Below are 112,650 nucleotides of genomic sequence, written 5' to 3'. Positions count from 1 at the left end.
TCTTGAACTCGTTCTGGAAACCGATCAGGCCACGGGCCGGGATCTGGTATTCCAGGCGCACACGGCCCTTGCCGTCCGGCTCCATGTTCTTCAGCTGGCCCTTGCGGGTGCCCAGCTTTTCCATCACGCCGCCCTGGTGCTGCTCTTCGATGTCCACCACCAGCTGCTCGATCGGCTCCATGGCCTGGCCGTCGATCTGCTTGATGATCACTTCCGGACGCGACACGGCCAGCTCGTAGCCTTCACGACGCATGTTCTCGATCAACACCGACAGGTGCAGTTCGCCACGGCCGGAGACCAGGAACTTGTCGGCGTCTTCCAGCTGTTCCACCTTCAGGGCCACGTTGTGGACCTGCTCGCGATCCAGGCGGTCCTTGATCTGGCGGCTGGTCAGGAACTTGCCACCGGACAGGTCCTTGTTGCCGGCGAACGGCGAGTTGTTGACCTGGAAGGTCATCGAGATCGTCGGTTCATCGACGGTCAGCGCCGGCAGGGCTTCCGGGGTATCCGGGTGGCACAGGGTGTCGGAGATGGTCAGTTCCGGAATACCGGAGATGGCGACGATGTCGCCGGCCTCGGCGGTGTCCTGCTCGATGCGCTCCAGGCCCAGGAAGCCCAGCACCTGCGCGACCTTGCCGTTGCGCTTCTTGCCTTCACGATCGATGACCGCGACCTGCATGTTCTTCTTCAGGGTGCCGCGCTGCACGCGGCCGATGCCGATCACGCCCACGAAGTTGTTGTAGTCCAGCTGGCTGATGCGCATCTGGAACGGACCTTCCGGGTCCACTTCCGGCATCGGCGCGTGCTGCATGATCGCTTCGTACAGCGGGGTCATGTCGCCGTCGCGCACGGTGTCTTCCAGGCCCGCGTAGCCGTTCAGGGCCGAGGCGTAGACGATCGGGAAGTCGAGCTGCTCATTGGTGGCGCCGAGCTTGTCGAACAGGTCGAAGACCTGGTCGATCACCCAATCCGGACGCGAGCCCGGGCGGTCGACCTTGTTGACCACGACGATCGGCTTGAAGCCCATCGCGAAGGCCTTCTGGGTCACGAAGCGGGTCTGCGGCATCGGGCCGTCCATCGCGTCGACGAGGATCAGCACGGTGTCGACCATCGACAGCACGCGCTCCACTTCGCCGCCGAAGTCGGCGTGTCCCGGGGTGTCGACGATGTTGATCCGGTTCTTGATACCGGTCTTCTTGTCTTCCCAGGTGATGGCCGTGTTCTTGGCCAGGATGGTGATGCCGCGTTCCTTTTCCTGGTCATTGCTGTCCATCACGCGCTCGGCGAGCACGGTGCGCTCGGAGAGGGTGCCGGACTGCTTGAGCAGCTGGTCGACGAGGGTGGTCTTACCGTGGTCGACGTGGGCGACGATGGCGATGTTGCGAAGATTTTCGATAGACATGCGAAAGGGGGCCAGTCGGCGCCGGATTTGGAAAAAGAAGTCCAACATTATACGGCCAAGATGACCAATCGCGAAAAGTACGTCGCAAGCCTTGCCGGACGGGCATTCAGCTGTGTGAGGGGCGCCTGTCCGGGGCGCCGCGATGATGCAGGAAGCGCCTCCGCCCCCTGAGTCAGGGGGCTGCCGCGAAGCGGCGGGGGTGTGGGTGCTGGCAAGAGGGGGCCGCGGTTCGCGCAGCGAAGCGTGGGGCGGCAGCGCGCATGCGGTGGCGCATACCACGGGTGTATCCTATGGGGCTAACGACAAACCCCCGTACCCCAAGGATTTGCATGTCCCTCATCGCCACTTTCGACACCACCCAGGGCCCGATCAAGGTCGAGCTGTTCGCCGACAAGGCCCCGCTGACGGTCGCCAACTTCGTCAATCTGGTCAAGCACGGCTTCTATGACGGCCTGGTCTTCCACCGCGTGATCCCGGACTTCATGATCCAGGGTGGCTGCCCCAAGGGCCAGGGCACCGGCGGCCCGGGCTACAAGTTCGAAGATGAAAAGAACGGCGTGAAGCACCAGGTCGGTTCGCTGTCGATGGCCAATGCCGGCCCGAACACGAACGGCAGCCAGTTCTTCATCACCCACATCAAGACCGATTGGCTGGACGGCAAGCACACCGTGTTCGGCCAGGTGCTCGACGGCCAGGCCATCGTGGACTCGGTCAAGCAGGGCGACGTGATCCATTCGATCACCCTGGAAGGCGACACCGACGCCGTGCTGGCCGCCCAGGCCGAGCGCGTGGCGGAGTGGAACAAGCTCATCCCCAGCGCCTGATCCGATCCCGACGGCCCCCTGTGAAGGGGGCCGTTTTTACGCTTCTTAGCAGAGGAAATCCCCATGAAAGCACCTGTTCGTGTTGCCGTGACCGGCGCCGCCGGCCAGATCGGCTACGCCCTGCTGTTCCGCATCGCCTCCGGCGACATGCTGGGCAAGGACCAGCCGGTCATCCTGCAGCTGCTCGAGCTGCCGGTCGACAAGGCCCAGGCCGCCCTGCGCGGCGTGATGATGGAACTGGAAGACTGCGCCTTCCCGCTGCTGGCCGGCATGGTCGGTACCGATGACGCCGAAGTGGCCTTCAAGGATGCCGATATCGCCCTGCTGGTCGGCGCGCGTCCGCGCGGCCCGGGCATGGAGCGCAAGGATCTGCTGCTGGAAAACGCCAAGATCTTCACCGCCCAGGGCGCGGCGCTGAACAAGGTCGCCAAGCGTGACGTCAAGGTGCTGGTGGTCGGCAACCCGGCCAACACCAATGCCTACATCGCCATGAAGTCGGCACCGGATCTGAACCCGCGCAACTTCACCGCCATGCTGCGCCTGGACCACAACCGTGCACTGAGCCAGCTGTCGACCAAGCTCGGCAAGCCGGTCGGTGGCATGGAGAAGCTGATCGTGTGGGGCAACCACAGCCCGACCATGTACCCGGATTACCGTTTCGCCACCGCCGAGGGTGCCTCCATCGCCGAGGCGATCAACGACCAGGAATGGAACGCCTCCACCTTCATCCCGACCGTGGGCAAGCGCGGCGCGGCGATCATCGAAGCCCGTGGCTCGTCCTCGGCCGCCTCGGCCGCCAATGCCGCCGTCGACCACATCCGTGACTGGGTGCTGGGCAGCAACGGCAAGTGGGTCACCATGGGCGTGCCGTCCGACGGCTCCTACGGCATTCCGGAAGGCGTGATCTTCGGCTTCGCGGTCACCACCGAGAACGGCGAGTACACCCTGGTCAAGGATCTGCCGGTCGACGACTTCAGCCAGAAGTACATCGACAAGACCCTGGCCGAGCTGGAAGAAGAGCGTTCGGGCGTCGCCCACCTGCTGGGCTGATCGCACGCCACGACAGGTGCCGAAGAGAACGGCAGGAGCCGTTCTCAACGGTGCAAAGCGCCGGCCCGAAGGGTGAGCGCCAGGACGGCGCGAATATCGTTGGTCGGTACGAATTGAAAAAACGCCGGGCATTGCCCGGCGTTTTTTTTTGTTCTTCGCCCATAGGCGGTGCAAAGGCGCGTACTGAGTCTTTTCCGCGCGGCGGTCGGTGGGTGGGGCGCTGGCCCCCCATGCCCTTGTAGGCGAAATAAAGGAGGAGGGGGCGGCCGCAGGCCGACGCCGGAGGACATTCGCCGGAAAGGGTATGGGGGGGCAGCGCCCCACCCACCGACCGGCCCTACGACCAAGGTCGGACGGCCCGCGCCTCACCATCGGACTATGCTCGATCCCATGACTTTGTCTGGGAGGGCTGTCATGCGTTACGAAGATGTCTATCGACGTTCGGTCGATGAACCCGAGGCGTTCTGGGGCGAAGAGGCCCAGCGCATCTACTGGCATACACCGCCGCAGCAGATCCTCGACTACAGCAATCCGCCGTTCCGGCGCTGGTTCGTCGGCGGGGAAACCAACCTCTGCTACAACGCGGTGGACCGTCATCTGGTCGACCGTCCCGATCAGCTCGCCCTCGTCGCCATCTCCAGCGAAACCGGCGTTACCCGCGAGATCACCTACCGCGAGCTGCACCGCGAAGTGAATGCCTTCGCCGCCGTGCTGCAGCGGCTGGACGTGCAGCGCGGCGACCGCGTGGTGATCTACATGCCGAACATGGCCGAAGCGGTGTTCGCGATGCTGGCGTGTGCACGCATCGGGGCGATCCACTCGGTGGTGTTCGGCGGTTTCGCCGCGCACAACCTGGCACTGCGCATCGATGACGCCGAACCGAAGCTGTTGATCGCCGCCGACGCCGGCAAGCGCGGTGGCAAAGTGATTCCGTACAAGGCGATGGTCGATGCCGCCTGCGCCGAAGCCGCCTCGCCGCCACCGCATGTATTGATCGTCTCACGCGGGCTGGACCCGGCCGAGCCGAAGGTGCCCGGTCGTGACGTCGATTACGCCACGCTGCGTGCCGAGGTAGGTGACCAGGATGTACCGGTGGTGTGGCTGGAATCCAGCGAGCCGAGCTATCTGCTCTACACCTCCGGCACCACCGGCAAGCCGAAGGGCGTGCAGCGTGATGTCGGCGGCTACGCAGTCGCGATGGCGCAGTCGATGGAGACGGTGTTCGACTGCAAGCCCGGCCAGGTGATGTTCTCCACCTCGGATGTGGGCTGGGCGGTCGGGCATTCCTACAACGTGTACGGCCCGCTGATCGGCGGCTGCACCTCGTTGCTCTATGAAGGGCTGCCGACCCACCCGGACCCGGGCATCTGGTGGGCGCTGTGCGAACAGTACGGCGTGCGCACGCTGTTCTCCTCGCCGACCGCGATCCGCGTGCTCAAGAAACACGACGCCGATTTCATCCGCCGCCACGATCTGGAAGCATTGAAGTACGTCTTCCTCGCCGGCGAACCGCTCGACGAGCCGACCGCGCACTGGATCAACGACGCACTCGGCAAGCCGATCATCGACAACTACTGGCAGACCGAAACCGGCTGGCCGGCACTGACCCTGCTGCCGGGCGTGGACATGAAACCGGTGCGCTTCGGCTCGCCCGGTTTTCCGAACCTCGGCTACCGGATGAAGGTGATCGACGAGAACACCGGCGAGACCGTCGCGCCGGGGCAGAAGGGCGTGCTGGTGATGATCCCGCCGCTGCCGCCGGGCTGCATGACCACGGTCTGGAAGGACGACGCGCGCTTCATCCAGAGCTACTTCAGCCACTTCAAGGAACTGCTGTACAGCTCGCTGGACTGGGCGATCCAGGACGAAGACGGCTACACCTTCATCCTCGGCCGCACCGACGATGTCATCAATGTGGCCGGGCACCGCCTGGGCACGCGCGAGATCGAAGAATGCATCGCCGGCCATCCGCTGGTGGCCGAGGCCGCCGTGATCGGGGTCAAGGATGAACTCAAGGGCCAGGTGCCGCTGGTGTTCGTCACCCTCAAGCAGGCCCTGCAGGGCGACGGGAGTGCCGTGGCGGCCGAGATGATGCAGCGGGTGACCAATACCCTGGGCGCGGTCGCGCGGCCGGCGCACATCCATATCGTCAACGCGCTGCCCAAAACGCGTTCGGGCAAGCTGCTGCGACGCTCGCTGCAGGCGCTGGCGGAGGAGCGTGATCCAGGGGATCTGTCGACCCTGGACGACCCGGCGGCCTTGGACGAGATCCGGCGCGCACTGGGGAGCTGACCCGGTAGGCCCCCCGCACGATGCTGCAGCGCATTACCGGCGACACGAACGCTCGGGTAAGCTGCGGACGTGATCGGTGCGGGTCTTGCCGGCGGCACGCGCGCGCTGGGGATACGGCGCGCCTGGGGCGGCCGCCGGACATTGATGGCCTGGAAGATCACAGGGGGCGCGCAGGTAGCGGCGAACGGCCGGCCGACGCGTGTGATAGGGCACCACGTGAAGGGGGAACACATGGCGTATATCCAGGCCAAGACGGCCGCTGGCCGTCAGGAAATCGAGGACCGTGCGCGGCGCTTGCCGCCTGCGCTGCGGTCCATGCTGCTGATGGTCGATGGTCAGCGCGATGACACCGCGTTGACCGCTTTGTTGCCGGGCCTGCGCGCACCGGACGATGCGCTGGCGCAGCTGTCGGCATTGGGGTTGATCGAGATCGTCGGCGGGAGTGCCGCACCGGTCATTGCTGCAGCGCTGACCGCCGGGCGCGAGCAGGATCCGGAGCTGTACAAGCGGCTGTATGACTGGATGAGCGAATCGGTGCGCAGGCATCTCGGTCTGAAGGGGTATTTCATGCAGTTGAAAGTCGAGCGCTGCACCGATGCCGGCGGCCTGGAAAAGCTGTGGCCGGACCTGGCCGCTGCGATCAGCAAGGCGAAAAGCCCGGCACTGGCCAACCGCTGGCTGGAAGAAACGCACGCGCTGCTGCACACCGAGGTCGTGATCGCCTGAGGCGATACGTCGACGGCAGCCAGGCAGCACGCTGTTTAGAATGCGTGCTGTTTCGTGTGCGGGAGAATGGCGATGGTGGATGAGATCGAGGACGACGGCGCCCCCGGGTGGGATGCCATCGATGCCGCGTTGAAGGCGGTGTATCCCACGCAGGCGCCGCAGCATTACGGCCCGGTGCTGCGTTCGCTGCTGGGTGGCGAGGACCCGCTGGACGGCATCAGCGCATATTGGAACGATGCGCCGCTGCCGCACTGGCACTTCGTCAGCTATGGCTTCTCCGAGCTGTATGAAAAAGAGAGCGATGATCCGGCCACCAGTGGCTACGGCTTCGAGCTGAGCGTCCGGGTTGCCGCTGCGGCAGGCAGCGAGCCACCGCCGTGGGCGATGAATTTCCTGCAGAACCTGGCGCGCTACGTGTTCGCCAACGGCAAGGTGTTCCAGCAGGGCCACTACCTCAATGCGGGCGGGCCGATCGCCGCCGACACCGATACGCCACTGCGGCACGTCGCCTTCATGCGCGACCCGCAGCTGCCGCCGCGCGAGACGCCCAACGGTTCGCTGGCGTTCCTGCAGGTGATCGGGCTGACCGATGACGAGATGGAGGCGGTGAAGCGCTGGTCGACCACCGGCGTGCTCGAGGCGCTGCTGCCGAAGATGCCGCTGTGGATCACCGATATCGCGCGTGGCTCGCTGCTGGACGATCCCGCGCTGGCGGCCGCCGTGGCCGAGGGTGCGGCACGCGAGGGCTCGCAGACGGCCTATCTGTTCCTGGAAAAGCTGGGCGGGTCGGTGCAGGGCGAGGGCGCAGGGCAGCAGTTGACCGTGACGCTGGGCGCGCGCCAGGTGGAATCGCTGCTCGCGTTGCTGCCGGCGCGGTTGCTGTTCGGCCAGCCATTGACGCTGGTCGGCAACGATCGGCAGATCACGCTGTCGCCGGCGGCCGCCAATGCGCTGCTGGTGGTCGAGGGTGATGCGCTGGACTGCCAGCTGGCACCGGCCACGGTGCAGGCGCTGGTCGCCACGGTCATGCCCCGCCGTGGCACCTATGCGATCCCGGGTTGGCCGGCGCTGCAGGTGGTGGTGGAGCCGAGCGAACTGCGCGATGCCGAGGGCACTGTGGTCGAGGTCGTTGGCTGATCACCTCGCACGCGCTGGAAACGAAAAAGCCCGGCACTGCCGGGCTTCTTCTTATCCGTCTACGTCAGCCGCACCGGTCAGCTCAGGCCTTCGGCCTTCAGTACCGCCTGCACGCCGGCATCGGCGTCCATCCGCTGCTTGAAGGCAGCGATGTTGTCCAGGCCGCTCAGGTCGATCTTCGCGCCCGCGGCCCAGCGCAGGGTGATGTAGAAGTACGGGTCGGCGAAGCTGCGGAACCCGGCTAGCCAGGGGCGGTCGGCCAGCTGCGCATCGGCGCGCTCGAACAGGCCACGCAGGCGCTTGCGGGCGGTGGCGCGGAGCGCGTCGTACTGGGTGTCGTCTTCGATGAAGGTGGCCGGCCCGAACAGCGGCTTGAATGCCGGGTGCAGGTCCGAATTGACGAAGGACAGCCAACGGGTGGCTTCGGCGCGCTGCTTGGGGCTGCCGTCACCGGTCAGGCCGGCCTGCGGGTAGGTATCGGCGATGTAACCCAGGATGGCCGCGTTCTGGGTCAGCACGAAATCGCCGTCGACCACCACCGGGACCGAACCGGCCGGATTGATGGCCAGGAAGGCGGGGGCCTTCAGGGTGTCCTTGTCGAGCAGTTCCACCTCGAACGGCTGGCCGGTCCACTGCAGTGCGATGTGATCGGCGGTGGAGCAGGCTCCGGGCTTGCTGTACAGCTTCATGGGAACTCCGTTGCGGATGGGTGGAAGGTGAGCCGCCCACTATTCCAGAGCCGGCCTCGCATCCTCAACGGTATGGCCGTAACAGATCGTTACGACGCGCGCGGCTTGAGTTTCTGCACGCGGTAGAAGGTGTGATCGCCAATGGTGGCCACCTGGTAGGCGTTGCGCCAGCTCGGGTTGGCGATTGCCAGGGCGGCGAAGTGGCTCGCACCCGGGACGATCTCCTTGCGCTCACCGGCCGGCAGGGCCCAGTTGCGCTCGGCATCGAAGGCCACGGTCATCGCTTCCTGCCAGGCATCGGCGTTGCCGAGCTGGGTGCCGGGCGCCACGATGGTCGGGGCGAACTGCTTGCGGGCGGTCACCACCTGGCACATCGAGTCGCCCCACAGGCCGCTGTCCAGGCGGCGCAGGGCCACTTCCGCGACGGCTTGCTGGCCGCGCAGGGTCTGGTCACGCGCTTCGAGGTAGACGGTCGTGCTCAGGCACAACGAATCGGCGGCAGGCTGCGGCAACAACTGTGACAGCCAGAGAATCCAGGCCAGTTTCATAAATCTCCTTGCTCCGTGTGGGCCGCACCTGGCTGTTCCATCCGATCATGCGGACGGGGCGTGGGTACGACTTGGCGTCATGGGGAGGCGGCCATCGGGGCCGCCCGGGGGCGGACCCGAATAGACGTGGGGTCCGCGCGCTCACTCGAACTGGGTGGTGAGCGGGAAAGTTGGCGCACGATAGGGGGGGATTTCCCAATACATCCTGAACCCGAACGCTTGACATTCAGGTTAGGAGGTGGGGCTGAATCGGCCGTTCAGCCCCGTATTCAGGTCGGTTTCGACCCGGATCAGAGCGCGGCCGCGACCCGGCTGCCCTGATCGATCGCGCGCTTGGCGTCGAGTTCGGCGGCCACGTCCGCACCGCCGATCAGCTGCGCATGGATGCCGGCGGCCTGCAGCGCGGCGTGCAGATCACGGCGCGGTTCCTGGCCGGCGCAGACCACCACATGGCTCACCGGCAGCAGCTGTTCCTGGCCGTCCACGCCGATACGCAGGCCGCTGTCATCCACGCCCAGGTACGTCACGCCACCCAGCATGCTCACGCCCTTGGCCTTGAGCGTGGCGCGGTGGATCCAGCCGGTGGTCTTGCCCAGCCGGGCGCCGGGCTTGCCCGGGCTGCGCTGCAGCAGCCAGACCTTGCGCGCGGGTGCTTCAGGTGCCGGTTTGGCCAGCGCGCCCCGGCCCTCGAAGCTGGGGTCCACGCCCCACTCGGCCATCCAGCGTGCCGGGTCCAGCGCGGAGGAGGGCCCCTGGTGGACCAGGAACTCGCCGACATCGAAGCCGATCCCGCCGGCGCCGATGATCGCGACCTGCTCGCCCACCTGGACCCTGCCGAGCAGCACATCCAGGTAGGTGACCACCTTGGGGTGGTCGGCGCCGGGGAAATCCACCCGGCGCGGGATGATGCCGGTGGCGATCACCACCGCGTCGAAACCGGCCAGCGCGGCCACGTCGGCCACGGTGCCCAGCTTCACCTCGACACCGGTCTCGCCCAGCTTGTGGCGGAAATAGCGCAGCGTCTCGTGGAATTCTTCCTTGCCCGGGATGCGCTTTGCGACATTGAACTGCCCGCCGATCTCGCTGCCGGCGTCGAACAGCGTCACCGCGTGGCCACGCTCGGCGGCGACCGACGCGCAGGCCAGCCCGGCCGGGCCGGCACCGACCACGGCGATCCGGCGCGGGGCGGTGGTCGGGTGGTAGACCAGCTCGGTCTCGTGCACGGCGCGCGGGTTGACCAGGCAGCTGGCGGTCTTGTTCTCGAACACGTGGTCCAGACAGGCCTGGTTGCAGGCGATGCAGGTGTTGATCGCCTCCGGACGCCCGGCGCGTGACTTGTTGGCCCACTGCGGGTCGGCCAGCAGCGGCCGCGCCAGCGACACCATATCGGCCCCGCCCGCAGCAAGGATGCGTTCGGCCACGTCGGGCATGTTGATGCGGTTGGTCGCGATCACCGGCACGCGGACATGCGGCTTGAGCTTGGCGGTGACCCCGGCAAAGGCGCCGCGTGGTACCGAGGTCGCGATGGTCGGGATGCGCGCCTCGTGCCAGCCGATGCCCGAATTGATCAGCGTGGCGCCCGCCGCCTCGATCGCCTGCGCCTGCTGCACGATCTCGGCCCAGTTGCTGCCGTCGGGCACCAGATCCACCAGCGAGAGCCGGTAGATGATGATGAAGTCCGGCCCGCAGGCCTCGCGGATGCGGCGCACGATCTCGACGGCGAAGCGCATGCGCTGTGCCGCGTCGCCGCCCCAGCGGTCGGTGCGCTGGTTGGTACGCGGGGCGATGAACTCATTGATCAGATAGCCTTCCGAACCCATCACCTCGACGCCGTCGTAGCCGGCCTCGCGGGCCAGCCGCGCGCTGCGCGCGTAATCAGCGATGTGGCGCTCCACCCCGCGCGCGGACAGCGCCCGCGGAGTGAACGGGTTGATCGGGGCCTTCAGCTTGGAGGGGGCCACTGAGAGGGGGTGGTAGGCGTAGCGGCCGGCATGCAGCAGCTGCAGGCAGATCTTGCTGCCGTTGTCGTGCACGGCCCGGGTGACCTGGCGATGCGGTCGCACTTCCCACGGCCAGGACAGCTTGCCACCGAACGGCTTGAGCCAGCCGACCACGTTGGGCGCGAAGCCGCCGGTGACGATCAGCCCGACGCCGCCGGCGGCACGCTCGGCGAAATAGGCCGCCAAGCGCGGGAAATCGCGCGCACGATCTTCCAGGCCGGTGTGCATGGACCCCATCAGGACCCGGTTGCGCAGCTGGGTGAAGCCCAGGTCGAGCGGGGTGAACAGATGCGGGTAGGCGGTGGATTCGGCGGCTGGCGACATGTGGATACGCTTGCGTACGGAAGCCCGCAGGGTGCCGCGAATGCCTCTGAAGAGCAAGCGCAGGCGCCCCGGCCGGTGCCGATCGCCGGTCCGGCACCGGCGCTGTTATGGCGCGACGGCGGCCGGGGCGGGCTTGCGGATGCCGAACAGCGGCAGGGTAACCCCGCACAGCGGGCCGATCAGCAGCGCGAAGGCGAGCGTGCCCACGCCGACATTGCCGCCGAGCCACCAGCCGATCAGCAGCACGGTGCCTTCGATCGCGCTGCGCACGATCCAGATCGGCCAGCCGGTGCGGGCGTGCAGGCCGGTCATCAGGCCATCGCGGGGGCCGGGGCCGAAGCGCGCGCCGATGTACAGGCCGGTGGCCAGCGCGACCAGCAGCAGGCCGCAGATGAACATCGGGATCTGCCAGGCCAGTCCCTGCACCTGCGGCAGCAGCCACAGCCCGAACTGCGCGCTGGGGCCGATCAGCAACACGTTGAGCACGGTGCCCAGGCCGGGTTTCTGCCGGATCGGCCACCACAGCAGCAACACCAGCGCGCCGATTACGTTGGTGGCCACGCCGAAGGACAGCGGCGTCTGCAGCGCGATGCCCTGTGACAGCACATCCCAGGGCGCCACGCCGATCGCCGCGCGGATCATCACCGCCGCGCCGAAGCCATACAGGAACAGACCAAGCAGGAGTTGCAGCAGGCGCAGGGGCAGGGACGTGGGCATGTCGGTTTCACCGGAAGGGACACTGACTGTAGGGGGCCCTTCGCACCGCCGACAGATACAGATACGCGCGAATCTGCGCAGACACATTGCCGCGCGCGTCAGTCCCAGCCGGACAGCACCAGTTTGCCGATCACGCCGCCGCCTTCCAGCTGGCGATGTGCCTCACGCAGGTTCGCTGCGGTGATCAAGCCCAGATGCGTATGTGCGGTCGTGCGCAGTTCGCCCGCGTCGATCAGGCTGGCGGCTCGGCTCAGAATGCGGTGCTGTTCGATCATGTCCTCGGTCTGGAAGCGCGACCGGGCAAACATGAACTCCCAATGGATGCCGATGCATTTGGCTTTGTACGGATCGCCGATGCGCAACGGTCCGCGCGGTTCAACGATCAGCCCCACATGTCCCTGCGGGGCCAGCAGCTCGCCCAGCGCCTCCCAGTACTGGTCGGTGTCGGCCAGGTTCAGCGCCACCTGCACCTGCGCGATGCCCAGTGCCTGCAATTGCGCAGCCAGCGGCTGGCGATGATCGATCACGTGGTCGGCGCCCATCTGCATGCACCACGCACGGGTTTCCTCGCGCGAGGCGGTGGCGATCACGCTGAAGCCGGCATGGCGCGCGAGCTGGGTCGCCATCGAACCGACGCCGCCGGCACCGCCGATGATCAACAGGTGCTGCCCGCGATGGCGGCGGTCTTCAAGGTGCAGCGGCATGCGCTGGAACAGCAGTTCCCACGCGGTCAGCGTGGTCAACGGCAACGCGGCGGCCTCGGCGAAATCCAACGTGGTGGGTTTGCGCCCGACCAGGCGTTCGTCCACCCACTGATACTGCGCATTGCAACCCGAGCGGGTGACATCGCCCGCGTAATACACCTCATCGCCGGGGGCGAACGCGGTGACCTCCGGGCCTACCGCCTCGACCACGCCGGCCGCGTCATACCCCAGGATCCGCGCAGGATTCTCCTGCTGCGGGCGCGGCGCGCGCTGTTTGGTGTCGACCGGATTGATGGAAACAGCCTGTATTCGCACCAGCAGGTCGCGTCCCTGCGGCGCGCCCGGTGGCGCAATGCTCAGGTCCTGAAGTGCGGCGGGGTCGTCAATCGGCAGATATCGGGTCAGTCCCACGGCTTTCATATCGGCTCCGGAAACGAGGGGGGCACCCTCATCATACGGATCACGACGTCGCTGTTTTTGCGCTGAATCAAGGCGCAATCGGCATTTGAACCCTCACGTGAAAAATGTGTCGCGACGTCGCCTGAATTAGGCAAAACCCTTGTCATTGCTGGGTCTTGCGGAATTTCATCAACCTGTATAGGGTGCCACCAGCTGGACCCGGTAGAGGTCTGGCGGTCGTCTTCACATGTTACGGGACTGTTAACATCACCTTCACTCGCCTGAGCATAATGTTCGCGGCGGTGGCGTGCTGAATCGGCAGTCTGAAAACGACGCAGTAGTGCTGGCCCATGCCTCTACCGGTTTCATACCCCCGAAATAGGAGCTGTACTCAATGAACAAGAAGATCCTCACTGCCGCGCTGCTGGGCGGTCTGGCTTTCGCCCAGGCTGCATCGGCGCAGGATTTTGACGACCGCTGGTACCTGACCGGTTCGGCCGGCTTCAACTTCCAGGATAGCGACCGTCTGACCAACGACGCTCCGTTCGTTACCCTGGGCCTCGGTAAGTTCATCAGCCCCAACTGGTCGCTGGATGGCGAGCTGAACTACCAGAATCCGAACTTCGACGCCAACCAGGATCTGAACTGGAGCCAGTACGGCGCCTCGCTCGACCTGCGTCGCCACTTCATCCAGGAAGGCCGCGGCTGGAACCCCTACCTGCTGATGGGTCTGGGCTACCAGAAGTCGGAAGAAGAGTATCCGGCACTGAACACCAATGGTCCGCGTGAGCGCAAGGACGGCAACTTCGCCGCCAAGGTCGGCGTCGGCCTGCAGACCACCTTCGAAAAGCGCGTCGCCGTGCGTGCCGAAGTGGCCTACCGCGCTGACTTCGACGACCAGAGCATTGCTGCTCCGAGCGAAGACTGGTTCGGCGACGTGCTGGCTTCGGTCGGCGTCGTGATCCCGCTGGGCCCGGCCCCGGTTGCTGCCGTGCCGGCTCCGGCTCCGGTTGCGCCGAGCTGCGCCGATCTGGATGACGACGGTGACGGCGTCAACAACTGCGACGACAAGTGCCCGAACTCGCAGCCGGGTCAGACCATCGGTCCGGACGGTTGCCCGGTCCCGGTGTCGATCGATCTGAAGGGCGTGAACTTCGACTTCGATAAGTCGAACCTGCGTCCCGACGCGGTTGCGATCCTGAGCGAGGCTTCGGAAATCCTGAAGCGTTACCCGGATCTGCGCGTTGAAGTGGCCGGTCACACCGATTCCAAGGGTACCGACGCTTACAACCAGAAGCTGTCCGAGCGTCGTGCTACCTCGGTGTACAACTACCTGACCCAGAACGGCGTTGACGCTTCGCGTCTGGTCGGTCCGATCGGTTACGGCGAGAGCCGCCCGATTGCGCCGAACACCAACCCGGATGGTTCGGATAACCCGGAAGGCCGCGCCAAGAACCGTCGTACCGAGCTGAACGTCCAGAACTAATCCTTCTGGTAGTACAGTCTCACTAAGCAGGGCCCGGCATTGCCGGGCCCTGTTTTTTTTTGTCTTCTCTCAACTCGACAGTTGGGCCCTTCCGAGCGCGTCACGCCCCGTAGCGACCGGTAGGCCCCTTGGCAAATGTCCCCCGGCCGCCGCCTGACGGCGACGGCCTCCTCCTTGATTTTGCCCAGGGGCCTACCGGCCGCTACGAGGCTCGGCGTGCTGTAAGTCCACTAAAACCCAGCCTTTCGTTGCGGCGCCAACGGGCTTGGCCCAGCGCTCGACGCACCGGCCGCCGAGCGTCAAAAAGTTCGCCGTTCGCTTCAAGAAGTGCCCTCGCCGATGGAGAAGCGCCTTGTCACGCATCCAGTCGGGTCGAATCCTGGAAATCGACAATAAATCCAATAAGTTGCCGTATTCATTGAAAGTGGCGCTTGAAAGACGTTGTGGCGCTGTTAAACTCGCCGCGTCGACCCCTTCCTGGATGCATCCCATGCAGCGTTTTGCACTGGCCGCCGCGCTTGGCCTGGCCCTGGTTCCCACCGCCCACGCTGCCGTGGACTGTTCGGCACCTGCCAGCGCATCGCCGCTGCCGCTGCCGGCCACCGCGATCGCACCGGTTGCCGAAGAGCTGTACATCCGCAACGTCCAGTTGGGCATGCCCGCCGGCGTGCTGACCTCCAGCTACGACCGCGAGCAGTCGCTGGACAGCGTGCTGCAGCGCCTGCGCATCGACGGCTGCCAGAACATCGCCAAGGCGATTCCCAGCGCACCGGTGATCAACCCGAACGATCCGGCGGCCTACAAGCCGCAGACCGAGTTCGACAACACGCCGTGGCGCTTTGACATGAGCCAGAACGGCAAGCGCATGACCGCCGAAGAATTCGACGCCTGGATGAAAGCGCGCGGTGTGCGCGTAGTCAAGGCGCGCCCGGTACCGGCTGCCGTGCCGGCCGCTACCAGCGAAGCACCGGCTGAGACCAAGCCGGCGGACAAGAAGTAAGCCGCCTGAGCGGAGCACGATGACGACACGCCGGCCACCCGCCGCGAACGCGTCCCGACCACGCCGCCCCGAGCGGCGTGCGAGCCCTGCAACAGCTGCCCGCAACGCCGCCTCCAGCACCGCTGCGGGCGCACCGCGCCATGGCCTGGCGCGCGTGCTCTCCAAGGCCGGGCTGTGCTCGCGGACCGAAGCCGCACGCTGGATCGCCGATGGCCGGGTGACGGTCGACGGCCGTGTCATCAACAACCCCGAATTTCCGATCATCGACGGGCGCCATCACGTGCGCGTCGATGGTCAGCCGCTGGATGCGCCCAAGCGCGTGCACCTGATGCTCAACAAGCCGCGCGGCCTGGTCACGACCGCGCAGGACGAGCGCGGCCGCGACACCGTTTATCGCTGCTTCGATGCTGCCAGCCTGCCGTGGATCGCGCCGGTCGGGCGCCTGGACAAGGCCAGCGAAGGCCTGCTGCTCTTCAGTAATGATCCGCAGTGGGCCGCGCGCCTGACCGATCCGGCCACCGGCCCGGACAAGACCTATCACGTCCAGATCGATGCCCTCCCCGATGCCGCGCAGCTGCAGGCGTTGTGTACGGGCATCGAGGATGAGGGCGAACTGCTGCGCGCGCGACGCGCCACGCTGCTGCGCAGTGGCGACAAGACCGCCTGGCTGGAAGTGGTGCTGGAGGAAGGCCGCAACCGGCACATCCGCCGCCTGCTCGCCGCGTTCGACATCAACGTGCTGCGCCTGGTGCGCGTGGCGATCGGCCAGCTGCCGCTGGGCGAGCTGGGCAAGGGCGCCTGGCGCGAGCTCAGCCCACACGATCTGGAGCTGCTTTACGCCGTGGCCGACAGCGCCGCGGCCACACCGTGACCTCGTGGCCTGCCGGCATGTGGCAGGCCATTCGACCCGGGCAATGGATGGCCTTCGAAGGGATGTTCCGTTCAATACCGGGAGTAAGACCATGCACGTCAGTACCCTCAACCGTTCCCTGTTCCGCGGCGCCTGCCTGTTGTTGCCGGCCGCGCTGCTGACCGCCTGTGGCGGCCACAAGCAGATCGCCAAACAGGATCCGCCGGTGACCGACAAGGTGGTGGAGATCAAGATCCCCGAGCTGGATGGCCGCGGCAGCTACCGCTTCCTGATGAGCGATGGCGACAAGCGCATGAGCGCCGACGAGTTCGATGCGTGGATGAAGGCCAACGGTATCCGCGTCGCCAAGGGCAACGGCCAGGATGGGCCGGTCGCCGCACCGGTGGTGGTGGCCAGCAAGGAACAGGCCCAGGACAAGAAGAAAAAGAAAAAATAAAAAAACGCCGGGCACTGCCCGGCGTTCTGTGGGGACGGCGCGCAGGGCGCCGTCGTCCGGTCACCCCTTGATCACGCCCAGTTCCAGGCCGATCCGGGTGAAGGCATCAATGGCACGGTCCAGGTGCGCACGCGTGTGCGCGGCGCTGATCTGGGTGCGGATGCGGGCCTGCCCCTTGGGCACCACCGGGAAGAAGAAGCCGATCGCGTAGATCCCTTCTTCGAGCAGGCGCTCGGCGAACTTCTGCGCCAGCGGCGCGTCGTACAGCATCACCGGGCTGATCGGGTGCACGCCCGGCTTCACATCGAAACCGGCAGTGGTCATCTTCTCGCGGAAGTAGGCAGTGTTCTGCGCCAGGGTATCGCGCAGGTCATCGGCGGCGGCCAGCATCTGGAAGGCCTTGATGCCGGCGGCGACCACGTGCGGCGGCAGCGAGTTGGAGAACAGGTACGGGCGCGAGCGCTGGCGCAGCAGTTCGATCACTTCGGCGCTGGCGCAGGTGAAGCCGCCCAGCGCACCGCCCATGGCCTTGCCCAGGGTGCCGGTGATGATGTCGATCTTTTCCAGCACGCCCTTGACCTCGGCCGAGCCGCGGCCGGTCGCGCCGAGGAAGCCGGTGGCATGGCATTCGTCGATGTGCACCAGCGCGTTGTACTTCTTGGCCAGCGCGGTGATCTCATCCAGCGGGGCGATGAAGCCGTCCATCGAGAACACGCCGTCGGTGGTGATCAGCTTGGTCTTGCAGCCGGCCGCATCGGCGGCCTGCAGCTGGGCTTCCAGATCGGCCATGTCGCAGTTGGCGTAGCGGAACCGCTTGGCCTTGCACAGGCGCACGCCATCGATGATCGAGGCATGGTTGAGCGCGTCGGAAATGATCGCGTCGTGCTCGCCCAGCAGCGGCTCGAACAGGCCACCGTTGGCATCGAAGCAGGCCGCGTACAGGATGGTGTCCTGCTTGCCGAAGAAATCGGCGATCTGCGTTTCCAGCTGCTTGTGCAGGTCCTGGGTGCCGCAGATGAAGCGCACCGAGGCCATGCCGAAGCCATGGGTATCCAGCGCGTCCTTGGCGGCCTGGATCAGGTCCGGATGGTCGGCCAGGCCCAGGTAGTTGTTGGCGCAGAAGTTCAGCACCGTACGGCCGTCGTCCAAGGTGATCTCGGCCGACTGCGGGCTGGTGATGATGCGTTCGGACTTGAACAGGCCCTGGGCGCGGATCGCCTCCAGTTCTTCAACGTAGTGCTGGGTCAGCGAGGCGGTGGTGGCGTCGGTCATGGCAGGCAGTCTTCGGCACGGGAAACCCGGGATTTTACCTGTCGGGGGCGACGGCGGGGTTGCCGCCGGCGGTGGAAGGGCGGGGCAGGCCGGGGGACGGTTGCAGACGTGATTGTTGCATCGCAATATCAATCAGGTTAAAAAACTGTAAACCGCGCCGTTCCGCCCACCCCACCCACGTCTGGAGAGACCCCGCATGAACCACGCCACGCGCTGTACCGCCGCCGTTGTGCTCTGCGCCGCCCTGCTTGCCCCGTTTGCCGCCAGCGCCCAGGACGAGGCCGAATCGCCGTTCAGCTGGAACGTCACCGCGGTGTCGGACTACGTGTTCCGTGGTGTGTCCCAGACCGATGAGGATCCGACACTGCAGGCCGGCTTCACCTATACCTCGCCGGTAGGCCTGTATGCGGGCGTGTGGGGCTCGGGCGTGGACTTCGGGCCGGGCGATCCAAGCACCGAGATCGACTACCTGATCGGCTACGGGGTGGATGTCACCGACGGCGTCAATTTCGACGTGCTGCTCAACCGCTACACCTATCCGGGCGCCAGCGAGCTGAACTACAACGAGCTGATCACCACCACCACCTTCGCCGAGCAGTACAAGCTGACGGTGGCCTACACCGATGACCTGTCCGGGTCCGATACCAAGAGCTGGTATTACGCGGTGGGCGGCGAGTGGGGTCTGCCCAATGATTTCACCCTGAGCGCGAACGTGGGCCGCACCTCGCTCGAGACCGATTTTGGCAAGGACTACACCGACTTCAACGTCGGCGTGAGCCGCCAGTTCGGCCTGTTCAACCTGGGCCTGGGGTACCACGGCACCGATGGCGCCGGTCGCGACAACAACGGCAAGCTGGCTGACAACCGCGTGGTGTTCACGGTCGCCGTTGGCAAGTAGCCCGCCACTGGCCGGCGCCCGACACCGCCGGCAACCTCGCGAACCAGAAAAGGCGCCCGGATGGGCGCCTTTTCAATGTTGGCCTCACACCGGAACCCTTGCTGGAGAACAGCCCCCTTGTTGTTCAAGGGGGCGCGCCAACGGCGCGGGAATCAAGGTGGAATGGACAATGGATCATCTGTGCCGAAGGCACAGGTGATCAATTCCAGCTCAAGACCACCTTGCCAGCCTTGCCCTGTTCCATCAGGTCGAAGCCCTTCTGGAAATCATCGATCGGCAGCTGGTGGGTCATCACCTTCCCCAGCGGGAAGCCGGACAGCACCAGCTGGGTCATCTTGTACCAGGTCTCGTACATCTTGCGGCCGTAGATGCCCTGCACGGTCAGGCCCTTGAAGATGATCTTGTCCCAGTCGCAGCCGGCACCCTTGGGCATGATGCCGAGCATGGCGATCTTGCCGCCGTGGTACATGCAGTCGAGCATGTCGTTGAACGCGCGCGGGTTGCCGCTCATTTCCAGGCCCACGTCGAAGCCCTCCATGTGCAGCTCCTTCATCACGTCCTTGAGCGAGGTGTTGGAGACGTTCACCACGCGGGTGGCGCCCATGTCGGCGGCCAGCTTCAGGCGGAAATCATTGACGTCGGTGACCACCACGTTGCGCGCACCGATGTGCTTGCAGATGCCGGCGGCGATGATGCCGATCGGGCCGGCACCGGTGATCAGCACGTCCTCGCCGATCACGTTGAACTCCAGCGCGCAATGCGCGGCGTTGCCGTACGGATCGAAGAACGCAGCCAGCTCGGAGGGGATCTGATCCGGGATCGGCCACAGGTTGCTGGCCGGCATCACCATGTATTCGGCGAAGGCGCCGTTGACGTTGACGCCGATGCCCACGGTGTTCGGGCACAGGTGCTGGCGGCCGCCGCGGCAATTGCGGCAATGGCCGCAGACGATATGGCCTTCGGCCGAGACGCGCTGGCCGATCTCATAGCCGGTCACGCCCGGGCCGATCTCGGCGATGCGGCCGACGAACTCGTGGCCGATGGTCAGACCCGGCTTGATCGTACGCTGGCTCCACTCGTCCCACAGGTAGATGTGCAGGTCGGTACCGCAGATGGCGGTTTTTTCCAGCTTGATCAGGACCTGGTTCGGGCCGGGGGTGGGGACCGGAACTTCTTCCAGCCAGATGCCCTTGGCGGCTTCGCGTTTGACCAGGGCCTTCATTGTTTGCTGCGCCATCGGGGTGGAACTCGTCTGGGGGAAAACGCGGATTATAGAGGGCTGCGCGGAATTCCCATGTTGCGCTGCGGGTGCGTTGGCGGAACGAAAGGCGGGGGTGCATGGGCGTTTCGAACGGCGCCGCTGCGCTCGCCGGGCCATGCCCGGCGGACGGCGGCCTGGCCTGGCCCATGACTTCCGGGGATCGGGCCGTGGCAGGGGCTGGGCTACACTCGGCGGTTCTTTCACCAGGGGCTGCTCAATGCGCTCGAACCTGCTTGCCTTCTCCGTCGTCGCCAGCCTTGGGCTGGTCCAGGTCGCCCATGCCGCTGAAGGCATGTGGGTGCCGCAGCAGCTGCCGGAAATCGCCGGCCCGCTCAAGCAGGCCGGCCTGAAGCTGTCCCCGGAGCAGATCTCCAACCTGACCGGCGACCCGATGGGCGCGGTGGTGGCGCTGGGCGGCTGCACCGCCAGCTTCGTCTCCCCGCAGGGCCTGGTGGTCACCAACCATCACTGTGCCTACGGTGCGATCCAGCTGAATTCGACGGCTGAAAAGAACCTGATCAAGGACGGCTTCAACGCGCCGACCCTGAAGGACGAGTTGAGCGCCGGCCCGAACGCCCGCGTGTTCGTGCTGGACCAGATCACCGACGTCACCGACCAGGCCAAGGCCGCGATCGCCGCCGCCGGCAAGAACCCGCTGGCCCGTACCCGCGCGCTGGACGCCTTCGACAAGGCCCAGACTGCCGCCTGTGAAGCCGATGCCGGCTTCCGCTGCCGCCTGTACAGCTTCTCCGGCGGCAACACCTACCGCCTGTTCCGCAACATGGAAATCAAGGATGTGCGCCTGGTCTACGCGCCTCCGGGCAGCGTCGGCAAGTTCGGCGGCGACATCGACAACTGGATGTGGCCGCGCCACACCGGTGATTTCTCGTTCTACCGCGCCTACGTGGGCAAGGACGGCAAGCCGGCCGCCTTCTCGGCCGACAACGTGCCTTACCAGCCCAAGCACTTCCTGAAGTTCGCCGACCAGCCGCTGGGCGCCGACGACTTCGTGATGGTGGCCGGTTACCCGGGCCGCACCAACCGCTACGCGCTGGCCGGCGAGTTCAATGAAACCGCCAGCTGGACCTACCCGACCATCGCGCGCCACTACAACGCGGTGCTGAAGATGATCGACGAGGCCGGCAAGGCCGACCCGGACGTCAAGGTGAAGTACGCGGCGACCGCGGCCAGCATGAACAACGTGGCCAAGAACTACGCCGGCCAGCTGGAAGGCTTCAAGCGCATCGACGCGGCCGGCCAGAAGCAGGCCGAAGAAGCCGCCGTGCTGGCCTGGCTGAAGAAGCGTGGCGCCGCCGGCAAACCGGCCCTGGCTGCGCATGCGCAGCTGATCCAGCACCTGGACACCAGCAAGGCCACGCGTGAGCGCGACCTGTTCGTCAGCCAGTTCAACAGTACGTCCGCAGTGGGCTCGGCAATCACCCTGTACCGCCTCTCGATCGAGCGCAGCAAGGCCGATGCCGAGCGTGAGGTCGGCTATCAGGAGCGCGATCTGCCCTCCATCGAAGGCGGCCTGAAGCAGATGGACCGCCGTTACGTGCCGCGCATGGACCAGCAGCTGCAGACCTACTGGCTGAGCCAGTACGTGGCCCTGCCGGCCGCGCAGCGCACCAACGAGGTGCTCAACCAGTGGCTGGCAGGCAGCGATGCGGCGGCCGTGCAGGGTCTGGTCGGCAAGCTCTCGGCCACCAAGCTGGGCAGCCTGGATGAGCGCCTGACGTGGTTCAAGGCCGACCGCGCCGCCTTCGAGGCCAGCACCGATCCGGCGATCCAGTACGCGGTGGCGGTGATGCCGGCGCTGCTGCAGCAGGAAGAGCAGAAGAAGACCCGCGAAGGCGAGTCGCTGGTGTCGCGCCCGCTGTATCTGCAGGCCGTGGCCGACTACAAGAAGAGCAAGGGCGAGTTCGTCTATCCGGACGCCAACCTGTCGCTGCGCATCACCTTCGGCAACGTCATGGGCTACGGCAAGGACGGCGTGAACTACACCCCGTTCACCACCCTGGAAGGCGTGGCCGCGAAGGAAACCGGCGAAGACCCGTTCGATTCGCCCAAGGCGCTGCTGGAGGCGGTCAAGGCCAAGCGTTACGGCGGCCTGGAAGACAAGCGCATCGGCTCGGTGCCGGTGAACTTCCTGTCCAACCTGGACATCACCGGCGGCAATTCCGGTTCGCCGGTGCTGGATGCCAACGGCAAGCTGGTCGGCCTGGCGTTCGATGGCAACTGGGAGTCGGTGAGCTCGAACTGGGTGTTCGATCCGGTGATGACCCGCATGATCGCGGTCGACAGCCGTTACATGCAGTGGATCATGCAGGAAGTGGCGCCGGCGCCGCAGCTGCTGAAAGAACTGAACCTCAGCAAGTAAGCCGACCCGTCGGTTTCCAGAACCCCGCAGCGACATCTGCGGGGTTTTTTCATGTGCGAATGACAGTCAAACGCGTGGCGTCTTGCTTTCCCCTGCGGGAGCGCGCCGGGCAGGGCTGGGCGAGACACGGCGCGTCCTGCCAGAGGCTGCCCGGCCTCAGCCTGCGCGGGCCAGTCAGGCGCCGGGCTGTACGAGCCATCCTTCCGTAAGTCAACAAGCCAGCAAGCACGCAAACAACGAAGCGCAAAGCGCCACACAGCTTCACCGCCGCGACCGGGTATCATCCCTGTTCCGCGTGCTTTCACAGGATGTGAACGAAGCGCCGGAACCTCCTCCCCCAAGGACCCCTTGTCCGCATGCGCATCCTGCTTGCCCGTCACGGCGAAACGCCGTGGAATGCCGAAGGCCGCTACCAAGGCCAGATCGATATCCCGTTGTCGCCGATCGGCGAAGCCCAGGCCAAGGCACTGGGGGAACGTCTGAAGTCCGTCGACATCACCCGCGCCGTTGCCTCACCGCTCTCGCGTGCCCAGCTCACCGCCCAGCTCGCCCTCGGTGCCGAACGCGCCCCGATGCTGCAGACCGAGCCGGACCTGCAGGAAATCGCCCACGGCGAATGGGAAGGCCTGCTGGCCAGCGAGATCCACGACAAGGATCCCTCCCGCCTGCGCGCCTGGCGCGAAGAGCCCGATACCGTGCTGATGCCCGGCGGCGAATCGCTGCGCCTGGTGCTCGAACGCAGCTGGCGTGGCCTGGCCCGTGCCGCGGAAGGCCTGGGCGAGCACGACACCCTGCTGGTGGTCGCCCATGACGCCGTCAATCGCGTGATCCTGTGCCGCATCCTCGGCCTGCCGATCTCGCGCCTGTGGACCTTCCGCCAGGCACCGACCACCCTCAACCTGCTCGAAGGCCCCGACCTCGATCAGCTGGAAGTGGTCCGCCTCAACGACTGTGCGCACCACACCCCGTTCTTCGGCGAAGCCAAGCACCGCGCGCTGTAACGCACTGCGTCCCATCCTGCCGTCCGCCCCAACGATTCCGATCCAACGACCATGACCACCATCGCCCGCCCGCAGACCCTCTCCGATTGGCTCAGCTACATCGAGCAGCAGCACCCCGCCACCATCGACATGGGGTTGGACCGGGTGCGTACCGTGGCGCAGGCGATGGGGCTGGGGGCGCCGGCCGAGCGCAGCATCGTGGTCGGTGGCACCAATGGCAAAGGCTCCACCGTCGCCTTCATCGAGGCCATCGCACGTGCCGCCGGCTGGAAGGTCGGTGCATACACCTCGCCGCACCTGCTGCACTACAACGAGCGCGTGCGCATCGATGGCCGGGACGCCACCGATGACGCCCTGATGGCGGCCTTCAACGCGATCGAGGACGCGCGTGGCGACACCACGCTGACCTACTTCGAATACGGCACGTTGGCCGCCCTGCAGCTGTTCGCGCAGGCGGGCCTGGATCTGGCCGTGCTTGAGGTCGGCCTTGGTGGCCGTCTGGATGCGGTCAACATCGTCGATGGCGACGTGGCGGTGATCACCACCGTCGATATCGACCACAGCGACTGGCTGGGCGAGGACCGCGAAGCGATCGGGACCGAGAAGGCCGGCATCATCCGTGGGTGGAAGCCGGTCATCCTCGGTGAAATCGATCCGCCCTCGAGTGTGCTCGCGCGTGCCTATCTGGTGGGTGCCAACGCCATCCGTGGCGGCAGCGATTTCTTCGCCGATGCCATCGATGGCGAGCGCTGGCGCTGGCGCGATGTCGGCTTCCGTATCGAACTGCCGCACCCGACGCTGCGCGGGCCCATCCAGCGGGCCAATGCCGCGACGGCGATCGCCGCGCTGCGTGCGCTGGATCGTCCGCTGCCGCGCACCGCCTTCATCGAAGGCGTCGCCGCCGCGCGTATCCGTGGCCGTCTGCAGGCCTTCGATCGTGACGGCGTGGAGGTGCTGGTCGATGTCGGCCACAACCCGCAGGCCGCACGCGAACTGGCCACCGCACTGAAGGCCAGTCGCGTCACCGGCGACACCATCGCGGTGTTTGCCGCCCTGCAGGACAAAGATGCCGCCGGGGTGGTCGAGGCCTTGGCCGATCAGGTCCAGCAGTGGCATCTGGCCGGGCTGGAGGGGGCACGTGCGCAGAGCGCCGAGGAACTGCGGGAGCGCCTGGCCGGCACGGCTGCGGCCGGTGCTACGCCGCACGCCACCGTCGTGGACGCCCTGCAGCATGCCGTGACGCAGGCCAAGGCCGGCGATCGCGTGCTGGTGTTCGGTTCCTTCCACACCGCCGCGCAGGCGCTGCAGACCCTCGATCCCGGCGCCTGAGGCTGCTTTGCAGCGCCGTTCAGCCGCATCAGCCGCCGCACACGCGCGCACCCGTATAATCGCCGTGGCATTCCGCCGCGCCGCCTGCCTGCCTTCACGTGGATACTCCTCTGAAACAGCGACTGATTGGTGCCATCGTCCTGGTGGCGTTGGCCGTGATTTTCCTGCCCATGCTGGTCAAGGGTCCCGCACCTGACAGTGGTGTCGCCAACGTGCCGATCAGTGCACCGGCCGCGCCGTCGGATGGCCAGTTCGAAACCCGCGAGCTGCCGCTGGTCGCACCGACCGGTGGCGCCACCGGCCTGCAGAGCGGGGCATCCACCACCCAGCCGCTGGCCGACAGCGCCGCGGTCGCCGCCGATCCGGCGCCGGCGGACACCTCGCCGGCCGTGGCCGCCGGCAACTACGCGGTGAGCTTTGGCGCCTACGCCACCGAAGCCGATGCCGACCGCGTCATCGCCTCGCTGAAGAGCGCCCAGCTGGCCGGCTTCCGCGAGCCGGCCACGATCAATGGCCGCCAAGCCTGGCGCGTGCGCGTGGGCCCCTACGCCGATCGCGCGCTGGCTGAAGCCGGCCGCCTGCAGGCGGTGAAGGTGCGCAACGACGTCAAGGCCGAGGTCATCACCCTGGATGCCCGCGCCGATACCGCGGTTGCCGCCACGCCGGCCGCCACCACACCGGCCCCGGCGGCGGCTCCGTCTGCCTCCAGCGCTGCCGCCGCGCCGGCGGGCACTACCGTGAAAACCGAATCCCTGCCGGCCGAGCCGGTCGCGGCCGCCAAGCCGGAACCGAAGCCGGCCGCGCCCAAGCCCGAACCCAAACCGGCCCCGGCGCCCAAGCCCGAAACTGCTGTCGCGGCACCGGCGGCACCGGCGGCACCGGCTGCCCCGGCCGCCAGCAGCGTTGGTTTCGCCGTGCAGCTCGGTGCCTTCGGCCAGGCGGCCGAGGCCAATGCGCTGCGCGACAAAGTCCGCGCCGCCGGCTTCAGCGCCTTCGTTGAGCAGGTCCGGACCGACAAGGGCACCCTCAACCGGGTCCGCGTCGGGCCGGTCGCCAACCGCGCCGATGCCGAGAACCTCAAGGCCCAGGTGGCCGCCAAGGTCGGCGTGGCCGGCATGGTCCGCCCGCACCCCTGATGCCTGTTCTGCGCCGCCCCGCACCCGCTGGACGGCGCCAACCGCGCGGCCTGCCGGCATGATCGACATCGTCCTGCTGGTCCTGATCGGGGCCTCCGTCCTGCTTGGCCTGATGCGCGGCTTTGTCGGCATCGTGGTCAGCACGCTGTCCTGGCTGCTCGCCGGCTGGGCCGCGTTCCTGTTCGGCAATGACGCGGCCCACTGGTGGGCGGCGCCGCTGGAACCGGGCACCGGCCATTACGTTGCCGGCTACCTGGGGGTGTTCCTGATCGTCATGATCGCCGTTGGCCTGATCGGCATGCTGATCAAGGCGGCCGTGAAGGTCACCTGCCTGACCGGCGCCGACCGCCTGCTGGGCGGGGCACTGGGCCTGGTCCGCGGCGCCTTCCTGGGCTGCGTGCTGCTGATGCTGGCTGCCTTCACGCCGCTGCCGCAGGAGCCGGCCTGGCAGACCTCGCAGGTGCGGCCGCTGCTGCAGCCTGGCGTGCGCTGGATGCAGGCGCAGCTGCCCGAGATGGCGCTGCCGGAGGTGAATCTGCCGCAACTGCCGACAATGGATTTGGGCAAGCCGCTCGCGACAGGCGATAATGGCGTCCTTGGCGAAGTAGTGGCAGGGCGCGGATGGCCGCGTCCCGTTGACGAGGGGAGGGAGACGGCACCTGCCGACGCTGCGGCGCGCGGGCCGGCTTCCACACTGCCAGTCAATATCGAGCCGGCGCACCCGCGTCCGGACGACACCGCTCCGGCACGGAACGGTACCCCCGGCCAGGCACGGCCACCTTCACTGTAGATGGGCGCAGCCCAGCGGAGAATTCGCACCATGTGTGGCATCGTCGGAATCGTCGGCAACCAGAACGTCGCCGGGCAGTTGTATGACGGCCTGACCGTCCTCCAGCATCGTGGCCAGGACGCGGCCGGCATCGCCACCGCCGACGGCACCCGCCTGCGCGTGCAGAAGGCCAATGGCCTGGTCCGCGATGTGTTCGATGCCAAGCGGATGTCCACGCTGGAAGGCCGCGTCGGCATCGCGCATGTGCGCTATCCCACCGCCGGTTCGGAAGGCATGGACGAGGCGCAGCCGTTCTACGTGAACTCGCCGTACGGCATTGCGCTGGCCCACAACGGCAACCTGATCAATACCGAAGCGCTGCGCCAGCAGGTGTTCGAGCAGGACCGCCGCAACGTCAACACCGATTCGGACAGCGAAGTGCTGCTGAATGTGTTCGCCTTCGAACTGGATGCGCAGCGCCAGCTGACCCCGGAAGCGGCGATCCGCGCCGTGGCCGCCGTGCACCGCCGCGTCAAGGGTGGCTATGCGGTGATCAGCGTGGTGCTGGGCCTGGGCCTGGTGGCCTTCCGCGATCCGCACGGCATCCGCCCGCTGGTGCTGGGCAAGCGCGCGCACGCCGAAGGCGACGAATACATCGTGGCCTCCGAATCGGCCGCACTGGACGTGCTCGGCTTCCAGCGCGTGCGTGATGTGCGCCCGGGCGAAGCCCTGGTGATCACCGCGCGCGGTGAGCTGTTCTCCGAAGTCTGCGCCGAGCCGGTCGAGCACAGCCCGTGCATCTTCGAATACGTGTACTTCGCACGCCCGGATTCGATGATCGACAACGTCTCGGTGCACAAGGCGCGCATGCGCATGGGCATCAAGCTGGGCGAGAAGATCCTGCGCCTGCGCCCGGATCACGACATCGACACCATCATCCCGATCCCGGATACCTCGCGCGATGCCGCGCTGGAGATTTCCAACACGCTCGGGGTGAAGTACCGCGAAGGCTTCATCAAGAACCGCTACATCGGCCGCACCTTCATCATGCCGGGCCAGGGTGAGCGGGTGAAGTCGGTGCGCCGCAAGCTCAACCCGATCCACCTGGAGTTCCGCAACCGCGTGGTGCTGCTGGTCGATGATTCGATCGTGCGCGGCACCACCAGCCAGCAGATCGTGCAGATGGCGCGTGACGCCGGCGCCCGCAAGGTCTACCTGGCCAGTGCCGCGCCGCCGGTGCGCTACCCGAACATCTACGGCATCGACATGCCGGCCGCCGAAGAACTGGTCGCGCACAACCGCAGCATCGAAGAAATCGAGAAGCACCTGGGCTGCGACTGGCTGATCTACCAGGACATCGAGGACATGGAAGCGGCGGTGAGCGAAGGCAATCCGGAGCTGACGTCGTTCGATTCCTCGTGCTTCAACGGCGTCTACCCGACCGGCATCGAGCCGGGGTATTTCGAGCGCATCCAGCAGCTGCGTTCGGACGATGCCAAGCACAAGCGTCGCGCCTGAGGGCAGGGCATGAGTGACGTGTTGGACAGCGCGGCCGGCGATCTGCTGCAGGCCGCGCAGCAGTGCCTGGGCGAGCCGGATCCGCTGCGCAAGGTCGCGCTGACCCAGCACTACGCGGTGCAGTTCCGCGCCGGTCGCCTGAAGGCACCGGCCGATGCGCCGGTGCCGGAGCCGATCCGGATGCCGGGGCGCCCGGCCAGGCCCACCCTGGTCCACCCGCGCGATCTGCCGCGGCGTGGCCTGGGCAGCGTGGAGGGGCGCGCCGCGTTCGTGCACGCCATCGCGCATATCGAACTCAATGCGATCGATCTGGCGTGGGATGCGGTGTACCGCTTCCGCGGCCTGCCGAGCTCCTTCCATGCCGACTGGGTCAGCGTGGCTGATGACGAATCGCGCCACTTCATGCTGCTGCACGATCGGCTGCAGGCCAACGGCTATGCCTACGGCGATTTCGACGCGCATAACGGGCTGTGGGAAATGTGCGAAAAAACCGCGCATGACGGGCTCGCGCGCATGGCACTGGTGCCGCGTGTTCTCGAAGCGCGCGGGCTGGATGTCACGCCGGGCATGATCGTGAAGCTGCGTGCCGGTGGCGACCATGCCACCGCCGATGTGCTGGAGATCATCCTGCGCGAAGAGGTCGCGCATGTGGCCGCGGGTTCGCGGTGGTACCGCTGGTACTGCACGCGCGAGAACGTCGAGCCGCGCCCGCGGTTCATGGCACTGCTGCGCGAGTACGCCGGCGGCTTCCTCTATGGCCCGTTCAACCTGGAAGCCAGGCTGCTTGCCGGATTCGACGAAGAAGAACTGGCCGAGCTGATCGAACAGACCGAACTGCGCGGTCAGGTGTTGGCCAGCACCACGCGCTGACCGTTTTCGGTCGGCCGGTTGACATAGAACAGGCCCGGCCCCGGCCGGTACGGCAGTTCCCGCGTGCCTTCATCGGCGGCATAGAGCAGCGCAGTGTCACCCAGTGCATCGAAGTTCCAGTGCGCGGACTGCATCAGGTAATGCTGGCCAAGCGTGCGCTCCTGCGCGGCATCGAGCGGATGGCCGGCCAGCAACCGGGCCGCGATGGGCTGCAGTTCAGCGGGCAACGCCAATGCCGGCAGCTGGTCAGGCGAGGTTGTCCAGGCCACGCCCGCCGCTGCGGCATGCTGGTGCAGCAACCGCAAGGCGATGAACTGGTAACGCGCGTCGATCTCGCGGCGCAGCACCACCGCCGCGTAGGCACGCAGGGTAAATTGCGGCAGGACGCTGCGGCTGCCGGCGACACGCTGCTGTTGCCAGTGGTGCCAGACGTCCACCCAGATCGCGTCATCTCCCAGCCCCAGTGCGCGCTGCCAGCGCCGACACGTCGCCTGTGCGGCGCGGTAGACAGTGCTCGCGCGCAGCAGCGCCAGCGGCGGTACATCGCCTGCCGCCAGTCCGGTGCCACGCAGCAGCTGTCCCTGTGGGCGGCTCAGCAGCTTGGGTCCTTCGATGCGCTGGTCGTAGCCGCCGCCGATGTTGGCGTGCACGCCTGGCAACGCGATCTCTTCATGTTCGGGCGCCACGCTGGTCAGCGCGAAATGTTCGCGGTGCTCATCGCGCGCGACCAGCTGCACCACCTTGTCCGCACAGCCGGCGGGCAGTGCGACCGCCGGCATCTCACCGGGGTGCTGGCGGCCGATCGCCACCACCGTATCGAGCAGCCCGACGAAGCGCACCGGCCGCACCGCGGCTGGAAATTCCGGCGCCAATGACCAGCCCGAGCGCACCAGCTGCTCGCGCAGCCACGCGGCGGCACCGGGTGTGTTGAGCACGTTCACCGCGTCGCGCGCGCTGGCCGCGCCACGCGAATAGCCAAACAGATCCACCCGCGCGCTGCCGAGTACGCGGCCAGGGTGTGCGCGGGCGAGCTGGCGCAGCGCGTCGGGTAGCAGCTGCTCCAGGGCCCGGCGTCGCTTTGCGCGGACACCGGTGCGGCCGATGCCGAACGCCAGCCCCAGCAGGTCGTCCTCTTCACCGGTGCGCGTGCCCACACCCTCGATATAGATCGACAGCGCGAGCGTGCTACCTGCGGGCGGCATCTGCCGATGGTCCGGATACAGCGCATGCAGCCGCGCAATGTTGGTCAGGCCGTTGCTGTAGCTGCTGGTCAAGCGGCTCTGGTACGGGGAGGCATCATCGGCGACCACGGCGGGTGGGCGCGGTGTTGGCGTCGTGGCGCCTGCCGGGCGTGAGGCGCGCTGCAGGTTGTCAGCGTTGTTGCGGGTGCCATCGAAGAACAGACCGATGTGCAGCGTACTGTCGAGGCGGGTGCGATCGGGTGGGCTCATATCCAGCGCCTGGTTCGGGTCTGCATGCATATCCACCTGTGTCCGGCCATGATCGACCCGCGGCGTTGAGCAGCAACGGGGACGCACGGTAGGACGATAATTCAATACGCGGCGATGATCGAGATGTCGCTATCGGCATTTTGTTTTGATACCAAGGCCGATATAACGCAAGGTTTACGTGGCCGTGTCGAGCGGTGCCTATTCTGCAGGCCGTTTCCGCACAACGGGCCTTCCCATGACGCTTCACCCACCGGTCCTGAACCGGCGTCGTTTTCTCGGTCTGGCGGCGCTGGGAAGCACCGCGCTCAGCCTCTTCCGGCACGCTCTGGCACAGCATCTGGACGGAGCGCTTACCGCCACGTTCGATGCGGACTGGTGGTGGGGCGCTTTCCGCGCCCTGACCCTCAAAGCCCTGGCGGCGGAACGGTTGCAGCGCGTGTGGCCAGCCGGGCTGCAGCCGGCGCTCCGGGACAGTGGGCCAGCCTGAACCAAGATGCGGTCGATCACAGTTCGGAAGTTTCGTCCTCAATTTCTATTGAATTCACGCGGTCATGTCGCGCCAGATGGGCATGCCGGCCCTACCGGCTGACCGCAGCACCGACTCCGCTCCCGTTTTTCACTCAAAGAGAGGCGACATGATGTCCAGTTCGATGAGCAAGGCCGCAGGTGTGATCGCGTTGTGTCTGTTGGGGGCCGGTGGCGCTGCCGCGGCGCCGTTGTTCGAGCCGGTCACTGTGTTGAGCCGGGCCGGCAACGCTCATCAACCGGCCCTGCAGGCCCTGATGGGCTCGCCGTCGACCAGCGCGGTGCAGGAGGTACGGGTGGATGCGAGGGCGGTCGCGCCGGCACAGAAACACCTGGAGTTCGAACTGCTGGGACAGCCGGTGCAGGCCCTGCAGAGCAAGGTCGAGACGCTCGCCGACGGCGGCAGCATCTGGTACGGCCAGATCGGCACGCGTGCCGGCGCTCGCCTGATCAAGGCCGGCGCGCCGGACCCGATGAACGCGGTGATCCTGGTGCGTTCGGGCGACACGATCACTGGCTCGATCCGGAAGGACGGCCAGCTGTACCGGCTGCGTCCGCTGAGCGATGGTCGCCATGTGCTGGTGGAAGTGGATGAGGCGCGCATGCCGGCCGATCATCCCGCCGAGTACAACACCCTGCCCACCGTGGCGATGCCGGCCAATGACCGGCTCGGGATCGCGGCCGCCTCGTCGGGTACGCCGGCCACCATCCGCGTGCTGGTGGTAGCCACCAATGGTGCGGTGGCGGCCTATGGCGGCAACATGCAATCGCTGGTGCAGCTGGCGGTGGCCGAATCCAACCAGGGCTACAGCAACAGCAATGTCGGCATCACCCTGGAGCTGGCCGGGTACGAGACCACCAGCTACGCCGAGTCGAGCAGTTTTTCCACGGATCTGTCGCGCTTCCGCAACACCAGCGATGGGGTGATGGACAGCATCCATACCAGCCGCAACACCACCCGGGCCGATGTAGCGGTGCTGGTGATCAACAACGCCAGTTCCTGTGGCCTGGCCTCGGGGATCGGCTCCACGGCGGCGACGGCGTTTGCAGCGGTGCATTGGGACTGCGCGGCCGGGTACTACTCCTTCGCGCACGAAATCGGCCACCTGCAGAGCGCACGGCACGACATCGCCACCGACGGGAGCGCTTCGCCGTATGCCTACGGCCATGGCTACCGTTACGAGCCGGCGAGCGGCACCGGCTGGCGCACGATCATGGCCTACAACTGCACACGCAGCTGCCCGCGGTTGAACTACTGGTCCAACCCGAACGTCAGCTACAACGGGATCCCGATGGGCATCGCCAGCAGTGCCGACAACCAGCGCGTGCTGGTCAACACCAAGGCGGCTGTGGCCGCATTCCGCTGATCTGGATTTCCCGCGGCGGCCACTGGGCCGTCGCGGGGGCGGTTCAGTTCGCCAGGGCGTCCAGCGTCCAGCCTTCGGGCGTGACGCGCAGCACCGAACCCTGTTCGTACCAGTCACCCAGCACGATGCGGGTGCAGTCTCGCCCGCCGGCCTGCAGCGCGTGGATGGCGGGGCGGTGGGTATGGCCATGGATCATCGTGTCCACGCCATAGCGGCCGAACGTGGCGTCGACCTCTGTCGGCGCGACATCGGTGACGGTTTCGAACTGGGCGCGATCGCCCTGTTTCATTTCCGACTGACGCGCTTGGCTCGCATCGCGCGCCTTCTGCGCGAACGCGATGCGTGCGGCCAGCGGCTGCGACAGGAACTGCGCCTGGAAGATCGGGTCGCGGGTCTGCGTGCGGAACTGCTGGTAGGCGACATCATCCGTGCACAGCAGATCGCCGTGCTGCAGCAGTACCGGACGGCCATACAGGTCGATGACGCTCGGGTCGGGGAGAATCGTGAACCCTGCGCGGCGCGCGTAGTCCTCGCCGACCAGGAAATCGCGGTTGCCGCGGATGAAGTACACCGGCACCCCGGCATCGGCCACGGCATGCAGCGCGATCGCCACCGCATCCGCGGCCGGGGAGGGCGTGTCATCGCCGATCCAGGCTTCGAACAGGTCGCCCAGGATGTACAGCGCCTCGGCCTGCATCGCTTCATCGCGCAGGAAGGCCAGGAACAGGTCGGTGATGGCTGGACGACTCGGGTCCAGGTGCAGATCGGAGATGAACAGCGTGGTCATGGACCCATTGTAAAACGCAGGTGCGCGATGCGCGCGTGCCTGTTGCTCACACCGGCAACGGCAGCCATTGCAGGCTGGCGGCAGCGAGCAGTGCGGCGATGCCGGTCGCGGCCAGCACATCGCTCGGGTAGTGCAGGCCCAGCACCACCCGCGACAGCCCGATCAGCACGGTGAAGGGCACCAGCAGCGGGGCCAGCCACGGGTAGTAGGCCAGTGCCACGATCGTGAAGGACACCGCGTGCAGGGTGTGCCCGGACGGGAAACTGAACTCGTCCAGCGGCGCCACCCAGGCACGGATGCGCAGGTCGGCGGCAAATGGCCGCGGGCGGCGCGTCCAGCGCTTGAGGCCCTTGTACAGCAGCAGTGCCATCAAGCCGGTGGCAGCCATGTGCAACGAAGCACGCAGGCCATCGAAGCCGTCCAGCAGCACCAGCGCGCCCATCAGCGCGTACCAGAACGCGCCATCGCCCAAGCGGCTGATCACCGCGAAGGCATGGCGGATCCGGCGGTGCCGGCAGTAGTGGTTGGCGCGGCGGCACCAACGGGTTTCGCGCCCGCGCAGGGCATCAAGCGGCGTGGTCGGCATGCGGCCTCCGGGCCTGGGCCAGTTCGGCCAGCAGCGCATCGAACTCGGCCACCACGTGCTGCGGATGCAGCCGCTTCATCGCAACGGCGGCCGTGCGGCCAAGCCGGTGGCGCAGGGCGTCGTCGCCGGCCAACTGCACGGCGGCGGTCACAAACTCGCTGTCGTCATTCACGGCAATGCCGTTTTCATCGGTGCGCAGGTACTCGCGGGCAGCGCCGTAATCGAAGGCGACCGTGGCCAGACCGCTGGCCATCGCTTCAAGGGTCACGTTGCCGAAGGTCTCGCTGCGGCTGGGGAAGAGGAACAGATCGCCGCTGGCGAAGTGCCGCGCCAGCGCATCGCCGCGCTGCACGCCGCAGAAGATGAAGTCCGGGTTGTCGTGCGACAGCTTGGCGCGTGACGGTCCATCACCGACAAACACGAACCGCGCCTTCGGTCGCACCTGCTGCAGGCGGCGGAATGCTTTGACCGCCAGACCGAGGTTTTTTTCCGGTGCGATGCGGCCGACATAGATCGCCGCGAAGCCGTTGCCATCGATGCCCCATTCCTCGCGCAGTGCCGGATCGCGCCGCTCGGGCTCGAACTGGCTGCTGTCCACCGCGCGCGCCAGCAGACGCACCCGATCAAAGCCCTGTTCGCCGAGGAATTGCTGCAGCTCCTGGGTCGGCACCAGCGTCGCATCGGCCTGGTTGTGGAAGCGCCGCATCCAGCGCAGGGCGGCCGCCTGCAGCCAGGCCACGCCGTAGTCGGGCAGGTACTCATCGAAGCGGGTATGGAAGCCGGTCGCGACCGGGATCCCGAGGCGCCGCGCGGTGCGCAGTGCCGACCAGCCCAGCGGGCCTTCGGTGGCGATGTAGATCGCGTCCGGCCGCTGGTGTTGCCACTGGCGGGCCAGGCGGGTGGGGGCGGGCAGGCCGAAGCGCAGGCCGGGATAGCGTGGCAGGCCGGCACCGGTGACCAGCACGGTGCTGTCCACCGCCTCGCTGTCGGACGGTTGCCGCGGCCGGACCAGATCGACCTGATGGCCCGCGGCACGCAAACCCAGTTCCAGGCCCTGCACGGTCAAGGCAACGCCGTTGACTTCAGGGGGGTAGGTTTCGGTGACGATGGCATAGCGCATGGCGGGCCTCCGGTATGCCACGCATGCTGGGGCCGGGCGATGTAGCCGACATGACCGCTGTATGACGCTTGGATGACGCACGCGCCGCCACAAAAAGCCACGGCCCCGAAGGGCCGTGGCAGTGACCTGGTGCTATCCGGCGGCGATCAGAAACGCTGCTGGTACTTCATGTACATGAAACGGCCGATGTCGTAGCCGCCGTAATAGGAGAACGCCGAGTTCGGCTGGCTGTACATGATGGGGCCATACTTCTGGAACACGTTGTTGGCGCCGACCGAGACAGTGGCATCCCAGGGCAGGTTGTAACGGAACTGCACGTCGTGGAAGGTGACAGAGCCGCGCCGGTTGTAGTCGCGCGAGCCGGCAAACCAGGGCGCCTGCATGCCAGGGTCGGAGCACTCGTCCGGCCGGGTCTTGACGTTGATGCAGCGTTCCTTCACCCCGGAGTAGTAGCGCGCGGTCCAGCTCACCCCGAAGTCCCCAACGTCCCAGCCCAGGGTCAGGTTGGAGCGCACGCGGAAGCCGCTGCCGATGCCGTTGCTAGGGGTCGGCACGACGTCGGTGTCGTTGGTCGAACGTGACAGGTACGAGCTGACGTAGGTGGTCGACCATCCCGTGCTCAGCTTGCCGTAAGCGGTATCCAGATGGTGGCTGAGCTCCAGGTCGTAGCCTTCGGTTTCCACGAAGCCGGAGTTGCGCTTGCCATACTTCAATTGGTCGACGATGCCGGTGACCGGATCGCGGGTGAAGCCGCTGCAGCGAGACGCGATGCCCTGCTCATAGCAGTCGCGCAGCATGTCGTTGGGGTGGTCGTTGACGATGGTGTTGTCGATGCGGATCTTCCACCAGTCCAGTGCCACGTTGAGGTTGGGCACGAAGGTCGGGCTCCAGACCAGGCCCAGCGTGCGGCTGGTCGAGGTTTCCGGCTGCAGGTCCGGATTGGAGCCATTGGTGAACGGCACCGGGGTCTGGTCGCTGCTGCTGGTGATCGGCACGCCGCCCTGGCGCAGCTGACGGTAGCTGTCCGCATTGGCGATGTCAGCGGCACAGCGCGCGCGGACCTCGGCACTGCTGGCCGAGGCGCCGTAGACGGTATCGCAGGGGTCGCGGTAGCCGGTGGTGAAGGTCTCCGAGCCACCGCCGTACAGATCGGAGATGGTGGGTGCACGGAAGCCTTGCGCCCACGTGCCACGCACCAGCAGCTGCTCGATCGGCTTCCACTTGAAGCCGAATTTGCTGTTGAGGGTGGTGCCGAAGGTGCTGTAGTCCGAGTGACGGGTGGCGGCGTTCAGGCTCAGCTCGCGCGCACCCGGCAGGTCGGCCAGGATCGGCACGCTCAGCTCCAGGTAGGCCTCGTTGACCTTGTAGTCGCCGCCGGTCGGGCCGGCGGCCAGATTGGTGGTGGCGCCGCTCTGAGCCAGCGGATCGGGAATGAACTCACCGGCCTCCTTGCGGGTTTCCACGCCGAAGGCGAAGCCAAGACCGCCGGCTGGCAGCGTCATGATCGTACCGGCGATGCTGGCGAACGCGTTGCGGGTGGTGGTCTTGCCGCGGGAGACTTCCGGCGGGAACAGATAGTCGATCAGCGCCTGGTTGCCGGTCAGGCCATTGGGGTCATTGCTGCCGTAAGGCACCAGTGGATTCCAGGGCATGCAGCCGGCAATCGGCGCGCCAGGAACGCCGCATTCCACCTTGCCGGTAACCTCGTTGTAGTACGACGGGCCGACCGCGTTCTTGACGCGTTCCTTGTTGAGGTTGCCGGTGGCGCGCTGCAGCAGTTCGCTGCGGTTGTACTGGTAGCCCACTTCCCAATCGAAGTAGCGCTCGCCCACCTCGAAGCTGCCTTCCAGTGCCGCCACCGCACGCCAGGTGGTGAGGTCGCTGGTGCTGACCCGCGGGACCTCCCAGGTGCGGCGATTCCAGGCGATGTCGGTGGGGTTCTCGTACCCATGGTGATTGCCGAACGGATTGAACCAGCTGTCGGCCGACATCCGCCCGATGCCGGCGGTGGAGGACTGCAGCGGATAGCCGGCGATCTGGCGGGTGGACGTGCGCTTGTTGTAGCCCAGCTGAGTGGTCAGGCGGATGTCATCGGTCAACTCCAACCGGCCATCCAGGAACAGCGAATCGCGCTTGAGCGGCGAGATCAGGTGCATCTGTTCCTGCGCGTTGCTGACGTCGCCGGTGACGGGGGTCAAGTCACTGAGATGGTAGTTGCCCGGGTTGGTCGGGTCGGCGCCGCGGTCCAGTGAGTAGTTGCAGCCTGCCGCGGCGGTACAGCCCGGGCCCTTCAGGCCGTTGATCTGACCCCACTGACTGACCTGGGTCCAGTTGTCGCCGGGGTGGCGCGTGGTGTTCGGGAATTGGCTGAACCAGCGATCGCGTGCCCACACCCCCTTCTCTTCGGTGTGCTCGGCCGAGAAGGTCAGCGAAGCGCGGTCGTTGGACCAGCCGGCCACCACGTCGACGCTGTTGCGCGCGCCATCGCCCTGGCTGTACTGGCCGTGGTAGACGTTGGCAGTGACGCCATTGACGTTGTGGCGGGTGATGATGTTGATCACGCCGGCCATGGCGTCCGAACCATAGATCGCCGAGGCGCCGTCCTTCAGCACTTCCATGCGTTCGATCGCCGAGACCGGCACACTGGAGATGTCCTGGTAGCCGCCGGTGTTGATGCCCAGGCGCTTGCCGTTGATCAGCACCAAGGTGCGCTGTGCGCCCAGGTTGCGCATGTCGATGTAGGTGCCACCGGCGTTCTCGCCAGCGGCCAGGACGTTGGAGCGGCTGATGGACGGGCTGCCTACCGCGGTCAGGTTCTGCAGGATGTCGGCGACCGAGCTGAAGCCCTGGCGTTCGATGTCGGCGCGGCTGATCGCGAGCACCGGCTGCGCGGATTCGACATCAACCTGGCGGATGCGCGATCCGGTGATCTCGATGCGGTCCAGGGTGGTCGGGGTGGCGTCCTGGGCGAGGACGGCGGTGGAGGCCAGGCCAGCGGTGCCGGCCACGAGGGCAAGGCGGATCGCCTGCCACAACGGGGTGGTGGATGAAGACATGATCGACTCTCTCTCTCTTATCGGAACGACGTCCAAGAAGTCGGCGGACCCAAGTGCCGCCTGCTTCAAAAGTCCGGCCGTGTGAAGACCGGTGTCCCGAGAGTAGATCGATTGGTTAAGAAGCCATGAAGCACATGTGAGGCCGTTCTCACTATGAGTTCATGGGTGCAGCGATCTGCGAATTCAGCCCATGAATTGCTGCAGATGCACGTTTAGAAACGGTTGAAAAGCGTCATGCAACGAAGGGTCGGAACTGCACACCCAGCCCGGCCATACCCTCGGTTTCCCCGATCAGATCCGCGCGCAGCAGCGGACGCGCATCGATGTACGCCTGTGGCAGGATCAGTGACAGTCGCGCGTCATCGGCGGTCAGTTCCAGCGCCGGCATCGGGGTGTCTTCGTGCGCGCGGTTGAGCAGGACCGCCAGGCGCAGCAGCGCGGTCATGCGCCGTGCCGGCTGCAGCAGACGTTCGGGCAGCGCCTCGAAGGCGGACTTGGAAATGTTGCGGCGATGGCTGCGCACCAGCGCGGCCAGCAGCTGCTGTTCCTGCCGCGAGAAACCGGCGATGTCCGAGTTCTCCAGCACGTAGCTGCCATGCACGTGGTAGCCGCTGTGCGCGATCATCAGGCCGAGCTCGTGCAGGCGCGCGGACCAGCCGAGCATGCGCGCATCGTCCGGATCCAGCTGCCAGCTTTCTTCGACCTGGGCCAGCAGGTTCATGGCCGTGCGTTCCACACGATCGGCCTGCACGGTATCGATGCCGTAACGCTGGGTCAGTGCCGCGACCGATTCGTCGCGCAGGTCGTTCTCGCTGGCGCGGCCGAGGATGTCGTAGAGAATGCCCTCGCGCATCGCGGCCTTGCTGACCAGCAGCTTCTGCAGCCCGAGCGCCTGGAAGGCGGCTTCGAGCACCAGGATGCCACCGGCGATGATCGGGCGACGATCCGCGGACAGGCCCGGCAGATCGATGTCCTCGATGCGCTTGGCCTTGAGCAGTTCATCGCGCAGCTGCGGCAATGCTTCGGCGGTGATCGCGCCCTTGCTCAGTTTCATGGTGGCGCAGATTTCGCTGATCGCCTTGTGCGTGCCAGAGGACCCCAGTGCTTCGTGCCAGCCCAGTGCGCGGTACTTGTTGGCGAACTGCTGGAACTCCGCGCCGATTTCGGTCAGTGCGTCCTTCCAGCGCTTCTTGCTCAGCTTGCCGCCGGGGAAGAAGCGGCGCGTGCTGGCGATGCAGCCGGCCTGCAGGCTTTCGCGCTCCAGGGTCTGCATGCCCTGGCCGATGATGAATTCCGTGGAGCCACCGCCGATGTCGATCACCAGCCGGCGCTGGTCCGCCTTGGGGGGCTGCGCATGGGCCACGCCGAGGTAGATCAGGCGCGCTTCTTCGCGGCCGCTGACCACTTCGATCGCATGCCCGAGCGCGGTTTCGGCCGGCATCAGGAAGGCCTGCGGCGAGCGCAGCTGGCGCACCGTGTTGGTGGCCAGCGCGCGGACGCGCACCGAGGGGATCGCACGGATGCGCTGGCCGAACCGGGCCAGGCACTCCAGCGCGCGCTGGCGGGCCTCGGCGGACAGGCCGCCCTTGCCATCCAGGCCATCGGCCATGCGCACGGTCTCGCGCAGGCGGTCGACCACCCGCAACTGCCCGAGGGTGTATCGCGCGATGACCATATGGAAACTGTTGGATCCCAGGTCGATGGCGGCGAGCAGGTCGCCATCCTGCAAAGCGGGCGGAGTCGTGGAGGTATGCGGCATGGGCGAATGTTAGCCGAAGGCAGGGGCCCCGCGTCACCGCACCGCCTTCACAGGGGATGCGACGCGGGGTCGCAGGCTACAGACCCTGCAGCAGGGCCATCTGCGCCGCGTGCGGCGGCTCGTCGTGGCCGGGCGTGCACTTGATGTAGCTGCCGTCGGCCTGCAGTTCCCAGGCGTTGAGGTTGTCGTCCAGGTAGTTCTGCAGCACGTCGCGGTAGACCTTGCGCGCCAGTTCCGGGTCCAGGATCGGGAAACAGGTCTCGACCCGGCGCAGCAGGTTGCGCTCCAGCCAGTCCGCGCTGGCGCAGAATAGCTCCGAGGCCCCGTCATTGCCGAACCAGTAGACCCGGCTGTGTTCCAGGAAGCGGCCCACGATCGAGCGCACCCGGATGGTGTCCGACACGCCGGGCACGCCGGGTCGCAGCGTGCAGGCGCCGCGTACGATCAGGTCGATCTGTACGCCCGCCTGTGAGGCCGCGTACAGGGCCCGGATCATCTGGGGTTCGTTGAGGGCGTTCATCTTGGCGATGATCCGCCCGGGGCGGCCACTGGCGGCCAGGCGCGTTTCGCGCTCGATCCGTTGCAGCAGGCCCGGGTGCAGGGTGAAGGGCGACTGCAGCAGGCGCTTGAGCTTCATCCGCGGGGCCAGCCCGGACAGCTGCTGGAACAGCAGGTGCACATCGTTGCCGATGTCCGCATCGGCGGTGATCAGGCTCAGGTCGGTGTAGGCCCGCGCGGTACCGCTGTGATAGTTGCCGGTGCCCAGGTGCACGTAGCGGCGCAGCTTGCGGCCTTCGCGGCGCACGATCAGCAGCATCTTGGCGTGGGTCTTGAAACCGACCACACCGTAGACGACCTGCACGCCGGCTTCCTGCAGGCGGTCGGCCAGGCCGAGGTTGGCTTCCTCATCGAAGCGCGCGCGCAGCTCGACCACGACGGTCACGTCCTTGCCGTTGCGTGCGGCCTGGATCAGCGCATCGACGATCAGCGAATCCTTGCCGGTGCGGTACAGGGTCTGTTTGATCGCCAGCACATTCGGGTCGACCGCCGCCTGCTTGATCACATCCAGCACGGCGGTGAACGCATCGAAGGGATGGTGCAGCAGCACGTCCCGGCGCGCGACGATCTCGAAGATGCCATCGCTGTCGCGCAGGACGCGCGGGCTCAGCGACGGGTACTTCAGGTCCGGCCGCTGGATCACGTCATACAGCTGGACCACGCGGTTGAGGTTGACCGGGCCGTCGATGCGGTAGACCGCGTTCTCGGTCAGCCCGAAGTTCTGCAGCAGGGTGCGGACGATGTCGCGCGGGCAATCCTGCGCGATCTCCAGCCGTACGGCCGGGCGGTAGCCACGGTCGACCAGCTCATCGCGCAGGGCAAGCGCCAGGTTCTCGACTTCTTCCTCGTCCACCACCAGCTCGGAATTGCGGGTCACGCGGAACTGATACGCGCCCTGGACTTCCATGCCCGGGAACATCTCATCGACGAAGGTGGACAGCACCGAGGACAGGAACACGAAGGTCTGCGGGCCGCCGAGTTTTTCCGGCAGCTGGATGATGCGCGGCAGTGAACGCGGTGCACGCACGATCGCCAGATGCCCCGCGCGACCGAACGCATCGGTGCCCTTGAGCACCACCACGATGTTCAGCGATTTGTTGAGGATCTTCGGGAACGGGTGCGACGGATCCAGGCCAAGCGGGGACAGCACCGGCATGATCTCGTTGCGGAAATACGCCCGCAGCCAGCGCTTCTGGCGATGGTTCCAGGAGTGCCGGCCGAGCACGTCGATGCCGGCGTCATGCAGTGCCGGGCGCAGGGTCTCGTTCCAGCAGCGGTACTGCTGGTCGACCAACTGCGCGGCACGGTCATGGATGGCATTGAGGATCGCCTGCGGGGTCATGCCGTCCGGCGCGGGCGGCAGGCCGAATTCCTGCGCATGGCGCACCGCGGCCGCGCGGATCTCGAAGAATTCATCCAGGTTGGTGCAGGAGATGCACATGAAGCGCAGGCGCTCCAGCAGCGGCACCTGCGGGTCCATGGCCTGGGCCAGTACGCGGAAGTTGAAATCCAGCTGCGACAGCTCGCGGTTGATGTACAGCGCCGGATCGCGCAGCGGATCGCCGTCCACAGGCACGGCGACGGGAACAGGAGTGCTCATGCGGAAAAGTCTTCAGAAGAAGGAAGGGAGACGACCTCGTTGCGCGCACGCACCTGGTCGGCATCGAAATGGCAGGAGAACGTGCTGCCTTTGCCGACCTCGCTCTGGATCTCCAGGCGGGCATGGTGCAGGCCGAGAATATGTTTGACGATCGACAGCCCCAGCCCGGTGCCGCCGCTTTCGCGCGAGCGGCTGCTGGAGACGCGGTAGAACCGTTCGGTCAGGCGCGGCAGATGGTTGGCCGGAATGCCGTAACCGGTATCGCGTACCGACAGCACCACGCCATCGCCTTCGCGCGCGAACGCCACTTCCACGCGGCCACCGGCCGGGGTGTAGCGCACCGCGTTGGTGACCAGGTTGGAGAACGCACTGTGCAGTTCCTTGTTGGAGCCCTGCAGATCCACACCGGCGGTATCGATGATGCTGATCTGGTGACGGCCCTGGCTGTGCGCTTCGGCCTCGCGGCGCAGCGTGGCCAGCATCGGCGTCATCGCCACGGCTTCGGCTTCGGTGTGCTCCTGCGATTCCAGCCGCGACAGGGTGAGCAGGTCTTCGACCAGCTGCGCCATGCGCTGGGATTGCTTGCGCATCTCCTCCAGCATCGGGCCGGTGCCGGGGAAATCCTCCGGATCCATCATGTCCAGGTAGCCGTGCACCACGGTCAGCGGCGTGCGCAGTTCATGCGAGACGTTGGCGACGAAGTCGCGGCGCACCTGTTCCAGTCGCAGCAGCTTGCTGACGTCACGCGCGATCAGCAGCCAGTAGTCCGGCGAGTAGGGAATCAGGCGCAGGTTGAGGCGGATCGCCGGATCGACCGGGGAGGGTACATCCAGGATCGGTTCGGCATTGCGGCCCCCGGCCAGCCAGTGCGCCAGCGGCATCGGCTGCAGGCGTTCAACCAGCGCTTCGCCCAGGTCGCCCGGGTGGTGCAGCCCGAGCAGCGAGGTCGCCGCTTCGTTGAACCACTGCACGCGCTGGCTGTTGCGGTCGACCACCACCACCGCATCCGGCAGCGCGGCCGCAGCAGCGCGATAACTGCGCAGCATGTCCAGCAGGCGCCGCTTGCGCGTGCGCATTTCCCACTGGTTGCGGTAGAGCAGGCGGTCCAGCTCGTTCCATACACCGGTGCCGTCACCCATGTCCCAGCGATGGCGCGCGGTGAGGCCACGCAGCACCCGGCGCAGCCGCCAGTAATGCCAGGCCAGTGCACCGATCGAGGCCAGTGCGATGCACATCCACACATGGCCGGCTGCCAGGCCCAGCAAGCCGGCCGCGAGCAGCAGGGCGGCGAGGGTGGCCAGCGTTTTCAACCAGGCAGAACGGATGTGGCGGGGCATTGCGGTCTCGCAGAAAGTGCGGTCCTCGGACTCGATCCAAGGTTATAGCAGGAGTGGCCGGAACCAGGCATGCGCGCCCGGGACCGGCCCGACGAGACTCAGGTGGAGGTGGAGAACCGGTAACCGGCGCCGCGCACGGTCTGCACCATGTTCTCCGCGGCGAACGGCTCCAGCGTCTTGCGCAGGCGGCGGATGTGCACATCGATAGTGCGCTCCTCCACATACACGCTGCCGCCCCACACGTGATCCAGCAACTGGGCACGGGTGTACACGCGCTCAGGGTGGGTCATGAAGAAATGCAGCAGGCGGTACTCGGTCGGGCCGATCGGCACCGGCTGGTCGCCAGCGAAGACGCGGTGTGCGGCGCCATCGATGCGGATCGTACCGACCGCGACGCTGCCATCTTCGTCATCGTCGCGGGCGCGGCGCATGACCGCACGGATGCGGGCCAACAGTTCGCGCGCCGAGAACGGCTTGACCACGTAGTCGTCGACACCGGCTTCCAGGCCACCGACACGGTCGTTCTCTTCCCCGCGTGCAGTCAGCATGATGATCGGCACCTCGCGGGTGAGGGCTTCTTTGCGCCAGCGCCGGGCCAGCTCCAGGCCGCTGGTGCCCGGGAGCATCCAGTCCAGCAGGATCAGGTCCGGGACGCGATCGGCGATGGCGGTCTGCGCCTCGCGCGCGTCGCCGGCATGGATCGGATCGTAGTCGCCCTTGCGCAGGGCAAAGGCGACCATCTCGCGGATCGCGGGTTCGTCATCGACGATCAGGATGCGTTTCTGCACGTGCCCACCGTATTGCTCATCAGATCGGGATTGAGCTCAGTAGACTACGGTTTCATGACAGGTTTGTGACGAGGTGGCCGTTACCGTCGTGGGCCGCCATCCCACCGTCATCCGGGCGCCCCTCAGCGGCGGTCCAGCTCGGGGTCGTCGATTCCCTGCCGGCGCATTTCCAGCACCGTGGGGGTGATGCTCTCGATCCGGGCATCGACCCGGGCACGGCCGACATAATCCAGGTTCGGCTGCCGCTTCAAGGCCTGCAGCTGGATCAGCGCCTGCTCCGGGCGGCCACTGAGGTACGCGGCTTCGGCATAGGCCTCGCTGGCCCGGGTGGTGTCGCCAGCCAGTTCACTGGCGCGGGCGAAGCGCTGCTGGAAGACCGGATCATTGCCGCTTTGCGACAGCATCGGGCGCAGCATCGCCTGCGCGCGCTGGCCGGCCTCGCGCCCGCCCTGTTCATTGAGGATGGCCGCATAGGTCAACGCGACCGGGCGGCTGCCGGGGTGCTGGCGCATCAGGGTTTCGAACCGGGCGTTGGCCTGCACCGGCTGGCCGCTGCGCGACTCCGCCTCGCCCAATGCCAGCGCCACCCAGACGTTGTCCGGGTGGTCGCGCAGCATCTCGGCCAGATCGCGGGTGGCCTGCGCGGCCGCACTGTTGCGCAGCCGGCCCAGGGCCAGCCCGTAGCGTTGCGGCTCGGTCAACCCGTTCTTCTGCGCGCGTTGCAGGCTTTCGTATTCCCGGATGACATCGCCAGGGGTATCGGCACTGAGCACGCGCAGGCGCTCACGCGCCCACTCGAACTGGCCGGTGCTGCCGCGGCTGAGCGCGTTGACCGAAATCTGCATCGAGGCCGGCAGCAAGGGGTTGCTCCGTCGCACCAGCGGATCGGACAACGCCGGGTCGGACGGGTTCACCCGCTCCTGGCGAACCCCGCCGGGCACCTCGGTGGTGAGCAGCACCGTGTCCTTCTTCATCTGCTCGGCGCGGGCCTTGGCCTCGCTGATGCGGGTGGTGGTGACCGGATGGGTCTGCAGGAAATCCGGGACGCTGTAACCGCCCTGGTTGCCCCGCATCGAGGCCGACATGCGCTCGAAGAAGCCGGCCATGGCATCCACGTCGTAGCCGCTGCGGGCCAGGGTGCGGATGCCCAGGCGGTCGGCCTCGGATTCGTTGGAGCGGGTGTAATTGATCTGGCGCTGCTGCATCAGGCCCATGCCCGAGGTGATCGCGGCCATGGTGGCATCACCGGAGGAATTGCCGCCGGCCTGCTGCGCGGCCACGATCGCGGCGAGCATGCCGAGCAGGATCGGGATCTGGTCGCGCTGGGCACGTTCGACACCGCGCAGCACGTGCTGCTGGGTGACGTGGGCGATTTCGTGGGACAGCACCGCGGCCACTTCGTCCTCGCGCTCGGCGGTCAGCACCAGGCCCGCGTTGACCCCGATATAGCCGCCGAGGGTGGCAAAGGCGTTGATCTGCCGGTCCTTGAGCATGAAGAACGTGTAGGACTGGCGCGGCTGGGCACTGTTGGAGCCCAGCCGGGCGCCCATGGTCTGCAGCCAGTCATCGACCAGCGGGTCATCGAGCAGATAGCCGTAATTGCGCAGTTCGCGCAGCATCATCCCGCCGTACTCGGCCTGCCGGGCCGGGGTCAGCAGCTCGCCGGCCGAGGAGCCGATGTCTGGCAGCTTGCTTTCCTGGGCCCCGGCCAGCGGCACGGCCAAGGCCAGGGTCAACGCGGCAGAGAGCAGCAAGGGGCGCAAACGGAGCTCCTGGGGGGAAGACGGACGACAGCGTGACAGGGCCAGTACAACCTGCAGTTAAACCACAGTGTTGCGGTGGTGACGTGGAAAATCCAGCGGACCGCTACCATATACAGACCAACGTTCCGCTGTGGAGTTTCCCGTGAGCCAAGATGCTGTTTCCACCCCCGGTGGCGCACCCGCCATCACCATCTACTCGACCGCGGTGTGCCCGTACTGCGTGGCCGCCAAGAACTTCCTGAAGAGCAAGGGCCGCGACTGGACCGAGGTCCGGATCGATCTGGACCCGGTCGAGCGCGATAAAATGATGGCCAAGACCCGCCGCACCAGCGTGCCGCAGATCTTCGTGGGCGAGGTCCATGTGGGTGGCTACGACGACATGATGGCGCTGCACCGTGCAGGCAAGCTGGAGCCGCTGCTGGCCGGGCAGGACCCGGCATGAGCGCGGCCGACGACGGCAGCAAGGACCGCATCGCCGAATTCACCGAGTTCCGCCAGCGCATGAACCAGCGCATCCTGGGTGAACCCAACCAGGTCGTGCGTCGCTTCTTCGCGCTGGACACCCAGACCTACCAGGCCGGCGCGCTGGATGTGAAGACCAAGGAACTGCTGGGCCTGGTCGCCTCGATGGTGCTGCGCTGCGATGACTGCATCAGCTACCACGTGGCCCAGTGCAAGGACGCCGGCGTGACCCGCGAGGAGTTCTTCGAGACCTTCTCGGTCGGCCTGGTGGTCGGCGGCTCGATCGTGATCCCGCACCTGCGCCGCGCGGTGGACTTCCTGGACCAGCTCGAAGGCGGCGCCGATGCGCCGGCCGTTCACGAGCATTGAGCCCGGGGCCGTGATGGCCCCGCCGCGGTAGGCGCCGACCGTTGGTCGGCTGCTCCGGCACCCCGGCAATGGCGTCGCCCCCCGGTGGCGCACCGTTCAGGTGCGAGACCCCGTTCAGCAACCCGGATAGCAATGCCTCTGGAGGAAAGCCCCTTCTGTTGAAGGGGCGCGCCGACAGGCGCGGGGTAGAGGAGGAATGCGCGGGCAAACCGCTTCGCGGTTTGCAGGGGCGCGCCAACGGCGCGGGGTAGAGGAGGTATGCGCGGGCAATTCTGCCTTACCCGCCTTGGACCAATGGCCTATTTGGGGTCCATCGGGCGGGTAAGGCATAATTGCCGATGAAACTTCCCTTGCGCCCGCGCTTTGCGCACCTCACGGATGGCGCTCCCCCTCGGTTCGGAATACACATCAATGACGCAGAAAATCACGGTCATCCGCGGTGACGGCATCGGCCCGGAGATCATGGACGCTACCCTGTTCGTGCTCGGCAAGCTGGACACCGGCTTTGAATACGAAGACGCCGACGCGGGCCTGGTCGCGCTGGAAAAGCACGGCGATCTGATGCCGGCCTCCACGCTGGAGTCGATCGCACGCAACAAGATCGCGCTGAAGAGCCCGCTGACCACGCCGGTCGGTGGTGGCTTCACCTCGATCAACGTCAGCCTGCGTCGCCACTTCGACCTGTACGCCAACGTGCGTCCGGCGGTGTCCTTCCCGAACACCAAGTCGCGTTTCGGCGACGGCGTGGACCTGATCACCGTCCGTGAGAACACCGAAGGCGCCTACCTGGCCGAAGGCCAGGAAGTGTCGGCCGATGGCGAGACCGCCTTCTCCGGCACCCGCATCACCCGCAAGGGTTCCGAGCGAATCGTGCGCTACGCCTTCGAGCTGGCCCGCAGCACCGGCCGCAAGAAGGTCACCGCCGTGCACAAGGCCAACATCATCAAATCGACCTCGGGCCTGTTCCTGGCCGTGGCGCGTGAAGTGGCGGCCAAGTACCCGGACATCGAGTTCCAGGAAATGATCGTCGACAACTGCTGCATGCAGCTGGTGATGCGTCCGGAACAGTTCGACGTGATCGTGACCACCAACCTGTTCGGCGACATCATCTCCGACCTGTGCGCCGGTCTGGTCGGCGGCCTGGGCCTGGCCCCGGGTGCCAACATCGGTGAGAACGCGGCGATCTTCGAAGCCGTGCACGGCACCGCGCCGGACATCGCCGGGCAGGGCAAGGCCAATCCGTGCGCGCTGCTGCTGGCCGCTGCACAGATGCTGGACCACGTCGGCCAGGTCGAGAACGCCGAGCGCCTGCGCAAGGCCATCGTGGCCACGCTGGAAGCCAAGGATTCGCTGACCGGCGATCTGGGCGGCACCGGCAACACCATGGGCTTTGCCCAGGCCATCGCCAGCCGCCTGTAAGCGCGCGGGTCGGTTGTCCAGAAAGCGGGGCGCTTCGGCGTCCCGCTTTTTTGTTGCCTGGCGCCTCATTCGGCAGGGGGTGGGGACATGAAAAAGGCGCCTTGCGGCGCCTTCGTCATCGTGCAGTGAGCGTGTGGCTCAGCGCTGCTGGATCTTGGACAGCAGGCGCAGGAATTCCACGTACAGCCACACCAGCGTGACCATCAGGCCGAACGCGCCGTACCACTCCATGAACTTCGGTGCGCGTGCCTCGGCGCCGGTTTCGATGAAGTCGAAATCCAGCACCAGGTTCAACGCGGCCACCACCACCACGAACAGGCTGAAAGCGATCCCCATCCAGCCGCCCTCGTGGATCATCGGAATGTTGATGTTGAAGAAGCTCAGCACGAACGAGGCCAGGTACAGCAGCGCGATGCCGCCGGTTGCCGCCACCACACCCAGCTTGAAGTTCTCGGTGACCTTGATCAGGCCGCTGCGGTACACCGCCAGCATCACGAACATCGTGCCGAAGGTCAGCATCACGGCCTGCATCACGATGCCGGGGAACTTGGCGTTGAACATCGCCGAAATCGCACCCAGGAACAGGCCTTCGACCAGCGCATACATCGGTGCAGTGACCGGCGACCATTCCTTCTTGAACACGGTCACCAGGGCCAGCACCAGGCCGCCGATCGCGCCAACGAGCGTGTAGAGCATGGCGCTGGAGGTGGGGAGGCCGTTCGCATCGACTGACTGGCTCCACGCGAACGCGGCCGTCAGCACAGTGAGCAGCAGCAGAATGCCGGTCTTGTTGACGGTGCCGTTGATGGTCATCGCCTGGTCGGGGCGGGCCACGACCGAGCCGCTGGCCAGGTCGAGGAAGGTCGACTCGGAAAGTGCGGGATTGCCGCTGCGCATTGCCAATCTCCTTGATGGGGTAGGGGTTCGGCCATCCGGCCGCTGACCCGAGCATAGCGGAAGCGGCCATCGGCCATGACGACATGTGAATTGATGTGTGAAAACCGTTGACAGATGCCCTGTCGATTCCCACAATAGGCGGCTCTTTCGGGGGGAACCCCGGAGGGAAACAAACCGCCGGGGTATAGCGCAGTCTGGTAGCGCGCCTGCTTTGGGAGCAGGATGTCGGGGGTTCGAATCCCTCTACCCCGACCAAGCCCGCTGCTCAAATCGGGATTGGAATGCGACAATCCGGATCGAGCGCCCGTAGCTCAACTGGATAGAGCACCGGCCTTCTAAGCCGGCGGTTACAGGTTCGATTCCTGTCGGGCGCGCCATTCGGTGCAAGCGGTAGGAACAAGGTTTTCAGTGGTGGCTGTAGCTCAGTTGGTTAGAGTTCCGGATTGTGATTCCGGTGGTCGGGGGTTCGAGTCCCCTCAGCCACCCCACTGATTCAGACTGGTTCACCGAAAGTGAATCAGGGTTGCAAAAGGCAGCACACACGCTACAATGTGCGCTTGAGTTTTCAGGGCTGTTAGCTCAGTTGGTAGAGCAGTTGACTCTTAATCAATAGGTCCAAGGTTCGAATCCTTGACAGCCCACCAAGACAGAAGCCATCGGGTCCGCCCGGTGGCTTTTTTCTTGTTTTGAGACATCGCGTTGAACGGTGTAGTAGTTGAGCGTCTACGGACGCCATTCGCCATCCATTTAAATAAAACGCTTGCGTCGCGCGCAGGAAACCCTGCATAATTCGCCTCCCGATTTTCGGGCTGTTAGCTCAGTTGGTAGAGCAGTTGACTCTTAATCAATAGGTCCAAGGTTCGAATCCTTGACAGCCCACCAAGACGAAAGCCGCCTGGTCCGCCAGGCGGCTTTTTTCTTGTCAAAGCGCTTCAGCTTTGGGCGCGGGCCTGCAACAATGCGCGCCTGAGTGTTCAGACTCGCGAAAGTGGCGGAATTGGTAGACGCCCTGGATTTAGGTTCCAGTGCCGCAAGGCGTGGGGGTTCGAGTCCCCCCTTTCGCACCAGTGCAGGGCATTTTCGCCCGCACCATGACCATGGGCACGTCCCCGATCGGGGAGACGGCCACATGCTGGGCCCTGGCGGCCCCCGGGCGTTCTCGGCCCGCGCTGGCGGCGCTGGCGTTTATCGGCGAAACTACAGGGCTGCGGCGGGCATGCGCGTCCACGACCCCGCGTCCAAAACCCGTTTCATCCATCACATCGTGCCGGGGCCCATGCCGCCGGTGGCAGGAGTCAACATGCAAGCTTCGATCGAATCCACTGGCAATCTGGAACGCCGCCTGACCTTCTCGCTGCCGGAAGACCGTCTGCAGACGCACATCAGCGGCCGTCTGGGCGAAATCGCCCGCACCACGCGCATCAAGGGCTTCCGCCCGGGCAAGGTGCCGGCCAAGGTGATCGAGCAGCGTTTCGGCCAGCAGGTCCGCAGCGAAGCCGTCGACGGCCTGCTGCGTGAGACCTTCGATGCCGCCCTGCGCGAGCACGAGCTGCGCATCGCCGGCACCCCGCGCATCGACAAGGGCGAGGGCGAGCTGTCCTTCGTGGCCACCGTCGAGCTGGTGCCGGACTTCGGCGACGTGGACGTCAGCAAGCTGACCGTGGTCCGCCACACCGCCGAGATCAACGACGCCGACATCGATCAGATGATCACCAACCTGCGCGAACAGCGCCGCAGCTGGAGCCCGGTCACCCGTGGCGCCCAGGACGGCGATCTGGTCGCCCTGGAAACCTGGTCGCAGGCCGGCGATGAGCGCCTGCCGGCCGAAGGCACCGAAAAGGGCAGCGTGATCGTGGGCCAGGGCATGATGTTCGAGCAGATCGAACAGGGCCTGGTCGGTCTGACCGCCGGTGAAGAAAAGACCCTGGACGTCGAGTTCCCGGCCGATTGGCGCGTGCCCGCGCTGGCCGGCAAGCAGGTCAAGGTCACCGTCAAGGCGGTGGACGTGTCCGCGCCGGTGCTGCCGGAGGTCGATGCCGAGTTCATCAAGAGCTTCGGCGTGAAGGGCGGCGACGTGGAGCAGTTCCGCAAGGACATCCGCGCCAACCTGGAGCGTGAGCTCAAGGGTGCCCTGATGAACCGCCTGCGCCGCGAAGTCGGCGAGCAGCTGATCGCCGCCTACGCCTCGGTGGAAATGCCGCCGCGCCTGGTCGAGAACGAAGCCCGCGCCATGCTGGATCAGCAGCTCGAGCAGATCCGCCGCAGCGGCCGCAACCCGGGCGACGTCCCGGCCGATGCCCATGAAGGCTTCAAGGAAGCGGCCGCCAAGCGCGTGCTGGTCGGCCTGCTGGTTGGTGAAGTGGCCCGCAAGAACGACCTGCGCCTGGACCCGAAGCGCCTGAATGAAACCATGCGCCTGATCGCGTCGACCTATGAAGAGCCGGAGCAGGTCATTGAGATGTACCGCAACGACCCCCAGCTGATGAGTGGGCTGCAGAATCGTGTGATGGAAGAGCAGGTGATCGACTGGATCGCCGAGCGCGCCCAGCACACCGAGGAGAAGCTGTCGTTCCAGGACGCGATCCGCCAGTAAGCGGCCCGCGTTTTACGCCCCGCGCCCCGGCGCGGGGTCGTTCCCCCCAAAATAGGTGCCTCACTAATGGACAACCGAACCACAGCCCTGAACATGGTTCCGATGGTGGTCGAACAGACCAGCCGCGGCGAGCGCGCCTATGACATCTATTCGCGCTTGTTGAAAGAGCGTCTGATCTTCCTCGTGGGCCCGATCGACGATCACATGGCCAACGTGGTGGTGGCGCAGCTGCTGTTCCTGGAAGCGGACAACCCGGAAAAGGACATCAGCATCTACATCAACTCGCCCGGTGGCGTGGTCACCGCCGGCATGGCGATCTACGACACCATGCAGTACATCAAGCCGGACGTGAGCACCATCTGCGTCGGCCAGGCCGCCTCGATGGGCGCCCTGCTGTTGGCGTCCGGCGCAGCCGGCAAGCGCTATGCGCTGCCGAATTCGCGCGTGATGATCCACCAGCCGCTGGGCGGCTTCCAGGGCCAGGCCACGGACATCGACATCCATGCCCGTGAAATCCTGACCCTGCGTTCGCGCCTGAACGAAGTGCTGGCCAAGCACACCGGCCAGTCGCTGGAGACCATCGCCCGGGATACCGAGCGTGACAACTTCAAGAGCGCGGTCGATGCGGTGGCCTACGGCCTGGTCGATCAGGTCCTGGAGCGTCGTCCGGAAGAGTCGATCCAGCCGGCGTAAGGTTGTGCCAGGCCGGGAAACCGGCTTGTTTCCACCGGGTCGGGCAGGACTGGCGTCCTCCTGACCTTGTGCTATTCTCGAATCGAACCCCCGTTCAGTCGGGTGGGGTAACTGGGTAAGCGAAGCATGAGCGAAGACCGCCAAGGTCGTTCCACGGACACCGGCAAGATCCTCTACTGCTCTTTCTGTGGAAAGAGCCAGCATGAGGTGCGCAAGCTGATTGCGGGTCCGAGCGTGTTCATCTGCGATGAATGCGTCGAGCTGTGCAACGACATCATCCGTGAGGAGCTGGAGGAGAAGGCGCAGTCGGCCCGCAGTTCGCTGCCCAAGCCGCGCGAGATCCTCGAGGTCCTGGACCAGTACGTGATCGGGCAGAACCGCGCCAAGCGGACCCTGGCCGTGGCCGTATACAACCACTACAAGCGCATCGAGAGCCGCCAGAAGAACGACGAGGTCGAACTGGCGAAGTCGAACATCCTGCTGGTCGGTCCGACCGGTTCGGGCAAGACGCTGCTGGCCGAAACCCTGGCCCGCCTGCTCAACGTGCCGTTCACCATGGCCGACGCCACCACGCTGACCGAAGCCGGTTACGTGGGCGAGGACGTGGAGAACATCATCCAGAAGCTGCTGCAGAAGTGCGACTACGACGTCGAGAAGGCACAGCAGGGCATCGTCTACATCGATGAAATCGACAAGATCTCGCGCAAGAGCGAGAACCCGTCGATCACCCGCGATGTGTCCGGCGAAGGCGTCCAGCAGGCCCTGTTGAAGCTGATCGAAGGCACCGTGGCCAGCGTGCCGCCGCAGGGCGGTCGCAAGCACCCGCAGCAGGAATTCCTGCAGGTGGACACCAAGAACATCCTGTTCATCTGTGGCGGCGCGTTTGCCGGCCTGGACAAGGTGATCCAGCAGCGTTCCAACGATTCGGGCGGCATCGGCTTCGGTGCCAAGGTGAAGAGTTCCGAGCGCAAGCAGGAAGTGGGCAAGATCCTGGCCGAAGTCGAGCCGGAAGATCTGATCAAGTTCGGCCTGATTCCGGAGTTCGTCGGCCGCCTGCCGGTCGTGGCGACCCTGGAAGAGCTGGACGAGGCCGCCCTGGTGCGCATCCTGACCGAGCCGAAGAACGCCATCACCAAGCAGTTCAAGAAGCTGTTCGAGATGGAGCACGTCGAGCTGGAGTTCCGTCCGGACGCACTGGCCGCCATTGCCCGCAAGGCGCTCAAGCGCAAGACCGGTGCCCGCGGCCTGCGTACGATCGTCGAATCGGTCCTGCTGGACACCATGTATGACCTGCCCTCGGCAGAGAACGTCAGCAAGGTGGTGGTGGACGAATCGGTGATCGAACACAAGTCCGAACCGTACCTGATCTACCAGACGCCACCGGCGCCTGAACAGAAGGCGGCTGGTGCTGAATAATCAGTTCAAGTAATTGAATTGAAAGAATTTTTTCAGAACAGCTTGCATCTAGAAGCCGATGGCCCCATAACGAGGCCATCGGCTTTTTTTGTATCCGGGCGAGGCGCCCGGAGGCCATCCCCACTGTTCCACTGGAGCCCACATGGCCCGTTCCCCAACTGAGACTCTCGACCTGCCGGTACTGCCGCTGCGTGACGTGGTGGTGTTCCCGCACATGGTCATTCCGCTGTTCGTCGGCCGTGACAAGTCCATGCATGCGCTGGAGCAGGCGATGGAAGCGGACAAGCGCATCCTGCTGCTCGCGCAGAAGTCCGCCGAGACGGATGATCCGTCCGCCGCCGATCTGTACCAGGTCGGCACGCTCGCCCAGGTCCTGCAGCTGCTGAAGCTGCCCGATGGCACGATCAAGGTGCTGGTCGAAGGCCTGTCGCGCGTCAACGTCACCGACGTGACCGAGCGCGACGGCGCGCTGCACGGCGTGGGCATGGAAATCGAATCGGACGAATCGCGCGAGCCGCGCGAGATCGAGGCGATCGCCCGTTCGCTGATGTCGCTGTTCGAGCAGTACGTCAAAACCAACCGCAAGCTGCCGCCGGAGCTGCTGCAGACCCTGGCCGGCATCGATGAACCCGCGCGCCTGGCCGACACCATCGCCGCGCACATCAGCGTGCGCCTGGCCGACAAGCAGCGCCTGCTGGAAACGCTGCAGATCGGCGACCGCCTGGAAATGCTGGTCGGCCTGGTCGATGGCGAGATCGACGTGCAGCAGATGGAAAAGCGCATCCGTGGCCGCGTGAAGTCGCAGATGGAAAAGAGCCAGCGCGAGTACTACCTCAACGAGCAGATGAAGGCCATCCAGAAAGAACTGGGTGACCTGGACGACGCGCCCGGCGAGATGGACGAGCTGGCCCGCAAGATCGCCGAGGCGGGCATGCCCAAGCCGGTGGAGACCAAGGCCAAGGCCGAGCTCAACAAGCTCAAGCAGATGTCGCCGATGTCGGCCGAAGCCGCGGTCGTGCGCAACTACCTGGATTGGCTGCTGGGCGTGCCGTGGAAGAAGCGCAGCAAGGTCCGCAAGGACCTCAAGGCCGCGCAGGACACGCTGGATGCCGATCACTTCGGTCTGGACAAGGTCAAGGACCGCATCCTGGAATACCTGGCGGTGCAGTCACGCGTGAAGCAGATGAAGGGCCCGATCCTGTGCCTGGTCGGTCCGCCCGGCGTGGGCAAGACCTCGCTGGGCCAGTCCATCGCCAAGGCGACCAACCGCAAGTTCGTGCGCATGAGCCTGGGCGGCGTGCGCGACGAGGCCGAGATCCGCGGGCACCGTCGTACCTACGTTGGCTCCATGCCGGGCCGCATCGTGCAGAACCTCAACAAGGTCGGCAGCAAGAACCCGCTGTTCGTGCTCGATGAGATCGACAAGATGTCGATGGACTTCCGTGGCGATCCGTCGTCGGCGCTGCTGGAAGTGCTCGATCCGGAGCAGAACAACGCCTTCAACGATCACTACCTGGAAGTGGACCTGGACCTGTCCGAAGTGATGTTCGTGGCGACCTCCAACTCGCTCAACATCCCCGGCCCGCTGCTGGACCGCATGGAAGTGATCCGCATCCCCGGTTACACCGAGGATGAGAAGCTCAACATCGCCATGCGCTACCTGGTGCCCAAGCAGATCAAGGCCAACGGCCTGAAGCCGGAAGAGCTGGAGATCGAGGCGGACGCGATCCAGGACATCGTGCGCTATTACACGCGCGAGTCCGGCGTGCGCAACCTCGAGCGCGAAGTCGCCAAGATCTGCCGCAAGGTGGTCAAGGAGATCGCGCTCGCCGGCCCGGTGGCACCGGCCAAGGCCGCCAAACCGGCCAAGGCCGGCAAGAAGGCCAGCGCAAAGAAGAAGGCGCTGGTGGTGGTCAACGGCAAGAACCTGGACAAGTACCTGGGCGTGCGCCGGGTCGATTTCGGCCGGGCCGAAGAGCAGAACGAAGTGGGCCTGGTCACCGGCCTGGCCTGGACCGAAGTGGGCGGCGATCTGCTGCAGATCGAATCCACCCTGGTGCCGGGCAAGGGCCAGCTGATCCTGACCGGCCAGCTGGGCAACGTGATGAAGGAATCGGCCTCGGCGGCGCTGTCGGTGGTGCGTTCGCGCGCCGAGCGGCTGGGCATCGACAACGAGTTCCTGCAGAAGCACGACGTGCACGTCCATGTGCCCGATGGTGCCACGCCCAAGGATGGCCCCAGCGCGGGTATCGCGATGGTGACCTCGCTGGTGTCCACGCTCACCAAGGTGCCGATCCGGGCCGAAGTGGCGATGACCGGCGAGATCACCCTGCGTGGCCGCGTCACGGCCATCGGCGGCCTGAAGGAGAAGCTGCTGGCGGCGCTCCGTGGCGGGATCACCACGGTCATCATCCCCGAGGAGAACCGCAAGGATCTGGCCGATATCCCCGCCAATGTCACCCGCGATCTGAAGATCGTGCCGGTGAAGTGGATCGAGGAGGTGCTCGACCTGGCCCTGGAGACGCCACTGACTGCACCGAAGCCGAAGAAAGATGGGCAGCGTGTCACGGTACGTGGCAAGTCCAAGACAGCTTCCACGACGCGCGTCAAGCACTGACGCGTGCTGTGGAAATGCCCGAAACCCGCGTCGTTATTGGCTTTTCAGCTTGCGCGGGTAGGGGGGCACTGGTATAAAAGCACCACTCGCAAGTCAGCGTAATGCTGAATTCGGCGAACTGAGAACTTCACTGGCATCCGGCGGCGTATCGTCCTCGGGTGTCTCAATGTTGAATCCGCGGAATCCCCGCCAAAGGAGCTGTAGAGAATGAACAAGACCGAATTGATCGACGCCGTTGCTGAAGCCGCCGACCTGACCAAGGCCGAGTCCAGCCGCGCCGTTGATGCCGTCATCGCTTCCGTCACCAAGGCCCTGAAGGGCGGTGACGCGGTGACGCTGGTGGGCTTCGGCACGTTCCAGGTCCGCGACCGCGCTGCCCGTACCGGCCGCAACCCGAAGACCGGCGACACCATCAAGATCGCTGCGTCGAAGAATCCGTCGTTCAAGGCTGGCAAAGCCCTGAAGGATGCCGTAAACTAAGCGGCTTGCTGGGGTGCTTAGCTCAGCGGTAGAGCGTCTCCTTTACACGGAGAGGGTCGGGGGTTCGAAACCCTCAGCACCCACCAGGCACTGCCAGTAAAAGTTTTGAAATGTGGAGCGGTAGTTCAGCTGGTTAGAATGCTGGCCTGTCACGCCGGAGGTCGCGGGTTCAAGTCCCGTCCGCTCCGCCAGTTTCAATAGGGCCCCTGAGCGATCGGGGGCCTTGTTTTCTCCAGCGACGCAGGTCGCGGTGGAAACAAAAGCGGTTTAGTGCGGAGCGGTAGTTCAGCTGGTTAGAATGCTGGCCTGTCACGCCGGAGGTCGCGGGTTCAAGTCCCGTCCGCTCCGCCAGTTTTAAAAAAACCTCGAAAAAAGCAGTATTTCGGGGTGGGCAATCTGAATATCTTCGGATAGAATGAGCGCCTGCAAAGTTCAAGTGCGGAGCGGTAGTTCAGCTGGTTAGAATGCTGGCCTGTCACGCCGGAGGTCGCGGGTTCAAGTCCCGTCCGCTCCGCCAATCTTTGAAAAGCCCTTGGTGAAAACCAAGGGCTTTTTTTTTGTTTTCAATTCAGCATGTCGATCGACGAGGCGGCGCACGCCCGTCGTCCGCCACGGTCAGCGGGTGTGGCAGCGGGCGGATCGCGCGCAGGGGCGGCCGCGGGCACTTTTGGAGCCTGCCGAGAAGCGGGTTACACTGCAGGGCTCGCCAATCAGGCCTTGATTTTTCCCATGCTGCAGAAACTTCGCGACAAGACCTCGGGCTGGATCGTTACCGTGATCCTGGGGCTGCTGATGATTCCGTTCCTGTTCGTGATCGACTCCAGCTACCTCGGTGGCGTCGGCTCGCAGAACGTGGCCAAAGTGGCCGCCCCGCCGACCTGGTGGAAGTCCGCCCCGTCGTGGTGGCCGGTCTCGTTCCTGTGGCAGCACCATGAGATCAGCTCCAACGATTTCCGCGTGCGCTTCGAACAGGCGCGCCAGCAGGCACGCCAGGAACAGGGCGAGGATTTCGATCCGCGCCAGTTCGAAAGCACCGAAAGCAAACTGGCCGTGCTCGATCAGCTGATCGATGAGCAGGTCGTGCGCCTGGCCGGCGAACAGTCCGGCATCGTGATCGGCGATGGTGCCGTGCGCGAGTACATCGCCTCGATCCCGGCCTTCCTGGATGCGGACGGCAAGTTCAACCAGGACAACTACCGCATCGCGCTGGCCAGCGGTAATCCCCCGCGCACCCCGACGCAGTTCGAAGCGCTGGTGCGCGAGAGCATCCAGCAGTCGATCATTCCGTCGGCCCTGCAGCGTTCCGGGTTCACCACCCAGAGCGAAGCCGAGCGCCTGATGAAGCTGCTGGGCGAAACCCGTGATGTCGAACTGGCCGCGCTGCCGGAAACCCCGGCCGATACCGCCGAAGTGACCGACGCGCAGATCAAGCAGTGGTACGACAGCCACGCCAAGGATTTCCGCCAGCCGGAAACCGTGTCGCTGGAGTACGTCGAGATCAACGGCGCGAACCTGCCGGCGCCGGCGGCGGCAGACGAAGCCACCCTGCGCAAGCGCTATGAAGATGAGAAGGCACGCTTCGCGACGCCGGAACAGCGTCTGGCCTCGCACATCCTGATCAGCGCCGACGGCAGCGATCCGGCCAAGCTCAAGGCCGCTGAAGAAAAGGCCACGCGCCTGGCTGCGCAAGCCAAGGCACCGGGCGCCGATTTCGCCGCACTGGCCAAGGCCAACTCCGAAGATCCGGGTTCCAAGGACACCGGCGGCGACCTGGGCTGGGTGGAACGCGGCGCGATGGTGAAGCCGTTCGAAGATGCCCTGTTCGCCATGAAGGCGGGCGAGGTCACCGGGCCGGTCAAGACCGACTTCGGTTTCCACGTGCTCAAGCTGCGTGAGACCAAGGGCGGCGAAGGCCGTTCGTTCGACGAGGTTCGTGACCAGCTGGCCGCCGAGCAGCTCAAGGCCGATACCGACCGCGTGTTCACCGAGCTGAGTGGCCGTCTGGTCGATCTGGTGTACAAGAACCCGACCTCGCTGGAAGGCCCGGCCAAGGACATGAGCCTGCCGGTGCAGACGATCGGTCCGTTCACGCACGCCACCGCCAGCGGCATCGCCGCCAATCCGGCCGTGCTGCGCGCGGCGTTCTCCGACATCCTGACCCAGGATGGCACGGTGAGCGACCCGATCGAACTGGGCCCGAACCACAACGTGATGATCCGCGTGACCGAGCACAGCCCGGAGCAGGCGCTGCCGCTGGCCAAGGCCCGTGAGCAGGTGATCGCCGCGATCCATGCCGACCGCACCCGCCAAGCCTCGGAGAAGGCCGTGGACGCCGTGCTGGCCAAGCTGAAGGCCGGGCAGACCCTGCAGGCGCTGGCGACCAGTGACAAGCTGCAGATCAGCCCGCTGCCGGGCCTGCCGCGTACCCAGCCGGTGCCGACCCCGGAGATCAACCGCGCCGTGTTCAGCGCGCCGCTGCCGGCCGAAGGCAAGCCGAGCTACGGCAAGGTTGCCGTGCAGGGCCGCTACGTGATCTACGCGGTGACCAAGGTCACCCCGGGCAACGTGGCCGAAGTGGATCCCGCCCAGCAGCAGCAGCTCAAGGAGCAGCTGAGCCAGATCGACGGCATGGCCGCCGCCAAGGCCTACGTCGACGCGATGCGCAAGCACTTCAAGGTGCAGACCGAAGAAGCCAACCTCTAACCGGGTCGGCGTCTGCCGCACAGCAAAAAGCCCGGCAATGCCGGGCTTTTTGTTGAAAACGACGCTGCCCGGCAGGACCGGGCAGTGTCATCACCCGCGATGCGATCCGCGCGCTCAGTCTTCGACGCGCAGCACCGCACCGGGCTTGAGCACACTGCTCCCGCTGAGCCCATTGAGCGACAGCAGGGCCTTCAGGGGCATCCCGTAACGGCGGGCGATGGTCCAGGGCGACTCGCCGTCGCGCACGGTATGCCGGCGGCTGCGCGGGCGATCCGCGCTGGCGACGGTACGGGTGGCTGCCGGCGCAGGGGTCGTGCGGGCCGCCGTGGTGTCCGCCGGTGCGCTGGGAGCCATCGCAATGGCGGCCACGCTGGCGCTGGCATCCACCGGCGCGTGCGCGGTTGGGGCCAGAACCGTCACCTGGCCGGACGGGCGGCCTTTGCCGCTGGCCAGGGCCGGGTTGAGGCGGGCGATCCGCGCCGGGTCCAGATCGCGCTGCTGGGCCCACTGCTGGACGCTGGTGCCGGCCGGCAGGGTGTGGCCCTTGAGCACGGGCACGGTGCGATCCAGCGAGGCCATCACCGCCGGCTCGGTTTCTGCGTCTTCCAGCACGCAGGCCAGCGCATGCAGCTTCTCGACATAGGCATAGGTGACCGGCGACAGCCCCGGCAACTCGGCCGGCCGCGCGTTCTGCGCATTCATGCCCGCCTTGCGCAGCGACTGCAGCACCCGGTACTCGCCGGCGTTGTAGGCCATCGTCGCCAAACGCCAGTCGCCGCCGAACATGCCGTGCAGGGTCTTGAGGTACCGTACCGCGGCCTGGGTGGAATCCACTGCCGAGAGGCGACCGTCGTAGCCCGGGGTCATCTGCACGCGGTGGTTCTTGGCGGTAGTGGCGATGAACTGCCACAGGCCGGCCGGGCCGCCGCCATTGCGGGCGTTGGGCCGGTAACCGCTTTCCACGAAGGGAATCAGCGCGAATTCGGTTGGCAGGTCGGACTTGCGCAGCTCTTCGACCACATAGCCGAACAGCACCAGCGCATCATCATCCTGGTTGGCCAACCGCGAGGGGGCATGCGCGAACTGCTTCTGCCAACGCGGGCTGGTCGCCTCGGCGTCGCAGGTGGGTTCGGCCAGGCCATCGCGGAAGCTGGCGAAGATGTCCTGCCCGTTGCGCACCGAGGCCGGCGGCAGCGCCGCAGCGGTCAGGGGGAGGGAGGACAGGCCGGCCACGTTCTGCGACATGCCGGCGGTCAACGACTGGGCGCCCGCGCTGCCGGCCACGGCGATCGCCAGGCCAAGCGCGAGCGGCAACAATCGCCGACTCATGTTCGAAATCCGTCTTTCCAGTGTCGCAGCCCTGCGACAACATCGACTTCATCGGTGACGGGACGCCCAAGATGGGCGCTGACGGCCGCCTGGATGGCGGGGGTGTTCGTACGCAGGAACGGGTTGCATTCCAGCTCGCTTGCCAGTGAAACCGGCAGCGTTGGCAGGTCATCGCGGCGCATGGCCAAGGCCTCCTCATGGCGCTGCGACAACGCAGCGTTGGTGGGGTCTACATGCCGCGCGAAGACGGCATTGGACAGGGTGTACTCGTGGGCGCAACAGACCATCAGTTGCGCTGGCAGGGACGCCAGCTTCCGCAGGGATGCCAGAAGCTGGGGAGGCGTACCTTCGAACATGCGCCCACAGCCCAGGCTGAACAACGCATCGCCACTGAAAAGGTGTTCAGCGGTGTGAAACGCGACATGGCTCCGGGTGTGCCCGGGCACGGATACTACGTGGAACCCCAGCCCCAATGCCTGAACGCATTCACCTTCGGCGACCCGATGGGCCGGGACCTCGATGCGCGGTTCCGCCGGTGCATAGACCTCCACCGCCGGAAAACGGGCCTGAAGTTCGGCGACGCCGCCGATGTGGTCGTCGTGGTGATGGGTCAGCAGAATGCTGTGCGGGGCCCATCCCTGCTGCGCTGCGGCGGCCAGGACGGGGTCGGCCTGGCCGGGGTCGATGACCACGGCGCGGCCGTCGTCGGCGACCAGCGCCCAGATGTAATTGTCCGCAAACGCGGGTAGGGCGGTCAGTCGCATAGAATTGGACCATGCCCCTCGTGCCGAGCCCCCGTCAAGCGACAATCGCATCCTGGTTTGATACTGAACCGGCACAAGCGTTGTGCCGTCTGGAATCCGAGCGGTTGCGCACCCTCCTCGCCGAGCGTCCGGTGAACCCCTGGCTGTGGCTGGCACCGACGCCTGGCTGGTTGGGGAGTGTGGAACTGCCCGGCCGTGGCCTGCGCCTGTTCCGGGACGGCGCGGCCTACGCCGGGGACGTGCACTGCGGGCTGCCGTTGCCGCTGCCGGATGAGAGCGTCAACGCGATCGTCCTGCAGCATGTCACCGCGCGGGATGCCGAGGCGTTGATCGCCGACTGCGCCCGTGTCCTGATGCCGGGTGGCCGCCTGTGGCTTTCCACGCTCAACCCGTTCAGCCCGTACCGCCGCCAGTGGCGCCATCACGGGCTGGTCGTGCGCAGCCCGCAGCGGCTGCGCCACACCCTCACGCAGGCCGGCCTGAGCTGCGAAGACCTGCAGTACCTCGGCCCGATGTGGCGTGACCGCTCGCCGGCGCGGCGCGACCTGGCCCCGCTGCGGGCTGCCTGTCTGTTCACCGCTGAAAAACGCACTCTGGCCTTGCCGGGACCGACGCCCGTGGCCGCGCCACGCTGGCACGGGACCGTGGCCACCTGATCTGGAATGGAATGAAGACGATAGAAATCCACACCGACGGTTCCTGCCTCGGCAATCCCGGCCCCGGCGGCTGGGCGGCGTTGCTGCGCTACAACGCGCACGAGCGCGAACTGAGCGGTGGTGAAGCGCATACCACCAACAACCGCATGGAGCTGATGGCGGCCATCTCGGGGCTGGAAGCGCTCACCGAGCCGTGCAACATCGTGCTGTTCACCGATTCGCAGTACGTGCGCCAGGGCCTGACCGAGTGGATGCCCGGCTGGATCCGTAAGAACTGGAAGACCGCCGGCGGCTCGCCGGTCAAGAACCGGGAGTTGTGGGAGCGCCTGCACGCGGCCACGCTCAAGCACACCATTGACTGGCGCTGGGTCAAGGGCCATTCCGGCGACCCGGACAACGAGCGCGTGGATCAGCTGGCGCGCGACGCCGCGATCCGGATCCGCGCCGCTGGCCCGGTACACTGAGCCCATGCGTCAGATCATCCTTGATACCGAAACCACCGGCCTGGAATGGCGGAAGGGCAACCGCATCGTCGAAATCGGCTGTGTGGAACTGCTCGAGCGCCGCCCCAGTGGCAACAACTACCACCAGTACCTCAAGCCGGACTGCGAGTTCGAACAGGGCGCGCAGGAAGTCACCGGCCTGACCCTGGAGTTCCTGGCTGACAAGCCGGACTTCGCCCAGGTCGTCGACGACTTCCTCGCCTACATCGACGGCGCCGAGCTGATCATCCACAACGCGGCGTTCGATCTGGGCTTCCTGGATAACGAGCTGTCGCTGCTGGGCGACCACTACGGCAAGATCACCGACCGCTGCACGGTGATCGATACGCTGAAGATGGCGCGCGAGCGCTTCCCCGGCCAGCGCAATTCGCTGGATGCACTGTGCCGTCGCCTGGGCGTGGACAACGCCCACCGCCAGCTGCACGGCGGCCTGCTCGATGCCCAGATCCTGGGCGATGTGTACATCGCCCTGACCTCGGGCCAGGAAGAAATCGGCTTCGGCTCGGCCGATGAGCAGAAAACCGGCAGCGCCCACGCGCAGACCTTCGACACCTCGCGCCTGCTGCCACGCCCGCGCGTGGTTGCCACCGCCTCCGAGCTGGAAGCGCACGAAGCGCGGTTGGCCAAGCTGCGCAAGAAGGCCGGCCGCGCGATCTGGGATGGTGAGCCTGAAGCGGTGGAAGCGGTCAGCGCCTGACGGCCCGCCCCCGGTAGATCCCGGCCGTTGGTCGGGATGCCTGCCTCAATGACACCGCACCAGGATCACGGTGATGTTGTCCGAACCGCCGCCATCCAGCGCGGCGGCGACCAGCGTATCCACGCATTCCTGCGCACTGGCATCATCGAAGGCGAGGGTACGGGCGATGCCCTTGTCCTCGACCTCTTCGGTCAGCCCGTCGCTGCACAGCAGCAACTGCATGCCCGGGCGCAGCTCACCGGTGGTGGTCGCCACATTCAGGTGCGCCGGATCGGTTACGCCCAGCGCCTGGGTCACTACATTGCGATGCGGATGCGCACGCGCCTGCTCGGCGGTCAGATTGCCCTGCGCGACCAGTTCCTGGACCACGCTGTGATCCTGGCTGAGCTGGGCCAGCGTGCCGTCGCGCCACAGGTACGCGCGGCTGTCGCCGACCCACGCCACCTCATACCGACTGCCCTGCACACGGGCCGCCACCACGGTGGTGCCCATCGGCAGGCTGTCGTTGCGGCGGCGCGAGGTGCGGATGATCTCCTCATCGGCGATGCGGATCGCATGCGCCAGCGTCGCCCCGCGGCGGATCTCGCGCACGATGGTCTCGCGCGCCAGCGCACTGGCCACCTCACCGCAGGCGTGCCCGCCCATGCCATCGGCGACCAGCCAAAGCGCCAGTTCGCCATCGCCGTAATACGTATCCTCATTGAGGTCACGGCGCAGGCCGGGGTGGGTCAGGTGTCCGAATTCGATCATGAAGGCGCGTGCCGGTGAGGATTGCGAGGGATAACGGCATGATCGCGGCCCGCCGGACATCCGGCAAGGCATCCATACAGAAGAAATTCACTTCTTTGCCCGCAATGACTTGTCGCCAGCGCGTCCTGCCCGTATCATTCGCGTCCCGGTTCGCCGGGACCATCTGGAGAGGTGGCAGAGCGGTTGAATGTACCTGACTCGAAATCAGGCAGGCGTTTATAGCGCCTCGGGGGTTCGAATCCCCCCCTCTCCGCCAGATACATGAAAAAGGCCGCCCATTGGGTGGCCTTTTTCATGTCCGAGATCGGGCGTCTTCCGACCGCTACGAAATGAGCGGCGCCCAATTGCGGGGGGACGAGAACCCCCGACGGGGGTTCGATGGATCTGCAGGAGCAGATCCGGACAGACGAACGTCTGGCCCTGGAGCGCGCAAGCGCGGAAGGGCGGGGTGCAGGGATGCACCCCGCAATCCCAATGAAGCGGCCACCCTGTTTCCGAAGCCCTCAGCGCCATCACCGACATTCCCGGGCGCGTGGCGACGCGGTCATCCCCAACGGCGTCTCCAGCTCTGGGAGGCGCGGCCCTGGAGCGCGCAGCGCGGGAGGGCTGGGCGCATGGATGCACCCAGCAGTCCCAATGAAGCGGCCGCACGCTTGCCCCACACCCCTCCAACATGCGCTCCGCTAAACTGCCCACCTCACGTATACGGATCCCCACCATGACCGCTGAAATCCTCGTCCCCGTGTCCTTCGGTGAACTGCTCGACAAGATCTCGATCCTGCAGATCAAGTCCGAGCGCATCAGCGACGAGGCCAAGCTGGCCAACATCCGCACCGAGCTGAGCGCGCTGGAAAAGACCTGGATGGCGCACCCGGCCGGGGTCAAGGACATCGCGCGCCTGCGTGCCGAACTGAAGGCCGTCAACGAGCGCCTGTGGGACATCGAAGACAACATCCGCCTGCAGGACAAGGCCCAGGCCTTCGATGACCACTTCGTCGAACTGGCCCGCAGCGTCTACCAGCAGAACGATGAGCGTGCCCGCATCAAGAAGGACATCAACCTGGCGCTGGGCTCGCTCTACGTGGAAGAGAAGTCGTACAAGGATTACGCGCCGCGCGGGGCGTAATCGGCGATATACCGCTCGAAGGCGGCGATGCCGTCCTCGACCGTGATCAGCTGCATCACGTCGTCGAATTCGATCTTCGCGCCCCATTTCAGTTCGCTGGCCGGCTTGCCCAGGAATCTGCGCGCGGCAGCGTCGTAGCGGTCCACGCAGTAGCGGCGGTCGGAGTAGGGGCCGCTGCGGTGCGGGTTGCTGGCCGCATGCAGGCCCAGCACCTTGGCGCCCATCGCGTTGGCGATATGCATCGGGCCCGAATCGGGCGTCATCACCAGCGCGGCGCGCGCCAACAGGGCGGGCAGCTGCTTCAGCGTGTCCTTGCCGACCAGATCCAGCGCCGGGGTGGTGAGCTGTGCCTGGATGGCATCGGCCATGCCGCGCTCCAGGTCGCTGCGCCCACCGCACAGCACCACCCGCCAGCCGCGTGAGGTGGCGTGGTTGGCCACGGCCGCATAGCGGTCGGCATACCAATTGCGGCGCACGTGGCTGGAGCAGGGCGAGATCATCAACACCGGGCGGCCATCGTCGGCCCATTGGGCATTGGCCCACTCGAACGCCGCCGGCGGCACGGCCAGGTCCCAGCTGACCTCGGTCTGTTTCAGGCCCAACGGCTCGCAGAAGCTGCCGATCGCGTCGAGTACGTGGATGCCCGGGCGGTCGGGAATGCGCTCATTGATGAAAAGCCCGTGAAGGTCCTTGGAGCGCGATCTGTCGTAGCCGATGCGGCGTTTGGCGGGTACGAAGGCAGACAGCACGTTGGCGCGGAAGGCGACCTGCATCTGCAGCAGCGCATCGAACCGCCCCGCGGGAAGGCTGTCGCGCAGGGCCCGCATGCCGGCCAGGCCGGTCTTCTTGTCGTAGCTGTGGAAGGTCACGCCGGGCAGCCCGTCGAGCAGCTTGTGGCCGGCCTTGTCGATGATCCAGTGCAGTGACACCCCGGGATCGGCCTGCTGCAGGGTGCGCACCAGCGGCACCACGTGGGTCACGTCCCCCAGCGCGGACAAACGCAAAAGACACAAGGAAGAGGACGTTGGTGCCATGGTGTTGTTAGACTCGAAGGAATGGTCGCATTCGACGCCACTGAAGCGCTGACGCCCTGCCGCGATGGACGCGGTATCGGCGCCATTCTGTTCGACCGTGAAGCCTTGCGGCAAGCCGAGATGAGCCTGTTCGCGCCGGCCCACTGGGGGGAGCGGGCACGACCGGTCGCCGATGGCGGCCGCGGCGGCGCCTGGTTCGTCGATGCGCCCTTCGGTCATGCCGTGCTGCGCCAGTACCTGCGCGGCGGCCTGGCGGCCAAGCTCAGTCGGGACCACTACCTCTGGCGCGGCGCCAACCGCACCCGCAGTTTTGCCGAATTCCGGCTGATGCGCGCCCTGCACGCACAGAAGCTGCCGGTACCGCGCCCGATCGCCGCGTTCTACATGCGCGAAGGCCTGCGCTACAAAGCGGCGATCCTGATGGAGCGGCTGGAGGGCGTGCGCTCGCTGGCCGACCGCGCGCTGGTCGCCGGGCGCGGCGCGCCATGGGAAGAGACCGGCCGGCTGATCGCGCGCTTCCATCGCGCCGGGCTGGACCATGCCGATCTCAACGCCCACAACATTCTGTTCGACGCCAACGGCCACGGCTGGCTGATCGATTTCGATCGCGGCGTGCTGCGTATCCCGGCCACCCGCTGGCGCGAACGCAATCTCAAGCGGCTGCTGCGCTCGCTGATCAAGCTGCGCGGTGAACGCAGTCATGACGACGTCGAAAAGGACTACGCACGGCTGCGCCGCGCCTACGACCTGGCCTGGAACCGGGGTTACTGATGGACTGGGCATTGCGCTTCATGGGGGTCGGCAATGCGTCGGCCGTGCAGCTGGGTTCGCCGATGGCGGTGATCGAGCGCGACGGCCGCCCGTGGCTCACCATCGATTGCGGCGGGGAAGGGCTGACGGCCTTCCAGGCGCACTACGGGCATGTGCCGCAGGCCCTGTTCGTCACCCATGTGCACCTGGACCATGTCGCCGGTTTCGAACGCCTGTTCGTGGATGCCTATTTCTCGCCGCAGCGTCGTGGGCGCATCCGCGTGTACGTGCCGGCGACGGTCGTGCCGCTGCTGCACAAGCGCGTGGCCGATTATCCGAACGTGCTGGCCGAGGGCGGCGCCAACTTCTGGGATGCCTTCCAGCTGATCGTGGTCGGCGATGCGTTCTGGCATGACGGCGTGCGCCTGGAAGTCTTCCCGGTGCGCCATCACTGGCCGGAAACCGCGTATGGGCTGCGCCTGAAGGGCGCGGTCACCTGGAGCGGCGATACCCGCCCGATTCCGGAAATGTTGGCGCGCTATGCCGACGACAATGAACTGATCGCCCACGACTGCGGCCTGCACGGCAATCCCTCGCACACCGGTGTGGATGACCTGGAGCGTGAGTACACGCCCGAGCTGCAGGCGCGGATGATGCTGTACCACTACGCCAGCGAGAGCGACGGCGATGCGCTGCGCCAGCGTGGCCACCGCGTGGCCCTGCCCGGTGAACGTGTGGCGCTGGCCACCCCGACCGCCATGCACGTGCTGGCCCAGGACCCGCCCTGAGCATGGATGACGCGCTGGCCGCCCATCTGCAGGCGCTCGAACGCGCGTTGCATGGGCCAGCGGTCCGCGGTGATGTCGCGCAGCTGGCGGCGCTGTTGGATGACGACTTCCGTGAGATAGGCAGCTCGGGCGCGTGTTTCGACCGTGCTGCTGCGTTGGCCGAGATTCCGCGCGAGCGCGCGCAGGTGGAGATCGTGTCCAGCGATTACGAGGTCGGCCTGCTGGCCCCGACGCTGGCGCAGGTGCGCTACCGCAGTTGGTATGTGATCGACGGGGCGCGCCAGCGCGAGGTGCTTCGCAGCTCGCTGTGGCGGCTGCACGGCGAGACATGGCGGATGGTGTTCCACCAGGGCACGCCCGCAGCGCCTTGAGCGGCAGCATCGCGTGGGGAAAACCGGGAGCCCAAAAAGGTGGCGGCCCCGCCGGCTGACCTCGGCGCCCGCGTCGATCGATACCGTTGCTGCCTTCCGGCCCTGGCGGGATTTTCGACCTAGCGTCGCGAGGGGCCGACGGGGCCACCATAGAGACGTTCCGGCTGCAGGGCGATCAAGGATCAGCCGGCCGCAGGCGGAAGGTGCACCGCAGGAACAGGCCCGGCAGTGCAGTCGCGCATTCTAGCGCATGCGTGGCACGCAGTGCCAGACGCGGAGGCTGAATCCCGTGTAGCCCGTCGTGACACGGAGCGGCCAATGCGCGGGCGGGTTGCTAAAATGCGCTGCACAGGAGGAACGGCCTCCCCCATTTCGGGAATCACTGACCAGGACGGCCTGGCCCCCATCAAGGAGGGCCGCATGGCCTGGATCTATCTGTTGGCAGCCGGTGTACTGGAAATTGTCTGGGCGTTCTCGATGAAGCAGTCCGAGGGGTTCAGCAAGCTCACCCCCTCGATCATCACCCTCGTGACCATGATTGCCAGCTTCTGGCTGCTGTCGTTGGCGATGCGCACGTTGCCGTTGGGCACCGCGTACACGATCTGGACCGGCATCGGCGCGGTCGGCGCGTTCGTGATCGGCATTACCTTCCTCGGCGAGCAGGTCAGCGCGATGCGGATTGCCGCGGCGGTGTTGATCGTGAGCGGGTTGGTGTTGATGAAGTTGAGCAGCAGCTGAGGCGTTCAAAACGCACGCTGCGCGCTTGGGGGTAGGGCCACGCGATGCGTGGCTGACGTAACCCTGACGCACTCCAATCACTGGCGCCGCTCAACGTGGCGCCAGTTCGAGTGCCATCTCCACCGCATCCAGTCCGGGGCCGTGCCCATCGGGGGTGATGTGGGTGACGACGAAGCCGAGGCCGGCGTAGAACGCCTGCGTGTACTGGCTGGTGCTGAGCGTGACGCGCTGGGCGCCGAGCGTTCTTGCGTGAGCCAGGCGTGCGTGGGAGAGCTGCGTGCCCAGGCCCTGGCGATGCCGGGTGCGGTCGACCATGCCCCAGCAGAAGGCCGCGGTGTGTTCGTTGGCCAGGACGAGGCCGCCGCAGGCGACAAGGTGGCCGTTGTGTTCGATGACCAGATAGTCGTGGGCGCGGTGTGGGTGGAGCAGGTAAGTGGCGAAGTCGTGGCGTTCGTGTGGGGCGAAGTAACGCGGCACGTTGGTGTCGAACAGTGCGAGGCAGGCGGGGGCGTCAGTTGGGGTGTAGGGGCGGAGGGTGGGCATGGGGGGACTTTGGCATGGGGTGGCTGCGCAAAGAGCAGCCGACCAGCGGTCGGCTCTACCGTTAGCGGTGGCGACGGTTTGCGTGGCGCTAGCGTTGGCGGCGCAGAGGCTTCGGATGTAGGGTGGCTGCTTCATTGGGATTGCTGGGTGCATCCATGCACCCAGCCCTTCCGCGCTGACGCGCTCCAGGGCCAGCCGTTCGGCTGTCCGGATTCGCTCCGGGCGAATCCGTCGAACCCGTTGGGGTTCTCGTCCCCCATGCTGTCCGTCGCACAAATAAAAAGGCCGCCCCTGAGGGCGGCCTTTTTATTTGTGTGGCGGAGAGAGGGGGAGGTACTGATCCGAAGACCTCACTCCCTGACTGCACGCGAGACGCAAACCGGACGTATGGTCCTGTGTTGTGTTCCGTCATTGTAGGCGATCAATAATGTCTTGAGAGCGCTGGATCCTGTGCGATGGTGAGCTAGTGGGCGAAGAGGAACACCAGGAACCGGAAGCCACACCGGAGAGGTGGCGCTTGGGCTCTGATAGCATCGTTTTATGAGGATCAGATATCGGTTCACCTTCGTTTGGGATGAATCCCGAGGGTCCAAGCTTGCTGCTTTGGGTCTGAAGGTGGTGCCACCCGCCGAGCCTCGGCGTGACGTTGCTGGCATCGCGGTAAGTCATGCGGTTGAGGGTGCCCCAGGGTGGAGCGAGGCTTGCAGCCTGATCCGCTCGTGGGACGGTATGACCACCGTCACCACCGAGTTCACGCCTGCTGAGGTTGCTGATGCTGATCACTGTGCGCTTCAGGTCGTTCATGCAAGCGGCTATCCACAGCCGGAGCAGAACTTCTCCTTTCGCGAGCAGACCTACGACCTAAGCAACTGGTGCTCCAAATGCGGGGAGGGCGCAGTCCAAGTGGCGCCTTTTAGGGTAAAGAGCACGCTCAAATGGGGGAGAAACGCTTTTTTAAAGTTGAACTGGGTAGAAGAGGCGTGCTTTATGCAGACCTCTGTCTGGTCAGAGCATCTTTCCGGCTTGGGCATTGCTCAGCTCCCCGTGGAGGACGCCAAGGGCAAGACGCTGGACGACGTGATTCAGCTCGATTTAGGGCCCGCAGTCCCGCTGCCCCTGGAGGGGGTGGAAGGAATCCGGTGTGGACAGTGCGGCAGAGAGCGCTATCCCTGGCACGATCGGGGCTTCTTCCCCGCGCCCGTGCCTCCCCCGGAAGTTCCGCTCTGCCACAGCGTTCAGCGCTTCGGCGTAGAGCACCAGTCGGCAAACGCAATGATTGTGAGCGCCAAGGTCTCTGCGGTCATCAAGAGTGCCGGCTTGAGGGGCGCAGAACTGTGGCCCTGCGCGCCTTTGGCGTAGGTCGTTGATGCTGGTTGATGTCCTGTCCCCGTGGTCAAGCCGGGAGACCGCTTTGTCGCCGGTCCGGTTCCAACGTAGGCCGCCTGCACCATTGCCCAAAATAAAGGGCCGCTCTGAGCGGCCCTCTTTATGCGAAGCCTGGATGGCTTACTGAGTCAACTGGGCGTAGAGCACGAGCAGAAGCATCGGCAGCCCACTCAGTAGGCCGAAAACCCAGCCAGCGCCCAGCAGCGTCAGCGGGGTCATGATCCACCACTGCCACCAACTGAACCCATGATCCCGCTGCCGAGCTTCCCAGGCTGCGGAAGAGTGCAGGCGTTCTACCTTCCGCGTTCCTCGCCGGGCCATCAGCGGCCCGACAATGAACCCGAAAGGTCCGAGGAAGAGCAGGGACAGTGAATACCACCAGAAGAAGCGCTCCCGGGGAGTCCTGACGCTCTTGATGGTCCGGACAGATGGCGCAGTCACACGATCTGCGTGGGCAAAGTGCAGGGAAGGGGGCTGGCTATTCATTGGGCGTAGGCCCTCCAGGTTCCATCGGCCTTGGTATACCGCAGGTTTTTATCCACGGGCAGGGGCACCCGGTTCCCCATCATGTCCAGGACCACGGTGCCGCGGGTATCGCATCGGTAGCCGTCCGTGTCCTCCGCCGGCGCGCACCCAGTCAGGGAGAACCCTTCGATGGTGACAACCGGTGCGGAGGCGCTCTGGGCCATCTGATCGGCAAGTGCTTGTCTGGCTTCCGCCTCGGAGGGCTTGCCGCTGCAGGCAGTCAGGCAGAGGGCCGCGGCGGCGGCGAAAATCCATGCTTTCATATCGTTCGTATCCCTATAGATGGGCCTTGGCCCTCATGCTCAGCGGTCGCGGTTGCCTTCCGGCTTGAACCCGGCGATCCACATGCGGCCATCCCTAAATGGGGTCAGGATTCCCGACGGGCCCGGGTGGAGGTCCGAGGTCTGAATGAAGCCGCTAATCCAGGCAGCGCGTAGCGCGACCTCGACTGCACGGTTGGCCACGGCATCCCGGCTCACGTTGACCTGGAACGGCTGCGCCGGCGGGTTAGGCCCAGCGGACCGGGTGGACCCGGTGTTCGGTTTGCTGGGCAGGACCCGAATGCCGCGCAGAGTGTCTTTGCCTTTCCAAAGGGCCGCGTCGTTGAGTTCGGCCACCTCACCGAGGTCGTCGGTCTCTCTCAACGCGGCATCCGAGCACGCCTTGAACGTCTCAGTGGTCGAGACGGTGGAACTGGTCCAAATCCGGGCCTCAACGGTCCAGCACGGCAGAGAGGCGCCCCATTCCTGAAACGTCAACGCGACGCGGGGCCAATCGAGCTTTCCCAGTTGGGCCTGCTGGTGGTTGTCCGACCTGAAGAGGTTGGGCAACTTGCTGGCGCCACTGATCGGGGTATAGATCGCACCAGGGGCTCCATCGGTCTTGGAGCCGCCCTGGGCCGGCTTCACGGCGACCATCTGCTGCCCGGCGTCCTTGAGGCTGGCACCCAGCTGCCGGAAAAAGCCCGGCTTGTTGGAAGGCTCTTGCTGCTCAGGGTGGCTCTGCGCGCCTGCGCTGTAGGCGGTCAGCAACAGTGCAACAGCCAAGCCGCCGGCAATCCTTGTCTCGATCTTCTTCATGAAAACCCCAGCAAAGCCGCCCGTCTGGCGACGTTTGCCAATATGGCAAATGCAGGGCAACATTGGAAGCGGCAGACTAGCGGGTCAATTCAGCATCCGTTGGTCTTCATGCCCGCAGCACTGCCTCCATCGACCACTCTCGGCCGCCGATTGCGGGAAGCCCGGTTGGCCAAGGGCCTCACTCAGGCCGAGTTGGGAGCAGTGCTGGGCTTGGAGGAAGAGAACACTGCCGCTCCTAGGATTTCGCGATACGAGCGAGGGGATCGGATGCCGGACAACGAGAGCATGGCAAAGCTGGCGGAGGCCTTAGAGTTGCCTGTGGCCTATTTCCATGCCGTCAGCGAGCCTATGGCAGAGGCTATTTTGGTGATGTCGCAATTGCCTATGGACGACCAGGAAAGGCTGCTGACTCAGATGCGCGAGTTCGCGCGGAAGCGTTCGGGCATCAGCAGCGAGTAGCTGATAGCGTTGGTTTTGTCACGAGGCCCGACGCGTGCGTAACCGCGCGTAGCTCCCCTGTGTGGCGTTGATAGGTGGTGCCTCAAGGAGGGCTCGTTTGAGCTAAGTGATAGGGCAGAAGTGGCAGGCCGCTTCCCCACGATTCCGTTTTCGCGCAACAGTTGGTCAGCTTGACCTGCCAGCAGGTCGGTGAGCCTTTGTAAACAAAGGCTTGTTGCGCCGCCGCCGTTCGCCAGTGGCCGTCCATTGTGGGGTTGAACGATACTTATGGCCTGTCTTTAGAGATTTGCCGGATGCCACCGTTTCGACCCCACCTAGGCCAGCCCCGCTCACTCTTCCATTCCGCTCGTCGGGGTGGGTCCGGAGCGTGGGTGCAAGCCAAATGAACGCGGTAGAGATCGAAGAGGCCATCTATGAGCTGGCCCAGGCACCTTTTGACCCTTCTGAATTCCCGTTCCAGTTCCTAGCAGCTTTTGGTAACAACGAGGTCACCCTCAAGCGCCTCCGCAAGGCTGGGGCCGGCGGCACCAACCTATCGGACGTTCCCGGTGCCATCCTCCAGCGCAACCACGTCCACCTAGCCGTGTGCGAACCAGGTCTCGTTCGCGAAACCTTAGAGTCACTGAAAGCTAGCTCAAAGAATGCCACCTATCGAATTAAGCTAGTTCTCGCCACGGATGGGGACGCTGTCGAGGCGGAGTATCTAGCGACCGGGGACCCCTTGGCGTGCGCGTTCTCCGAGCTGGCCGAGCAGTTCGGGTATTTCTTGCCCTTCGCTGGCATCACGACGATTCAGGAGATCAAGGACAACCCGATCGACGTTCGGGCAACTGGCCGACTGAATAAGCTTTACGTTGAGCTTTTGACCCATAACCCCGATTGGGATACCGACGAACGTCGTTCGGACATGAATCACCTCATGGCCCGACTGATCTTCTGTTTCTTCGCCGAAGACACGGACATTTTCCACGGCGACAGCCTGTTCACTCGCACGGTGGACCGGATGACTGCAGCCGACGGATCGAACACGCACGCGGTGCTCGAAACGTTGTTTTCTGCCATGAACTTGAACACGGGTGACCGCCCAAGCGCTGGGCTCCACAGCTGGGCCCTAGCGTTTCCCTATGTCAACGGAGGATTGTTCTCCGGTAGCACCGCGGCGCCTCGGTTTAGCCGCGCAGCGCGTTCCTATTTGTTGCGCATCGGTGAACTGAACTGGCGCCAGATCAACCCGGACATCTTCGGGTCGATGATCCAGGCGGTTGCGGATAAGGAGGAGCGAGGTTCTCTCGGGATGCACTACACGAGTGTGCCCAACATACTCAAAGTGCTGAACCCGTTGTTCCTGGACGATCTGCGGACGCAGCTGGAGGCAGGGGAGGACAACAAGGCCAAACTGCTCAACCTCCGCAAGCGCATGGCGCACATTCGGGTATTCGACCCCGCGTGCGGCTCTGGCAACTTCCTGGTCATCGCGTATAAGGAAATGCGCAAGATCGAGGCGGAGATCAATCGTCGGCGTGGCGAGGAAGACAGGAAGTCCGATATCCCTATCAACAATTTTCGCGGCATCGAGCTCAACGACTTTCCGGCAGAAATTGCCCGCTTGGCGCTCATCATTGCAGAGTTTCAGTGCGACGTCCTCTACCGCGGTCAGCAACAGGCATTGGCCACGGTTCTTCCCTTGGACAGTAAGAACTGGATCACGTGCGGGAATGCACTTCGCATCGACTGGCTTTCGGTCTGTCCGCCAACAGGGACTGGGGTGAAGCTGCAGGGCGACGACCTTTTTACGGCACCCATCGATCAGTCCGAAATCGACTTCGAGAATGAAGGCGGGGAGACCTACATCTGCGGCAATCCTCCCTACAAAGGAGGGACCGAACAAGACGACCAGCAGAAAGCTGACATGGAAGCGTTGTTCGGGAACGTTACCGACAGCTTTAAATCTCTCGACTACGTGTGCGGGTGGTTCTACAAGTTCGCTCGTTATGCTCGCGCTACCCAAGCCTCGTGCGCTTTCGTCAGCACGAGCTCCATCAGTCAAGGGGAGCAGGTGGCTCGCCTGTGGCCGCTACTGCTCGCTGAGGGCCTTCGCATCCGCTTTGCTTACACCCCCTTCAAGTGGCGAAATCTGGCCACCAAGAACGCCGGGGTGACGGTCATCATCATTGGACTGAGCGAAAGGGACAGCACAAGCCCCATGCTGTTCCAGTCCGATGAAAACGACGCCATCACCAAGCGCGAGGTGGCGAACATCAACGCTTACCTCATTCCCTTCCGCGACATCTACGTTCCTGCGCTGTCCAAGCCGTTGTCGCCGATTGGCGAAATCATCAATGGCAGCAAGCCGGCTGATGGGGGGCATCTTTTGTTGAAGCCCGAGAGTGCTCGGGCATTGATTCATGCGGAGCCACGGGCCAGCCGTTACGTGCGTCAGTTCTTGGGAGCCAATGACACCATCCAAGGCAACTTGCGTTACTGCTTGTGGATCACCCCTGACGAGGCGAAAGAAGCCATAGATTTGGCACCTATCAAGGCGCGCACCGATCAGGTGGTGACGATGCGGAAGAAGAGTGACAAAGCACTCACCAAAGCAGGTGCAGCCACGCCTTACGCGTTTCAGCAGGTGCGCCAGCGGGGGGACGAGACGGTCATTCTTGTGCCAAGGCATTCCTCTGAAACCCGCCCCTACCTGCCTGTGAGCCTTTTCGCGCCTGGTGCCATCGTAGCCGATGGCGCTTTCGCCATGCTCGATGCGGAGCTCTGGTCATTCGCGCTGCTCGCATCCAAGATGCACTTGGTTTGGGTAGCTGCTGTGTGCGGCCGCATTAAGACGGACTATCGCTACTCGAGCACCCTGGGGTGGAACACTTTCCCTGTGCCGGTGCTGACAGAACAAAACAAAGCGGATCTTGAAAGCTGCGCCAAGGACATCTTGCTCGCTCGCGAAGCGCATTACCCTAATACGCTCGCGGACCTTTACGACCCAGAAGACATGCCCGGTGACCTTCAGCAGGCACACGAGCGCAACGATGAAGTGTTGGAGCGGATCTACATCGGCCGCCGGTTCCGCAATGACACCGAGCGGCTGGAAAAGCTCTTCGATCTCTACACCAAGTTGACGGCCACGCCGGCCAAGCCCAAGAAGGGGGGAAGGGCGAAATGACCATGGAAAGCAATCCGACCAATCGTCACACCGTTCCGTCCGTGTCCATCACGGCCGCTCGCACTGGCGAATCGAACAAGGTCAATGCGCTGGGCATGCGGCCCATGCAGGAACGTGCCTACGCCAGACGTGGCGAGCAGTTCCTGCTCATCAAGTCGCCGCCGGCGTCGGGCAAGTCCCGCGCACTGATGTTCATTGCCTTGGACAAGCTGGAGAGCCAAGGGTGCAAGCAAGCCCTCATCGTGGTCCCAGAGCGCTCTATTGGCGGCAGTTTCGCCGATGAAAGGTTGAGTGAACACGGCTTCTGGGCCGATTGGGTGGTGCGTCCGCAGTGGAACCTGTGCAACGCCCCTGGCGAGGACAACGGCAAGGTGGCCAAGTCCAAGATCAAGGCTGTGGGCGAGTTCCTTGCCAGCGATGACCGGGTGCTGGTGTGCACCCATGCCACCTTCCGCTTTGCAGTGGATGAGTTTGGCATCGAGGCCTTCGACAACCGTCTGATCGCCATCGATGAGTTCCATCACGTCAGCAGCAACCCAGACAACAAACTGGGCAGCCAGCTGGGGCAGCTCATCACCCGTGGTCAAGTGCACGTGGTGGCTATGACCGGCTCCTACTTCAGGGGCGACACCGTGGCAGTGCTTTCCCCGTCGGACGAGGCCCGCTTCGACACGGTCACCTACACCTACTACGAGCAGCTCAACGGCTACACCTACCTCAAGTCACTGGACATCGGCTATTTCTTCTACACCGGCCGTTACTTGGACGCGATCATGAAGGTGCTGGATCCAGCCCTCAAGACCATTGTCCACATCCCCAACGTCAACGCCCGCGAAAGCCTCAAGGACAAGCACCGCGAAGTCGAGGAGATCATGTCGCGGTTGGGACAGTGGAAGGGGCTGGACCCCCTGACCGGGTTTCATCACATTGAGTTGGCCGACGGCCAGGTGCTCAAAGTTGCCGATTTGGTCGATGACACCGACCCCGTGCAGCGAACTAAGGTCCTTTCGGCCTTGAAGGACCCAGCGCACAAAGCCGATCGGGACCACGTAGACATCATCATTGCCTTGGGGATGGCCAAAGAAGGGTTTGATTGGATCTGGTGCGAGCACGCATTGACCATTGGATACCGCAGCAGCCTGACAGAAATCGTCCAGATCATCGGCCGGGCGACCCGCGATGCGCCGGGCAAGGAACGCTCGCGTTTTACCAACCTTATCGCCGAGCCGGCCGCCGACGAAGCTGCGGTCGTGGACGCGGTCAACGACACGCTCAAGGCCATCGCGGCCAGCTTGCTTATGGAGCAAGTGCTGGCCCCACGGTTTGAGTTCACCCCAAAGAACGCCGGCAAGATGGAGGGGTTCGACTACGGCGAGGAGGGGTATCAGGACGGCGGCAAGAACGTGGGCGTTAACCCGGCCACGGGTCAGGTCCACGTGGAAATCGGTGGCTTGTCCATGCCGACCTCGCCCGAAGCGGCGCGCATCTGCCGCGAAGACTTGAACGAGGTGATTACCACCTTTATCCAGGACAAGACGGCGGTGGAGCGGGGCTTGTTCGACAAAGAGAACACCCTTCCGGAGGATCTCACCCAGGTCCAGTTGGGCAAGATCGTCCGCGACCGCTACCCGGACCTGACTACCGAGGACCAAGAAGCCATCCGCCAGCACGCCGTTGCCGCGCTCAACGTGACGCAGCAGGCTAAGCAGAGGTTGGCCGAAGAAGACGTCCAAAGCGGGCAGGGAAACACCTCGCTCATCGACGGTGTGCGCAGGTTCGTCAACGTGCGCGATTTGAACATTGACCTCATCGACCGGATCAACCCCTTCGATGCCGCCTACGCGGTGCTGGCTAAGGCCATGGACGAGAAGGTGTTGCGCCAAGTTCAAGCCAGTATTTCGGCCAAGCGTGTGGCGATTCCTTACGACGAGGCCAGGGCGTTGGCACTCCGAGCCCGCACCTTCAAGGCGGAGAAGCTGCGCGCACCCGACATCAACTCCCCTGATCCATGGGAACGTAAGATGGCCGAGGGCGTGGTGGCATTGGCGAAGCATGTTCAGCAGCGCAAGGCGGCTGATGCCCGAGAGAACGACCATGGCTGATTTGGACGAAGACGAAGCCCTGCTGGCCGAGCTCGGGCTTGAACTGACGTCGGTCAAGGCCGCCGCGCGGACGCCGCAGGAAGAGCGCCTAATCGCCGGTTTTGAGGAGATTCTTCGCTTCGCCTCCGAGCACGGTCGTGCTCCGCAGCATGGCGAGGAGCGCGACATTTTCGAGCGCCTCTTCGCCGTGCGCTTGGATCGCTTACGAGCGTTGGCTGATGCTCACCCGCTGCTCATTCCTCTGGATACCCACGAGCTGCTGCTGAAAGCACCCACCTTGGTGGACACTTGGCAGAGTGAGGCGGTGGACGACGACGCGTTGTTGGCCGACCTGGGCGCGGCCGATGGGGAACGTGACGACGACATAACCCAACTGCGCCATGTGCGGTCATTCGAGGACCGCAAGGCCTTGGAGGACATTGCCAGTCGCACACCTTGCGCGGATTTTGGACGCTTCGCACCTCTATTCGAGCGCGTAGAGGGAGATCTCAAGTCCGGGCTCCGAAAGACCCTGCGCTTTGGTCGCGACGCCAGTGTGGAGAAGGGAAATTTCTTCATTCTGGGAGGGCAGATGGCCTACGTCGCCGAGGTCGGCGAGCTGGTGCGCACGCCCAACGGAGAGTCCAATGCTAGGCTGCGGGTGATCTATTCCAACGGCACAGAAAGCGATCTGCTTGAACGTTCTTTGCAGCGGGCGCTCTACAAGGACGATACCGGCCGCCGGATTACCGACGACGACCATGGTCCCTTGTTCGGGGATACCTTAGAACCGAATGACATCGTCAATGGGACCATCTACGTCCTGCGCAGCCTGTCCAATAACCCTTACGTGGTTGAGCATCGCGAGCTCATCCACAAAATCGGAATCACAGGCGGCAAGGTCGAAACCCGGATCGGCAACGCCGAGAAAGATCCCACCTACATGCTGGCAAAGGTCGAGGTCGTGGCCACCTACAAGCTCTCCAACCTCAATCGAGCGCGACTGGAGAATCTGTTCCACCGGATCTTCCAAGACGTGAGGTTGGACCTGACGATCGACGATCGGTTTGGAAACCCGGTGAAACCCCGCGAGTGGTTTTTGGTCCCGCTCCACGTCATCGACGAGGCGGTGAAGCGCATCCAAGATGGAAGCATCACCAATTACGTTTATGACCCCTCGCAAGCCATGCTGATTCGGGGGAGCTGACGGTGCTGAGGAGCTCTATCGACGATCAGGCGCTGGAGCGGTGCCTCGGGGCCGCCTACGTCCTGCTGCAGGAAGGTGGGCACTCCGACGCTGCGGACCTTTTGCGCACGTCCACGGCGTCTATCCAGCATGAGAACTCCGACAACTGGAACGGCGGCACACACTACTGGAATGTCATGCTCGAAGTGCCGGCGCCAGAGTTCGCGCGCTTACGACCTAGACTCAAGGACGTTTGCGAGCAAATCACCGAAGCATTGAGCGAAGCTATTCCTTCCAATGGTCACGACTACTTCGCCGCCCGATTGGTCCCGATCGTCGGGCAGGACGAGGATTGGCGGGCAAAGTCTCCAGTGACTATCCTGCGCGCCGTTCGTCGAAACATCTTGGACGGGCTGCGCTTGGAGCAGGTTAACGTCTTTGGTGCGCTGGACGATACCGAGTTCCTCAGTCGCATTTATGAGCTCCGGCGCTTGCCTTCGGGCGATCCGCGCTACAAGGATGCGGCAGGTGACATCTATCAGCACCGGGTTAACAATTCCGACTGGGACGACTATTGGATCTTTGACGACGACCGCTTTCCTCTGCTCGACGGCCCTGCCGATACGTTTCTGCGGTTTATTTCGGAGATGGTCCACCCCGTCGTGCGTCCCGATCGCGAGGAAGCAGCGACCATCGTTGAGCACCTCAACGATCAGTTACGGCAAGCCGGTTTGCAGTTGGTGGAGGTGGAGCGCATCGCCGGGCGGGCTCGGTATGAGCCGCGCCAGTTGACGTCCAACGGCCACGGGGCGTTCGAGCGCGGGAGGTCAGCAGCGGACTCATTAGACGCAGGCGCAATCGCCAAGCAGATTCAGCGAATGGAATACGCGGTGGAGAGGGACCCTGAGCTTGCCATTGGCAGCGCTAAAGAGCTAGTTGAGTCCTGCTGCAAGACTATCTTGGGCAAGCTTGGGATAGAGATCGGCAAGAGCGACGACATGAATGATCTGGCTAAAAAGCTAGCCAAGAGCTTGGACCTTGTCCCCGAGGGTATTGATGACCAGGCCAAGGGCGCCGATTGCATCAAACGCATCCTAAGCAACTTGAACCAGATCGCCGGCAACTTGGCCAACCTTCGTCGCCTCTACGGCACCGGGCACGGAAAGGACGGCAGGCACCGCGGCCTTCAACCCAGACACGCTAGGTTGGCCGTTGCCTCAGCCGTCGCTTTCGTTGATTTCGTCACTGAGACGTATCGAGAGCGCCAAGAAAGGGCGGTCAAAGGTCCAGCCGGTCAAGATTGACGTCGTCTCTTCAGAGCGCTTGGAGGTCAACGTCGTGCCATTGCCGGATGTCATTTTCCACTTCATCCCAAGTTTCTTGAAGACGCTGGAAATCGCCTGTATAGAAGGGCTGGTCCAAGTGCGCAAATTGGTCGAACTGTGGGTGGGGGAGGATGCTGCCCACACCACTAAAGCAAAACCATTCGCCGACGACCTGGGAGATCTGCGCCAGCTCCTTTAGGGCCGCTCGTGCATCAGCGAGGTTCCATTCCTGAAGTTGCCGGCCGGTTCGGCTGAATTCCGTTGCGGCGTGGGCGATCTGAACATTCACGTGCTCGACTACAGCGTCTAGTCGAGAAAGCCTAGCCTCGAGGGCATCGAAGACTTCCGCCCTGATTACGTCCTCAGGGTTTGCGTCCTCCGGAGATGTGCCGCTCAGCCAATCGAATGTCACATGCCGTTGCCTGGAAGGCTCACAGTCGAGTTCGCGGGCGACGTTCATGTAGCCCGCCTCCCGCTGGGACAGGACATGCGCCCAATAGCGCTCATCGATGGCCTTCCAGTCATACTCTAGGCCTGCAATATCTTCAACGAAGACACGCCGAGTGATTCGATGGCGGACAGCTTTGACATCATCAAGAAGCCCGCCCAAGGAGCACACTGCTCTGGCCCCATGGATGGACTGCCGTTCCGCTAGTCGCCGGACACCTTGCATCATGTTGTTCCAGAAACCAGAGACCAGCATCTCAACAACCATTGCGTTAAGCCGCTTGCCCTGAGCATCCTCTGGTGCCGAGTTAACCATCTCGACCACGCATGCAAAGCTAGCCAAATCCCACGACAGCTTGGAAAGTCCCTTCGTGATGGCGTTGTCGTCAGTGTCATATACGGCTTTCCAGTGCTCGATTCGCTGGCGCATGTGGCTATACCTGTATGCGGTTGAGAAAACTTGCGTGGTTTCGGGTCGGCATGAGTATCGCAGCCCCAGCCTAACCAACGTCGCTTTTCCTGGAAGAATGCTGCCGCTCCCGCCAGTGCTAGCCAACGCATGCTCTGTGCTGGATAGGCCAAATCCTGCCTCCTACCCAGCCTCCGTGGAGGGACGCAAACTCGGTTCGGTCGCACCGAAATACAGGCTGCCGACCGGTGAGACTTGGACGGGACGCGGTCTGTCCCCCAAGGCCTTCTCTGCTTGGGCGAAGTCTGCGGCAGGCAAGGCCTGGGCCTGGGCCAAGGCCAAGGCCAACCCAGACGCGAAGTCCCCCCACAGACGGTGTAAAGGTTGCTGCGCCAGTGGTGAAGAAAGCCGCAAAGAAAGCCACGAAGGTGGCCAAGAAAGTCGCCCGGAAGACCGTTAAGGAGCCCGGCAATGCCACCTCTGGGAAAGCGGCGAAGAAGGCCTGATCCTGCGCGGACTCTTCCCTAGGAAGAAGAGCACGCTGTCGCCGCAGCGCAAGGCCATCGCCGCCGCCCACGTTTTGCTGGACAGCGCCGATTGCCCCTAGACGAAAAGGCAGCTGGTATGCGTCTGCGTAGTTGTAGTGGACCCGGCTGGGGCGGTTGACCGTGAAGAACCCGCGATCAGAGCAGGCTTTGCCTAACGGGTCCGTGGAACACGCTAGGCCAAGGTGGCACCACCTAGCTCGGCGATCGCATCCTCCCCGAGGGTCAACATCGGGCCCGCCAGCCTGAAGTCCCGTTTGCGTCAGTGGCCACGCGCGTCGCCCCCTGAGGACGAGCTTTGCCGCATCCGTGCCGAGCTGGCCGGCGTTCAACATCGAATTGCGTAAGGTTCTCAGGCTCTCAGCTAGGATAAGCCGAGCATCTGCTTGGCAACGGATGCGCCAACCTGGCTGATGACGTCCAAGCTGGCGGAACCGCCGACCTTCGCAAGACGCTCTTTAACTTTGGCCCACACGGTATCGTCGCGTAGCGCGGCGATGAAGTCATGGCCAGCGGGTGAGAGGCGGTTAACTACTACAGCCAAGGGGATAGTTGGATCGCTTCCACTGGATGAGTAGCGGGGTTGTGGCCCTTCCGCATAGCCGGCTCGGACAACGAGGCCTAGGTGGTAGGCAACTTGATCCCGCGTGTAGCCATCAACGACAAGATTGTCATTGACGTAACTATTAGCCTGTTCAAGGATCAGCATGAGATTTCTGATCAAATCATCGTCGCGTGTCATGGTTAGCTCCTCTAGTAGAGCCAGCGTGCATCGAGACTGTCGCAGAGAATGAGACTGGAAGGTGGATTCAGAATGAAGGCTCAGTATCGAACGCGCGCGCGCGAAGCCACGGGCCGCGCGAAGGCGCTTCTAGCAACCGGCTTGGATGACCAGCTGCGCTATGCGGCCTTGGAGTTGCGCTTTGCTATGGAGGCGTTGACCTATGACCGCGCGCAAGCCTATTCCAAGGAAATCCCGCCAGAGGAGATGGCGACCTGGCAGCCGGACAAAGTAATGAAAGTGCTTTTGGAGATCGAGCCAACTGCGGACAGCAGCTACACGCTCAGGATCGGCGAAGAGCCGTATCCAGGCGGCACCCCCAAGCAAATGCACACGTTGGGCGTCGATACGGTGTTCGGACTGGCCGACCTGAAAAAGCACTATCACGCGGTGGGATCTGTGCTGCATACGCCAACGATGCAGCAGCTACAGCGGGCTAAGCCGCTGGATGCCGCCAAGCTTCGGATGCGCCTCGAAGCGATCGCACAGGACCTCACCAAGTCCTTGGATTCACCAGTTCGAAATGCCACGTTCAGCAGTTCTGCGAGTCATCTGTGCCAGAGATGCGAAAAGCCGATCAGAAAGCGTTTCCCGATCGGTCAGCACTCTGTAGAGGCTAAGTGCTTTTCCTGTGGCGCCTCGTATCGGATAAGTCTGCTGGACGATAGAAAGGTGTCGTGGGAGCCATTGATGAGGCAGGTTAATTGCCCCACTGAGAGCTGCCCGGGAGAGATTTGGCTCTGGCTGGACGAAGTTCGGCCAGGCACACAATGGTCTTGCTCTGAGTGCAAGAGGCCCTACCGCATGGGGCTGGGCATCATGCCCGATACACGCCCCGGATGAAGGATGCAGGGGCTGTTCGGCATTCTCCTATTTAAAGGCGTGTGCATTCGTCTCAATGCTTGCGCTGGTGAGCTCCGCTTTCCTAGGTCAGCGGTGATGGTCAACATGCTACCGGCGCACGCGCGAAACGCGCCACGGATCGAGTGTAGAGCGGGTCCGCAGCCGACGTGAGGCTGGCTGCGGGGCGCCGGGGAGGTCCCCGCGCGTGAGCCTCAAAGATTCCAAAGTTCGCTTTCTCGCGTCCCGCTCTGCGCCCGACAGCTGAAGCCTTCAGGGGGCTGGAGCTGATGGGGTTCTACTCGGCGCGGTAGCGAGGCAAATCCAAGAGGCCTTTAGCACCTTTGTCCATCAGGCCCTTCAACTTATTTCCCCTAAAGCTCGCGAAGAAAAACTGCTTGTGGAACCTCGTGCACGGATCCGCGACCCTCAGCAGTTCAGCGATTCGCTCCCTACTCACTTCTGCACTGTGCAGTCGCCATGCGTAGCTGCGGCGCAACTCTGGAAAGCCGCCGGACGCGATGCCAAGGGAGCGCAGGTGACGCGCGAAGCGAGCCCTTAACCATGCTGTCCTCTGGTCAGCCGACCGTTGTCCGTCGCAGGGGAAAAGTTGTTTTTCTCCCTTCTGGGCCACTGCTGTGACGTAGCCCATGAATCCGGCATCAAGCAATGACTGCGGCACAGGGATCTTCGAATGCTTGGTGAAGCGTCTGCGACTGCGGGTGGATTCAATATCCTCGAGGTGAAGATTTGAGCCCTCCCGGAGTGTGATGCAAGCCACTCCGTCGCAATCCACGACATCCTCTACAGCGATGCGCGTGGCCTCCGAAGCTCGGATTCCCATGCAAAGCGCGAGCAGGGGTGCCCAGAAGAGGAGCGGTTCGGTGGCCCACCGCTCGTAGCTGGCAGAGGCGAATATTTTTGCAAGGTCGCTCTTGTTGAGGCTCTGCCGACGCGACTTTGGTGCCCATTCAATTTCGTCGGCAAGAGTGGGCGAGCTCTGCCATCCGATCGCCTCTCTCCGAGAAAGATGGAGACCAGGAACGGAGGGGGAAGAAGGGGTGGTGGGGGGGTTGATGCTCATTGAGTAGCTCCGATATAGGGGATGGATTTAAAACAAGGCTTGGGCGGGGCAGTGATGCCGCCCTGGGTTTAAAGGGAGGAAGTGCATTTCGACCGTTGAGCCGGTGCCGTGAGCCTTGGTGAACTGCATCCTGGGCTTCACCTTTGAGGCATCACGGATAGAACTTGCGTGGGTCTGCCAAGGCTCCGTGGAACTGCCCGGCTTTGTAGTTCGGCAACCGCACGTTGGGCCGATACTGGTCGAGGACCTGGATTTGCTTAATCCGCGCGACCGCTGGCTTCTTGTGGAAGTAGGCCTCGTGCAGGACCGGCACCCTCTTGCTGATGGAATGGCCGGTGACGAGGGCGATGTCCTCATCAGCAACACCTTGGTGGTGAAGCTCCGTCGCAATCGTGTGCCGGAATGCATGGAAGCCCACCCCCTTAGGGAACCCCAGATCTTTCATGTAGCGGCTGAACTGATTGAGGATGCCTTGGCTGTAACGGGTGTTGCTCTCTCCAGTGTCGCGCCGGACGCCGGCCGATAGGTGCGGGAAGAGCCTTGGGTGGCCGCAGGCCCGGATGTCTTCTACGAACAGCAGGAAGCCGGCGTCGAGCAGCGGTTGAGGGATAGGAAGCGTTCGAACCGCCGATTTGCCTTTCAGGCTCTGACGGCTGCGATTGCGATCTTTGTGACTGAGGTCCGCGTCCAAGGTCTTCTGGATGCGGATGCACCACCTCCCGCTCTCTTGGGCGACATCGATCAGCTTCAACTGAGCCACTTCATTGATGCGGGCCCCGGTGTAAAGCCCAATCATGGGCACCCACCAGCGGTGCGGGGCTTTCATGGCCCAGGGGATGAACGTATGCGGCGCGAAGATGCGCTGAAGGTCGGCCTCATCGAACAGCCGCTCTGCTTTGTCGGGGTCGATGACCAAGTCCTTCTTGACCTCCGGGAAGACACGCATGGGCGATACTGCGATGGCCTTGGCTTTCTCCAAGCGTCCAAAGAAGGACACCAGAAAGCGCCGATGCTTCTCAGCGGTTGCGGGCGCAGGAGGGCTGACTCCCAGCGCTTTGCCGCGGGCCACGGCTTGGTCGAAGTCGTAGTCGCGATACTGCGGGTCAGACAGTAGGAGCGGCGGAGACCATCGCATGAGGTCCCAGAGCCGATAGATGTGGACGTGGTCGATGCGGGAAACGGAGATGTCGCCACAGGCCATCTGCAGCAGTTTCAGAGACCGCGCAGTGGATTCGATGGTGTCCCGTGCTAGGCCAGTGCGTTCGCGGTCCGCAAGGTAGTCGCGGATCTCAATGGACAGCAGGCGGGCAGGGGCAGCCACCGGCAAGGGCTCGGGGTAACGCGTGCCGTCCTTGCTTGGGCGGAGTCTGCGAGTCCGCTCGAAAGCGTCGTTGATGATCCCTTGCGCGTGAAGAGCCGCTTCTCGGCCAACGACGATCATTTCGCCGATACGGACGCGGCCAACACGAACGTTGGTGAGCTTGAGCGTCCCAGTGGGGTCGGACAAGAAGGAGTTGAGGTGTTGTTGAGCGGGGTAGGTCACTGCGTTGCTTCCATCTGAAGATGGAAGTAGGGATAAGTCAGGACCAAAATTCGTCAACCAAATTTAGCGACTTTTGTAACGTCTTAGACTCGGCCGGCGGTCTGCAACTTTTGGCTTAAGATGGCGAGATTATTCCGGGCGAAGTGCCGGGCCAAATTTCAATAAAATCATTTACTTAATAATCTCGTTGGTCTTGCTCATCGGAGTCATTACCGTACTGTTTAACTGATATAAGCTAACCAAGCTCACTTTATGGCATGAACGCCAGATAAATGGAGTGGGCGTATTGTTAGTTTGTAGATATGTTTTTCATATGCTCGGCTTGCCACCACATGGTGGTGAGGAGAGACGGCATGGCGAAGAACGAGCAGACGGGCCCGAAGGCAGCGAAGGCCGCAAGTAACGTTTTGCGTGATGATCGAACCGGCAGCAAGTCCAAGACGGCAGCGGGCTCTGCCCTGAGTCAGGCCCCTGACAAGGGCAAGAAGGGTAAGAAGTAGTTTCAGGGACCGGCACCGACTGGTGCTGGTCTTTTCGCGTGTCTGGACATAGGAGCGAAAATGACAGGGATTATCTCAGCTGCACCGCGAACGGACCATGAGGCAAGAGTAGATCTGACACGCCACAAGTGGCCTGACGCCGTCCGCCTCATACCGTATTGGGGTGACCTCTACTGGGAGGGCATGGATGGGGAGCGGGTCCTGCTGCTGGGCGAGTCCCATTATCGGAAAGAGGGGTGGAGCGATTCGCTCGAAGTGACCCGTCCGTTCACTCAAGACCACTTCCGTGAGATGGCCTTGCCCGTGCGGAAGGACGGCGACGGGCCATTCTTCAAGGCACTCGACTTGGTGCTCGTTGGGCAGCAGGACTTTGACCTTCAGGAGGCGGCTGACTCTTGGAAGCGAGTGGCATTCATGAATCTCTCCCAGTCGTTAGCCGGCTCCCAGGCAAATCATAGGCCGCGAAACGAAGCGCTGCGAGAGGGAGGCGACGTTTTAGTTCGGGACATCCTGCCAGTGCTAAAGCCGACCGTTGTCCTTGTACTGGGTCGGATGACTTGGTGGTTCCTCAGTCATGGCCGACGTGAACCCGCTTTGAGTCCATTCATCGCGAAAGAGGTGAACCGGAAGAGCGGTCGCCGTCGATACGTCGAAGAGCGTGATGTTTGGTCATTGGACTACAAAGGCGGCTCCGCCCTCATGACCTGGGTCTATCATCCGTCCTGGAATGTGGACACTTGGCGTGATCGTTCAGCGGCGCTGCGGCATCTCATTGCGCTGTCTAAAAAGAGCTGCGTGGAAGACCTGCGATACAACGGTTAGGCATTGGCACTGCCCATTAAGGGCGTATGCAGGCCGACTATCAATTTAACGCGAGTAAGGCCATGGTTCGGGCTGCGGGCGGGCAGTAAATGCCCGCCCGCTCTTTACTCAGGTCAGATCGTCCACAGGAGCGGCGGGGCCGTTAGTCTTTACCGACTGGATCCCCGTCTCGCGTGCAGTAGTGGACGAATACTGCTCACTCGTTCCGATTCGCTCCCCATTAGCTCCTTTCAAGTTGAACATAGGAAGCCCATTGATCGCGTTCTTCCGCTCGTAGCGAGCGTCTACAGGAGAGTTCAGTCGAACTGAAGCAATTCCGGTCTGAGCGCCTTGCTTGGTGGTGTAGAGCTCGCTGGTCAGGATGGTTTCGCCATTTCCTGCCTTGAGGACAAAACGATATTGAACGCCTGACCGACTGAGGATGTATCGAGCTGCCATGCTAAAACTCCTTTGGTTGAGAAGAGATGCCGGGATTGGCATCTGAGGAACAGCAACGCGCATCATTTGAGAATCTAGGTGGCGAATGTATAGCTCAGGCGTCGAGCATGGCTTCGATCAATCGAGGTGCACTCGGAGGCCGTAATCCTTCTAACGCTTTTCCCAAGGGGGAATGGCGCGGGCTTTACCTCTAATGTGTCCGCAGCTTTTGCGGATAGATGGGCGGCCACCACCCCAACTCTTCTTCCGCTGGCATTTGCCAGTGCTGAAAGGTGCAAGCATCTGCGGCACGTAACCAACTGGCGCGATCGCCTAAAAAACCTTCCATCGTGGTAGGCGTAACGTCCTATTTTCTTCGCCATCGATCACGTCCCTTGTGTCTATCGGTGCGATAGGAAACCCTAGCGTTCTCAAATAGTGATGCCTGTCACGCTTTTGAGCAAGTGGGCGTTGGTCTTAGCCCTCACCCCTCAGCAATACCCTATGGGGAGTTCAAAGCGTCCTTCGTGACTATCGAACCGGCAGTAATTCTGCGGAGGGGCAGGGCTCTGCCCTGAGTCACTACCCCCGACAAAGGGAAGAAGTAAGTCTTGAGGAGGCCGGCGCCGCATTGTGCTGGCTTCCTCCCGAGCTGTAGCCCCTGCGCGATGCCATTGAGCTAAGCTCTGGCAAAGGTGTGGCTATGGAGAGCAGATGACCATCTTTCGGGTATACGACACATTGTTTGGGACGTGGATGGGGCGTCGGTGACGCTTCCATCCGAAGTCGAGATCGCCTGCGTTGACATGGAGTTCCTGCTGGACGCTCTATCCGACGCCCACGGGTGGCTGGTCAAGGCCTTTAAAGTGGCTCGGCCAACAGGTGGCGGGGGAGCGGCTTAACGCTGCGCTCAAATACCGGCGCCTCACCCTGTCGCAGGGGAGGACCACGACATGGATGAAACAGGGGGTTGTTATGGGTATTACTGCGTATCGCGGCGGCAAGCCGATTACGGACGAGCTTGAGCTGCAGGCGTATCTCGCATCTCTTTTACGACTGGAGAACGTGGGTCTGCTGCTGGGGGCAGGGGCGTCCTGCTCTGCCGGCGGGCAGACGATGAGGATGCTGTGGAGCAGATTCCTGGTGGGCAGTTCGGATGAGGCAGGCTGGCTTTTGTCCCAGGGGTTCATCACGGATGACGAAAAGAGATTGCCATTGCCGCCGCTTCCGCCCCTGGGGCCAGGAGTTCCGGTTGTTCCGACCAATCCATTTATCCCGACTCATGTTGCCAGCTTGCCCAACTTCGAAGTGCTCCTCGACAGGCTTGAGATCGCCATCCTGGAATGGGGGCGACAAGGCAGTCCGGAACTCGTTCAGGCACATAAGGTAAGGTCGGCCCTGTTTAGAGCCGTTGTGAATGCAGCGACGCTGAAGGAAGATTGGTGGAAGTCTCCTTTGGGTGCAGACTTGGCTGACGAGCTGTGGGCCCACCGCTCAATTCTCCAAAAACTAACTGCCGCTCGCCAGCCTGGCCAGCCGGCGCCGTGGGTGTTCACGACCAACTACGACTTGGCTATCGAATGGGCGGCAGAGTCCGTGGATCTTCAGGTCATCAACGGCTTCTTGGGTGTGCATAGCCGCCGTTTCTCACCCCAAAGCTTCGACCTCGGGTTCCGCAATGCCCAAGCCAAGGGTGAAGCCCGTTTCGGTGTCTATAACATCTACCTGGCCAAGCTCCACGGCTCGCTGACCTGGAAAGAGGTTGACTACAGCTTGTATGAGGTCCCGGCGTCTGAAGCTTGGCGCGATATCGATGACTTCTTGACTGGCTGCACAGAGGAGTTGAGCTATCTAGTTCTTCCGCGCGCAGCCAAGTATCTTCAGACCGTCGGCTACGTCATGGGCGAAATGCTGCGGCGATTTGCGGAGTTCATGGCCCGCCCTCAGACGGCTCTGATCATCAATGGCTACGGTTTTGGCGACGAGCACATCAATCGGCTCATCCGCTCCGCCTTGCTCAATCCCACGCTCCAAGTGGTCGTGTATCTGCCTGAGTTCAAGGGAGACCCCGCAGCGGCGGACCTTCCGCAAACCGTGCGAAGACTCCTTGCTCTTCAGACGCCGCGCCTGACCATCGTTGGTGGGGGAAGTAGGGCCTTCACGAGCGCATTGGCAGATGATCTTCCCGACCCAACGGTCTACGATCAGGAGCTGGCAGATCTGCGCAGGCGACTGAAGCCTGAGAAGCCGGACGGAACCGAGGACGACGAGCCATGAGGAGCCGCCAAGCCATAGGCTATGTTGTCCAAATCGATGGCGTGGATATCACGCTGAACCTGATGGATGTCCATCGGGGCCAGTTGGCTGCTCACGTGCATGGCGTGTCGGTCGTCACTGAAGTCGGCAGCCTCCTCGGAATTGAATCAGGGGGGCGACTACTGGTGATGAAAGTCCAGTCGTTGTCGTTTGCTGAGCCTAAAGAGGTTCACCGGTTCGGATTCTCGGGGACTTCGGTTTCCTCCGAGCCCCTGCGACATCTAACGGGGCTGGTTGTTGGCCGGCTGCGCCGTGAGGCTGGGCGGTTGGTGTTCGTTTCGGATTCGCTTTCCTCGCCGGCGTTGGGTGCTGAGGCCTTCCCGCTCACCGATGACGAGCTCTCATCGATTCTGGGCGCCTCGGTTGCTACACCGGCAGACATCCACTTAGGTGATGACCTCCGAGGCGGTGGTCGTCTGACCGCCGACCTACAGAGCCTAGTCTCCAGGCATGTGGCGGTCCTTGGCAGCTCAGGGCAAGGCAAGAGCTGCTTCACTGCTGCGGTGCTCCAGCAGGTCGCGAAGATGCCTAAGGCGCGCGTCGTCATCTTCGACATTAATGGTGAATACGAAGACGCTTTTCCCGCGGCCAACTACCCTCCGGGTGCCATCAAGGTCACCCGCATCGGCGGGTCGGATCCTAACAGCTACCGCATCCCCTATTACGCGCTGGGCCGTCTGGGCCTGCAACGCCTTTTGTTGCCGAGCGACAAGACTCAACGTCCTGCCCTTACCTTTGCCTTGGATCATTTGAACCAGGTCAAATGGTTCCCTGGATCTGGTGGTGTGGGCTTGGCGGCGGATGTGCAAGCTTCGTTGTTCGATGACTGTAGAAGTGACCGCGTATCAGAGGCCCAATCCATCATTGGCAGTCTGCGTGCCGGGACGCCTCCTCCAGCACTCTTGTGGCCTCCCATGCAGGCTCTCGGCCCTTTGATTGCGGATAGCCACGCCATCGCTCCAGCAAGAGGCGGGTTCGAACGCAATGCGTGGAACTACGGCAACATCTCGCCTCTCATTACACGCATTGCCCGTTTCACTGACGACGACATGTTCAAAGACGTCGTCAGCGTGGCTGGCGGTCCGGGCTGTGGTGGCCCGCTTAGCTGGCGCAACGAATCTAAAGCCGTGGTAGAGCGGCTGTTTGGTGGCGATGAGGTCGACTGGCGGGTTCACATCGTCGATCTGCGTCGTGTCTCGCACGACTTAACGCCATTCGTTCTCGGAGCCGTCTTAGAACTCTACGCGTTTGAACTCTTTAACCGTGGTCAGGAGAACAAGCGAGAGACATTGCTGGTGCTGGAGGAGGCCCATCACTACCTGCGTCAGATGGGAACCGGCGACGAAGCCGTGAACAATGCCTTGGCATACGAGCGTTTAGCCAAAGAAGGGCGAAAGTTCGGCTTGGCGCTGTGGCTCAGCACGCAACGCCCGTCCGAGATATCCCCGACGGTGCTTTCCCAGTGCAATACGTGGGTGTCGTTCCGGTTGTCTTCGGAGAAAGACCTTTCCGCCATCCAGTCTGCGAGCGAATGGGCCGACAAGCGGGAGGTGCGAAGGATTGCCGGGCTTGCCCGCCAGAATGCTCTGGCGTTCGGGGGTAGCCTACAGATGGCCACACTGATCAAGGCGCCGACCGCGGATCCGCTGCCTCGCTCGGAAGATGGAAGGTTTAACCAATGGGCTAGCAATGTCGACGAAGAGCTGGATCTTAGCGGACTTCGGTAGCGTGTGTGTCGAAACGCTGGGTACCAGTGGGGTTCAGAGGGGAGGGCAAAGTGGATAACTTTGAAGGGGTGGTTTTGGACTACCTGAGGGCGGATCGCAGACTGTTCATCGACGCCCAGTGCTGCATCCAACTCAATCTTGGTAGCAACCCAGATACCAGCGGCCCGCACCGGTATTGCGATGCCGTCGCTGTGAGCGTCCGCGACCAAACCGCCTACCTGTGTGAGATTTCCTATTCGGCACGCTTGCCTGCGTTGTTGAACCGACTGAGAAGCTGGGATCAGCACTGGATTGGCTTAAAGGAGGCGTTGGCGAGGGATTGTGGTATCCCCGCCGATTGGACGCTTCAGCCATGGCTATTCGTTCCCAACGCTCGCGTGGATCGCTTGCTTTTAGGCACGCGTGCGCTATCACTAGTGCCAGAGCCGCGGGTAACAGCCTTGGGGGACGTCCTCCCTTGGCGCTACCGATCTTGGGACCGTGGGGATTGTCTGGATTCTGGCTATGACTGACTTCAATCTCCAAGCACCTAGCTTTGCTTTGCTCCAAGCCCCCATGGCCTGTTGGAAGTGTGGCTCAGGGACCTTGGTCACTGCCATCTGGGTGCCTCGCCTGACAGAGTTCGATGAGGAGGGCGAACTGGAGGTTGCTGATGCTGCGGTCCTGCAATATGTCGAATCCTTGGACGCAGCCGTCGAGGCGTTCGTCGTCCAGGCCGCACCACTCCTGCGTATCGGCCAGTCGCAGACTGCCGGCGTCAATTATTGGGCTAACCATTGTTCCCACTGTGACGCGCTCCAGGGAGACCACTTCGTGATGGGGGTAAGTGGGCCTTTCTTTCTCCAATCTCGAGATGAGCTGTCTTCGCTGACGGTCCACCCGGGAAGCAGCGATCTCCGAGCGATTGCCGGGTATTCGGAATCCAACTGGATGAGTTGGATCTCTAACCAAGTGGAACGGGGCCGATTAAGTCCAGGTGCTAGACGCATTCAGTAGGGGCTTGACGGCACCAGAAGCTTGTTTAGCATGCCGATTTTTGGCGGGGACGCAAATGGCGATGGTCGAATCAGTTATCTGCGATGAAGAGCGCTTCTGGACGGAGGTGTTCAAGGTCGGGCTGAACAAGTTCGACGTCACTTCTGCGCTTGCAAAAGCAGATGCGGCACTTCAGCTGCATAGATTTATGTGGACCAAGGAAAAAGAGGGGCTCCATATCTCGTTTGCTGCGTCGAATTCCGGCCACGAAGAGCACTGGAACGCTGGCGGATTTGGGGCTGAAAATTCCGATGCTCTCCCATTTCGCAGAGCATCGGCCATGGATGTATGGTCTGCGGCCTTTTCCAAAGAATGGGCTGAAAGTTCGTCGCTCGCGTCTGCGGCTACCCAAGCTGACAGTGCTTTGGATGGCTATGCGAGAAAGGCTGGAGTTGACGTTTCGAGTCTATATGCTGCCGGCGATGCTGCCAGTAAAGCGGGCTGGCGCTCTGTATGGGACATCATGGACCACGGCGGTCGTACGCCGACTTCGGTTTGTTCACATCAAGTGACGGATACCGGCTAACGGTTGGCTTGATACCTGGAGTTGGCGTTAAGCGACGCTCCCGGTACGCGGTGATGACGCTCATCAACTCAGTGGTGTTGGATATGTGCCTGACGAAGCCCTGGCTCCCGATGAGCATCATCTTCAAATCTTCTTCGAGCACGTCTTTCTCACAACCATCGGACTTCCTTTCAGTGCATAGGAAGTCGACGTAGATTTGAAGTTCTTCCACTTCCAAGCCCAACTCCAGTAGGTCGGCGGATCGAACAGATGTGGCAGTCGGCTGCTTGTGGCAGAAACGAGCTGCCAGTAAGGGCGAAAACAAGTTTGCCAGGGTTAGCGGCCAGCGAGGATGAAAAACCGCCCCATTTGTTAACCCGACAGTCAACGAGCTCAAAAGGGTAATGGCGTGCTGGGAACTTGGGCGCCCTGAGTAGCAAGAGCCAGGCCGTTCAAGGGTTGATCCGGCCGGCAGGGCTTTCAAAGCTGTTAGAAGATAAGGCTGCAGAAAAAGCTGTTCCAAGTGACTCTGAGTACCTGCGGTCTCTCCCCAGTAGGCAAAGAAGTGCCCCCTGGTGCTTCGGCTCAGCTCCTTCCTTGACTCGATTGATCCGTTATTGCCCTCGTCGATTGCTGCCAGGTCCATAAGCTTCTTATAGGCTCGCTTCGGGCCTTTGCTTCCCACCCACTCGCTTTCGCAGAAGGATTGATCCGGTTTGATCTCCAGTAGAGCGAATTTCTCGCCGACTTGATGAACGCCATCGCCCATCTTGGATTCCGCATTTCCATCCAAGGAAATATTTAGCGGGGGAATCTCCGCGCCCGGATTGGCTTGAAGCCACTGCGCGTCGCGCAGCGCTAAAACCACACCCACTTCCCAGTGATTCTGCATGTCGGTAGCGCTCCCTGGCAATGAAGGTTTCTGCTCAGTGTACCTGCGGTCTACGTGTGATGGTGTCTAAGGTGTCTAAGGGCCGCCAGTCGGGGCGGCGTGTCGGCGGCGAGTGGGTAAAGGGGGGGAACTACTGCAAGGATTTGGTCGCCGCGGCCAGCTGCGCTTTGGCGGACCGATATGCGTCATTGCTCATCAATAGCGCCGCGCAAGCTCTCTGCCGATCTTCGCGTCGGCGAGGCTCGTCCTCTTTATATAGAACTATCTCTCGATCGAGGTCTGCCAACTCTCGATCACGCTTGGTTTGGTAATCCGGGTCCGACATGCGCCTCTTTGCCTGGATGAGCAGCTCAGCAGTGCCGGCTTCCCCTATCTTGACCAACTTGTCCCACTCCTCGTCGGCCCTCAGCTCGCCAATGCGTATCAGACGCTGTCGAACCTCGTTGGAGTCTCGGGTTTCCAGCTCGCGGGCCTGGTCGCATTGCTCGCGACTCTGGGCAGCTTGTTCGCCAAGCCTTTCCACTTCTTTGCGAAGGTCGCGGTTACTGTCGCAAGCCGTCAAGACCAACGCCATGAGTAGGGCAAGGATGGTGGGTGTGGCTGGAGTGCGCATGTTCTTCCTTGAGTTGGTCGCGTCTTCCGATGGAATGCCTCGTCATGGCCTTTTTGAAGACTGAGTCCAGCAAAGCCAGGGGCGGTTCCTACAGGCTCTGGCGCCATTTTAGGGGGTTGGTCGGCTGGACTCCAAGCCTGTCGTTGGAGCCGACTCCGTAGTCAACCAAGGGTTATTGGCCTCGAGCTAGGCTGCCTCTCAGTCGATCATGACCTGCTGCTTCGCCAGACGAGCGCGGCCTCCCGAGTCTCCTCGGTCGGCGCACAGTTGGCCGGCTTTCGTTCAATAACAGCACACCCTCAATAATCTTGGGGACGGATGGGCCTCGATACACAACTGGTCAGATTGCGCGATATTCGCCGTGGGTTGGCGTCCCCATGGCATCATTGGCTCCCCCCAGGGCGCGGGGCAGAAGGACCGAGGGTGGGGCAGTGGAGTTTCTAATATTCATTGGGGTGCTGTGGCTTCTTGGTGCGATCTTCGGCAAGAAGCCACCTAAGCCTCGCCCGGTCGATCCAAAGGTGGCGGAAGAAGCTCGCGCCAGCGCAGCTCAATCGCAGGCCGCCTTTGATGAGAAGCTCAAGCGATGGATCGAAGAAGCTCTGGCCTTTGCCGGTCAAGGGCGCTGGATTCCCAAGGGAACGGCGAGCCGGTTTCTGGCATCCCACCCGGCCCCCAAGCATCAAACCAAGACTTGGAAGCAGGCTGTTGGGGATTCATCACCTGAGGAAACCCTGCGGCTGCGGTATGGAAAGTCGAATAGCCAACACATGGTGATCCAGAGGGTCGTGTGCGATAGCTTCTTTAGGACGGTGGAGAAGAACCCTCTCACCGAAGAGCAGATCCTTGCTTGCATCTGCATGGACGATGCGGTGATGGTCGTCGCCGCGGCCGGTTCGGGCAAGACCTCCACGATGGTGGCCAAAACTGGCTATGCCTTGCACCAAGGTTTGGCCAAGCCCGAGCAGATATTGCTGCTGGCTTTTAACAAGGCTACCGCCGAGGAAGTGGGCGTTCGCATTGCAGAGCAGTTGAAGGGGGTGCCTCAGGTGGAGAGTGCCCGATCCAGCACCTTCCACGCTTTTGGCATTGACGTCATCGCGAAGGCCACGGGCAAGAAGCCGTCCCTGGCCCCTTGGGTCGATCCCGGTAACCCCGGCGCTGACGTAAGGGAGGTGGGCGACATCATTCAAATGCTGAGCGAACAGGACAAGGCTTTCAAACGTGACTGGGACATGTTCCGGACCGTATACGCGCGGGATGTCGGCAAATGGGGCCAACCGGATGAGCCCGAGGCCTACGGCAACGGCGCGCGTGGCTTCCGTACGGCCCGTGGTGAGGTGGTCAAAAGCAAAGAGGAGCGCACGATCGCCGACTGGTTGTTCTACAACGGCGTGGTCTACGAGTATGAGCGTGCATACGAGCACGATACGGCCGACCACCAGTTTCGGCAGTATTTTCCAGACTTCTACTACCCAGACATTCAGCTGTACCACGAGCATTTCGCCCTTAACGGGAAAGGGCATGCGCCCAAGCAGTTCAAGGACTATCTGGCGGGGGTCGAGTGGAAACGGGAGCTCCACGCCAAGTTCGGGACCGCCCTGTTTGAGACCACATCGCATGGCCTGCTGACCGGCGAGGCCATCCCTGCCTTGGCAAAGGCACTGCTGGCGCGCGGCGTGCGCCTGGTCTTTGAGCCTGACAGGGAGGGGGGAGGACTGTCGCCTGTGCAGGCGCAGGACTTGGCCCGCTCGTTCCGGGTGTTCCAGCAGCACGTCAAGAACAACGGTCTGACCCGGCAAGATCTGCAAGCCGCACTGATAGCCCAGTCTCAGGACGGGTTTGGTGCACGCTTGCGCATGTATTTGGCGCTCTACGAGCGGATCGCCGAGGAATGGGAGCGACGCCTCCAGCGCGGCAACTTCATCGACTTCGAGGACATGCTGATCTTGGCGGCTAGGCACGTGGAGTCTGGTGCCTACAAGAGCCCGTTCGTTCTTATTCTGGCCGATGAGTTCCAAGACAGTTCACGGGCCCGCATTCGGCTGTTGAAGGCGTTGTCGAACCAATCTGATCCGCCGGCGCACCTCTGCGTGGTGGGCGACGATTGGCAAGGCATCAATCGTTTCGCTGGATCTGACATCACCGTGATGACTGAATTTGAGAAGACGTTCGCCCACGCCACGCGCTTGTCCTTGGGCACCACGTTCCGGTGCCCCCCGGAACTTTGCGATATCTCCAGCGGGTTCATCCAAGCCAATCCCGCGCAGATCAAGAAGAAGGTCAAGACCACCAATCCGTTGACCAAGACTCCACTCCTTGCCTACGGATTCGCGGAGCAGGCGAGCATCGTGGGGTATGTGGAAAAGCAATTGGCCCATATGCATCACCTAGCTGTCAGCGGGAAGCTGACGCCGCTCAAGGGGCAACACATCACCGTCATGCTTCTGGGGCGCTACCGGGATGACAGGCCGGGTGCGTTGGAGGTGTGGCAACGCCGCTTCGGCGACAAGCTGCGCATCGAGTATCGAACTGCCCACGGTTCCAAGGGGTTGGAGTCAGAATACGTCTTCGTCCTGAACGTGGTGGAGGGCACCCGAGGGTTTCCAAGCCAGATCCAAGACGACCCTGCGCTGCAGTTGGCCATGCCGGCACCCGACCCCTTCCCTGTGGCGGAGGAGCGGCGCCTGTTCTATGTAGCCATGACCCGTGCCCGTAAGCAGGTTAGGCTGTATACAACCCTCAACCAGCCTTCGCGCTTTCTGGTGGAGTTGGTGAAGCAAGGGCACCTCAAGATCGAACCCATCGATGGTGTGGCCTTGGAGCCGTGCCCACAGTGTGGGCGTGGGATCCTGCAGCTGCGGTCGGGACCTTACGGCGACTTTCACGGATGCAGTCGCTTCCCCGCTTGCACCTTCAAGCTCAAGGCGGACCAAGACGCGTCTTTGAAAGTCCAGGTCAAACCTCGAACCCAGCGACTGCCAGCGAGCACACGAGCAGGTGACCAATGCCCCGTATGCAAACAAGGGGTGCTTCAGTCGCGGAACGGTCGCAACGGCTCCTTCTTGGGGTGCTCCCGGTTCCAAAGCGGCTGTAAGGCGACTCGAAGCCTATCGGGCTGATGGGCTCGTGTAGCCGTACACGACTAGGGTGCTGCCCTGCATTTGTGGCCCAGCCCCTAAGACTTAAGCGACGGCGAACCGCGCCCGATCGGTCCCCTCGGGGCTTGTATGCTCTGAAAGCTAAAGAAACGACGCATCAAGCCGATATAACATGAAGTTATTCCAGCCAGGTTGCGCGAGGACAGGATGTCGAGAAAGATCATTGGTTTTGGTGTGGCGTTGATCCCGCTGTTGCTGGCCGGTTGCGGCGTGAGCAAGCCTCCGGCTTGTGGTGATGAAAGCACGCTGGACTTGGTCAGAAGCATCATCCAGCGGGAGCTGGGCGCGGGCAGTTCCGCAGCGTCCCTGGACGCAAAGGCGTTGCGAGAGGTTCTGCCCATTTCCTTGGCGCACCCCACCAGCTTCGACGAGGCAATCAGCCGCTACAGCTGCGAGGCGGACCTCACCGCGCCGTTCAACAACCCTGGCCAGGACGTCTACAAACTTAGGCTCGAGTACACCTCTCAAGTCGTCGACGGTGATCACTTAGCGGAGGTGCGCGTGCTTCCTGGTGATCTCATCGGCATAGGGGCTGCGATCCGCTCCAACCTTCAAGGCAAGCAGAAAGCGCCTGAGCCCACCGCCGCTCCGCTCGCAAGTGAGCCTGCACCCGCGGCGCAGGAGGACTTTGACGACTTGGCATCGGTAAAGGCAGATGAGTACACGGACGTCGAGGAGGTTGAGCCTTCGTTGGGTGCGCCCAGTCCTAGCTTTGACTGCTCCAAGGCATCATCGTCGGTGGAGCAAATGATATGTGCCGACGGTGAGCTGGCCCGGCTGGATAGCGCAACGGCCGAGGCCTTCAAGGTGGCACGTTCCCATTCCACTGATCCCAGTTCTGTGAGCACTGATCAGGGTCGTTGGAGACGCGAGGTGCGCGACGTGTGCGCGGATACGTCGTGCGTGGGCGACGCCTACCGTGTTCGCTTGGCCGAGCTCAACTGAGCATACCCTGCATGCTTGGCGATGGGTCAATTGGGTCACCAGCGCTGGGTGCGGTCATCGCCCGCGAGGGCCGGTGGCGGGCTTGGAAGCGCGTTGCCTTCATGAACCTCTCCTAGGCGTCCGCAGGTTCATAGGCAATTTACGGCCGCGAGATTAAGTGCTGCGATGGCGGCACAGGATGTCGTCGTGGTGCTGGGCCGGACCAGTGACGTCCTTTGAGATGCGGCCAGTATCAGCCAGACACCCGTCCATTCGTGGCTTCAGCTGTTAGCCGAAGGACTTATCCGCCATCCAGTCCACAATCGAGTGGGCGGACGAGCTGGAGGTCCGGCGCATCGCTGGTCTGGCCGGTCATGACGCGTTGGCCTCGTTAGGAGCTTGCAGATGGCGAAGTTAGTGGTGGCGGCGACTGTGAATCTATTGCCTCGGTCGGAAGATGGAAAATTCAATCAATGGGCGAATGCCGAGGGCCCCACGCTGGACCAACGTGACTTGCTTTAATGGTGGTATCAACTGCTATGTGGACAATCCAGTCTAACGGAGTTCTAAAGATCTAATAAGGACAGTCGATTGGTATGACATCTACGTGCCCTACTGCCTTAATGCCCTAGGCCTCATGACAGGTGGTGTGGCAGACCCGGGCTAAGGATCGACGATCCTGAAAGCTGCCCAGCTTTCCCCTAATTTTGCTAAGGCGAGATGGGCGAGTTCTTGTTTACCCGAAATGCTACTTAAAGGAGACTGGAAGTGATCAGCAAGGAAGAATGGGATAACGCGTGTGCGAGGGTGACGGAAGAAATGACTTTGCACGTGCAGCGCTTCGCAGTTCCGCTGACGATGAGTGAAGAGTTTGGATCTGGCACTGCGTGGGGCTCGGGCACCTATATTTCGCTAGGGCGAGACACTTGGGTCCTCACCGCTGAGCATGTCGTAAGCAAAGTCCCAGTAGGGGGGCGTCTCGCCCATCTTCCCAAAGATGGCGGAGAATACAATGCCGCGTTTGGAAGGCCGGAAATGGCCGCGTGGCCCGTAGATGCGGCCGCCTTGCCCATCTATCCAGACGAGAAATTTCTGCCTGAAGCGCATAGAGTTACGTCGTCCATTGCGGAAAGCTACTCCCCGGTAGACGAGGAGCTACTCTTCTTCTACGGATTTCCTGGATATACCGTAGAGCGAAACGATCCTCGTCAGAAAGATAAGTTGATCGTCTCTCGGTTCAGTCATTTAACGGTTCTGGGTAAGCCGATGCTCTCCCAGGCGATTGGCCCGGAGGTGCATCTTTCTGCATCGAATTTTGATCCACTTGCTCATGTTGCCATCCACTATCCTTTCGCTGCGCAGAGGGCGAAGGATGGCGTTGTAGTGCCTTTGCCGAATGCAGCTGGCATGAGTGGAAGCGCTCTTTGGGACACAAAATTCGTTGAGTGTGCCGAAAGGGGCATCCCTTGGACTCCGGAGTACTCAGAGATTTGCGGGGTTGTGTGGGCTGTGTTGGATAACCCGGAAGTGGTCTTTGCCACGAAGATCGAAAAGGTGCGTGAGTTTTTGCCCGCCGTTTTTTAAGCTCTCATGTTTGGGCTGATGGGAACTACGTTTCTGCTGGATTTCTACGCTGGATATGAGGTTGATCTGGTCACCTAGCCTGACGCAGGATGGGGTGCTATCAGTAGTTGGCATGTCAATAGCATCGTTTGTCCGGTTCATGGTCCAAGTGAGTGCATGATTTATTTTTTTCTGAGAGTATTTTTGGAGTTTCAGATGAGAAGGATTGCTGATGTTGTCGGTTCCAAAGAGCGCCCGATCGTACCTTTGGGCGTCACTATGGTTGTGCTGGATACTTGCGCGGTGCGGCAACTGGTGCATGAGCCCGACGTTACTTGGGATGCTTGCTTCAAAGAGATGTCAGCAGATGGATACTCGTTTAGTTTGAGTGAGTTGGCTGTGCATGAGTTGGTTTCCCAGGTTCAACGAGGATCTATTTCTGTTGAGGATCACTTGGCGCTGATGGTGAGGCTGAATTCATTTCTCAATCCTGCGGCGCCTGTAATCCCTTCCTACTACGACGTGATGGGGATAATCGGGGCTCAGGAGTTCGATGAGCTTGAAACACGCCGTCTTATCGCGGAGTTATGGGGTATGTTGCGGGCTGACTTATCTTCTGAGTCGGTTGCGTCAATCCTTACGGATAGGGTGCGAGGTGAAGAGGTGCGCGACTGGGCTAACTTCCTTAGCGGCATAATGGAGCATGTGCGGTGCTCGGGTCTCGACATTTCCCGCGCGGCTCCGGAAGTTGCGGCCGATGCTCTTGCCGTTCTCGCAGCGAATTCGCGGGATGGGGCGGGCTCGCTTGTTCCGGATATGAGCATTAGGCAGCACCTTGAGATAAGGTATCGGTTTCGGCAGGCGGCTCGTAGTCAGTTGGACGAGAAACCCTACAGGCCCACGTCGGCGAAGAAGAAGAACGATGCCATGGATCTGAGTATGTATTCGTATCTGACCCTGCCAGCGTTCGTCGTTACGAGGGATAACGGGTTTATGTCCAAACTCGCTGGCATTGATAGCTTCCAGCGAGACTGGTTTAAGTTTCCGGAGGATTTGGCTGCTAGCTGGAGGCGAGGTGAGCGGCCCAGACCTGAATGGCCACCCACAAAGTGGATTGAGAAAGAGAAGGAAAGGTCTCTGCTGGATTTTCTGGTCCCAAGGTCATCGTCCACTGAGGGGCAAGAGCGCACTTAGACGTTACTGGGTAACGTGTGCGCAAAGGGCTCCGCCCCTTGAACCCCAAGCCTCGTAGAGGCTTGCCAAAAGCAGAAGCTGATCCATAAAGAGTCCTGTTTTCACAGGAGTTTTCATGGCCATCTTCCACACCTCAGTCAAAACCTTTAGCCGCCGAAAGGGGCAATCCTCTATCGCAGCGGCCGCCTACCGGGGCGGCCTGCTGCTCGCCGATTTCCTCACCGGGCAGCAGCACGACTACCGCCGCCGCGGCGGGGTGGTCGAGAGCTTCTGCCTTGCACCCCAAAGCGCCCCGTCCTGGGCGACCGATGTTGCAGAGCTCTGGCCTGCTGTCGAGGCCGCTGAGAAGAGAAGGGACGCTACGGTGGCTCGGGAGTTTGAGGTTGCACTGCCTCATGAGCTGTCGGGGGAGCAGAGAGCCGAGCTCGCGTTTTGCGTTGCTGAGACGTTGGTGGCCCGATACGGCTTTGCGCTCCAAGCCAGCATCCACTCGCCTGGCACTGCGGACGGCCTGAACCACCATGTCCATCTGCTGGCGACGACTCGGCGCATTGACGCGAACGGTTTCGCCGAAAAAACCCGCGAGCTTGATGGCGGCCCCGCTGGCAAGGCCCAAGTCGAATGGATCCGGGAAATGGTCGCCGCAACCATCAATGCCCATTTGGCGGCTGCCGGGATCGACGCCTGCATTGACCACCGTGGCCTGGCGGAGCAGGCCCGATCGGCCATGTTGCGCGGCGACGCCATTGAGGCGGCCGTCTTGGCGCGCGAACCCACCCGCCACGTCGGTAAGGCAGCCACGGCCTTGGCTCGCCGGGGGCAAGCCTCGGACCGGGCCCAGGCGAATGACGAGATCCGATTGGAGAATAAGGAGCGCCGGGCGCAGCTGCTGGACCAGATATCGTTCGAGGGCGAGCCAATGGAATCGGGTTCAGACACCCGCCCTGGCACCGCCCATGGAAGCGCTGGTGCGCGTCTAGGAGTCGTCATCCCGGTCCCAGGGTTGGAGATTCGCGGCGTCTCCGGCATGCGGCTTTCCAAGCTCATCGGCGCGGACGCGGACGCGGGGCGTCCCCAGCAATCGCTGCCTGAACTCATTGAAGAGGGGATACGGGCTCTAGCAGAAGTTGCGCAGGCGCGCGCCGATCTGGCGCTTCAGCCGGTCCGGCTGTGGTTAGAGCAGGCCAGGACGGAAGTCTGCTCAAGCGGGGAGTCCCGAGGGCTTCGAAGCTTGGTCAGCGAGGTGGTGGCCAAGATCAAGGCGGTGCGCAACCTTCTGATGAGCCGGGCTCGGCGCCTGATGACGCTTTCCAGTGTTGAGCGGCTGCGTCACATGGCGGAGGCGGAGTGGGAGCGCTTCACCACTGATCATCCCAGACCTGGCTACTGGTCGCCAAGCGAATGGACCGAGCGCCGGACTCGGCGGCTGTCTTCCCTTGAGAAGCGCACGGCTGAGCTGGGACAGGCGCGTAAACAGGCTTCCTCCGAAGCGCTACAGGCCTTAGATCGAGCCATTGAGGGGCATGCAGACGCGCTGCTGCGGAGATGTGCGTCTGCCCCGAAGGCCGAACGTCCTGCTGGCAACAGCGCGGCTCCACCCGCCCTAGGTTTGTCTGGCAGTCCGAAGCCGCCCCGACTCCACTGAGCCCAAGAAGAAGCCCCGCAGATGCGGGGCTTTGGCTGTTATCGGATTTGAGGGCCAGAGCGACTGGGGTTGGGCTTCTCTGGTTTGGCTGGTGGGAGTCCCCGAGAAGCGCGCCACGCGTCCGGAGACGCCGGCATGGGTGGAGGCTGCCGGTCTCGGTCGACCGAGACCGCTTGCACTCGAGGCGCCGAGCTGGATGGCGGAAGCAGGGCGAGCGCCCCGCCCAGGCTCTTCTCTGCATGGAGTTGGACCAGCGCAGAGGCGAGTTCCAAGGAATACCGGAGGTCCACCATCTGCGCGTCGATGGTCCGGGTGGGGTTCTGAGCTAGCAATCCAGGCAAGACTTGGGTTGCGATGCGGAGTTGAACGTCTGTGGGCATGAGGGCTCCTGAATGAAATGACGATTCATCCAAGCACTCGATTTCACCTGCGCAAGAAGATGAGCGCGACCAACTTCACAGATCTGATCATGGGGGCGTATGCCTTAGGCGAGCCCCGCCAGCAAGCTCAGGCGAGGCGGTCGCGGCGACGAGAATTGCCGCCGCGGTGCCCTGCTGAATTCAAATTGCCGGCCAGCTGACCGCCCGCGCCAATCTTAGGTTGCTACTGTTTCCGCTTCTCCAACGGGCTTGCTGGCAAGGTGGACCGACCAGCGTCCTGTCGTCTCCTGCTCTGTGCTCAACATGTCGTAGGTTCGGATCATGCTGAGAAGGCCCGAGTGCCCGTACAGGTTCGGGGTAAACGATGGGTTCGTGCGTTTGAGGTATTGGCCCAGCGCCGCCAGATCGACTTTCCCGTCGGCTGTGCCATCCGCCAACAGCTCAACGGCCTGTATGAGAAAGCGAGGACGCCGCTTGGGCAGGGGCTTGGCGGGTTCCGCTTTGGCGACAGGTTCCGACAACGTTTGAGGTTTTTCTGCCGCAGCGGGCGCTGTCGTTTCCTCCTGGGCTTGGGCCGGCTCGCTGGGGACCCATTCGAAGAACTGATCACACGCATTGCGCAGGGCGTCGGGCGTCTTGGGCTCTCCGACGATGCAGACCGTGGCGCCGCGCTCCCGCAATTTGCGGCAGAGGTGGGCAAAGTCCGAATCGCTCGTCACCAAGCAGAAGGTGTCGGCCCGTTGATCGAACATCGCCTCCAAGGCATCGAGGGCCAGCGCGATGTCTGAGGTGTTCTTTCCAGCCGCATATTGGTATTGCAGGCACGGCGTGAAGGCTTGCCGAACCAACACTTCCTGCCAGCGGCGGGCGAGGGTCTGGTGGTTCCCATAGCCCCGCCGAAGAACCACGCGACCAAACTGGGCCACCATGAGCAGGGCGTGGTCCACGATTTCGGGCGAGACGTTGTCGCAATCCACCAGGACGGCGACGCGGGATTCCAACGGCACGATGCTCACGCGTTGCTCCTTGCTCGGCGGCTGTTCTTGGGGAGGCTGCCTTCGGGCAGCAGGGCAGGATCCACCAAGGGCCGCAGGGCCTCCAGGTTGAGTCCGTAGTTGAGAGACAGGAGGCCCGGCGAGTGGGCGCCCAGTCCCTCCAGCTTTTCTTTAACGGTGAAGTCGCGGCTGTAAGTGGCGTGGTGCTCGTCGTCCAACTCATGGCCCACGATCTGCGCACGCAGTTCGGAGACCACGCCTGCGCCTTGGAGTTCTTGGATCAGGGTCTTGCGCAGGGAGTGGAAGCCGCGCCGGGCGTTGGGCCAGTTCTTGCCCACTTCTGCCAGATAGCGGCTGAACGCCTTGGACACCCAGTTGCCTTGGCCATTCTTGGCCTCGGCCTTGGCGCCGGGAAACAATCGGGCGTGGCCCTCGGTCCGCAGGCACTCGATCCATTTCAGCAGGCCGAGCGCCACCAAGTCGGGGTGGACCGGCACGGTGCGCAGGCTGACATCGGTCTTGACCCGCTGGTGCTCGCCCTCGTCGGAGATCTGGATGCAGGGCACTCCGCCGTCCTCAAACACGTCGCCAATCAACAATTGACCCACTTCGGATGCTCGAGCACCGGTGTAAAGGCCAATCAAAGATGCCCAGCGGGCCGGCAGAGGGAGGCTCTCAAAGGCGGCCGGGGCAAACAGCACCTGGACCTGGTGAGTGTCGTAGGCCTTGAAGCCGAACTTTCTCCGGGCCCGCTTTTCCCGAGTGGAGTAGCTCACATGGCCGTTGGCGGGGTTGTCCCCCTTGGGGTAGTAGCCCGACGCCAACGCCCAGTCGAAGAACCCACCTTTTCCGCCGATGTAGCTTTGCTTGTTGGTCAGCGTGGGGGTGGAAGCCCCTCCGTCCCGCATGTGCTGATACCAGCGCGCCAGGTCGGAGCGGGTGATGGCATGGATCTTCGTTTTTTCGCCCAGGAAGCTCGTCAGCATTTCGACGGCCGTCTTCTTGATCGTCCAAGTCTTGGGCAGGGTGCTGCCCTTGATGCTGGCCAACCAGGCGTCCCTGGCCTTTCCCAGGGGGATTGTTTCGATCGCCGGCTTTGGCGCGGGGGACGGGGCAGGGGCCGCTGCCGCCATTGGGCCGTAGAGCAGGCTGGGGCGCGGCAGGGCCCGGCGGTCCATAGCCGCAGTCAGTTCCATCATCTGTCGATAGAGCTGCACGTCCTCGGGGCTGTCGATCTGCCAGCGCTCGTTGATCGTGCCGTCCGGCGCCTGGGTCCGGTGAAGGGTCAGGTCACGGAGGTTGGTGCTCTCGGTGAGCCGCGCAATCAGCTCATCGGCCTCTTTCTTGCTCAACTTCTCCACGCGTCGTTCCCTCAACACGGCGAAGGCTTGAGCATAGCTGGCCGCGAGCATCAGGGCGCGCAGCCGGGCTTCTTTCATGTCGCAGGTGCGCAGCGTGCGCTTGAACGTCAGACGGCCAAGAACCGGCTGAAGATCGACGGGAACCCGTTGCCGGAACGACCAGAGCCCAGAGCGGGCTCGAACCAAATGATGGGGGATGCGCATGGGAGATGTGTCTCGCCTTGCATCGCCACAGACAGCCAAACCAGAGAAAGCAAAAACCCCTGCGTAAACAGGGGTTTGCTGAATCTGGCGGAGAGAGGGGGATTCGAACCCCCGAAGCGCGGTTTAGACGCTTACACACTTTCCAGGCGTGCTCCTTCAACCGCTCGGACACCTCTCCGGACCTGCTGCGATAACCCGCTGCAGGGGCGCAGATTCTAGCGGGGGAATTGGATTCGCACAAGCGGTTCGTCACGAAGGGCAGGGGGGCTGGACAGGCGTGGCACAATGGTCGTCCCGATGAAGACGGTGGCCTGATGTCCTATCTCGTCCTTGCCCGCAAGTGGCGTCCGAAGCGTTTTGCCGAGCTGGTGGGCCAGGAACACGTGGTCCGTGCGCTCAGCAATGCGCTGGACAGCGGCCGGGTGCACCATGCGTTCCTGTTTACCGGCACCCGCGGGGTCGGCAAGACCACCATTGCCCGTATTTTCGCCAAGTCGCTGAACTGCGAGCAGGGCACCAGCGCTGACCCGTGCGGTCAGTGCCCGGCCTGCCTGGATATCGACTCCGGTCGCTACATCGATCTGCTCGAGATCGATGCTGCGTCCAATACCGGTGTGGATGATGTCCGCGAGGTGATCGAGAACGCCCAGTACATGCCCTCCCGCGGCAAGTACAAGGTCTACCTGATCGACGAAGTGCACATGCTGTCCAAGGCGGCGTTCAATGCGCTGCTCAAAACGCTGGAAGAGCCGCCGGAGCACGTGAAGTTCCTGCTGGCCACCACCGATCCGCAGAAGCTGCCGGTGACGGTGCTCTCGCGCTGCCTGCAGTTCAACCTGAAGCGGTTGGACGAGGACCAGATCCAGGGCCAGATGACCAAGATCCTGGCGGCCGAGGAGATCGAGTCCGACCCGACCGCGATCGTGCAGTTGGCCAAGGCCGCCGATGGCAGCCTGCGTGACGGCCTGTCGCTGCTGGATCAGGCGATCGCCTATGCCGGCGGTGCGCTGCGCGAGGATGTGGTGCGCGCGATGCTGGGCACGGTCGACCGCACCCAGGTCGCCGCGATGCTGGATGCGCTGGCCGATGGTGATGGCCAGCGCCTGCTGCAGACCGTGGCCCTGCTGGCCGAGTTCTCGCCGGACTGGAGCGGGGTGCTCGATGCACTGGCCGAGGCCCTGCACCGGATCCAGGTGCAGCAGCTGGTGCCGGGCGCCGCGACGGCGGGCGAGGGGATCGATGCCGAGGCCTTCGCCCAGCGCCTGCGCCCGGAAGTGGTCCAGCTCTGGTATCAGATGGCCCTGGGCGGCCGTCGTGACCTGCACCTGGCCCCGAGCCCGCGCGCCGGGTTCGAGATGGCCGTACTGCGCATGCTGGCCTTCCGTCCCGCCGCCGCGGTACCGCCCGTGCCCCGCGATCCGGGCACCGGGACCGCCGTGAACAGTGGTGGCCAGGCCAGCGGCCAAGGCACCGGCATGGCCGCTGCGGCAGCCAGCGCGGCGTCTGTTTCGGTCGTGGCGCCGGTCAAGGCGAGCGCCCCCGTGGCTCAGCCGGCCCCGCTGGCGCCCGTGGTTGCTCCTGTCTCCGCGGCACCTGAGCCCGCACCGCCGGCACCGAAGCAACCGTCCCCGGCCCCGCCCCCGGCAGCCGCCGAGCCGGTGAAACCGGCCAAGCCCGCCGTCGCAGCGCCCGCTGCCGACGACGATCTGCCGCCGTGGCACCACGAGAGCGATGCCGCCGATCGCGACGAAGCGCTGGCTGCTGAAATGGCCACCCCGGATGCGGCCATGGTCGCTCCGTGGGAAGCGCCGGCCGAGCGGACCGTGGCACCTGCTGCGCCCGCGCCTGTACGTGATGCCCCCGCCCCGGTGGCCCGCCCGCAGGGCATCGCCATCGCCCCATCTGCTCCGGACACCGCGCCCGTCGGCGAAAGCGGTGACCTGACCGCCGATGCCTGGCTGGAACTGGTGGCCGGCAGCCAGCTCAATGGCCCGTCCAAACAGCTGGCTGCGCACTCGGCGTTCATCAGCTACCAGCACGGCGTCTTGAAACTGGCGATTTCGCCCGGATTTGAGTACTTGAGTTCGGACCGCTCGCAGGCGGCGCTGATCGCGGCGTTGACCGGCCCCTTGGGGCAGGCCCCGCGCCTGGTGATCGATACCGGTGCAGCCGGTGCCGAGACCCTGCATCAGCGCGCTGACCGCCAGCGTGGCGAACGCCAGACGGCGGCGGAAGCCGCTTTCATGGCCGACCCTTCGGTGCAGTTGCTGGTGCAGCAACACGGTGCCCGGGTCGTCGCCGATTCCATTCGTCCTTTTGAAGAGTAAAGACCCATGCGCGGCAATATCGCCCAACTGATGCAGCAGGCCCAGAAGATGCAGGAAAACCTGCAGAAGGCCCAGGAAGACCTCGCCAAGCTGGAAGTCACCGGCAGCGCCGGCGGCGGCATGGTCAGCGTGACCCTGACCGGCACCAAGGAATGCCGCAAGGTGCGCATCGATCCGTCGGTGCTGTCCGATGCGGAAATGACCGAAGATCTGGTGGCCGCCGCGTTCAACGATGCCTCCAACAAGATCGACGCCGAGTCGAAGAACCGCATGGGTTCGGCGACCGCCGGCATGCAGCTGCCCCCGGGCATGAAGCTGCCGTTCTGACCCACCGCCTGCGCCGGGTGTCTGCCTGGCGCGACCGTGCTGACCGCGCCGCGAAGCCTCCGGGCTTCGCGCGCTTGTTTCTGAGATGAGCGATCCGCCATGAGCCTGCCCCTGCTCGAACAATTGATCGAGGCCTTCCGCGTGTTGCCGGGCGTGGGCCAGAAGACCGCCCAGCGCATGGCGTACCACGTGCTGGAGCGCGAGCGCGAGGGCGGCCAGAAGCTGGCCGAGGTGCTGGCCAAGGCGATCGAGCGGATCGGGCATTGCGAGCAGTGCCGGGATTTCAGCGAGACCGATATCTGTGCGGTCTGCGCCAACGGCAGCCGCGAGCGCCAGCAGCTGTGTGCGGTGGAATCACCGGCCGATCGCCTGGCGATCGAAACGGCCACCGGCTACCGCGGGGTGTACTTCGTGCTGCAGGGGCGGCTGTCGCCGCTGGATGGCATCGGCCCGCGCGAGCTGGGCCTGGATCAGCTGGAGGCGCGGCTGAAGCAGGGCGAGGTCAACGAGTTGATCATCGCCACCAGCGCCACCGTGGAAGGCGAAGCGACCGCGCATTACCTGGCGCAGATGGCGCGCAGCTGCAAGGTGCGGCCCAGCCGCCTCGCGCAGGGTCTGCCGCTGGGTGGCGAACTGGAATACGTGGATCGCGGCACGCTGTCGCACGCCTTCGGCACGCGTACCGAAGTGCAGGAATGACGCGGCGCACCGCGCGGCAATGATCGAAACCGGGGGCGCATCCGCGCTACTCTCCAAGGCCCTGTTCCACGAGGTGCCCTCATGAGTCACGACACCCTGTTCGGCAAGATCATCCGCCGCGAAATCCCGGCCACCATCGTTTACGAAGACGAGGACGTGCTCGGCTTCAAGGACATCGCCCCACAGGCGCCGGTGCACGTGTTGTTCATTCCCAAGCACGAGGCGATCCCTACCCTGGATGACGTGCGCCCGGAGCAGGCACACCTGATCGGCAAGCTGGCCATGGCCGCCGCGGAGTACGCGCGCCGCGAAGGTTTCGCGCAGGATGGCTACCGGATCGTCATGAACTGCCGTGAGCACGCCGGGCAGACGGTGTTCCATATCCACCTGCACCTGCTGGCCGGCGCGCAGTTGGGTCACTTCGGTACGCCCAACGGCTGAGCCGGCCAGGCACAGACAAAAACGCCGCCCGAGGGCGGCGTTTCTGCGTCAGCGTGTTACCACCAGCCCCAGCCGCGGTAGCCCCAACCCGGACCCCAGCCCGGGCCCCACGGGCCGTACGGGTAGGCGGGCACCACATCCACCTGGCGCTGTTCCGGCCACAGGTAGATGACGTCGGCATCCAGCTTCGGCAGGCGATAGTCGTACTCGCCGATCCGGGTGTTCTCGTAGCCGCCGATCTTGCCGATGAAGGTCACATCGCGGCCCGGCTCGAACACCGCTGGATCATAGAAGCCGGCGCGGCAGGCGATGAAGCGACCGTCACTGGCGTCGGCCGAGGTGGTGCTCGGGCGGCCACTGCCGTTGAGCGGGCGCGAAATCATCTGGAAGCAGGTCTGGCCCTGGCCCGGATTGGTTTCGATGATGCGGCCACCCCAGCGCACCGGGGTGCCCACCTGCTGGGTGGGAACCGCGTCGCGCGGGCTGACCATACTGAACTGCCCCTGCAACGGCTTGGGCGCGGTGGCGCAGGCAGCCAATGCCAGAGAGGCAGCAAGGGGAAGCAGGATTTGAATCTTCATGGGGATGCTCCGGAGGTCGGGCGATGCCTGCGCAGGTCGCGCAATAATGAAGTGAGGTCGACGTCAGCGCCAGCGTAGCGCGCCTGGACGAAACGCGCGCTGAGCGACAGCAGCGCAGGATCGGGTCGCTGCCGGTCTACCCGGCGTGCCCACTCGCCAGCCGGTTCGGCGCTGGCGCGGGACAGTCCATAGCGCGCGTACCGGCGTCCCAGCACGTGCCACGCGCGCAGCAGCGGGTCGCGCTCGCGTTCGCCCCGGGCCAGCAGCCATGCCATCCAGCCTAGCGCGGCCAGTGCGAAGACGATGAAAATTCCCACCAGCTGGCTCGGATCCAGCCGCTCGAAACCAAACGGTTCAAGAAGCTGCTGCTGACGGTTGGCATCGAAGGACAGGACCAGGTCGTTCCAGCCCCGGCGCAGCCAGTCGCCCATCTGCCCGATCTGCAGCCATCGGCTGTCCAGCGTGGCGCCGGCGGCGCCGGCCCCCAGCCGGTCCTCGAGCGTGTCGTAAACGCGCTCCGGCGCAATGGCGGCGGTCGGATCGACCCGCACCCAGCCACGCCCCGGCAGCCACACTTCGGCCCAGGCATGTGCATCCATCCGGCGCAGTACCCAGTAGTCGCCATACGGGTTGCGGATGCCGCCCGCGAAGCCGGTCACCACCCGCGCCGGGATGCCTGCATTGCGCATCAATACGACGAACGAGGAGCTGAAGTGCTGGCAGAAGCCGGCCTGCTGATCGAACAGGAATTCGTCCGCGCCATCGCGACCGGGCTCGGGCGTATCCAGGGTGTAGACGAAACGCGCCCGCACCCAGTCGAGCGCGCGCTGCACGATCACCGCATCATTGCTGCCCGCGTCCTGTCGCCACTGCCGGGCCAGGGCTGCCGTGCGCGGATTCAAGCCGTCGGGCAACTGCAGCGCAAGGCGCCGCTCGTAAGGCGTCAGCGCGTCGGTATAGGCCACCGCCGGTGCCGAGGTCAGCCGCCAACGGGTCAGCGCGTTCAGTGCCGCATGGCTGCGCAGGCTGTGGTTGGCATCCAGATCACTGCCGGGCGGTGCCTGCAGCGGCAGATCCAGCGCGACCAGCTGGCGGCGATCGGTTGGCTCGTAATCGATCTGGTAGTCCCACTGCGTGCTGGCGTGGGTCACCGCGGCCGGCGCACGCGCGATCTGCCGCCGGTCCTGCTCCCAGCGCTTGCCATCGAAATGGGTCAGTACCGGCCCGCGCCAATAACGCTGCTGCGGCGCCGGGATCGCGCCGAAGAACTGCACGCGAAGCGCCGGGGTGTCATCGGCCATCAGGTCCAGCCACTCCCCGGGCTCCATCGTGTCGGACAGGCCGGGCTTGCCCACCGCGCGGTCCGGGATGCCCCAGAGCGGTTCGCTCAAGCGCGGGAACAGCCAGAAACCGGCCAAGGCCAGCGGCAGGCCGAGCAGGACCAGCCGGCCGATGCCGCGCAACTGGCGTTTGAGGGGCGCTGGCGGTGCCTGTCCCTCCAGGTGTGCCAGGCGTTGCAGGGCGAGCAGGGCGACCAGGCCGGCCAGCACGGCCAGCGTCATCGTCAACGGGCCTTGGTCCAGCAGGAACGCGGCGAACGGGCCGAACAGCCCGAAGCCGACCAGGCTGCGGCCATCGCGCAGGCTGCGCAGCTCGCTGGATTTCAGCGCGAGCATTGCGGCCAGCAGCGCGCAGCCGGTGTCGCGGCCAGGTCGTGGACCCATCTGC

General features: G+C 64.0%; 95 protein-coding genes, 12 tRNA genes and 1 other RNA gene (2 of these 108 running past the window's edge). 68 read left to right on the top strand and 40 right to left on the bottom strand.

Going from position 1 to position 112,650, the window contains the following annotated elements; genetic code table 11:
* A protein-coding gene (gene typA, locus AC1DIQ_RS17375) for a translational GTPase TypA (RefSeq protein WP_121042902.1) crosses the window boundary here: on the bottom strand, nt 1-1,402 show its 5' portion. 446 nt of this gene lie to the left of the window's left edge; the window shows 1,402 of its 1,848 coding nt (coding positions 1-1,402); it begins with the start codon at nt 1,400-1,402; the stop codon falls past the left edge of the window.
* Nucleotides 1,403-1,731: 329 nt separating this feature from the next.
* On the opposite strand from typA, the gene AC1DIQ_RS17370 reads away from it, so the two are divergent.
* The 5 genes from AC1DIQ_RS17370 to AC1DIQ_RS17350 all read left to right on the top strand — a co-directional run bounded on the left by AC1DIQ_RS17370 (nt 1,732) and on the right by AC1DIQ_RS17350 (nt 7,431).
* On the top strand, nt 1,732-2,226 hold the full coding sequence (locus AC1DIQ_RS17370; protein WP_121042904.1) for a peptidylprolyl isomerase: 495 nt from the start codon (nt 1,732-1,734) through the stop codon (nt 2,224-2,226).
* Nucleotides 2,227-2,289: 63 nt separating this feature from the next.
* A complete protein-coding gene (locus AC1DIQ_RS17365; protein ID WP_121042906.1) occupies nt 2,290-3,276 on the top strand; it encodes a malate dehydrogenase in 987 nt (328 codons plus the stop codon).
* Nucleotides 3,277-3,690: 414 nt separating this feature from the next.
* Complete coding sequence (gene prpE / locus AC1DIQ_RS17360; protein WP_282263854.1) at nt 3,691-5,568, top strand: propionate--CoA ligase; 1,878 nt, start codon at nt 3,691-3,693, stop codon at nt 5,566-5,568.
* Between the two features lie 231 nt (nt 5,569-5,799).
* The gene (locus tag AC1DIQ_RS17355; protein WP_282263856.1) at nt 5,800-6,294 is read left to right on the top strand and encodes a hypothetical protein; all 495 of its coding nucleotides are present in this window, start codon (nt 5,800-5,802) and stop codon (nt 6,292-6,294) included.
* A gap of 72 nt (nt 6,295-6,366) precedes the next feature.
* The gene (locus AC1DIQ_RS17350) at nt 6,367-7,431 is read left to right on the top strand and encodes a suppressor of fused domain protein (protein WP_478050495.1); all 1,065 of its coding nucleotides are present in this window, start codon (nt 6,367-6,369) and stop codon (nt 7,429-7,431) included.
* 77 nt (nt 7,432-7,508) lie between these two features.
* Here the strand turns inward: AC1DIQ_RS17350 and AC1DIQ_RS17345 are convergent, their stop codons facing one another.
* The 5 genes from AC1DIQ_RS17345 to AC1DIQ_RS17325 all read right to left on the bottom strand — a co-directional run bounded on the left by AC1DIQ_RS17345 (nt 7,509) and on the right by AC1DIQ_RS17325 (nt 12,833).
* On the bottom strand, nt 7,509-8,120 hold the full coding sequence (locus AC1DIQ_RS17345; RefSeq protein WP_121042912.1) for a glutathione S-transferase family protein: 612 nt from the start codon (nt 8,118-8,120) through the stop codon (nt 7,509-7,511).
* An 89-nt stretch (nt 8,121-8,209) separates the two neighbouring features.
* Nucleotides 8,210-8,668 (bottom strand): cell wall hydrolase, encoded by a 459-nt coding sequence (locus AC1DIQ_RS17340; protein WP_088435200.1) that lies wholly within the window; start codon nt 8,666-8,668, stop codon nt 8,210-8,212.
* Between the two features lie 290 nt (nt 8,669-8,958).
* Nucleotides 8,959-10,992 (bottom strand): 2,4-dienoyl-CoA reductase FMN-binding domain-containing protein, encoded by a 2,034-nt coding sequence (locus AC1DIQ_RS17335; protein WP_478050494.1) that lies wholly within the window; start codon nt 10,990-10,992, stop codon nt 8,959-8,961.
* A 105-nt stretch (nt 10,993-11,097) separates the two neighbouring features.
* A complete protein-coding gene (gene yczE, locus AC1DIQ_RS17330; protein ID WP_121042915.1) occupies nt 11,098-11,709 on the bottom strand; it encodes a membrane protein YczE in 612 nt (203 codons plus the stop codon).
* 98 nt (nt 11,710-11,807) lie between these two features.
* Entirely contained in the window at nt 11,808-12,833 is a 1,026-nt protein-coding gene (locus AC1DIQ_RS17325; RefSeq protein WP_478050493.1) for a zinc-binding alcohol dehydrogenase family protein, read from the bottom strand.
* Nucleotides 12,834-13,206: 373 nt separating this feature from the next.
* Here AC1DIQ_RS17325 and AC1DIQ_RS17320 point away from each other — a divergent pair, with 373 nt between their 5' ends.
* The 4 genes from AC1DIQ_RS17320 to AC1DIQ_RS17305 all read left to right on the top strand — a co-directional run bounded on the left by AC1DIQ_RS17320 (nt 13,207) and on the right by AC1DIQ_RS17305 (nt 16,605).
* Complete coding sequence (locus AC1DIQ_RS17320; protein WP_121042919.1) at nt 13,207-14,298, top strand: OmpA family protein; 1,092 nt, start codon at nt 13,207-13,209, stop codon at nt 14,296-14,298.
* A gap of 490 nt (nt 14,299-14,788) precedes the next feature.
* Nucleotides 14,789-15,298 carry an HAD family hydrolase gene (locus AC1DIQ_RS17315; RefSeq protein WP_121042921.1) on the top strand — a complete coding sequence of 170 codons (510 nt, stop codon included), beginning with the start codon at nt 14,789-14,791 and terminating at the stop codon, nt 15,296-15,298.
* Nucleotides 15,299-15,317: 19 nt separating this feature from the next.
* The gene (locus AC1DIQ_RS17310) at nt 15,318-16,169 is read left to right on the top strand and encodes a pseudouridine synthase (RefSeq protein WP_478050492.1); all 852 of its coding nucleotides are present in this window, start codon (nt 15,318-15,320) and stop codon (nt 16,167-16,169) included.
* 91 nt (nt 16,170-16,260) lie between these two features.
* Entirely contained in the window at nt 16,261-16,605 is a 345-nt protein-coding gene (locus tag AC1DIQ_RS17305; RefSeq protein WP_121042925.1) for a hypothetical protein, read from the top strand.
* A 60-nt stretch (nt 16,606-16,665) separates the two neighbouring features.
* Here AC1DIQ_RS17305 and kbl read toward each other — a convergent pair whose 3' ends face one another.
* Complete coding sequence (kbl, locus tag AC1DIQ_RS17300) at nt 16,666-17,877, bottom strand: glycine C-acetyltransferase (protein ID WP_121042927.1); 1,212 nt, start codon at nt 17,875-17,877, stop codon at nt 16,666-16,668.
* A gap of 196 nt (nt 17,878-18,073) precedes the next feature.
* On the opposite strand from kbl, the gene AC1DIQ_RS17295 reads away from it, so the two are divergent.
* Nucleotides 18,074-18,775: a TorF family putative porin gene (locus tag AC1DIQ_RS17295; RefSeq protein WP_282260406.1), complete on the top strand. Its 702-nt coding sequence runs from the start codon at nt 18,074-18,076 to the stop codon at nt 18,773-18,775.
* Nucleotides 18,776-18,974: 199 nt separating this feature from the next.
* Here the strand turns inward: AC1DIQ_RS17295 and tdh are convergent, their stop codons facing one another.
* Nucleotides 18,975-19,997, bottom strand: coding sequence for an L-threonine 3-dehydrogenase (gene tdh / locus AC1DIQ_RS17290; protein WP_123728470.1), 1,023 nt, complete (start codon nt 19,995-19,997; stop codon nt 18,975-18,977).
* Nucleotides 19,998-20,253: 256 nt separating this feature from the next.
* Here tdh and AC1DIQ_RS17285 point away from each other — a divergent pair, with 256 nt between their 5' ends.
* From AC1DIQ_RS17285 to AC1DIQ_RS17255, 7 genes are all read left to right on the top strand, one after another.
* Entirely contained in the window at nt 20,254-22,416 is a 2,163-nt protein-coding gene (locus tag AC1DIQ_RS17285) for a S46 family peptidase (protein WP_461770591.1), read from the top strand.
* 356 nt (nt 22,417-22,772) lie between these two features.
* On the top strand, nt 22,773-23,417 hold the full coding sequence (locus AC1DIQ_RS17280) for a histidine phosphatase family protein (protein WP_478050491.1): 645 nt from the start codon (nt 22,773-22,775) through the stop codon (nt 23,415-23,417).
* A gap of 51 nt (nt 23,418-23,468) precedes the next feature.
* Nucleotides 23,469-24,746 carry a bifunctional tetrahydrofolate synthase/dihydrofolate synthase gene (folC, locus tag AC1DIQ_RS17275; RefSeq protein WP_478050490.1) on the top strand — a complete coding sequence of 426 codons (1,278 nt, stop codon included), beginning with the start codon at nt 23,469-23,471 and terminating at the stop codon, nt 24,744-24,746.
* Between the two features lie 98 nt (nt 24,747-24,844).
* Nucleotides 24,845-25,882, top strand: a complete 1,038-nt coding sequence (locus AC1DIQ_RS17270) for an SPOR domain-containing protein (protein WP_478050489.1) — start codon at nt 24,845-24,847, stop codon at nt 25,880-25,882.
* A 58-nt stretch (nt 25,883-25,940) separates the two neighbouring features.
* A complete protein-coding gene (locus tag AC1DIQ_RS17265; RefSeq protein WP_121042942.1) occupies nt 25,941-26,672 on the top strand; it encodes a CvpA family protein in 732 nt (243 codons plus the stop codon).
* Nucleotides 26,673-26,702: 30 nt separating this feature from the next.
* Nucleotides 26,703-28,169: an amidophosphoribosyltransferase gene (gene purF / locus AC1DIQ_RS17260; protein ID WP_121042944.1), complete on the top strand. Its 1,467-nt coding sequence runs from the start codon at nt 26,703-26,705 to the stop codon at nt 28,167-28,169.
* A gap of 9 nt (nt 28,170-28,178) precedes the next feature.
* Nucleotides 28,179-29,039, top strand: a complete 861-nt coding sequence (locus AC1DIQ_RS17255; protein WP_461770587.1) for a ferritin-like domain-containing protein — start codon at nt 28,179-28,181, stop codon at nt 29,037-29,039.
* Here the strand turns inward: AC1DIQ_RS17255 and AC1DIQ_RS17250 are convergent.
* Nucleotides 29,012-30,490, bottom strand: a complete 1,479-nt coding sequence (locus AC1DIQ_RS17250) for a phospholipase effector Tle1 domain-containing protein (protein WP_478050488.1) — start codon at nt 30,488-30,490, stop codon at nt 29,012-29,014. The genes AC1DIQ_RS17255 and AC1DIQ_RS17250 overlap by 28 nt on opposite strands.
* A gap of 635 nt (nt 30,491-31,125) precedes the next feature.
* Here AC1DIQ_RS17250 and AC1DIQ_RS17245 point away from each other — a divergent pair.
* On the top strand, nt 31,126-32,382 hold the full coding sequence (locus AC1DIQ_RS17245; protein ID WP_282260389.1) for a zinc-dependent metalloprotease: 1,257 nt from the start codon (nt 31,126-31,128) through the stop codon (nt 32,380-32,382).
* Between the two features lie 43 nt (nt 32,383-32,425).
* Here the strand turns inward: AC1DIQ_RS17245 and lpxH are convergent, their stop codons facing one another.
* From lpxH to AC1DIQ_RS17200, 9 genes are all read right to left on the bottom strand, one after another.
* Nucleotides 32,426-33,169, bottom strand: a complete 744-nt coding sequence (lpxH, locus tag AC1DIQ_RS17240) for a UDP-2,3-diacylglucosamine diphosphatase (RefSeq protein ID WP_478050487.1) — start codon at nt 33,167-33,169, stop codon at nt 32,426-32,428.
* A gap of 46 nt (nt 33,170-33,215) precedes the next feature.
* Complete coding sequence (locus tag AC1DIQ_RS17235) at nt 33,216-33,755, bottom strand: phosphatase PAP2 family protein (protein ID WP_121042954.1); 540 nt, start codon at nt 33,753-33,755, stop codon at nt 33,216-33,218.
* Complete coding sequence (locus AC1DIQ_RS17230) at nt 33,736-34,875, bottom strand: glycosyltransferase family 4 protein (RefSeq protein WP_478050486.1); 1,140 nt, start codon at nt 34,873-34,875, stop codon at nt 33,736-33,738. The genes AC1DIQ_RS17235 and AC1DIQ_RS17230 overlap by 20 nt, the downstream gene beginning before the upstream one ends.
* Before the next feature lie 146 nt (nt 34,876-35,021).
* A complete protein-coding gene (locus AC1DIQ_RS17225; protein ID WP_478050485.1) occupies nt 35,022-37,931 on the bottom strand; it encodes a TonB-dependent receptor plug domain-containing protein in 2,910 nt (969 codons plus the stop codon).
* A 232-nt stretch (nt 37,932-38,163) separates the two neighbouring features.
* Nucleotides 38,164-39,690, bottom strand: coding sequence for an exopolyphosphatase (gene ppx / locus AC1DIQ_RS17220; protein WP_121042961.1), 1,527 nt, complete (start codon nt 39,688-39,690; stop codon nt 38,164-38,166).
* Nucleotides 39,691-39,766: 76 nt separating this feature from the next.
* Entirely contained in the window at nt 39,767-41,848 is a 2,082-nt protein-coding gene (ppk1, locus tag AC1DIQ_RS17215) for a polyphosphate kinase 1 (protein WP_121042963.1), read from the bottom strand.
* Nucleotides 41,845-43,185, bottom strand: a complete 1,341-nt coding sequence (gene phoR / locus AC1DIQ_RS17210; RefSeq protein WP_282260377.1) for a phosphate regulon sensor histidine kinase PhoR — start codon at nt 43,183-43,185, stop codon at nt 41,845-41,847. The genes ppk1 and phoR overlap by 4 nt, the downstream gene beginning before the upstream one ends.
* Before the next feature lie 98 nt (nt 43,186-43,283).
* Entirely contained in the window at nt 43,284-43,973 is a 690-nt protein-coding gene (gene phoB, locus AC1DIQ_RS17205) for a phosphate regulon transcriptional regulator PhoB (RefSeq protein WP_121042967.1), read from the bottom strand.
* A 122-nt stretch (nt 43,974-44,095) separates the two neighbouring features.
* Nucleotides 44,096-45,736 carry a M48 family metalloprotease gene (locus AC1DIQ_RS17200; RefSeq protein ID WP_121042969.1) on the bottom strand — a complete coding sequence of 547 codons (1,641 nt, stop codon included), beginning with the start codon at nt 45,734-45,736 and terminating at the stop codon, nt 44,096-44,098.
* 142 nt (nt 45,737-45,878) lie between these two features.
* On the opposite strand from AC1DIQ_RS17200, the gene grxC reads away from it, so the two are divergent.
* The 3 genes from grxC (at nt 45,879) to AC1DIQ_RS17185 (ending at nt 47,986) form a co-directional block, all read left to right on the top strand.
* Entirely contained in the window at nt 45,879-46,178 is a 300-nt protein-coding gene (gene grxC, locus AC1DIQ_RS17195; RefSeq protein WP_121042971.1) for a glutaredoxin 3, read from the top strand.
* The gene (locus AC1DIQ_RS17190) at nt 46,175-46,567 is read left to right on the top strand and encodes a carboxymuconolactone decarboxylase family protein (RefSeq protein ID WP_256776270.1); all 393 of its coding nucleotides are present in this window, start codon (nt 46,175-46,177) and stop codon (nt 46,565-46,567) included. The genes grxC and AC1DIQ_RS17190 overlap by 4 nt, the downstream gene beginning before the upstream one ends.
* 411 nt (nt 46,568-46,978) lie before the next feature.
* A complete protein-coding gene (locus tag AC1DIQ_RS17185) occupies nt 46,979-47,986 on the top strand; it encodes an isocitrate dehydrogenase (protein ID WP_121042973.1) in 1,008 nt (335 codons plus the stop codon).
* A gap of 138 nt (nt 47,987-48,124) precedes the next feature.
* Here AC1DIQ_RS17185 and AC1DIQ_RS17180 read toward each other — a convergent pair whose 3' ends face one another.
* A complete protein-coding gene (locus AC1DIQ_RS17180) occupies nt 48,125-48,883 on the bottom strand; it encodes a Bax inhibitor-1/YccA family protein (protein WP_346472731.1) in 759 nt (252 codons plus the stop codon).
* Between the two features lie 178 nt (nt 48,884-49,061).
* Between AC1DIQ_RS17180 and AC1DIQ_RS17175 the strand changes: the two genes are divergently transcribed.
* The 16 genes from AC1DIQ_RS17175 to AC1DIQ_RS17100 all read left to right on the top strand — a co-directional run bounded on the left by AC1DIQ_RS17175 (nt 49,062) and on the right by AC1DIQ_RS17100 (nt 59,385).
* Nucleotides 49,062-49,138, top strand: a tRNA-Pro gene (locus AC1DIQ_RS17175).
* A 45-nt stretch (nt 49,139-49,183) separates the two neighbouring features.
* Nucleotides 49,184-49,260, top strand: a tRNA-Arg gene (locus AC1DIQ_RS17170).
* 34 nt (nt 49,261-49,294) lie between these two features.
* A tRNA-His gene (locus AC1DIQ_RS17165) sits at nt 49,295-49,371 on the top strand.
* Between the two features lie 80 nt (nt 49,372-49,451).
* Nucleotides 49,452-49,527: transfer RNA gene (locus tag AC1DIQ_RS17160), tRNA-Lys, on the top strand.
* Between the two features lie 162 nt (nt 49,528-49,689).
* Nucleotides 49,690-49,765 (top strand) — tRNA-Lys (locus tag AC1DIQ_RS17155).
* Nucleotides 49,766-49,865: 100 nt separating this feature from the next.
* Nucleotides 49,866-49,950: transfer RNA gene (locus tag AC1DIQ_RS17150), tRNA-Leu, on the top strand.
* Between the two features lie 233 nt (nt 49,951-50,183).
* Nucleotides 50,184-51,476, top strand: a complete 1,293-nt coding sequence (gene tig, locus AC1DIQ_RS17145; RefSeq protein WP_121042977.1) for a trigger factor — start codon at nt 50,184-50,186, stop codon at nt 51,474-51,476.
* Nucleotides 51,477-51,542: 66 nt separating this feature from the next.
* On the top strand, nt 51,543-52,169 hold the full coding sequence (clpP, locus tag AC1DIQ_RS17140) for an ATP-dependent Clp endopeptidase proteolytic subunit ClpP (protein ID WP_121042979.1): 627 nt from the start codon (nt 51,543-51,545) through the stop codon (nt 52,167-52,169).
* A 126-nt stretch (nt 52,170-52,295) separates the two neighbouring features.
* The gene (gene clpX, locus AC1DIQ_RS17135; protein ID WP_019185803.1) at nt 52,296-53,585 is read left to right on the top strand and encodes an ATP-dependent Clp protease ATP-binding subunit ClpX; all 1,290 of its coding nucleotides are present in this window, start codon (nt 52,296-52,298) and stop codon (nt 53,583-53,585) included.
* Between the two features lie 142 nt (nt 53,586-53,727).
* Nucleotides 53,728-56,202 carry an endopeptidase La gene (gene lon / locus AC1DIQ_RS17130; protein WP_121042981.1) on the top strand — a complete coding sequence of 825 codons (2,475 nt, stop codon included), beginning with the start codon at nt 53,728-53,730 and terminating at the stop codon, nt 56,200-56,202.
* Between the two features lie 207 nt (nt 56,203-56,409).
* Nucleotides 56,410-56,682 (top strand): HU family DNA-binding protein, encoded by a 273-nt coding sequence (locus tag AC1DIQ_RS17125; protein ID WP_019185801.1) that lies wholly within the window; start codon nt 56,410-56,412, stop codon nt 56,680-56,682.
* An 11-nt stretch (nt 56,683-56,693) separates the two neighbouring features.
* Nucleotides 56,694-56,768 (top strand) — tRNA-Val (locus tag AC1DIQ_RS17120).
* Between the two features lie 28 nt (nt 56,769-56,796).
* Nucleotides 56,797-56,873: transfer RNA gene (locus AC1DIQ_RS17115), tRNA-Asp, on the top strand.
* A gap of 83 nt (nt 56,874-56,956) precedes the next feature.
* Nucleotides 56,957-57,033: transfer RNA gene (locus tag AC1DIQ_RS17110), tRNA-Asp, on the top strand.
* 89 nt (nt 57,034-57,122) lie between these two features.
* Nucleotides 57,123-57,199, top strand: a tRNA-Asp gene (locus tag AC1DIQ_RS17105).
* 212 nt (nt 57,200-57,411) lie between these two features.
* Nucleotides 57,412-59,385 carry a peptidyl-prolyl cis-trans isomerase gene (locus AC1DIQ_RS17100; protein WP_478050484.1) on the top strand — a complete coding sequence of 658 codons (1,974 nt, stop codon included), beginning with the start codon at nt 57,412-57,414 and terminating at the stop codon, nt 59,383-59,385.
* Between the two features lie 114 nt (nt 59,386-59,499).
* Here AC1DIQ_RS17100 and AC1DIQ_RS17095 read toward each other — a convergent pair whose 3' ends face one another.
* Both AC1DIQ_RS17095 and gloB read right to left on the bottom strand, forming a co-directional pair.
* Entirely contained in the window at nt 59,500-60,714 is a 1,215-nt protein-coding gene (locus tag AC1DIQ_RS17095) for a lytic transglycosylase domain-containing protein (RefSeq protein WP_458233620.1), read from the bottom strand.
* Nucleotides 60,711-61,478 (bottom strand): hydroxyacylglutathione hydrolase, encoded by a 768-nt coding sequence (gloB, locus tag AC1DIQ_RS17090; protein WP_478050483.1) that lies wholly within the window; start codon nt 61,476-61,478, stop codon nt 60,711-60,713. Before gloB ends, AC1DIQ_RS17095 begins: the two co-directional genes overlap by 4 nt.
* A gap of 11 nt (nt 61,479-61,489) precedes the next feature.
* Between gloB and AC1DIQ_RS17085 the strand changes: the two genes are divergently transcribed.
* Genes AC1DIQ_RS17085 through dnaQ form a run of 3 tightly spaced genes read left to right on the top strand, consistent with a single transcriptional unit; the run spans nt 61,490 to nt 63,334 of the window.
* On the top strand, nt 61,490-62,134 hold the full coding sequence (locus AC1DIQ_RS17085) for a methyltransferase domain-containing protein (protein ID WP_478050482.1): 645 nt from the start codon (nt 61,490-61,492) through the stop codon (nt 62,132-62,134).
* A gap of 11 nt (nt 62,135-62,145) precedes the next feature.
* Entirely contained in the window at nt 62,146-62,598 is a 453-nt protein-coding gene (gene rnhA / locus AC1DIQ_RS17080) for a ribonuclease HI (protein ID WP_121042991.1), read from the top strand.
* A 4-nt stretch (nt 62,599-62,602) separates the two neighbouring features.
* Complete coding sequence (gene dnaQ / locus AC1DIQ_RS17075) at nt 62,603-63,334, top strand: DNA polymerase III subunit epsilon (RefSeq protein WP_121042993.1); 732 nt, start codon at nt 62,603-62,605, stop codon at nt 63,332-63,334.
* 45 nt (nt 63,335-63,379) lie between these two features.
* On the opposite strand, the gene AC1DIQ_RS17070 is transcribed toward dnaQ, so the two are convergent.
* Nucleotides 63,380-64,084 carry a PP2C family protein-serine/threonine phosphatase gene (locus tag AC1DIQ_RS17070; RefSeq protein WP_121042995.1) on the bottom strand — a complete coding sequence of 235 codons (705 nt, stop codon included), beginning with the start codon at nt 64,082-64,084 and terminating at the stop codon, nt 63,380-63,382.
* Nucleotides 64,085-64,249: 165 nt separating this feature from the next.
* Between AC1DIQ_RS17070 and AC1DIQ_RS17065 the strand changes: the two genes are divergently transcribed.
* Together AC1DIQ_RS17065 and AC1DIQ_RS17060 are read left to right on the top strand one after the other, a co-directional pair.
* A tRNA-Ser gene (locus AC1DIQ_RS17065) sits at nt 64,250-64,340 on the top strand.
* 462 nt (nt 64,341-64,802) lie between these two features.
* Entirely contained in the window at nt 64,803-65,210 is a 408-nt protein-coding gene (locus AC1DIQ_RS17060; protein WP_019185792.1) for a DUF6165 family protein, read from the top strand.
* Here AC1DIQ_RS17060 and AC1DIQ_RS17055 read toward each other — a convergent pair.
* Nucleotides 65,189-66,244, bottom strand: coding sequence for a glycosyltransferase family 9 protein (locus AC1DIQ_RS17055; RefSeq protein ID WP_478050481.1), 1,056 nt, complete (start codon nt 66,242-66,244; stop codon nt 65,189-65,191). The genes AC1DIQ_RS17060 and AC1DIQ_RS17055 overlap by 22 nt on opposite strands.
* A 21-nt stretch (nt 66,245-66,265) precedes the next feature.
* On the opposite strand from AC1DIQ_RS17055, the gene AC1DIQ_RS17050 reads away from it, so the two are divergent.
* Genes AC1DIQ_RS17050 through AC1DIQ_RS17040 form a run of 3 tightly spaced genes read left to right on the top strand, consistent with a single transcriptional unit; the run spans nt 66,266 to nt 68,153 of the window.
* Nucleotides 66,266-67,015 carry a 3-deoxy-D-manno-octulosonic acid kinase gene (locus AC1DIQ_RS17050; protein WP_458233618.1) on the top strand — a complete coding sequence of 250 codons (750 nt, stop codon included), beginning with the start codon at nt 66,266-66,268 and terminating at the stop codon, nt 67,013-67,015.
* A complete protein-coding gene (locus AC1DIQ_RS17045) occupies nt 67,015-67,782 on the top strand; it encodes an MBL fold metallo-hydrolase (RefSeq protein WP_461770568.1) in 768 nt (255 codons plus the stop codon). The genes AC1DIQ_RS17050 and AC1DIQ_RS17045 overlap by 1 nt, the downstream gene beginning before the upstream one ends.
* Before the next feature lie 2 nt (nt 67,783-67,784).
* Entirely contained in the window at nt 67,785-68,153 is a 369-nt protein-coding gene (locus AC1DIQ_RS17040; RefSeq protein ID WP_282259854.1) for a nuclear transport factor 2 family protein, read from the top strand.
* A 45-nt stretch (nt 68,154-68,198) separates the two neighbouring features.
* Here the strand turns inward: AC1DIQ_RS17040 and ffs are convergent.
* Nucleotides 68,199-68,295, bottom strand: an RNA gene (gene ffs / locus AC1DIQ_RS17035) — signal recognition particle sRNA small type.
* A gap of 278 nt (nt 68,296-68,573) precedes the next feature.
* On the opposite strand from ffs, the gene AC1DIQ_RS17030 reads away from it, so the two are divergent.
* Nucleotides 68,574-68,891: a DMT family transporter gene (locus tag AC1DIQ_RS17030; protein WP_123728503.1), complete on the top strand. Its 318-nt coding sequence runs from the start codon at nt 68,574-68,576 to the stop codon at nt 68,889-68,891.
* A gap of 90 nt (nt 68,892-68,981) precedes the next feature.
* Here the strand turns inward: AC1DIQ_RS17030 and AC1DIQ_RS17025 are convergent, their stop codons facing one another.
* Nucleotides 68,982-69,434 (bottom strand): GNAT family N-acetyltransferase, encoded by a 453-nt coding sequence (locus AC1DIQ_RS17025; protein ID WP_478050480.1) that lies wholly within the window; start codon nt 69,432-69,434, stop codon nt 68,982-68,984.
* 729 nt (nt 69,435-70,163) lie between these two features.
* On the opposite strand from AC1DIQ_RS17025, the gene AC1DIQ_RS17020 reads away from it, so the two are divergent.
* The gene (locus AC1DIQ_RS17020; protein WP_478050479.1) at nt 70,164-70,793 is read left to right on the top strand and encodes a hypothetical protein; all 630 of its coding nucleotides are present in this window, start codon (nt 70,164-70,166) and stop codon (nt 70,791-70,793) included.
* A gap of 147 nt (nt 70,794-70,940) precedes the next feature.
* Here the strand turns inward: AC1DIQ_RS17020 and AC1DIQ_RS17015 are convergent, their stop codons facing one another.
* Genes AC1DIQ_RS17015 through AC1DIQ_RS17005 form a run of 3 tightly spaced genes read right to left on the bottom strand, consistent with a single transcriptional unit; the run spans nt 70,941 to nt 72,424 of the window.
* The gene (locus AC1DIQ_RS17015; RefSeq protein WP_478050501.1) at nt 70,941-71,324 is read right to left on the bottom strand and encodes a hypothetical protein; all 384 of its coding nucleotides are present in this window, start codon (nt 71,322-71,324) and stop codon (nt 70,941-70,943) included.
* Nucleotides 71,303-71,608, bottom strand: a complete 306-nt coding sequence (locus AC1DIQ_RS17010) for a hypothetical protein (protein WP_478050478.1) — start codon at nt 71,606-71,608, stop codon at nt 71,303-71,305. The genes AC1DIQ_RS17015 and AC1DIQ_RS17010 overlap by 22 nt, the downstream gene beginning before the upstream one ends.
* Before the next feature lie 39 nt (nt 71,609-71,647).
* On the bottom strand, nt 71,648-72,424 hold the full coding sequence (locus AC1DIQ_RS17005) for a hypothetical protein (RefSeq protein ID WP_478050477.1): 777 nt from the start codon (nt 72,422-72,424) through the stop codon (nt 71,648-71,650).
* Nucleotides 72,425-72,466: 42 nt separating this feature from the next.
* Here AC1DIQ_RS17005 and AC1DIQ_RS17000 point away from each other — a divergent pair, with 42 nt between their 5' ends.
* The 5 genes from AC1DIQ_RS17000 (at nt 72,467) to AC1DIQ_RS16980 (ending at nt 80,623) form a co-directional block, all read left to right on the top strand.
* Nucleotides 72,467-72,883, top strand: coding sequence for a helix-turn-helix domain-containing protein (locus AC1DIQ_RS17000; RefSeq protein ID WP_478050476.1), 417 nt, complete (start codon nt 72,467-72,469; stop codon nt 72,881-72,883).
* Between the two features lie 382 nt (nt 72,884-73,265).
* Nucleotides 73,266-76,052, top strand: a complete 2,787-nt coding sequence (locus AC1DIQ_RS16995) for a class I SAM-dependent DNA methyltransferase (RefSeq protein WP_478050475.1) — start codon at nt 73,266-73,268, stop codon at nt 76,050-76,052.
* The gene (locus AC1DIQ_RS16990; RefSeq protein ID WP_478050474.1) at nt 76,049-78,154 is read left to right on the top strand and encodes a DEAD/DEAH box helicase; all 2,106 of its coding nucleotides are present in this window, start codon (nt 76,049-76,051) and stop codon (nt 78,152-78,154) included. Before AC1DIQ_RS16995 ends, AC1DIQ_RS16990 begins: the two co-directional genes overlap by 4 nt.
* Nucleotides 78,147-79,340, top strand: coding sequence for a GIY-YIG nuclease family protein (locus AC1DIQ_RS16985; RefSeq protein ID WP_478050473.1), 1,194 nt, complete (start codon nt 78,147-78,149; stop codon nt 79,338-79,340). Before AC1DIQ_RS16990 ends, AC1DIQ_RS16985 begins: the two co-directional genes overlap by 8 nt.
* A 2-nt stretch (nt 79,341-79,342) precedes the next feature.
* Nucleotides 79,343-80,623 carry an abortive infection family protein gene (locus tag AC1DIQ_RS16980; protein WP_478050472.1) on the top strand — a complete coding sequence of 427 codons (1,281 nt, stop codon included), beginning with the start codon at nt 79,343-79,345 and terminating at the stop codon, nt 80,621-80,623.
* A gap of 10 nt (nt 80,624-80,633) precedes the next feature.
* Here AC1DIQ_RS16980 and AC1DIQ_RS16975 read toward each other — a convergent pair whose 3' ends face one another.
* Complete coding sequence (locus AC1DIQ_RS16975) at nt 80,634-81,521, bottom strand: hypothetical protein (protein WP_478050504.1); 888 nt, start codon at nt 81,519-81,521, stop codon at nt 80,634-80,636.
* Here AC1DIQ_RS16975 and AC1DIQ_RS16970 point away from each other — a divergent pair.
* The gene (locus AC1DIQ_RS16970) at nt 81,466-81,960 is read left to right on the top strand and encodes an H-NS family nucleoid-associated regulatory protein (protein WP_478050500.1); all 495 of its coding nucleotides are present in this window, start codon (nt 81,466-81,468) and stop codon (nt 81,958-81,960) included. The genes AC1DIQ_RS16975 and AC1DIQ_RS16970 overlap by 56 nt on opposite strands.
* A 449-nt stretch (nt 81,961-82,409) precedes the next feature.
* On the opposite strand, the gene AC1DIQ_RS16965 is transcribed toward AC1DIQ_RS16970, so the two are convergent.
* The gene (locus tag AC1DIQ_RS16965) at nt 82,410-82,787 is read right to left on the bottom strand and encodes a DUF2513 domain-containing protein (RefSeq protein ID WP_478050471.1); all 378 of its coding nucleotides are present in this window, start codon (nt 82,785-82,787) and stop codon (nt 82,410-82,412) included.
* A gap of 72 nt (nt 82,788-82,859) precedes the next feature.
* On the opposite strand from AC1DIQ_RS16965, the gene AC1DIQ_RS16960 reads away from it, so the two are divergent.
* Nucleotides 82,860-83,669, top strand: coding sequence for a hypothetical protein (locus AC1DIQ_RS16960; RefSeq protein WP_478050470.1), 810 nt, complete (start codon nt 82,860-82,862; stop codon nt 83,667-83,669).
* Nucleotides 83,670-83,964: 295 nt separating this feature from the next.
* On the opposite strand, the gene AC1DIQ_RS16955 is transcribed toward AC1DIQ_RS16960, so the two are convergent.
* Nucleotides 83,965-84,750 (bottom strand): site-specific integrase, encoded by a 786-nt coding sequence (locus AC1DIQ_RS16955; protein WP_478050469.1) that lies wholly within the window; start codon nt 84,748-84,750, stop codon nt 83,965-83,967.
* Between the two features lie 151 nt (nt 84,751-84,901).
* A complete protein-coding gene (locus AC1DIQ_RS16950; RefSeq protein ID WP_478050468.1) occupies nt 84,902-86,293 on the bottom strand; it encodes a site-specific integrase in 1,392 nt (463 codons plus the stop codon).
* A 353-nt stretch (nt 86,294-86,646) separates the two neighbouring features.
* Here AC1DIQ_RS16950 and AC1DIQ_RS16945 point away from each other — a divergent pair, with 353 nt between their 5' ends.
* On the top strand, nt 86,647-86,793 hold the full coding sequence (locus tag AC1DIQ_RS16945; protein ID WP_478050467.1) for a hypothetical protein: 147 nt from the start codon (nt 86,647-86,649) through the stop codon (nt 86,791-86,793).
* Between the two features lie 60 nt (nt 86,794-86,853).
* Nucleotides 86,854-87,615 (top strand): hypothetical protein, encoded by a 762-nt coding sequence (locus AC1DIQ_RS16940; RefSeq protein WP_478050466.1) that lies wholly within the window; start codon nt 86,854-86,856, stop codon nt 87,613-87,615.
* Nucleotides 87,616-87,723: 108 nt separating this feature from the next.
* On the opposite strand, the gene AC1DIQ_RS16935 is transcribed toward AC1DIQ_RS16940, so the two are convergent.
* Nucleotides 87,724-88,053, bottom strand: a complete 330-nt coding sequence (locus AC1DIQ_RS16935; RefSeq protein WP_478050465.1) for a YegP family protein — start codon at nt 88,051-88,053, stop codon at nt 87,724-87,726.
* Between the two features lie 936 nt (nt 88,054-88,989).
* Here AC1DIQ_RS16935 and AC1DIQ_RS16930 point away from each other — a divergent pair.
* The 3 genes from AC1DIQ_RS16930 to AC1DIQ_RS16920 all read left to right on the top strand — a co-directional run bounded on the left by AC1DIQ_RS16930 (nt 88,990) and on the right by AC1DIQ_RS16920 (nt 93,636).
* On the top strand, nt 88,990-90,309 hold the full coding sequence (locus AC1DIQ_RS16930; RefSeq protein WP_478050464.1) for an SIR2 family anti-phage-associated protein: 1,320 nt from the start codon (nt 88,990-88,992) through the stop codon (nt 90,307-90,309).
* A gap of 41 nt (nt 90,310-90,350) precedes the next feature.
* Nucleotides 90,351-92,075 carry an anti-phage-associated helicase HerA gene (gene herA / locus AC1DIQ_RS16925; RefSeq protein WP_478050463.1) on the top strand — a complete coding sequence of 575 codons (1,725 nt, stop codon included), beginning with the start codon at nt 90,351-90,353 and terminating at the stop codon, nt 92,073-92,075.
* Nucleotides 92,076-93,126: 1,051 nt separating this feature from the next.
* Entirely contained in the window at nt 93,127-93,636 is a 510-nt protein-coding gene (locus tag AC1DIQ_RS16920; RefSeq protein ID WP_478050462.1) for a hypothetical protein, read from the top strand.
* On the opposite strand, the gene AC1DIQ_RS16915 is transcribed toward AC1DIQ_RS16920, so the two are convergent.
* Together AC1DIQ_RS16915 and AC1DIQ_RS16910 are read right to left on the bottom strand one after the other, a co-directional pair.
* Nucleotides 93,572-94,507, bottom strand: coding sequence for a hypothetical protein (locus AC1DIQ_RS16915; RefSeq protein ID WP_478050461.1), 936 nt, complete (start codon nt 94,505-94,507; stop codon nt 93,572-93,574). The two genes, AC1DIQ_RS16920 and AC1DIQ_RS16915, sit on opposite strands and share 65 nt — an antisense overlap.
* Before the next feature lie 130 nt (nt 94,508-94,637).
* On the bottom strand, nt 94,638-95,120 hold the full coding sequence (locus AC1DIQ_RS16910) for a hypothetical protein (RefSeq protein WP_478050460.1): 483 nt from the start codon (nt 95,118-95,120) through the stop codon (nt 94,638-94,640).
* Nucleotides 95,121-95,575: 455 nt separating this feature from the next.
* Between AC1DIQ_RS16910 and AC1DIQ_RS16905 the strand changes: the two genes are divergently transcribed.
* The 5 genes from AC1DIQ_RS16905 to AC1DIQ_RS16885 all read left to right on the top strand — a co-directional run bounded on the left by AC1DIQ_RS16905 (nt 95,576) and on the right by AC1DIQ_RS16885 (nt 103,607).
* Complete coding sequence (locus tag AC1DIQ_RS16905) at nt 95,576-98,242, top strand: UvrD-helicase domain-containing protein (protein ID WP_478050459.1); 2,667 nt, start codon at nt 95,576-95,578, stop codon at nt 98,240-98,242.
* 186 nt (nt 98,243-98,428) lie between these two features.
* Entirely contained in the window at nt 98,429-99,226 is a 798-nt protein-coding gene (locus tag AC1DIQ_RS16900; protein ID WP_478050458.1) for a lysozyme inhibitor LprI family protein, read from the top strand.
* 747 nt (nt 99,227-99,973) lie between these two features.
* Nucleotides 99,974-100,789 carry a serine protease family protein gene (locus AC1DIQ_RS16895; protein WP_478050457.1) on the top strand — a complete coding sequence of 272 codons (816 nt, stop codon included), beginning with the start codon at nt 99,974-99,976 and terminating at the stop codon, nt 100,787-100,789.
* A 195-nt stretch (nt 100,790-100,984) separates the two neighbouring features.
* Nucleotides 100,985-101,962 carry a hypothetical protein gene (locus AC1DIQ_RS16890; RefSeq protein WP_478050456.1) on the top strand — a complete coding sequence of 326 codons (978 nt, stop codon included), beginning with the start codon at nt 100,985-100,987 and terminating at the stop codon, nt 101,960-101,962.
* A gap of 115 nt (nt 101,963-102,077) precedes the next feature.
* Nucleotides 102,078-103,607 carry a MobA/MobL family protein gene (locus AC1DIQ_RS16885; protein ID WP_478050455.1) on the top strand — a complete coding sequence of 510 codons (1,530 nt, stop codon included), beginning with the start codon at nt 102,078-102,080 and terminating at the stop codon, nt 103,605-103,607.
* 595 nt (nt 103,608-104,202) lie between these two features.
* Here AC1DIQ_RS16885 and AC1DIQ_RS16880 read toward each other — a convergent pair.
* The 3 genes from AC1DIQ_RS16880 to AC1DIQ_RS16870 form a co-directional block, all read right to left on the bottom strand.
* Complete coding sequence (locus AC1DIQ_RS16880; protein WP_478050499.1) at nt 104,203-104,967, bottom strand: NYN domain-containing protein; 765 nt, start codon at nt 104,965-104,967, stop codon at nt 104,203-104,205.
* Between the two features lie 32 nt (nt 104,968-104,999).
* Nucleotides 105,000-106,547, bottom strand: a complete 1,548-nt coding sequence (locus AC1DIQ_RS16875; protein ID WP_478050454.1) for a DUF6538 domain-containing protein — start codon at nt 106,545-106,547, stop codon at nt 105,000-105,002.
* Nucleotides 106,548-106,632: 85 nt separating this feature from the next.
* A tRNA-Ser gene (locus AC1DIQ_RS16870) sits at nt 106,633-106,725 on the bottom strand.
* 136 nt (nt 106,726-106,861) lie between these two features.
* Here AC1DIQ_RS16870 and dnaX point away from each other — a divergent pair.
* From dnaX to AC1DIQ_RS16850, 4 genes are all read left to right on the top strand, one after another.
* Nucleotides 106,862-108,874 carry a DNA polymerase III subunit gamma/tau gene (dnaX, locus tag AC1DIQ_RS16865; protein ID WP_478050453.1) on the top strand — a complete coding sequence of 671 codons (2,013 nt, stop codon included), beginning with the start codon at nt 106,862-106,864 and terminating at the stop codon, nt 108,872-108,874.
* A 6-nt stretch (nt 108,875-108,880) separates the two neighbouring features.
* Nucleotides 108,881-109,201, top strand: a complete 321-nt coding sequence (locus tag AC1DIQ_RS16860; RefSeq protein WP_019185335.1) for a YbaB/EbfC family nucleoid-associated protein — start codon at nt 108,881-108,883, stop codon at nt 109,199-109,201.
* A gap of 99 nt (nt 109,202-109,300) precedes the next feature.
* Nucleotides 109,301-109,900, top strand: a complete 600-nt coding sequence (gene recR / locus AC1DIQ_RS16855) for a recombination mediator RecR (protein ID WP_121043040.1) — start codon at nt 109,301-109,303, stop codon at nt 109,898-109,900.
* Between the two features lie 81 nt (nt 109,901-109,981).
* Nucleotides 109,982-110,341 carry a histidine triad nucleotide-binding protein gene (locus tag AC1DIQ_RS16850; RefSeq protein WP_121043042.1) on the top strand — a complete coding sequence of 120 codons (360 nt, stop codon included), beginning with the start codon at nt 109,982-109,984 and terminating at the stop codon, nt 110,339-110,341.
* A gap of 56 nt (nt 110,342-110,397) precedes the next feature.
* Here the strand turns inward: AC1DIQ_RS16850 and AC1DIQ_RS16845 are convergent, their stop codons facing one another.
* Nucleotides 110,398-110,922: a Slp family lipoprotein gene (locus AC1DIQ_RS16845; protein ID WP_019185338.1), complete on the bottom strand. Its 525-nt coding sequence runs from the start codon at nt 110,920-110,922 to the stop codon at nt 110,398-110,400.
* Nucleotides 110,919-112,650 carry the 3' portion of a transglutaminase TgpA family protein gene (locus AC1DIQ_RS16840; RefSeq protein WP_478050452.1) on the bottom strand. 221 nt of this gene lie beyond the right edge of the window, so 1,732 of the gene's 1,953 nt are visible here — the last part of the coding sequence; its start codon lies beyond the right edge, outside the window; its stop codon occupies nt 110,919-110,921. Before AC1DIQ_RS16840 ends, AC1DIQ_RS16845 begins: the two co-directional genes overlap by 4 nt.

This window comes from Stenotrophomonas sp. 05L413 (genome assembly GCF_056397945.1).
Note: the sequence above shows the minus strand (reverse complement) of the source record. Positions and strands in the feature narration are given on the sequence as shown.

What these genes read in the sequence shown, in the direction of transcription:
- AC1DIQ_RS17370 (WP_121042904.1), top strand. Translation starts at nt 1,732, where the DNA reads ATGTCCCTCATCGCCACTTTCGACACCACCCAGGGCCCGATCAAGGTC.
- AC1DIQ_RS17365 (WP_121042906.1), top strand. Translation starts at nt 2,290, where the DNA reads ATGAAAGCACCTGTTCGTGTTGCCGTGACCGGCGCCGCCGGCCAGATC.
- prpE (WP_282263854.1), top strand. Translation starts at nt 3,691, where the DNA reads ATGCGTTACGAAGATGTCTATCGACGTTCGGTCGATGAACCCGAGGCG.
- AC1DIQ_RS17355 (WP_282263856.1), top strand. Translation starts at nt 5,800, where the DNA reads ATGGCGTATATCCAGGCCAAGACGGCCGCTGGCCGTCAGGAAATCGAG.
- AC1DIQ_RS17350 (WP_478050495.1), top strand. Translation starts at nt 6,367, where the DNA reads ATGGTGGATGAGATCGAGGACGACGGCGCCCCCGGGTGGGATGCCATC.
- AC1DIQ_RS17345 (WP_121042912.1), bottom strand. Translation starts at nt 8,120, where the DNA reads ATGAAGCTGTACAGCAAGCCCGGAGCCTGCTCCACCGCCGATCACATC.
- AC1DIQ_RS17340 (WP_088435200.1), bottom strand. Translation starts at nt 8,668, where the DNA reads ATGAAACTGGCCTGGATTCTCTGGCTGTCACAGTTGTTGCCGCAGCCT.
- AC1DIQ_RS17335 (WP_478050494.1), bottom strand. Translation starts at nt 10,992, where the DNA reads ATGTCGCCAGCCGCCGAATCCACCGCCTACCCGCATCTGTTCACCCCG.
- yczE (WP_121042915.1), bottom strand. Translation starts at nt 11,709, where the DNA reads ATGCCCACGTCCCTGCCCCTGCGCCTGCTGCAACTCCTGCTTGGTCTG.
- AC1DIQ_RS17325 (WP_478050493.1), bottom strand. Translation starts at nt 12,833, where the DNA reads ATGAAAGCCGTGGGACTGACCCGATATCTGCCGATTGACGACCCCGCC.
- AC1DIQ_RS17320 (WP_121042919.1), top strand. Translation starts at nt 13,207, where the DNA reads ATGAACAAGAAGATCCTCACTGCCGCGCTGCTGGGCGGTCTGGCTTTC.
- AC1DIQ_RS17315 (WP_121042921.1), top strand. Translation starts at nt 14,789, where the DNA reads ATGCAGCGTTTTGCACTGGCCGCCGCGCTTGGCCTGGCCCTGGTTCCC.
- AC1DIQ_RS17310 (WP_478050492.1), top strand. Translation starts at nt 15,318, where the DNA reads ATGACGACACGCCGGCCACCCGCCGCGAACGCGTCCCGACCACGCCGC.
- AC1DIQ_RS17305 (WP_121042925.1), top strand. Translation starts at nt 16,261, where the DNA reads ATGCACGTCAGTACCCTCAACCGTTCCCTGTTCCGCGGCGCCTGCCTG.
- kbl (WP_121042927.1), bottom strand. Translation starts at nt 17,877, where the DNA reads ATGACCGACGCCACCACCGCCTCGCTGACCCAGCACTACGTTGAAGAA.
- AC1DIQ_RS17295 (WP_282260406.1), top strand. Translation starts at nt 18,074, where the DNA reads ATGAACCACGCCACGCGCTGTACCGCCGCCGTTGTGCTCTGCGCCGCC.
- tdh (WP_123728470.1), bottom strand. Translation starts at nt 19,997, where the DNA reads ATGAAGGCCCTGGTCAAACGCGAAGCCGCCAAGGGCATCTGGCTGGAA.
- AC1DIQ_RS17285 (WP_461770591.1), top strand. Translation starts at nt 20,254, where the DNA reads ATGCGCTCGAACCTGCTTGCCTTCTCCGTCGTCGCCAGCCTTGGGCTG.
- AC1DIQ_RS17280 (WP_478050491.1), top strand. Translation starts at nt 22,773, where the DNA reads ATGCGCATCCTGCTTGCCCGTCACGGCGAAACGCCGTGGAATGCCGAA.
- folC (WP_478050490.1), top strand. Translation starts at nt 23,469, where the DNA reads ATGACCACCATCGCCCGCCCGCAGACCCTCTCCGATTGGCTCAGCTAC.
- AC1DIQ_RS17265 (WP_121042942.1), top strand. Translation starts at nt 25,941, where the DNA reads ATGATCGACATCGTCCTGCTGGTCCTGATCGGGGCCTCCGTCCTGCTT.
- purF (WP_121042944.1), top strand. Translation starts at nt 26,703, where the DNA reads ATGTGTGGCATCGTCGGAATCGTCGGCAACCAGAACGTCGCCGGGCAG.
- AC1DIQ_RS17255 (WP_461770587.1), top strand. Translation starts at nt 28,179, where the DNA reads ATGAGTGACGTGTTGGACAGCGCGGCCGGCGATCTGCTGCAGGCCGCG.
- AC1DIQ_RS17250 (WP_478050488.1), bottom strand. Translation starts at nt 30,490, where the DNA reads ATGAGCCCACCCGATCGCACCCGCCTCGACAGTACGCTGCACATCGGT.
- AC1DIQ_RS17245 (WP_282260389.1), top strand. Translation starts at nt 31,126, where the DNA reads ATGATGTCCAGTTCGATGAGCAAGGCCGCAGGTGTGATCGCGTTGTGT.
- lpxH (WP_478050487.1), bottom strand. Translation starts at nt 33,169, where the DNA reads ATGACCACGCTGTTCATCTCCGATCTGCACCTGGACCCGAGTCGTCCA.
- AC1DIQ_RS17235 (WP_121042954.1), bottom strand. Translation starts at nt 33,755, where the DNA reads ATGCCGACCACGCCGCTTGATGCCCTGCGCGGGCGCGAAACCCGTTGG.
- AC1DIQ_RS17230 (WP_478050486.1), bottom strand. Translation starts at nt 34,875, where the DNA reads ATGCGCTATGCCATCGTCACCGAAACCTACCCCCCTGAAGTCAACGGC.
- AC1DIQ_RS17225 (WP_478050485.1), bottom strand. Translation starts at nt 37,931, where the DNA reads ATGTCTTCATCCACCACCCCGTTGTGGCAGGCGATCCGCCTTGCCCTC.
- ppx (WP_121042961.1), bottom strand. Translation starts at nt 39,690, where the DNA reads ATGCCGCATACCTCCACGACTCCGCCCGCTTTGCAGGATGGCGACCTG.
- ppk1 (WP_121042963.1), bottom strand. Translation starts at nt 41,848, where the DNA reads ATGAGCACTCCTGTTCCCGTCGCCGTGCCTGTGGACGGCGATCCGCTG.
- phoR (WP_282260377.1), bottom strand. Translation starts at nt 43,185, where the DNA reads ATGCCCCGCCACATCCGTTCTGCCTGGTTGAAAACGCTGGCCACCCTC.
- AC1DIQ_RS17190 (WP_256776270.1), top strand. Translation starts at nt 46,175, where the DNA reads ATGAGCGCGGCCGACGACGGCAGCAAGGACCGCATCGCCGAATTCACC.
- AC1DIQ_RS17185 (WP_121042973.1), top strand. Translation starts at nt 46,979, where the DNA reads ATGACGCAGAAAATCACGGTCATCCGCGGTGACGGCATCGGCCCGGAG.
- AC1DIQ_RS17180 (WP_346472731.1), bottom strand. Translation starts at nt 48,883, where the DNA reads ATGCGCAGCGGCAATCCCGCACTTTCCGAGTCGACCTTCCTCGACCTG.
- tig (WP_121042977.1), top strand. Translation starts at nt 50,184, where the DNA reads ATGCAAGCTTCGATCGAATCCACTGGCAATCTGGAACGCCGCCTGACC.
- clpP (WP_121042979.1), top strand. Translation starts at nt 51,543, where the DNA reads ATGGACAACCGAACCACAGCCCTGAACATGGTTCCGATGGTGGTCGAA.
- clpX (WP_019185803.1), top strand. Translation starts at nt 52,296, where the DNA reads ATGAGCGAAGACCGCCAAGGTCGTTCCACGGACACCGGCAAGATCCTC.
- lon (WP_121042981.1), top strand. Translation starts at nt 53,728, where the DNA reads ATGGCCCGTTCCCCAACTGAGACTCTCGACCTGCCGGTACTGCCGCTG.
- AC1DIQ_RS17125 (WP_019185801.1), top strand. Translation starts at nt 56,410, where the DNA reads ATGAACAAGACCGAATTGATCGACGCCGTTGCTGAAGCCGCCGACCTG.
- AC1DIQ_RS17100 (WP_478050484.1), top strand. Translation starts at nt 57,412, where the DNA reads ATGCTGCAGAAACTTCGCGACAAGACCTCGGGCTGGATCGTTACCGTG.
- AC1DIQ_RS17095 (WP_458233620.1), bottom strand. Translation starts at nt 60,714, where the DNA reads ATGAGTCGGCGATTGTTGCCGCTCGCGCTTGGCCTGGCGATCGCCGTG.
- gloB (WP_478050483.1), bottom strand. Translation starts at nt 61,478, where the DNA reads ATGCGACTGACCGCCCTACCCGCGTTTGCGGACAATTACATCTGGGCG.
- AC1DIQ_RS17085 (WP_478050482.1), top strand. Translation starts at nt 61,490, where the DNA reads ATGCCCCTCGTGCCGAGCCCCCGTCAAGCGACAATCGCATCCTGGTTT.
- rnhA (WP_121042991.1), top strand. Translation starts at nt 62,146, where the DNA reads ATGAAGACGATAGAAATCCACACCGACGGTTCCTGCCTCGGCAATCCC.
- dnaQ (WP_121042993.1), top strand. Translation starts at nt 62,603, where the DNA reads ATGCGTCAGATCATCCTTGATACCGAAACCACCGGCCTGGAATGGCGG.
- AC1DIQ_RS17070 (WP_121042995.1), bottom strand. Translation starts at nt 64,084, where the DNA reads ATGATCGAATTCGGACACCTGACCCACCCCGGCCTGCGCCGTGACCTC.
- AC1DIQ_RS17060 (WP_019185792.1), top strand. Translation starts at nt 64,803, where the DNA reads ATGACCGCTGAAATCCTCGTCCCCGTGTCCTTCGGTGAACTGCTCGAC.
- AC1DIQ_RS17055 (WP_478050481.1), bottom strand. Translation starts at nt 66,244, where the DNA reads ATGGCACCAACGTCCTCTTCCTTGTGTCTTTTGCGTTTGTCCGCGCTG.
- AC1DIQ_RS17050 (WP_458233618.1), top strand. Translation starts at nt 66,266, where the DNA reads ATGGTCGCATTCGACGCCACTGAAGCGCTGACGCCCTGCCGCGATGGA.
- AC1DIQ_RS17045 (WP_461770568.1), top strand. Translation starts at nt 67,015, where the DNA reads ATGGACTGGGCATTGCGCTTCATGGGGGTCGGCAATGCGTCGGCCGTG.
- AC1DIQ_RS17040 (WP_282259854.1), top strand. Translation starts at nt 67,785, where the DNA reads ATGGATGACGCGCTGGCCGCCCATCTGCAGGCGCTCGAACGCGCGTTG.
- AC1DIQ_RS17030 (WP_123728503.1), top strand. Translation starts at nt 68,574, where the DNA reads ATGGCCTGGATCTATCTGTTGGCAGCCGGTGTACTGGAAATTGTCTGG.
- AC1DIQ_RS17025 (WP_478050480.1), bottom strand. Translation starts at nt 69,434, where the DNA reads ATGCCCACCCTCCGCCCCTACACCCCAACTGACGCCCCCGCCTGCCTC.
- AC1DIQ_RS17020 (WP_478050479.1), top strand. Translation starts at nt 70,164, where the DNA reads ATGACCACCGTCACCACCGAGTTCACGCCTGCTGAGGTTGCTGATGCT.
- AC1DIQ_RS17010 (WP_478050478.1), bottom strand. Translation starts at nt 71,608, where the DNA reads ATGAAAGCATGGATTTTCGCCGCCGCCGCGGCCCTCTGCCTGACTGCC.
- AC1DIQ_RS17005 (WP_478050477.1), bottom strand. Translation starts at nt 72,424, where the DNA reads ATGAAGAAGATCGAGACAAGGATTGCCGGCGGCTTGGCTGTTGCACTG.
- AC1DIQ_RS17000 (WP_478050476.1), top strand. Translation starts at nt 72,467, where the DNA reads ATGGCAAATGCAGGGCAACATTGGAAGCGGCAGACTAGCGGGTCAATT.
- AC1DIQ_RS16995 (WP_478050475.1), top strand. Translation starts at nt 73,266, where the DNA reads ATGAACGCGGTAGAGATCGAAGAGGCCATCTATGAGCTGGCCCAGGCA.
- AC1DIQ_RS16990 (WP_478050474.1), top strand. Translation starts at nt 76,049, where the DNA reads ATGACCATGGAAAGCAATCCGACCAATCGTCACACCGTTCCGTCCGTG.
- AC1DIQ_RS16985 (WP_478050473.1), top strand. Translation starts at nt 78,147, where the DNA reads ATGGCTGATTTGGACGAAGACGAAGCCCTGCTGGCCGAGCTCGGGCTT.
- AC1DIQ_RS16970 (WP_478050500.1), top strand. Translation starts at nt 81,466, where the DNA reads ATGGCGTTGTCGTCAGTGTCATATACGGCTTTCCAGTGCTCGATTCGC.
- AC1DIQ_RS16975 (WP_478050504.1), bottom strand. Translation starts at nt 81,521, where the DNA reads ATGCGCCAGCGAATCGAGCACTGGAAAGCCGTATATGACACTGACGAC.
- AC1DIQ_RS16965 (WP_478050471.1), bottom strand. Translation starts at nt 82,787, where the DNA reads ATGACACGCGACGATGATTTGATCAGAAATCTCATGCTGATCCTTGAA.
- AC1DIQ_RS16960 (WP_478050470.1), top strand. Translation starts at nt 82,860, where the DNA reads ATGAAGGCTCAGTATCGAACGCGCGCGCGCGAAGCCACGGGCCGCGCG.
- AC1DIQ_RS16955 (WP_478050469.1), bottom strand. Translation starts at nt 84,750, where the DNA reads ATGAGCATCAACCCCCCCACCACCCCTTCTTCCCCCTCCGTTCCTGGT.
- AC1DIQ_RS16945 (WP_478050467.1), top strand. Translation starts at nt 86,647, where the DNA reads ATGGCGAAGAACGAGCAGACGGGCCCGAAGGCAGCGAAGGCCGCAAGT.
- AC1DIQ_RS16940 (WP_478050466.1), top strand. Translation starts at nt 86,854, where the DNA reads ATGACAGGGATTATCTCAGCTGCACCGCGAACGGACCATGAGGCAAGA.
- AC1DIQ_RS16935 (WP_478050465.1), bottom strand. Translation starts at nt 88,053, where the DNA reads ATGGCAGCTCGATACATCCTCAGTCGGTCAGGCGTTCAATATCGTTTT.
- AC1DIQ_RS16930 (WP_478050464.1), top strand. Translation starts at nt 88,990, where the DNA reads ATGAAACAGGGGGTTGTTATGGGTATTACTGCGTATCGCGGCGGCAAG.
- AC1DIQ_RS16920 (WP_478050462.1), top strand. Translation starts at nt 93,127, where the DNA reads ATGGCGATGGTCGAATCAGTTATCTGCGATGAAGAGCGCTTCTGGACG.
- AC1DIQ_RS16915 (WP_478050461.1), bottom strand. Translation starts at nt 94,507, where the DNA reads ATGCAGAATCACTGGGAAGTGGGTGTGGTTTTAGCGCTGCGCGACGCG.
- AC1DIQ_RS16910 (WP_478050460.1), bottom strand. Translation starts at nt 95,120, where the DNA reads ATGCGCACTCCAGCCACACCCACCATCCTTGCCCTACTCATGGCGTTG.
- AC1DIQ_RS16900 (WP_478050458.1), top strand. Translation starts at nt 98,429, where the DNA reads ATGTCGAGAAAGATCATTGGTTTTGGTGTGGCGTTGATCCCGCTGTTG.
- AC1DIQ_RS16890 (WP_478050456.1), top strand. Translation starts at nt 100,985, where the DNA reads ATGAGAAGGATTGCTGATGTTGTCGGTTCCAAAGAGCGCCCGATCGTA.
- AC1DIQ_RS16885 (WP_478050455.1), top strand. Translation starts at nt 102,078, where the DNA reads ATGGCCATCTTCCACACCTCAGTCAAAACCTTTAGCCGCCGAAAGGGG.
- AC1DIQ_RS16875 (WP_478050454.1), bottom strand. Translation starts at nt 106,547, where the DNA reads ATGCGCATCCCCCATCATTTGGTTCGAGCCCGCTCTGGGCTCTGGTCG.
- dnaX (WP_478050453.1), top strand. Translation starts at nt 106,862, where the DNA reads ATGTCCTATCTCGTCCTTGCCCGCAAGTGGCGTCCGAAGCGTTTTGCC.
- AC1DIQ_RS16860 (WP_019185335.1), top strand. Translation starts at nt 108,881, where the DNA reads ATGCGCGGCAATATCGCCCAACTGATGCAGCAGGCCCAGAAGATGCAG.
- recR (WP_121043040.1), top strand. Translation starts at nt 109,301, where the DNA reads ATGAGCCTGCCCCTGCTCGAACAATTGATCGAGGCCTTCCGCGTGTTG.
- AC1DIQ_RS16850 (WP_121043042.1), top strand. Translation starts at nt 109,982, where the DNA reads ATGAGTCACGACACCCTGTTCGGCAAGATCATCCGCCGCGAAATCCCG.
- AC1DIQ_RS16845 (WP_019185338.1), bottom strand. Translation starts at nt 110,922, where the DNA reads ATGAAGATTCAAATCCTGCTTCCCCTTGCTGCCTCTCTGGCATTGGCT.